General features: G+C 70.3%; 100 protein-coding genes, 1 tRNA gene, 2 rRNA genes, 1 pseudogene and 3 riboswitches (2 of these 107 cut by a window edge). Of the genes and pseudogenes, 60 read left to right on the forward strand and 44 right to left on the reverse strand.

Annotated elements, in window-relative coordinates; translation table 11 throughout:
• Both ACQPZW_RS02295 and rrf read left to right on the forward strand, forming a co-directional pair.
• A 23S ribosomal RNA gene (locus tag ACQPZW_RS02295) occupies positions 1-962 on the forward strand (it extends 2148 nt beyond the left edge of the window).
• 102 nt (positions 963-1064) lie between these two features.
• A 5S ribosomal RNA gene (gene rrf / locus ACQPZW_RS02300) occupies positions 1065-1181 on the forward strand.
• A 134-nt stretch (positions 1182-1315) separates the two neighbouring features.
• Here rrf and ACQPZW_RS02305 read toward each other — a convergent pair.
• Complete coding sequence (locus ACQPZW_RS02305) at positions 1316-1732, reverse strand: hypothetical protein (RefSeq protein WP_433793187.1); 417 nt, start codon at positions 1730-1732, stop codon at positions 1316-1318.
• A 202-nt stretch (positions 1733-1934) separates the two neighbouring features.
• Positions 1935-2024, forward strand: a riboswitch (ZMP/ZTP riboswitch).
• A 20-nt stretch (positions 2025-2044) separates the two neighbouring features.
• On the opposite strand from ACQPZW_RS02305, the gene ACQPZW_RS02310 reads away from it, so the two are divergent.
• On the forward strand, positions 2045-3469 hold the full coding sequence (locus ACQPZW_RS02310; protein ID WP_433793188.1) for a glycine hydroxymethyltransferase: 1425 nt from the start codon (positions 2045-2047) through the stop codon (positions 3467-3469).
• 38 nt (positions 3470-3507) lie between these two features.
• On the opposite strand, the gene ACQPZW_RS02315 is transcribed toward ACQPZW_RS02310, so the two are convergent.
• The gene (locus ACQPZW_RS02315; protein WP_433793189.1) at positions 3508-4038 is read right to left on the reverse strand and encodes a metallophosphoesterase family protein; all 531 of its coding nucleotides are present in this window, start codon (positions 4036-4038) and stop codon (positions 3508-3510) included.
• 170 nt (positions 4039-4208) lie between these two features.
• Between ACQPZW_RS02315 and ACQPZW_RS02320 the strand changes: the two genes are divergently transcribed.
• The 10 genes from ACQPZW_RS02320 to dctP all read left to right on the forward strand — a co-directional run bounded on the left by ACQPZW_RS02320 (position 4209) and on the right by dctP (position 16161).
• Positions 4209-5231: a substrate-binding domain-containing protein gene (locus tag ACQPZW_RS02320; protein ID WP_433793190.1), complete on the forward strand. Its 1023-nt coding sequence runs from the start codon at positions 4209-4211 to the stop codon at positions 5229-5231.
• A gap of 1 nt (position 5232) precedes the next feature.
• The gene (locus ACQPZW_RS02325) at positions 5233-6243 is read left to right on the forward strand and encodes an ABC transporter permease (protein WP_433793191.1); all 1011 of its coding nucleotides are present in this window, start codon (positions 5233-5235) and stop codon (positions 6241-6243) included.
• On the forward strand, positions 6240-7007 hold the full coding sequence (locus ACQPZW_RS02330) for an ATP-binding cassette domain-containing protein (RefSeq protein ID WP_433793192.1): 768 nt from the start codon (positions 6240-6242) through the stop codon (positions 7005-7007). Before ACQPZW_RS02325 ends, ACQPZW_RS02330 begins: the two co-directional genes overlap by 4 nt.
• Positions 7008-7130: 123 nt before the next feature.
• Entirely contained in the window at positions 7131-9056 is a 1926-nt protein-coding gene (locus ACQPZW_RS02335; RefSeq protein ID WP_433793193.1) for a putative bifunctional diguanylate cyclase/phosphodiesterase, read from the forward strand.
• Positions 9053-9955: an ABC transporter substrate-binding protein gene (locus tag ACQPZW_RS02340; protein ID WP_433793194.1), complete on the forward strand. Its 903-nt coding sequence runs from the start codon at positions 9053-9055 to the stop codon at positions 9953-9955. Before ACQPZW_RS02335 ends, ACQPZW_RS02340 begins: the two co-directional genes overlap by 4 nt.
• A gap of 42 nt (positions 9956-9997) precedes the next feature.
• Positions 9998-10648 (forward strand): TetR family transcriptional regulator, encoded by a 651-nt coding sequence (locus tag ACQPZW_RS02345; protein WP_433793195.1) that lies wholly within the window; start codon positions 9998-10000, stop codon positions 10646-10648.
• Entirely contained in the window at positions 10618-11520 is a 903-nt protein-coding gene (locus ACQPZW_RS02350) for an ABC transporter ATP-binding protein (RefSeq protein WP_433793196.1), read from the forward strand. The genes ACQPZW_RS02345 and ACQPZW_RS02350 overlap by 31 nt, the downstream gene beginning before the upstream one ends.
• The gene (locus tag ACQPZW_RS02355) at positions 11517-13088 is read left to right on the forward strand and encodes an ABC transporter permease (RefSeq protein WP_433793197.1); all 1572 of its coding nucleotides are present in this window, start codon (positions 11517-11519) and stop codon (positions 13086-13088) included. Before ACQPZW_RS02350 ends, ACQPZW_RS02355 begins: the two co-directional genes overlap by 4 nt.
• A gap of 61 nt (positions 13089-13149) precedes the next feature.
• A complete protein-coding gene (locus tag ACQPZW_RS02360; protein WP_433793198.1) occupies positions 13150-15147 on the forward strand; it encodes a putative bifunctional diguanylate cyclase/phosphodiesterase in 1998 nt (665 codons plus the stop codon).
• Between the two features lie 27 nt (positions 15148-15174).
• A complete protein-coding gene (gene dctP / locus ACQPZW_RS02365; protein ID WP_433793199.1) occupies positions 15175-16161 on the forward strand; it encodes a TRAP transporter substrate-binding protein DctP in 987 nt (328 codons plus the stop codon).
• Here dctP and ACQPZW_RS02370 read toward each other — a convergent pair.
• The 5 genes from ACQPZW_RS02370 to ACQPZW_RS02390 form a co-directional block, all read right to left on the reverse strand.
• A complete protein-coding gene (locus ACQPZW_RS02370) occupies positions 16158-17132 on the reverse strand; it encodes an ABC transporter substrate-binding protein (protein WP_433793200.1) in 975 nt (324 codons plus the stop codon). The genes dctP and ACQPZW_RS02370 overlap by 4 nt on opposite strands.
• A 23-nt stretch (positions 17133-17155) precedes the next feature.
• On the reverse strand, positions 17156-18811 hold the full coding sequence (locus ACQPZW_RS02375; protein WP_433793201.1) for a cation:proton antiporter: 1656 nt from the start codon (positions 18809-18811) through the stop codon (positions 17156-17158).
• 4 nt (positions 18812-18815) lie between these two features.
• Positions 18816-19373, reverse strand: coding sequence for a DUF4142 domain-containing protein (locus tag ACQPZW_RS02380; protein WP_433793202.1), 558 nt, complete (start codon positions 19371-19373; stop codon positions 18816-18818).
• A 104-nt stretch (positions 19374-19477) separates the two neighbouring features.
• Positions 19478-20938 (reverse strand): adenosylhomocysteinase, encoded by a 1461-nt coding sequence (gene ahcY, locus ACQPZW_RS02385; RefSeq protein WP_433793203.1) that lies wholly within the window; start codon positions 20936-20938, stop codon positions 19478-19480.
• A gap of 18 nt (positions 20939-20956) precedes the next feature.
• Positions 20957-21036, reverse strand: a riboswitch (S-adenosyl-L-homocysteine riboswitch).
• Positions 21037-21069: 33 nt separating this feature from the next.
• Entirely contained in the window at positions 21070-21960 is an 891-nt protein-coding gene (locus tag ACQPZW_RS02390; RefSeq protein WP_433793204.1) for a hypothetical protein, read from the reverse strand.
• A 205-nt stretch (positions 21961-22165) separates the two neighbouring features.
• Between ACQPZW_RS02390 and ACQPZW_RS02395 the strand changes: the two genes are divergently transcribed.
• The 3 genes from ACQPZW_RS02395 to ACQPZW_RS02405 all read left to right on the forward strand — a co-directional run bounded on the left by ACQPZW_RS02395 (position 22166) and on the right by ACQPZW_RS02405 (position 25861).
• Positions 22166-24157 carry a glycosyl hydrolase family 28-related protein gene (locus ACQPZW_RS02395; RefSeq protein WP_433793205.1) on the forward strand — a complete coding sequence of 664 codons (1992 nt, stop codon included), beginning with the start codon at positions 22166-22168 and terminating at the stop codon, positions 24155-24157.
• 134 nt (positions 24158-24291) lie between these two features.
• Complete coding sequence (locus ACQPZW_RS02400; protein WP_433793206.1) at positions 24292-25179, forward strand: NAD-dependent epimerase/dehydratase family protein; 888 nt, start codon at positions 24292-24294, stop codon at positions 25177-25179.
• An 82-nt stretch (positions 25180-25261) separates the two neighbouring features.
• On the forward strand, positions 25262-25861 hold the full coding sequence (locus ACQPZW_RS02405; protein ID WP_433793207.1) for a LuxR C-terminal-related transcriptional regulator: 600 nt from the start codon (positions 25262-25264) through the stop codon (positions 25859-25861).
• Positions 25862-25960: 99 nt separating this feature from the next.
• Here the strand turns inward: ACQPZW_RS02405 and ACQPZW_RS02410 are convergent, their stop codons facing one another.
• Positions 25961-27445 (reverse strand): MFS transporter, encoded by a 1485-nt coding sequence (locus ACQPZW_RS02410; RefSeq protein ID WP_433793208.1) that lies wholly within the window; start codon positions 27443-27445, stop codon positions 25961-25963.
• A gap of 257 nt (positions 27446-27702) precedes the next feature.
• Here ACQPZW_RS02410 and ACQPZW_RS02415 point away from each other — a divergent pair, with 257 nt between their 5' ends.
• Positions 27703-27918: a DUF397 domain-containing protein gene (locus ACQPZW_RS02415; RefSeq protein ID WP_433793209.1), complete on the forward strand. Its 216-nt coding sequence runs from the start codon at positions 27703-27705 to the stop codon at positions 27916-27918.
• 15 nt (positions 27919-27933) lie between these two features.
• Here the strand turns inward: ACQPZW_RS02415 and ACQPZW_RS02420 are convergent, their stop codons facing one another.
• Entirely contained in the window at positions 27934-29412 is a 1479-nt protein-coding gene (locus ACQPZW_RS02420; RefSeq protein ID WP_433793210.1) for a glycosyltransferase family 39 protein, read from the reverse strand.
• Between the two features lie 185 nt (positions 29413-29597).
• Between ACQPZW_RS02420 and ACQPZW_RS02425 the strand changes: the two genes are divergently transcribed.
• Positions 29598-31583 (forward strand): YncE family protein, encoded by a 1986-nt coding sequence (locus ACQPZW_RS02425; protein ID WP_433793211.1) that lies wholly within the window; start codon positions 29598-29600, stop codon positions 31581-31583.
• 125 nt (positions 31584-31708) lie between these two features.
• On the opposite strand, the gene ACQPZW_RS02430 is transcribed toward ACQPZW_RS02425, so the two are convergent.
• Positions 31709-33349, reverse strand: a complete 1641-nt coding sequence (locus ACQPZW_RS02430; RefSeq protein ID WP_433793212.1) for a rhamnogalacturonan lyase B N-terminal domain-containing protein — start codon at positions 33347-33349, stop codon at positions 31709-31711.
• A 257-nt stretch (positions 33350-33606) separates the two neighbouring features.
• Here ACQPZW_RS02430 and ACQPZW_RS02435 point away from each other — a divergent pair, with 257 nt between their 5' ends.
• Positions 33607-34878, forward strand: a complete 1272-nt coding sequence (locus ACQPZW_RS02435) for a DUF3500 domain-containing protein (RefSeq protein ID WP_433793213.1) — start codon at positions 33607-33609, stop codon at positions 34876-34878.
• Positions 34879-35394: 516 nt separating this feature from the next.
• On the opposite strand, the gene ACQPZW_RS02440 is transcribed toward ACQPZW_RS02435, so the two are convergent.
• The 4 genes from ACQPZW_RS02440 to ACQPZW_RS02455 all read right to left on the reverse strand — a co-directional run bounded on the left by ACQPZW_RS02440 (position 35395) and on the right by ACQPZW_RS02455 (position 39275).
• Entirely contained in the window at positions 35395-36180 is a 786-nt protein-coding gene (locus ACQPZW_RS02440) for a hypothetical protein (protein ID WP_433793214.1), read from the reverse strand.
• The gene (locus ACQPZW_RS02445) at positions 36177-37274 is read right to left on the reverse strand and encodes a DNA glycosylase AlkZ-like family protein (RefSeq protein WP_433793215.1); all 1098 of its coding nucleotides are present in this window, start codon (positions 37272-37274) and stop codon (positions 36177-36179) included. Before ACQPZW_RS02445 ends, ACQPZW_RS02440 begins: the two co-directional genes overlap by 4 nt.
• Before the next feature lie 13 nt (positions 37275-37287).
• A complete protein-coding gene (locus ACQPZW_RS02450; RefSeq protein WP_433793216.1) occupies positions 37288-37893 on the reverse strand; it encodes a GNAT family N-acetyltransferase in 606 nt (201 codons plus the stop codon).
• A 167-nt stretch (positions 37894-38060) separates the two neighbouring features.
• Positions 38061-39275 carry a saccharopine dehydrogenase family protein gene (locus tag ACQPZW_RS02455; protein ID WP_433793217.1) on the reverse strand — a complete coding sequence of 405 codons (1215 nt, stop codon included), beginning with the start codon at positions 39273-39275 and terminating at the stop codon, positions 38061-38063.
• 208 nt (positions 39276-39483) lie between these two features.
• Positions 39484-39630: riboswitch (cyclic di-AMP (ydaO/yuaA leader) on the forward strand.
• On the opposite strand from ACQPZW_RS02455, the gene ACQPZW_RS02460 reads away from it, so the two are divergent.
• Complete coding sequence (locus ACQPZW_RS02460; RefSeq protein ID WP_433793218.1) at positions 39615-40166, forward strand: transglycosylase family protein; 552 nt, start codon at positions 39615-39617, stop codon at positions 40164-40166. (Overlaps the previous riboswitch by 16 nt.)
• Before the next feature lie 3 nt (positions 40167-40169).
• Here ACQPZW_RS02460 and ACQPZW_RS02465 read toward each other — a convergent pair.
• Positions 40170-40242: transfer RNA gene (locus ACQPZW_RS02465), tRNA-Arg, on the reverse strand.
• A gap of 76 nt (positions 40243-40318) precedes the next feature.
• Positions 40319-42550 carry a catalase/peroxidase HPI gene (katG, locus tag ACQPZW_RS02470; RefSeq protein ID WP_433793219.1) on the reverse strand — a complete coding sequence of 744 codons (2232 nt, stop codon included), beginning with the start codon at positions 42548-42550 and terminating at the stop codon, positions 40319-40321.
• Between the two features lie 174 nt (positions 42551-42724).
• On the opposite strand from katG, the gene ACQPZW_RS02475 reads away from it, so the two are divergent.
• Positions 42725-43384 (forward strand): response regulator transcription factor, encoded by a 660-nt coding sequence (locus ACQPZW_RS02475; protein WP_433793220.1) that lies wholly within the window; start codon positions 42725-42727, stop codon positions 43382-43384.
• A complete protein-coding gene (locus ACQPZW_RS02480) occupies positions 43381-44451 on the forward strand; it encodes a sensor histidine kinase (RefSeq protein ID WP_433793221.1) in 1071 nt (356 codons plus the stop codon). The genes ACQPZW_RS02475 and ACQPZW_RS02480 overlap by 4 nt, the downstream gene beginning before the upstream one ends.
• Here the strand turns inward: ACQPZW_RS02480 and alr are convergent.
• Positions 44370-45545 carry an alanine racemase gene (alr, locus tag ACQPZW_RS02485; protein ID WP_433793222.1) on the reverse strand — a complete coding sequence of 392 codons (1176 nt, stop codon included), beginning with the start codon at positions 45543-45545 and terminating at the stop codon, positions 44370-44372. The genes ACQPZW_RS02480 and alr overlap by 82 nt on opposite strands.
• Before the next feature lie 11 nt (positions 45546-45556).
• Positions 45557-46627 (reverse strand): D-alanine--D-alanine ligase family protein, encoded by a 1071-nt coding sequence (locus tag ACQPZW_RS02490; protein ID WP_433793223.1) that lies wholly within the window; start codon positions 46625-46627, stop codon positions 45557-45559.
• Between the two features lie 577 nt (positions 46628-47204).
• Here ACQPZW_RS02490 and ACQPZW_RS02495 point away from each other — a divergent pair.
• Both ACQPZW_RS02495 and ACQPZW_RS02500 read left to right on the forward strand, forming a co-directional pair.
• Positions 47205-51971, forward strand: coding sequence for an ExeM/NucH family extracellular endonuclease (locus tag ACQPZW_RS02495; protein WP_433793224.1), 4767 nt, complete (start codon positions 47205-47207; stop codon positions 51969-51971).
• 155 nt (positions 51972-52126) lie between these two features.
• Positions 52127-52846: a hypothetical protein gene (locus tag ACQPZW_RS02500; protein WP_433793225.1), complete on the forward strand. Its 720-nt coding sequence runs from the start codon at positions 52127-52129 to the stop codon at positions 52844-52846.
• A 4-nt stretch (positions 52847-52850) separates the two neighbouring features.
• Here the strand turns inward: ACQPZW_RS02500 and ACQPZW_RS02505 are convergent, their stop codons facing one another.
• The 4 genes and pseudogenes from ACQPZW_RS02505 to ACQPZW_RS02520 all read right to left on the reverse strand — a co-directional run bounded on the left by ACQPZW_RS02505 (position 52851) and on the right by ACQPZW_RS02520 (position 57115).
• Complete coding sequence (locus ACQPZW_RS02505; RefSeq protein ID WP_433793226.1) at positions 52851-53147, reverse strand: DUF3040 domain-containing protein; 297 nt, start codon at positions 53145-53147, stop codon at positions 52851-52853.
• Positions 53148-53530: 383 nt separating this feature from the next.
• A complete protein-coding gene (locus ACQPZW_RS02510) occupies positions 53531-54595 on the reverse strand; it encodes a 3-deoxy-7-phosphoheptulonate synthase (RefSeq protein ID WP_433793227.1) in 1065 nt (354 codons plus the stop codon).
• Between the two features lie 203 nt (positions 54596-54798).
• Positions 54799-56316 (reverse strand): annotated as a pseudogene (locus ACQPZW_RS02515) (hypothetical protein); the annotation flags it as partial.
• 61 nt (positions 56317-56377) lie between these two features.
• Entirely contained in the window at positions 56378-57115 is a 738-nt protein-coding gene (locus ACQPZW_RS02520; RefSeq protein WP_433793228.1) for a response regulator transcription factor, read from the reverse strand.
• 308 nt (positions 57116-57423) lie between these two features.
• Here ACQPZW_RS02520 and ACQPZW_RS02525 point away from each other — a divergent pair, with 308 nt between their 5' ends.
• Positions 57424-57795 (forward strand): tetratricopeptide repeat protein, encoded by a 372-nt coding sequence (locus ACQPZW_RS02525; RefSeq protein WP_433793229.1) that lies wholly within the window; start codon positions 57424-57426, stop codon positions 57793-57795.
• Positions 57796-57806: 11 nt separating this feature from the next.
• The gene (locus ACQPZW_RS02530; protein WP_317788834.1) at positions 57807-58091 is read left to right on the forward strand and encodes a Smr/MutS family protein; all 285 of its coding nucleotides are present in this window, start codon (positions 57807-57809) and stop codon (positions 58089-58091) included.
• An 85-nt stretch (positions 58092-58176) separates the two neighbouring features.
• Here the strand turns inward: ACQPZW_RS02530 and ACQPZW_RS02535 are convergent, their stop codons facing one another.
• Complete coding sequence (locus ACQPZW_RS02535) at positions 58177-60489, reverse strand: M28 family peptidase (protein WP_433793230.1); 2313 nt, start codon at positions 60487-60489, stop codon at positions 58177-58179.
• A gap of 75 nt (positions 60490-60564) precedes the next feature.
• On the opposite strand from ACQPZW_RS02535, the gene ACQPZW_RS02540 reads away from it, so the two are divergent.
• The 10 genes from ACQPZW_RS02540 (at position 60565) to ACQPZW_RS02585 (ending at position 71450) form a co-directional block, all read left to right on the forward strand.
• Positions 60565-60906: a hypothetical protein gene (locus ACQPZW_RS02540; RefSeq protein ID WP_433793231.1), complete on the forward strand. Its 342-nt coding sequence runs from the start codon at positions 60565-60567 to the stop codon at positions 60904-60906.
• Between the two features lie 73 nt (positions 60907-60979).
• Entirely contained in the window at positions 60980-62179 is a 1200-nt protein-coding gene (locus tag ACQPZW_RS02545; protein ID WP_433793232.1) for a PP2C family protein-serine/threonine phosphatase, read from the forward strand.
• Positions 62176-63837, forward strand: coding sequence for a sensor histidine kinase (locus tag ACQPZW_RS02550; protein WP_433793233.1), 1662 nt, complete (start codon positions 62176-62178; stop codon positions 63835-63837). The genes ACQPZW_RS02545 and ACQPZW_RS02550 overlap by 4 nt, the downstream gene beginning before the upstream one ends.
• Positions 63834-64286: a response regulator gene (locus tag ACQPZW_RS02555; protein WP_433793234.1), complete on the forward strand. Its 453-nt coding sequence runs from the start codon at positions 63834-63836 to the stop codon at positions 64284-64286. The genes ACQPZW_RS02550 and ACQPZW_RS02555 overlap by 4 nt, the downstream gene beginning before the upstream one ends.
• Positions 64279-65094: an inositol monophosphatase family protein gene (locus ACQPZW_RS02560; RefSeq protein WP_433793235.1), complete on the forward strand. Its 816-nt coding sequence runs from the start codon at positions 64279-64281 to the stop codon at positions 65092-65094. The genes ACQPZW_RS02555 and ACQPZW_RS02560 overlap by 8 nt, the downstream gene beginning before the upstream one ends.
• A gap of 131 nt (positions 65095-65225) precedes the next feature.
• A complete protein-coding gene (locus tag ACQPZW_RS02565) occupies positions 65226-65999 on the forward strand; it encodes an SDR family NAD(P)-dependent oxidoreductase (RefSeq protein WP_433793236.1) in 774 nt (257 codons plus the stop codon).
• 63 nt (positions 66000-66062) lie between these two features.
• Positions 66063-67073 (forward strand): coiled-coil domain-containing protein, encoded by a 1011-nt coding sequence (locus tag ACQPZW_RS02570; RefSeq protein WP_433793237.1) that lies wholly within the window; start codon positions 66063-66065, stop codon positions 67071-67073.
• A gap of 210 nt (positions 67074-67283) precedes the next feature.
• Complete coding sequence (locus ACQPZW_RS02575) at positions 67284-68777, forward strand: fused MFS/spermidine synthase (protein ID WP_433793238.1); 1494 nt, start codon at positions 67284-67286, stop codon at positions 68775-68777.
• A gap of 75 nt (positions 68778-68852) precedes the next feature.
• Positions 68853-70667 carry a serine/threonine-protein kinase gene (locus ACQPZW_RS02580; RefSeq protein WP_433793239.1) on the forward strand — a complete coding sequence of 605 codons (1815 nt, stop codon included), beginning with the start codon at positions 68853-68855 and terminating at the stop codon, positions 70665-70667.
• 57 nt (positions 70668-70724) lie between these two features.
• Positions 70725-71450 (forward strand): SDR family NAD(P)-dependent oxidoreductase, encoded by a 726-nt coding sequence (locus ACQPZW_RS02585; protein ID WP_433793240.1) that lies wholly within the window; start codon positions 70725-70727, stop codon positions 71448-71450.
• A gap of 3 nt (positions 71451-71453) precedes the next feature.
• On the opposite strand, the gene ACQPZW_RS02590 is transcribed toward ACQPZW_RS02585, so the two are convergent.
• Complete coding sequence (locus ACQPZW_RS02590; RefSeq protein ID WP_433793241.1) at positions 71454-71852, reverse strand: hypothetical protein; 399 nt, start codon at positions 71850-71852, stop codon at positions 71454-71456.
• Positions 71853-72558: 706 nt separating this feature from the next.
• Between ACQPZW_RS02590 and ACQPZW_RS02595 the strand changes: the two genes are divergently transcribed.
• Entirely contained in the window at positions 72559-74730 is a 2172-nt protein-coding gene (locus ACQPZW_RS02595) for a DEAD/DEAH box helicase (RefSeq protein WP_433793242.1), read from the forward strand.
• 88 nt (positions 74731-74818) lie between these two features.
• On the opposite strand, the gene ACQPZW_RS02600 is transcribed toward ACQPZW_RS02595, so the two are convergent.
• Together ACQPZW_RS02600 and ACQPZW_RS02605 are read right to left on the reverse strand one after the other, a co-directional pair.
• A complete protein-coding gene (locus ACQPZW_RS02600) occupies positions 74819-75280 on the reverse strand; it encodes a GNAT family N-acetyltransferase (protein ID WP_433793243.1) in 462 nt (153 codons plus the stop codon).
• A 104-nt stretch (positions 75281-75384) separates the two neighbouring features.
• A complete protein-coding gene (locus ACQPZW_RS02605) occupies positions 75385-75963 on the reverse strand; it encodes a hypothetical protein (protein ID WP_433793244.1) in 579 nt (192 codons plus the stop codon).
• Positions 75964-76038: 75 nt separating this feature from the next.
• Between ACQPZW_RS02605 and ACQPZW_RS02610 the strand changes: the two genes are divergently transcribed.
• Positions 76039-76251, forward strand: coding sequence for a heavy-metal-associated domain-containing protein (locus ACQPZW_RS02610; RefSeq protein WP_433793245.1), 213 nt, complete (start codon positions 76039-76041; stop codon positions 76249-76251).
• The gene (locus ACQPZW_RS02615) at positions 76244-77296 is read left to right on the forward strand and encodes a hypothetical protein (RefSeq protein ID WP_433793246.1); all 1053 of its coding nucleotides are present in this window, start codon (positions 76244-76246) and stop codon (positions 77294-77296) included. The genes ACQPZW_RS02610 and ACQPZW_RS02615 overlap by 8 nt, the downstream gene beginning before the upstream one ends.
• On the opposite strand, the gene ACQPZW_RS02620 is transcribed toward ACQPZW_RS02615, so the two are convergent.
• Entirely contained in the window at positions 77289-78425 is a 1137-nt protein-coding gene (locus ACQPZW_RS02620) for a class I SAM-dependent methyltransferase (protein WP_433793247.1), read from the reverse strand. The two genes, ACQPZW_RS02615 and ACQPZW_RS02620, sit on opposite strands and share 8 nt — an antisense overlap.
• 78 nt (positions 78426-78503) lie before the next feature.
• Here ACQPZW_RS02620 and ACQPZW_RS02625 point away from each other — a divergent pair, with 78 nt between their 5' ends.
• The gene (locus ACQPZW_RS02625) at positions 78504-79133 is read left to right on the forward strand and encodes a heme oxygenase (biliverdin-producing) (RefSeq protein WP_433793248.1); all 630 of its coding nucleotides are present in this window, start codon (positions 78504-78506) and stop codon (positions 79131-79133) included.
• 48 nt (positions 79134-79181) lie between these two features.
• Here the strand turns inward: ACQPZW_RS02625 and ACQPZW_RS02630 are convergent, their stop codons facing one another.
• The 3 genes from ACQPZW_RS02630 to ACQPZW_RS02640 all read right to left on the reverse strand — a co-directional run bounded on the left by ACQPZW_RS02630 (position 79182) and on the right by ACQPZW_RS02640 (position 82364).
• The gene (locus ACQPZW_RS02630; protein WP_433793249.1) at positions 79182-81218 is read right to left on the reverse strand and encodes a DEAD/DEAH box helicase; all 2037 of its coding nucleotides are present in this window, start codon (positions 81216-81218) and stop codon (positions 79182-79184) included.
• A gap of 221 nt (positions 81219-81439) precedes the next feature.
• The gene (locus ACQPZW_RS02635) at positions 81440-81664 is read right to left on the reverse strand and encodes a DUF3107 domain-containing protein (RefSeq protein WP_433793250.1); all 225 of its coding nucleotides are present in this window, start codon (positions 81662-81664) and stop codon (positions 81440-81442) included.
• Between the two features lie 40 nt (positions 81665-81704).
• The gene (locus ACQPZW_RS02640) at positions 81705-82364 is read right to left on the reverse strand and encodes a TetR/AcrR family transcriptional regulator (RefSeq protein WP_043531207.1); all 660 of its coding nucleotides are present in this window, start codon (positions 82362-82364) and stop codon (positions 81705-81707) included.
• 299 nt (positions 82365-82663) lie between these two features.
• Between ACQPZW_RS02640 and ACQPZW_RS02645 the strand changes: the two genes are divergently transcribed.
• From ACQPZW_RS02645 to ACQPZW_RS02670, 6 genes are all read left to right on the forward strand, one after another.
• Positions 82664-84310, forward strand: a complete 1647-nt coding sequence (locus ACQPZW_RS02645; RefSeq protein ID WP_433793251.1) for a Daple — start codon at positions 82664-82666, stop codon at positions 84308-84310.
• Entirely contained in the window at positions 84310-85275 is a 966-nt protein-coding gene (locus ACQPZW_RS02650) for an alpha/beta hydrolase (protein ID WP_433793252.1), read from the forward strand. Before ACQPZW_RS02645 ends, ACQPZW_RS02650 begins: the two co-directional genes overlap by 1 nt.
• Positions 85276-85450: 175 nt before the next feature.
• Positions 85451-86257, forward strand: coding sequence for a DUF3152 domain-containing protein (locus ACQPZW_RS02655; protein ID WP_433793253.1), 807 nt, complete (start codon positions 85451-85453; stop codon positions 86255-86257).
• Between the two features lie 154 nt (positions 86258-86411).
• Complete coding sequence (locus ACQPZW_RS02660) at positions 86412-88490, forward strand: DUF3152 domain-containing protein (protein ID WP_433793254.1); 2079 nt, start codon at positions 86412-86414, stop codon at positions 88488-88490.
• Between the two features lie 109 nt (positions 88491-88599).
• Positions 88600-89781 (forward strand): adenylyltransferase/sulfurtransferase MoeZ, encoded by a 1182-nt coding sequence (gene moeZ, locus ACQPZW_RS02665; RefSeq protein WP_433793255.1) that lies wholly within the window; start codon positions 88600-88602, stop codon positions 89779-89781.
• Positions 89782-89869: 88 nt separating this feature from the next.
• A complete protein-coding gene (locus ACQPZW_RS02670) occupies positions 89870-90673 on the forward strand; it encodes a prenyltransferase/squalene oxidase repeat-containing protein (protein ID WP_433793256.1) in 804 nt (267 codons plus the stop codon).
• Here the strand turns inward: ACQPZW_RS02670 and ACQPZW_RS02675 are convergent.
• Positions 90670-91911: a glutamate-5-semialdehyde dehydrogenase gene (locus ACQPZW_RS02675; protein ID WP_433793257.1), complete on the reverse strand. Its 1242-nt coding sequence runs from the start codon at positions 91909-91911 to the stop codon at positions 90670-90672. The genes ACQPZW_RS02670 and ACQPZW_RS02675 overlap by 4 nt on opposite strands.
• A 36-nt stretch (positions 91912-91947) precedes the next feature.
• Positions 91948-93060, reverse strand: a complete 1113-nt coding sequence (proB, locus tag ACQPZW_RS02680) for a glutamate 5-kinase (protein WP_433793258.1) — start codon at positions 93058-93060, stop codon at positions 91948-91950.
• 62 nt (positions 93061-93122) lie between these two features.
• On the opposite strand from proB, the gene ACQPZW_RS02685 reads away from it, so the two are divergent.
• Positions 93123-93434: an MGMT family protein gene (locus ACQPZW_RS02685; protein ID WP_433793259.1), complete on the forward strand. Its 312-nt coding sequence runs from the start codon at positions 93123-93125 to the stop codon at positions 93432-93434.
• On the opposite strand, the gene ACQPZW_RS02690 is transcribed toward ACQPZW_RS02685, so the two are convergent.
• Complete coding sequence (locus ACQPZW_RS02690; RefSeq protein ID WP_433797400.1) at positions 93424-94107, reverse strand: TetR/AcrR family transcriptional regulator; 684 nt, start codon at positions 94105-94107, stop codon at positions 93424-93426. The two genes, ACQPZW_RS02685 and ACQPZW_RS02690, sit on opposite strands and share 11 nt — an antisense overlap.
• Before the next feature lie 122 nt (positions 94108-94229).
• Here ACQPZW_RS02690 and ACQPZW_RS02695 point away from each other — a divergent pair, with 122 nt between their 5' ends.
• Entirely contained in the window at positions 94230-95153 is a 924-nt protein-coding gene (locus tag ACQPZW_RS02695; protein WP_433793260.1) for an NAD-dependent epimerase/dehydratase family protein, read from the forward strand.
• Positions 95154-95162: 9 nt separating this feature from the next.
• Here the strand turns inward: ACQPZW_RS02695 and ACQPZW_RS02700 are convergent, their stop codons facing one another.
• Together ACQPZW_RS02700 and ACQPZW_RS02705 are read right to left on the reverse strand one after the other, a co-directional pair.
• Positions 95163-95666, reverse strand: a complete 504-nt coding sequence (locus tag ACQPZW_RS02700) for a gamma-glutamyltransferase (protein WP_433793261.1) — start codon at positions 95664-95666, stop codon at positions 95163-95165.
• On the reverse strand, positions 95636-96553 hold the full coding sequence (locus tag ACQPZW_RS02705; protein WP_433793262.1) for a gamma-glutamyltransferase: 918 nt from the start codon (positions 96551-96553) through the stop codon (positions 95636-95638). The genes ACQPZW_RS02700 and ACQPZW_RS02705 overlap by 31 nt, the downstream gene beginning before the upstream one ends.
• 30 nt (positions 96554-96583) lie before the next feature.
• Between ACQPZW_RS02705 and ACQPZW_RS02710 the strand changes: the two genes are divergently transcribed.
• From ACQPZW_RS02710 to ACQPZW_RS02720, 3 genes are all read left to right on the forward strand, one after another.
• Entirely contained in the window at positions 96584-97996 is a 1413-nt protein-coding gene (locus tag ACQPZW_RS02710; protein WP_433793263.1) for an MFS transporter, read from the forward strand.
• 10 nt (positions 97997-98006) lie between these two features.
• Positions 98007-99491 carry a pyridoxal phosphate-dependent decarboxylase family protein gene (locus ACQPZW_RS02715; protein ID WP_433793264.1) on the forward strand — a complete coding sequence of 495 codons (1485 nt, stop codon included), beginning with the start codon at positions 98007-98009 and terminating at the stop codon, positions 99489-99491.
• Between the two features lie 222 nt (positions 99492-99713).
• The gene (locus ACQPZW_RS02720) at positions 99714-100241 is read left to right on the forward strand and encodes an NADH-quinone oxidoreductase subunit B (protein ID WP_433793265.1); all 528 of its coding nucleotides are present in this window, start codon (positions 99714-99716) and stop codon (positions 100239-100241) included.
• Positions 100242-100291: 50 nt separating this feature from the next.
• On the opposite strand, the gene hemC is transcribed toward ACQPZW_RS02720, so the two are convergent.
• A complete protein-coding gene (hemC, locus tag ACQPZW_RS02725; RefSeq protein ID WP_433793266.1) occupies positions 100292-101209 on the reverse strand; it encodes a hydroxymethylbilane synthase in 918 nt (305 codons plus the stop codon).
• A gap of 49 nt (positions 101210-101258) precedes the next feature.
• On the opposite strand from hemC, the gene ACQPZW_RS02730 reads away from it, so the two are divergent.
• Complete coding sequence (locus ACQPZW_RS02730; protein ID WP_433793267.1) at positions 101259-102548, forward strand: DUF2252 domain-containing protein; 1290 nt, start codon at positions 101259-101261, stop codon at positions 102546-102548.
• Positions 102549-102552: 4 nt separating this feature from the next.
• On the opposite strand, the gene ACQPZW_RS02735 is transcribed toward ACQPZW_RS02730, so the two are convergent.
• A complete protein-coding gene (locus ACQPZW_RS02735; RefSeq protein WP_433793268.1) occupies positions 102553-103566 on the reverse strand; it encodes a hypothetical protein in 1014 nt (337 codons plus the stop codon).
• Positions 103563-104102, reverse strand: coding sequence for an RNA polymerase sigma factor (locus ACQPZW_RS02740; RefSeq protein WP_433793269.1), 540 nt, complete (start codon positions 104100-104102; stop codon positions 103563-103565). Before ACQPZW_RS02740 ends, ACQPZW_RS02735 begins: the two co-directional genes overlap by 4 nt.
• A 64-nt stretch (positions 104103-104166) precedes the next feature.
• Between ACQPZW_RS02740 and ACQPZW_RS02745 the strand changes: the two genes are divergently transcribed.
• Genes ACQPZW_RS02745 through ACQPZW_RS02780 form a run of 8 tightly spaced genes read left to right on the forward strand, consistent with a single transcriptional unit; the run spans position 104167 to position 112366 of the window.
• Complete coding sequence (locus tag ACQPZW_RS02745) at positions 104167-104814, forward strand: NADH-quinone oxidoreductase subunit C (protein ID WP_433793270.1); 648 nt, start codon at positions 104167-104169, stop codon at positions 104812-104814.
• Positions 104814-105770 carry an NADH-quinone oxidoreductase subunit NuoH gene (gene nuoH / locus ACQPZW_RS02750; protein ID WP_433793271.1) on the forward strand — a complete coding sequence of 319 codons (957 nt, stop codon included), beginning with the start codon at positions 104814-104816 and terminating at the stop codon, positions 105768-105770. The genes ACQPZW_RS02745 and nuoH overlap by 1 nt, the downstream gene beginning before the upstream one ends.
• Positions 105771-105822: 52 nt before the next feature.
• Complete coding sequence (locus ACQPZW_RS02755; protein ID WP_433793272.1) at positions 105823-106539, forward strand: NuoI/complex I 23 kDa subunit family protein; 717 nt, start codon at positions 105823-105825, stop codon at positions 106537-106539.
• A complete protein-coding gene (locus ACQPZW_RS02760; protein WP_433793273.1) occupies positions 106536-107072 on the forward strand; it encodes an NADH-quinone oxidoreductase subunit J family protein in 537 nt (178 codons plus the stop codon). The genes ACQPZW_RS02755 and ACQPZW_RS02760 overlap by 4 nt, the downstream gene beginning before the upstream one ends.
• Entirely contained in the window at positions 107072-107455 is a 384-nt protein-coding gene (locus ACQPZW_RS02765) for an NADH-quinone oxidoreductase subunit NuoK (protein WP_433793274.1), read from the forward strand. Before ACQPZW_RS02760 ends, ACQPZW_RS02765 begins: the two co-directional genes overlap by 1 nt.
• Positions 107452-109365 (forward strand): NADH-quinone oxidoreductase subunit 5 family protein, encoded by a 1914-nt coding sequence (locus ACQPZW_RS02770; protein WP_433793275.1) that lies wholly within the window; start codon positions 107452-107454, stop codon positions 109363-109365. The genes ACQPZW_RS02765 and ACQPZW_RS02770 overlap by 4 nt, the downstream gene beginning before the upstream one ends.
• Positions 109365-110882: a complex I subunit 4 family protein gene (locus ACQPZW_RS02775; protein ID WP_433793276.1), complete on the forward strand. Its 1518-nt coding sequence runs from the start codon at positions 109365-109367 to the stop codon at positions 110880-110882. Before ACQPZW_RS02770 ends, ACQPZW_RS02775 begins: the two co-directional genes overlap by 1 nt.
• Positions 110879-112366: an NADH-quinone oxidoreductase subunit N gene (locus ACQPZW_RS02780; RefSeq protein ID WP_433793277.1), complete on the forward strand. Its 1488-nt coding sequence runs from the start codon at positions 110879-110881 to the stop codon at positions 112364-112366. The genes ACQPZW_RS02775 and ACQPZW_RS02780 overlap by 4 nt, the downstream gene beginning before the upstream one ends.
• Positions 112367-112384: 18 nt before the next feature.
• Here the strand turns inward: ACQPZW_RS02780 and ACQPZW_RS02785 are convergent, their stop codons facing one another.
• The 6 genes in view from ACQPZW_RS02785 to ACQPZW_RS02810 are tightly spaced (at most 48 nt apart) and all read right to left on the reverse strand, a layout consistent with a single transcriptional unit that may run on beyond the window.
• Positions 112385-113050: an MOSC domain-containing protein gene (locus ACQPZW_RS02785; RefSeq protein WP_433797402.1), complete on the reverse strand. Its 666-nt coding sequence runs from the start codon at positions 113048-113050 to the stop codon at positions 112385-112387.
• 14 nt (positions 113051-113064) lie between these two features.
• Positions 113065-113274: a GNAT family N-acetyltransferase gene (locus ACQPZW_RS02790; RefSeq protein WP_433793278.1), complete on the reverse strand. Its 210-nt coding sequence runs from the start codon at positions 113272-113274 to the stop codon at positions 113065-113067.
• Positions 113271-114281 (reverse strand): LLM class flavin-dependent oxidoreductase, encoded by a 1011-nt coding sequence (locus ACQPZW_RS02795; RefSeq protein WP_433793279.1) that lies wholly within the window; start codon positions 114279-114281, stop codon positions 113271-113273. Before ACQPZW_RS02795 ends, ACQPZW_RS02790 begins: the two co-directional genes overlap by 4 nt.
• A 7-nt stretch (positions 114282-114288) precedes the next feature.
• Positions 114289-114702 (reverse strand): DUF1707 SHOCT-like domain-containing protein, encoded by a 414-nt coding sequence (locus ACQPZW_RS02800; protein WP_433793280.1) that lies wholly within the window; start codon positions 114700-114702, stop codon positions 114289-114291.
• Between the two features lie 48 nt (positions 114703-114750).
• Complete coding sequence (locus tag ACQPZW_RS02805; protein ID WP_433793281.1) at positions 114751-115212, reverse strand: hypothetical protein; 462 nt, start codon at positions 115210-115212, stop codon at positions 114751-114753.
• Positions 115152-115343, reverse strand: the 3' end of a protein-coding gene (locus tag ACQPZW_RS02810) for an MFS transporter (RefSeq protein ID WP_433793282.1). The gene runs 663 nt beyond the window's last position; the window shows 192 of its 855 coding nt (coding positions 664-855); its start codon lies beyond the right edge, outside the window; it ends in the stop codon at positions 115152-115154. The genes ACQPZW_RS02805 and ACQPZW_RS02810 overlap by 61 nt, the downstream gene beginning before the upstream one ends.

Consider the following 115343-nt stretch of genomic DNA (forward strand, 5'->3'; position numbering starts at 1 on the left):
TTCCTTGTCGGGTAAGTTCCGACCTGCACGAATGGCGTAACGACTTCCCCACTGTCTCAACCACAGGCCCGGCGAAATTGCAGTACGAGTAAAGATGCTCGTTACGCGCGGCAGGACGGAAAGACCCCGGGACCTTTACTATAGCTTGACATTGGTATCCGAATTTAATTGTGTAGGATAGGTGGGAGCCGGTGAAGCTCGGACGCCAGTTCGGGTGGAGGCATTGTTGAAATACCACTCTGTTGGGTTTGGGTATCTAACTTGCGGCCCTGATCGGGTCGAGGGACAGTGTCTGGTGGGTAGTTTAACTGGGGCGGTTGCCTCCTAAAGGGTAACGGAGGCGCCCAAAGGTTCCCTCAGCCTGGTTGGCAATCAGGTGTTGAGTGTAAGTGCACAAGGGAGCTTGACTGTGAGACTGACGGGTCGAGCAGGGACGAAAGTCGGGACTAGTGATCCGGCACTTGCGTGTGGAAGCGGTGTCGCTCAACGGATAAAAGGTACCCCGGGGATAACAGGCTGATCTTCCCCAAGAGTCCATATCGACGGGATGGTTTGGCACCTCGATGTCGGCTCGTCGCATCCTGGGGCTGTAGCAGGTCCCAAGGGTTGGGCTGTTCGCCCATTAAAGCGGTACGCGAGCTGGGTTTAGAACGTCGTGAGACAGTTCGGTCCCTATCCGCCGTGCGCGTTGGATACTTGAGAAGGGCTGTCCCTAGTACGAGAGGACCGGGACGGACGAACCTCTGGTGTGCCAGTTGTTCCGCCAGGAGCATGGCTGGTTGGCTACGTTCGGAAGGGATAACCGCTGAAAGCATCTAAGCGGGAAGCCTGCTTCGAGATGAGGTATCCCACCACCTTGAGTGGGTAAGGCTCCCAGCTAGACTACTGGGTTGATAGGCCGGAGATGTAAGCACGGTAACGTGTTGAGTTGACCGGTACTAATAGGCCGAGGGCTTAACCACCCTATACATTGCGCTTGCGTCCACTGTGTGATTCACAGCAAACGAACAACCACCCTGAGGGAGAGATCCCGACGGTTGCTGGTTGGTTCTGCTGATTGCTGTTTCGGTGGTCATAGCGGAGGGGAAACGCCCGGTTACATTCCGAACCCGGTAGCTAAGCCCTTCAGCGCCGATGGTACTGCACTCGGGAGGGTGTGGGAGAGTAGGACGCCGCCGGACTCAACGTATGGAAAGGCCCACCCGGGTAACGGGTGGGCCTTTCTGCTTTCCCGGGGTTCGTCGGCTCGTGAAGTCGACCCGTGAAACGGCCGGCCCGCACCGTGATCGGTGCGGGCCGGCCGGAGTCGTGAGGATCAGCCGCCCTCGCCGCTCGAGCACTTGACGGTGACGGGAATCGACGTCGTGTAGTAGCTCGTCGAGACGAGGATCGTCGCCACACCGATGCGTCCACCCGCGGGGACCCCGATGTTGTGCAGATCGATGGTGCCCGCGCCGGCGCTGGTGGTCGTCACCTTGGCCGCCGTCTGCATGAAGCCGGTGCCCCACAGCGTGTACTGCGTCGAGGCGGTCCCCTTGGCGATGGTGACCCGGACGTGGGCGCCGAAGTCGTCGCAGTAGTTGCCGTTGTACTGCACGGCCGTGATGGTGCCGATCGGCGTGACGGCACTCTCGGCCTCAGCGGTCTGCGTCCAGCCGACGGTCACGGCCGAGGCCGCACCCAGGACGGCCAGACCGGTGGCGACGCGCTTCTTGACCGACCGATTCGGCACAGTCGTGTCCTGCGTAATGCGCTTGAACACTGATTTTCCCCGTTCTTGCTCTTACCGACGTCGATCTACGACGGCAGCCGACGATATCAACAAATGTCGCTTTGGCGGTGCCCCGGTGACTGGTGTGACGAAGTCTCCCGTCGATGTCCGGCCGTCGGGTCGGCTCACCCGCATGAGCAGGCTGCTCGGGGGCGGTATGCTTCCGGAGGGCCGTGACTGGCGCGTTCGGATGGCTGACCATCGGGGAGCGGCTCCGTCGAGATGACGTATGCCGTGCGCCTGGGCCTCTTCGCTTCGTGATAGGGAGGTCCCATGCCTGAGTTGAACGCCGAGTCCGTCGCTTTCCGATCCGCCCTCGATGTGGTGCGTTCGGTGGAGCCCCGCATCGCCGACGCGATCGCGCAGGAGCTCACCGACCAGCGTGAGTCGCTGAAGCTGATCGCGAGCGAGAACTATGCTTCCCCGGCGGTCCTGCTCGCCATGGGTAACTGGCTCTCCGACAAGTATGCGGAGGGCACGATCGGCCGGCGGTTCTACGCCGGCTGCCAGAACGTCGACATCGTCGAGTCGGTGGCGGTCGAGCACGCCAAGGCTCTGTTCGGGGCGCCTTACGCGTATGTCCAGCCGCACTCCGGCATCGACGCCAACCTCGTCGCCTACTGGGCCATCCTCGCCGACCGGGTCGAGGTGCCCTACCTGAAGAAGTTCGAGAAGCGGCAGATCAACGACCTGACCGATGCCGAGTGGGCCGAGTTGCGGCAGGCGTTCGGCAACCAGCGGCTGCTCGGCATGTCGCTGGACGCGGGTGGTCACCTGACCCACGGCTTCCGCCCGAACATCTCCGGCAAGATGTTCGACCAGCGCAGCTACGGGGTGGACCCGGCGACCGGTCAGATCGACTACGCGGCCCTGCGGGAGAGCGCCAAGGAGTTCAAGCCCGCTGTGATCGTGGGCGGCTACTCGGCGTACCCCCGGAAGGTGAACTTCGCGAAGATGCGCGAGATCGCCGACGAGGTGGGCGCGACCTTCATGGTCGACATGGCGCACTTCGCCGGTCTGGTCGCGGGTGGGGTGTTCACCGGCGACTTCAACCCGATCCCGCACGCGCACATCGTCACCACCACCACTCACAAGAGCCTGCGTGGCCCGCGTGGTGGTGCCGTCCTCTGCCAGCCGGAGCTCGCGTCGCAGGTCGACCGGGGCTGCCCGATGGTGCTCGGTGGTCCGCTGCCGCACGTGATGGCGGCCAAGGCGATCGCGTTCGCCGAGGCCCGCCGGCCGGAGTTCTCGACCTACGCCCAGCAGATCGTCACCAACAGCCAGGCGCTGGCCGAGGGTCTGCTGAAGCGGGGCGTGCAGCTCGTCTCCGGGGGCACCGACAACCACCTGGTGCTGCTCGACGTCCACCCGTTCGGCATCACCGGGCGGCAGGCCGAGCAGGCCCTGCTCGACAGCGGCATCGTGACGAACCGTAACGCGATCCCGAACGACCCGAACGGCGCCTGGTACACCTCCGGCATCCGCGTCGGCACCCCGGCTCTGACCAGCCGCGGTCTGGGCGTCGCCGAGATGGACCAGATCGCCGACCTGATCCACACGGTGCTCGCCGCCACCAGCCCGGCCGAGGGCTCGAAGGCGAAGTTCGACCTGGACCCGGCTCTCGCCGACCGGGTCGGCAAGCAGGCCACCGAGCTGCTGGCGCCGTTCCCGCTCTATCCGTCCGTCGACCTGGGCTGATCGCACAGCCGCAGCAGACCCGGACCCGCCGTCGGCCGTCACTCGGTCGCGGCGGGTTCGTGCTTTCCGGGGCGGGGCGGCAGCCGGTGCAGGGTGACTTCCCGCAGCTCTCCGGCGTCGATGTGGGCGGTCATGTAGGTGTGGTGGGGCTGGCGTCGCCGGTCGGTGGGTGATCCGGGGTTGAGCAGGCGCAGCCCGGTGCCGGCGGTGGTGTCCCAGGGGATGTGGGAGTGACCGAAGACGAGCACGTCGGTGTCGGGGAACATGGCCGCGCACCGCTGCTCCCGGCCGGTCGCCTGACCGGTCTCGTGGATCACCGCGAGCCGTACCCCGTCGAGGTCGGCGTGGGCGATCTCGGGCAGACGGGCTCGCAGTCGTGGCCCGTCGTTGTTGCCGTAGCAGGCGATCAGGCGTGCCGCGCGGGCTTCGAGCCGGTCGAGCAGGCCGGGGTCGACCCAGTCGCCGGCGTGGACGGTCACGTCGGCCCGGTCGATCGCCGACCACAGTTCGGCCGGCAGGTCGCGGGCGCGTTTCGGCACGTGCGTGTCACTGATCAGAACAAGCCGCATGGATCCGCTCCTGAATGTCCGTCGGCAGTCTGCCGGGTGGCGCCCGTCGGCGAGGGACACCGCGACCGATCCGTCCTACGTCGTCGACTTCCCCCGCTCCCCGGTTGACAGTCCGATGACCTGAGCGTCTACTCCAAGGCAACGGTCTCTCTCGATGTCTTGGAGGGGGCATGCGCAAGTTCTTCGTGGCCGCGAGTGGTCTATTGCTGGTTCTCGTCGGCGCCGCGTGCAATCGCGGCACCGGCGAGCCCGTCGTCGGGCTGATCACCAAGACCGACACCAATCCCTTCTTCGTGACCATGAAAAAGGGCGCGCAGGGCTCGGCCGCCACCGCCGGTGTCGACCTGCAGACCTTCTCCGGGCGGGTGGACGGTGACAACGAGGCGCAGGTGCTGGCGATCGAGAACCTGATCTCCTTCGGCGCGAGGGGCTTCCTGATCACGCCGAACGACTCCAAGGCGATCGTGCCGGCGATCGACCGGGCGCACGAGGCCGGGATGCTGGTCATCGCCCTGGACACCCCGGTGGAACCGGCCGATGCCGCGGACGCCACCTTCGCCACCGACAACTACCAGGCCGGGCGCCTGATCGGGGAGTGGGCGAAGGCGAAGTTCGCCACCGAGGGTAAAGAGGCTCGGATCGCCATGCTCGACCTCAACGCCAATCAGGTCAGTGTGGACGTCCAGCGTGATCAGGGTTTCCTCGAGGGGTTCGGGGTCGACGTCGCCGACAAGGGGCGGATCGGGGACGAGAGCGACCCGCGGATCGTCGGGCACGACGTCACCGACGGCAACGAGGAGGGCGGCCGGACCGCCATGGAGAACCTCCTTCAGAAGGATCCGTCGATCAACCTGGTCTACACGATCAACGAGCCCGCGGCGGCCGGGGCGTACGAGGCGCTCAAGGCGGCCGGGCGGGAGCGCGAGGTCACCATCGTCTCGGTCGACGGCGGGTGCCCGGGTGTCGACAACGTCGCCGCCGGAGTGATCGGCGCGACGTCGATGCAGTTCCCGATCAAGATGGCCGAGCTGGGCGTCGCCGCGATCGCGGAGTACGCGAAGACCGGCGCCAGACCGCAGAACACCGCCGGGAAGGACTTCGTCGACACCGGCGTGCAACTGATCACCGACCAACCGCAGGCCGGCGTGGAGGCGAAGGACTCCGCGTGGGGCCGGCAGAACTGCTGGGGGTGAGATGACCGCCACCGCTGACTTCGAGGTACGGCGGTCCGACTCGTTCGGGCTGCGACTGCAACACCTGCTGCACGGCAATCCGGTTATCGGTCCGCTCGCCGTGCTGGTCGCGGCGATCGTGGCGTTCTCGATCGTGAACGGCCGGTTCTTCGCCGCGGCCAACCTGTCGCTGGTGTTGTTGCAGGTCACCGTCATCGCGACGCTGGCGCTCGGGCAGACGCTGATCATCCTGACCGCCGGCATCGACCTGTCGGCCGGGGCGATCGCGGTGTTCTCGTCGATCCTGATGGCGATCTTCGCCACCGATGCGGGGGTGCCGGCGCCGCTCGCACTGCTGCTCGGGTTCGCGTGCGGCACGGCGATGGGCGCTCTCAACGGGGCCCTGGTGACCCGCATCAAGCTGCCGCCGTTCATCGTCACGCTCGGCACGCTGACCATCTTCTTCTCGCTGAACGCCGTGGTCAGCGACAGCGAGACGATCCGTGGCGCGGACATGCCGGCCCTGATGACGTGGACCGGGAAGGCGATCCCGATCGGGGACTTCCGGCTCAGCTACGGGTCGATCATCATGCTGCTGCTGTTCGGGTTCTTCGCCTACGCGCTGAGCCGGACGGCGTGGGGCCGGCACGTCTACGCGACCGGGGACGACGTCGAGGCGGCCCGGCTGGCGGGGATCCGAACCGGTCGGGTGCTGTTCTCGGTGTACACCACGGCCGGCCTGCTCTACGCGATCGCCGGGTGGATCCTGATCGGCCGGCTCGCGTCGGCCAGCCCGAACGTGGGCACCGAGTACAACCTGGACTCGATCACCGCGGTCGTGCTCGGCGGGACCAGTCTGTTCGGCGGCCGCGGCGGGGTGATCGGCACCCTGATCGGGGCGCTCATCGTGGGGGTCTTCCGCAACGGCCTGCAACTGGCCGGCGTCGAGGTGGTCTGGCAGGGCTTCGCGATCGGCCTGCTGGTGCTGATCGCGGTCTCGCTCGACCAGTGGATCAGGAAGGTGCGAGGGTGACCACGACTCCGGTTCTTCAAGCCAAAGGCCTGACCAAGAGGTACGGGCGGGTCGTCGCGATCGACGGCAGCGACCTCGAGTTGCTCCCGGGCGAGATCCTCGCGGTGATCGGTGACAACGGGGCCGGCAAGTCGAGCCTGATCAAGGCCCTGTCCGGGGCGCTGCTCCCGGACAGCGGCGAGATCCTGCTGGACGGGCAGCCGGTGCACTTCCGCAACCCGATGGAGGCCCGCGCGGCCGGCATCGAGACCGTCTATCAGACTCTCGCGGTCGCGCCCGGCCTGGACATCGCCGACAACCTGTTCCTCGGCCGGGAGCAGCGCCGGCCCGGCCCGCTCGGGTCGATCTTCCGGATGCTGGATCGCCGGCACATGCGGGAGGAGGCGGCCCGGCACATGAGTGAGCTCGGCGTCGCCACCCTGCAGAACATCGGGCAGCCGGTGGAGTCGCTCTCCGGTGGGCAGCGGCAGGCGGTCGCGGTGGCCCGGGCGGCGGCTTTCGGCAGCAAGGTGGTGATCCTCGACGAGCCGACCGCGGCGCTCGGTGTGAAGGAGGGCAACCGGGTTCTGCAACTGATCCGCGACGTCCGGGACCGGGGTCTGCCGGTGATCCTGATCAGCCACAACATGCCGCACGTCTTCGAGGTCGCGGACCGCATCCACATCCAGCGACTGGGCCGCCGGATCGCGGTGATCACCCCGGGCTCCCACTCGATGTCCGACGCGGTCGCGATCATGACGGGGGCGGCCTCGCCGGACGCCTGACTTTTCCTCAACCGATCCGGGGCGGCGTCGATCTGGGTCGACATGAGGTTACGTCGAGCACGTCCGCGAGTACGGAGTACCTCGCGGCTGTTCGCGACCTTCGCGGCCGCCAGCCTCGTTCCGGTGATCGCCCTGGGCGCCCTCGTGGTGCAGGACTACCGGAGGGACGCGGCCGAGCAGGGCCGTGCGCAAGGGCTGGCGCAGGCCGACGTCATCGCGCAGATGGTGGTCGCACCCGCGTTGAACAGCGGTGAGGCGCACACCTTCGGCGGTGACCTGAGCCGGCGCGGTCTGACCGCCGAGCAGTACGAGCGGATGCGCGAGTCCACCGGCCTGGCCGTCTACCGGGGCTCGGTGCAGCACCTGCGGCTGCGCGGCTTCACCGGCCGGGTGATCTTCTCCGACGACGGCTCGTCCAGCAACGGGGCGCCGATCTCCGACCCGGATTTCCAGGCCGCCGCGGCGGGACACGCCCGATCCAAGGTCATCATCGGGCGGACGCAGACGATCCGGGTGATGCAGCCGCTGTTCGCGGGGGCGACCGGTCAGTCCGTCGGTGTGCTCGAGGTCTATCTGCCGTACCAGTCGATCGCCGACCGCCTGGACCACCAGGTGACCCAGACGCTCCGGCGCATCGGTGGGGGTCTCGCCGCCCTCTATCTGGTGCTGGCCCTGCTGGCCTGGTGGACCACCCGGTCGCTGCGTCGTTATGCCGCCGACCAGCGGCACAACGCCCTGCACGACGCGCTGACCGGGCTGCCGAACCGGGTCGCCTTCCGTAATGCGGCGGACGCCGTTCTGGAGCAGGCCCGTCGCGACGGGGAGCCGGGCGCCGTGGTGCTCGTCGACCTCAACCGGTTCAAGGAGGTCAACGACACCCTCGGCCACCACGCCGGCGACGAGTTGCTGCAGGTGGTGTCCGAGCGTTTCCGGGCCGGGCTGGGCCCGCGGGACATGCTGGCGCGGCTGGGCGGCGACGAGTTCGCCCTGCTCCTGCCGGGCCGCAGCGAGCCGGAGGCGATCGCGCTGCTGGAGGGTGTCCGCGGTCGGCTGGCCGAGGAGATGGTGCTCGACGGCGTGCGGCTGAGCATCGAGGCGAGTTTCGGCATCGCCCTCTACCCGGAGCACGGCGACACTCTGCAGGAGCTGACGCAGCACGCCGATGTGGCGATGTACCAGGGTAAACGTGGTACGGCCGACATCGTCGTCTACTCGGGCGCCGGTGTCGCCCACCCGCATCAGTGGCTCGTGGTGCAGGCCGAGCTGCGGCACGCCCTGGAGCGCGACGAGCTGGTCCTGCACTACCAGCCCAAGGTCGACCTGCCGGACGGGTCGGTGACGGCTCTGGAGGCGCTGGTCCGCTGGCAGCATCCGGAGCGCGGGCTGCTGCCGCCGGGCGCGTTTCTGCCCGCCGCCGAGCACTCCGGCCTGATCGTGCCGCTCACCGAGTGGGTGCTGCGCCGGGCGCTGACCGATCAGTTGGGCTGGACCGCGGCCGGCCGGCCGTGGGCGGTGTCGGTGAACGTGTCGGCCCGCAACCTCGAGGTGGCCGGGTTCCCGGACCTGGTGGCCGAGCTGCTCGCCGAGACCGGCACCTCGCCCGGGCGCCTGGTGCTGGAGGTGACCGAGACCGCTCTGGCCGGTGACGTGGACACGGTGGAACGGGTGCTCGCCCGGGTGTCCGCGCTCGGTGTCGGCCTCTCCGTCGACGACTTCGGCGCCGGGTTCACCAGCCTGTCGCACCTGCGGGGGCAACCGGTCGCGGAGATCAAGATCGACCGAAAGTTCGTCGCGGACGTGATCGACGACCCGCAGAGCCGGGCCATCGTCCGTTCGGTGATCGAGCTGGCGCACGGTCTGGGCAGCCGCGTCACCGCCGAGGGTGTCGAGACGGCCGAGGTCTATCGGTGGCTGATCGACGCGGGTTGCGACGAGGCACAGGGCTACCTGATCGGCCGTCCGGTCCCGTGGCCGCAGGTGGACCCCGGGATGTTCGGACTGCCCGTCGAGATGTCAGAAGCGACCATGATCGAAGGAATGCACCGATGAGTCTCCTACGCCGTGCCGCGGCCACCGCCGGGATCGCGCTCGTCCTCGCGACGGGCGGATGCACCCGGGCCGAGACCGCCGCCGTCCAGGCCGGAGCGGTGGACGAGGTCGGCGCCGTGGCCGTGGACCCCGCGCTGCACGCCAAGCTGCCCGAGGCGGTCCGGACCCGCGGGTTCCTGCGCCTGGTGACCGACGCCAGCTACGCGCCGATGGAGTATTTCGCCGCCGACGGGCGCACCATCATCGGTTTCGAGCCGGATCTCGCCGCCGCGCTGGGCGAGGTGCTCGGCGTCCGGGTCGAGATGGTGGTCGGCGTGTTCAACACGGCGCTGGACGAGGTGTCGGCCGGCACCTACGACGGGGTGCTGTCGTCGATGACGGACACCGCGGACCGGCGCGACCGGGCCGATTTCGTCAACTACTTCTCCACCGGCACGTCGATCCTGGTGCAGCGGGGCAACCCGAAGGGCGTCCGGAGCCTCGACGACCTCTGTGGACACCCGGTGGCGACCGAGAAGGGCACCTTCCAGGAGGAGATGCTCCAGCGGACCGCGAAGAAATGCGGCTCACGCCCGGTGCGCATCGTCAGCCTGCCGACGAACGCCGACGCTCTGGTGGAGCTGCGTCTCGGCCGGGTGGTGGCGGCTCTGCAGGACTACCCGCCGGCCTCCTACCTGACCACCGACGAGCGGACCAGCGCCTTCTTCGAGCTGGCCTCGGATCAGCAGTACGAGCCGGGGCTCTTCGGGATCGCGGTGGACAAGAGCAACGTCGCCCTGCGGGACTGTCTGCGTGACGCCCTGCAGCGGCTCATCGACTCGGGCACCTACGGCGACCTGCTGGCCCGCTGGGAGCTGATCGCGAGCGGAGTCAGCAAGGCGACAGTCAACGGCGCATAGACGGTCATGCCCAACTACACGTACGTGTAGTACGCTACACGCGTGAGTAGTGACAGCGACCTGACCGCACGAGCCCGGATCCGGGACGCCGCGATCGCCCTCTTCACCGAGCGGGGCATCGCGGGCGCCACGATCCGCGACATCGCGCAGGCCGCGGGCGTCTCCTCGGGCCTGCTCCGGCACCATTTCGGGTCCAAGGAGGGGCTGCGCGACGCCTGTGACGAGTGGGCGATGGCACGGATCGCGCAGCTCCAGATGGCGTTCACCGAGTCCGGCGCGATCGGCGGCGCCATCGCCCCCGATGCCATGGCGCTCCAGCAATATCTGGTGCGGTCCCTGATGGACGGATCACCCCGTGGCGCGGCCATGTTCGAGCAGACCCTGCAACACGGCGAGCAGTGGCTGGCCGGCACCGGTCTGGAGACGTCCGACGCGCGCGCCTACGTGGCGGTCCTCGGCGCCATGAAGATGGGCATGTTCCTGATGCGCGACCAGTTGACGGCCGCGCTCGGCGAGGACGTCGGGACGATGCCCGGCTACCTGCGCCTCATCCGGGCGTCCCTGGAGATCTTCTCGCAGCCACTCCTCACCCCTGAGCAGGCCGATGAGGCACTGAAAGCGCTGGATCGGCTCGGAGATTCGTCGTTGGGAGAGAAGGGGTCATGGCGGATGCCATCGATGTCGAAGGACTGATCAAACGGTTCGGGGCGGTCACCGCTCTCGACGGGCTCGACCTGAGGGTCGCGACCGGGGAGGTGCACGGCTTCCTCGGGCCGAACGGGGCCGGCAAGACCACCACGATCCGCGTCCTGCTCGGGTTGATGCGGGCCGACGGCGGCTCGGCGCGGCTGCTCGGCGGCGACCCCTGGGCCGACGCCACGGCACTGCACCGCCGTCTGGCGTATGTGCCGGGCGACGTCACGTTCTGGCCCAGCCTGACCGGTGGCGAGGTGATCGACCTGCTCGGGCGGCTGCGCGGCGGGATCGACCGGAAACGCCGCGACGACCTGGTGGAGCGGTTCGAGCTCGATCCGCGCAAGAAGGGCCGGGCCTACTCCAAGGGCAACCGGCAGAAGGTGGCGCTGGTCGCGGCGCTCGCCTCCGATGTGGAGCTGCTCATCCTCGACGAGCCGACCTCCGGGCTCGACCCGCTGATGGAGGAGGTCTTCCGGGAGGTGATCCTCGAGGAGAAGAGACGCGGCGACCGTACGGTTCTGCTGTCCAGCCACATCCTCTCCGAGGTCGAGGCGCTCTGTGACCGGCTGACCATCATCCGGGCCGGCCGGTCGGTGGAGACCGGCACCCTGGCCGACCTGCGGCACCTGACCCGCACCACGATCCGTGCCGAGCTGACCGGCCCGGTCAACGGGCTCGCCGCCATCGCCGGTGTGCACGACCTGACCACCGAGGACGGACGGGTCGCCTTCGACGTCGACGCCGGCGCTCTCGAGCCGGCGCTCAAGTCGCTCGTCGAGGCCGGCGTGCGCAGTCTGGTCAGCCAGCCGCCGTCACTGGAGGAGCTGTTCCTACGCCACTACACGCGTGACGCGGAGGACGCCCGATGACCGGGACGCTCGACCTGCTCCGGCTGGTGCTGCGCCGCGACCGGGTGGTCATGCCGCTCTGGGTGCTGCTGCTGGGCAGCCTGCCGTATGTCTACGTGACCGGGTTCGACACGCTGTTCGCCACCGCGGCGGAGCGGGTCGACTACGCCGCGATCAGTGCCTCCAACGCCGGGTTCATCGGTCTCTACGGTCCGCTGCACGGTGACAGCCTCGGCGAGCTGACGGTGTGGCGCGGTGGTTTCCTGCCGGTGATGATCGGCCTCGCCGCCCTGCTCACCGTCATCCGGCACACCCGGGCCGACGAGGAGGCCGGCCGGACCGAGCTGATCCGGGCCGGCGTGGTCGGGCGGTTCGCGCCGCTGGCCGCCGCCGTGCTCGCCGCGGTCCTGGCATGCCTGGTGATGGGTGTGATCGTGGCGGTCACCCTGATCGGTCACGGGCTGCCCACCGGTGGCTCGGTGGCGCTCGGCGCGTCCTACGCCGTGAGTGGCTGGCTCTTCGCCGGCGTCGGCGCGGTCGCGGCGCAGATCGCCGACAGCGGCCGCGGCGCCCGGGCGATCGCCGTGCTGGTCCTCGGGGTGTCCTATGTGCTGCGGATGGGCGGGGACATCTCGGCGCTCGGCGGCGGTCGGCTGGACTGGATGTCGTGGCTGTCACCGATCGGCTGGGTGCACCGGGTCTTCCCGTTCGGGGCGGACGACTGGTGGCCGATGGCGCCGGCGGTCGTCACCACGCTGGCCACGGTGGGCGCTTCGGCGTACCTTCTGACCCGCCGTGACCTCGGCGGCGGCCTGCTCGCCGGACGGCTCGGACCGGCCACCGCGGCCGCGTCCCTGCGTTCGCCGATCGCCCTCGCCTGGCGGCTGCATCGCGGCCTGCTCATCGGCTGGACCGCCGGGTTCGCCGCACTGGGCCTGGTCTTCGGCGGGGTGAGCACGAGCGTCGCCCAGCTCGCGGCCGACTCCGACTCGATGAGCAGGATCTTCAGCCGGCTCGGCGGCACCGACTCGATCATGGACGCCTACTTCGCGTCCATCGCGCAGACCTGCGCGTTGATCATCTCCTGCTACGCGGTGCAGGCCGCGCTGCGCATCCGTGACGAGGAGCAGACCGGCCACGCCGAGGCGATGCTGAGCACCGACGTGAGCCGGTGGGCGTGGGGTGCGAGCCACCTGGTCTTCGCCCTGCTCGGACCGGCCGTGGCGCTGCTCGCCGAGGGTGTGGTCGCGGGCCTGGTGCACGGTGACCCGGGCCCGGTGATCGCGTCGGCGCTGGCCCAGCTGCCGGCCGTCTGGGTGCTGGCCGGTGCGGCGACGCTGCTCATCGGCGTGGTGCCGAAACTGGCGGCGGCCGCCTGGGCGGTGGTCGCCGGGGCGCTGGTGATCCTGCTGGTCGGGCCGCTGCTGCAGGTCGACCAGTGGGTGCTCGACCTGTCCCCGTTCACCCATGTCCCGCATCTGCCGGGGGCGAGCTTCACGGCCGTACCCCTGCTGGTGTTGACCTCGATCGCGGCCGTTCTCGCCGGCGCCGGACTGTTCGCCCTGCGCCGCCGCGACCTCCCCGTGTAGCAATCCGGTGCGGCCTGGCCGAAAGGTCAGGTCGTTGCCGGAACACCCGACTGATGTGGCCGTGAACCCGAGCGCAACGATCGGCCGGACCAGACCACGGACGCGGTGGGGCCGCCTGCTGGCCCGCCGGGCCACGGCCCGGTCGGCCGTCGCCGGCACCGCCGTGGGCATCGTGACCCTGGCGCTCTCGGCCGTGCTCGCCGCCAGCGGCACCGCCGAGGCCACCCGCGAGGTCCGCCGGGTCCAGGAGGTGACCCAGGTGCTCAACGACATCGCGGTACGGGTCAACGCCCAGGACGCCGCGCTACGGGAGTACCTGGCGACCGGTGGCACGGAGTACCGCAGCGAGCAGCTGGCCGGGACCCTCGACTCGGCACGTGGCGGCCTCGACTGGCTGCAGGCGCACGACGGGGTCGACCGGCTGGAGCTGGACGCGATCCGTGGCGCCTACGCCAACTACAGCCGGATCGTCGTGGAGATCATGACGCAGACCGAGAAGGGCGCGAAGGTGCAGGGCTACGCCGAACTGGCCGCCCTGGCGTTCGCGCCGTTGCGTGACGAGGTGCTCGCCAACGTTCGCCGCAACCAGGAGGCGCTGGCCGGCTACATGGCCGCCGTCGACCGGCAGGCCGCCGTGCTGCAGCGGGTCGCCGAGGTGACCATCCTGATCGTCTCGGTGCTGTTCGCCGTGTGTGGGCTCGTGCTCGTCGGCTACCAGCGCCGGGCCGAGCGGCAGTCGGCGCGCCGGCTGCACGAGGCCACCCACGACTCGCTGACCGGGCTCGGCAACCGGGCAATGCTGCACGACGAGCTGGGCGCGGCGATCCGTCACGGTGACGAGATGGGTGAGCCGTTCAGCCTGCTGCTGCTCGACCTGGACCGGTTCAAGGAGGTCAACGACACTCTCGGCCACCACGCCGGTGACGAGCTGCTGGTCGAGGTGGCCCGGCGGCTCGACCAGGGCTGCCGTGCCGGCGACATCGTGGTACGCCTGGGTGGCGACGAGTTCGCGCTGATCCTGCCGACGATCCCGGATCAGCCGGGGGCGGTCGAGGCGGGCCGCCGCATCCTGGAGTCCCTGCGCCTGCCGATCGAGCTGAGCGGCCTGACCGTCGACATCGACGCCAGCATCGGCGTGGCGATGTACCCTGCCGACGGCGTGGACGCCGCCGAGCTGCTGCAGCACGCGGACGTCGCGATGTACGCGGCCAAGCGCCGCCACGGCGGCGTCACCGGCTACGACACGTCGCTGGACGAGGGCGCCGCCGGCCGGCTGGTCCTGCAGAGCGAGCTCCGCCACGGTATCGAACGCGGCGAGCTGGTCGTCTTCTACCAGCCCAAAGTGGACGTGGCCACCCGGATGCCGTGTGGGGCCGAGGCCCTCGTGCGCTGGCAGCACCCCACCCGCGGCCTGCTCGCGCCGGACGCCTTCATCCCGCTCGCCGAGGAGACCGGGTTGATCGACCTGGTCACCGCGGAGGTGCTGGACCAGGCGCTGGCCCAGATCGGCGACTGGGCGAGGCTCGACCACGAGCTGCCGGTGTCGGTGAACATCCCGGCCCGGTCGCTGTCCGACGACGGCTTCCCGGCGACCGTCGCGGCCGCCCTCGAACGCCACCGGGTACGCCCCGAGCTGCTCACCCTGGAGATCACCGAGAGTGCGGTGATCGCCGACATGATGCGGGCCGGCGAGGTGCTGGGCGAGCTGCGCGAGCAGGGCGTCAACATCTCGATCGACGACTTCGGAACCGGCTACTCCTCGATCGCCCACCTCCGGGACATGCCGCCGCACGAGCTCAAGATCGACCGGAGCTTCGTGATGAAGATGTGCGAGAACAGCCGGGACGAGACCATCGTGCGCGCGGTCGTCGACCTGGCCCGGAACCTGCGTCTGCGGGTCGTGGCCGAGGGCGTCGAGACCGAGTCGGCGTTGCGGGCGCTGGACGAGCTCGGCTGCCACGAGGCGCAGGGCTACCACATCAGCCGCCCCCTGCCGGCCGCCGATCTGACCGCCTGGCTGGCCGGTGCCGGAGCCGGAATGGCGATAAGCGCGGTCTGAGGTTTTCGTCTCGATTACCGTGTGGCTGTGGATCGTCGATCCCTGCTGCTGCTGACGGCCGCCGGCCTGACTGCCGGGTGCGCCCGCCCGACCGGGTCCACCGGCCAGACGGGGCCGGTGGACGTGCAGCTCGCCGAGCCGGTCCAGCGGACCAGCCCGATGGTCGCCGCCGAGCACTACTTCGCCGACCAGGTCACCGCGCTCACCGGCGGCCGGTATCGGGTGACCGTGATGCCGGGCGGTGTGCTCGGCGACGACAACCGGGTGACCGAGATGGTCCGCACCGGCCAGCTCGCCTTCTGCAAGACCCTGGTGACCAACCTCACGGCGTACGACAAGAGGCTCGGCGTGACCGGCCTGCCGTACGCCTTCGACAGCCGCGAGCAGTGCATCCAGAGTCTCGACGGGGAGTTGGGCAAACGCTGCGCCGCCATCCTGGACGAGCACGGCCTCGTGGTGCTCGCCTACTTCTACGGCGGTGACCGCAACATCTACAACCGGGTCCGCCCGATCCACACTCCGGCCGACCTGAAGGGCCTGCGTATCCGGGTGCCGCAGAACATCGTGTCGATCGGCATGATCAATTCGCTGGGAGCGGACGCGGTGCCGATGGCGACCAACGACATCCTGTCGGCGCTTCAGCAGAAGCTCGTCGACGGCGCCGAGAACAGCCTCGTCTTCTATGTGACCGAGCAGCATCTGACGTACGCGTCCCACTTCTCCTGGACCCGTCACCAGCACGCCGTCGACGCCCTGATGGTGAGCAGGAAGTGGCTGGCCGATCAGCCGGCCGCGGTGCGCGACGCGGTCGTCGAGGCCGGCCGGCTCGCCGGGGAGGAGGAGTTGCGGCTGTGGGCCGAGGCCACCGACGAGAAGACCGATCTCGCGACCCGGCAGGGCGGGCGGCTCGACGACGTCGACATCCCGGCGTTCCGGCGGGCGCTGGCCTCGGTGATCCGCGACCAGCGGGGCACCTTCGGCGACCTGGCCACGCTGCTGCCGGACGGTGGTTAGTACTGCCGGTTGGGCAGGACCGCCTTGGCGGCCTCGCGGTCGAACGCGGTCTCGTCCACGACCACCCGGCGGGGGACGGCCTGTCCGGTCTTCACCTTGCCGACCAGCTCCATCAGCTGTGGCCCGAGCAGGGGGTTGCACTCGACGACGTAGTTGAGCCGGCCCTCGGCCAACGCGCTCAGCCCGTCCCGGCTGGCGTCCACGGTGATGATCTTCACGTCCTGGCCGGGACGTTTCCCGGCGGCCTCGATCGCCTTGACCGCCCCGAGGCCCTCGTCGTCGTTGTGGGCGAAGACCACGTCGATGTCGGTGTGCTCCCGGAGGAATCCGGCCATCACCTGCTCGCCGCCGGCCCGCGTGAAGTCGCCGTCCCGTGAGTCGATCACTTGCAGGTCGGTGTCGGCCTTGATCACCTCGGCGAAGCCGGCCCGGCGCTGGTTGGCCGGCGCCGAACCGGTGGTGCCCTCGATCTCGACGATATGGACCGGACCGTTGAAGTCCCGATAGTGCTCGACCAGCCACTCACCTGCCTTGCGGCCCTCGGCGGTGAAGTCGGAGCCCAGCATCGTGACGAACAGCGAGGTGTCGGTGGTGTCCACCATCCGGTCGGTCACGATCACCGGGATGCCGGCGTCCTTGGCCTCCTGCAGCACCTTGTCCCAACCCGACTCCACGACCGGGGAGAAGGCGATGACGTCGACCTTCGCGTCGATGAACGCACGGATGGCGTTGGTCTGGCTGTCCTGCTTCCCGTCGGCGACCCGCAGATCGAGCTGCACGCCCGCGTTCGTGGCCGCGTGCTCGATCGACGTCGTGTTCGCGAGCCGCCAAGCGCTCTCCGCGCCGACCTGCGAGAACCCGAGGCGGATCCCGCCCTGTGCCGGCGCCCGGGGGCCGCTCTCCTCGCCGCCCCCGCACGCCGTCAGCAGACCGGTGATGACCAAGACCAGCAACGTCGACGGTCTGCGCATTTTTTCACCGTATTACGGATGTATCAGTCCTTTGGCCGCTTCGGCAGGACCAACTCCTCGTGATCGAGCTCCCGGTTGAGCACCCGCAGGCTCTCGTCGGCGAGACGGCCGGCGTCGCGCCAGCGCAGCAGTTCCTCGCGCTCGGCGTCGATGACGGCCTGCCGGACCATGAGCGCCGCCTCGTACTGCGGTGACTTCGGCAGGTCGTGCGACTCCACCTGCTCCACCTGCTCCAGCAGGTCCAGCCGGCGCCGGTAGCGGTCCAGCCTGAACTGCAACTGGCGGCGCATCGTCTCGATCGCCTCGTCCTCGACGTGGTCGTGCTGCTCCTCCTGGATGTCGTCGAGCCGGTTCAGCGCGGCCTGGACAGCGGCCGAACGGGCCTCGTTGCGCAGGCGGGCCTTGTCCTTCTGGTTGGCGCGCAGGCCCAGCAGGCGGACCAGCGGCGCGAAGGTGAGGCCCTGGCCGACCAGGGTGACCAGCACGACCACCAGGGCGCAGAAGACCATCAGGTCGTGGTTCGGGACCTTCTCCGGAATGGTGAAGACCGCCGCCAAGGTGATCACGCCGCGGGTGCCGGCCCAGGTCAGGGCGGTCACCTCCCGGCCGGACAGCGGCTCCTCCTTGCTCCGGCCGTCAGGGACGTCCATGTCGTCGTCCTGCTGACCGCCCAGGCGCAGGTGCAGCTGGCGCGGCAGGATCTGGGTGAGAGCCAGCCACAGGGGGCGAACCAGTAGAACCACGCCGAGGGTGATGGCCAGTGCGATGGTGATCTGGCTCCACGAGTAGTTGCGCAGCCCCTCCAGGACCCTCTCGACCTGCATGCCGATCAGCAGGAAGACGGCGCCCTCGAGAATGAAGTCGATCAGGCGCCAGACGGCGGCGGTCTGCAGGCGGCTGGCACCCGTGGTGTAGCGGGGCGTGTCATGGCCGACGATCAGCCCGGCCACCACGACGGCGAGCACGCCGGAGAGGTGGTAATGCTCGGCCAGCGTGAAGGCGCCGAGCGGGGTGATGATCGACAGGGCGTTGGCGCTGAGCGGGTCCTGCCGGAACGGCTTGAGGAACCGCACGATGTAGGCGATGCCGATGCCGATGATCACGCCGCCGACGGCCGACGTGAGGAAGTCCACGACCGTGCCGCCGAACGGGATGTCGCCGCCCTCGTTGTAAGCGGCGATCGCAACGGTGAGCAGGGTCAGCGCGGTCGCGTCGTTGAGCAGTCCCTCGCCCTGGATCAGGGTGATCAGCTTGCCCGGCAGCCCGGCCTTACGGCCGACGGCGAGCGCCGCCACGGGATCCGGCGGGGCGACCGCCGCCCCCAGGGCGATGCCGGTGGCCAGAGTGGCCCCGGTGACCCAGAGCGAGAAGCCGAGCCCGACCAGCAGGGCGGTGATCAGCACCAGCGCCACCGAGAGGCTGATCACCGTCCGGATGTTGCGCCGGATGTCGAGGAGCGAGGAATCCAGTGCCGCGTTGTAGAGCAGGGGCGGCAGGATGAACATCAGAATGACTTCTTCGTTCACCTTCAGGTTGGCGCCCGGCAGATACGAGTAGATGACACCGGCAAGCGTCAGGAGGACAGCAGCGGGAAGGCCGGATTTCTCCGTGATCCAATGGACCACGATGATCACAGCGATCGCTCCCAACGCGTACAGCAGCATCAGCTCGTAGTTCATCTGATCATTGTCGCGGCTGCTTCCTGACCAGCGCGGCGCGGGCTGCGGCCAGAGCGGCCCGGTTCTTCTCGATCACCGGGGTCGCGGACGCGACGATCTTCGCGATCAACGGGTCCTCGCTCACGGCCAGCACCAGCCGGGCGAGCTTGGCGGCCCGCTCATAGCTCGATAGCTGAGTGTCGATGAAGAGTGGGTCGAAACCGGCGGCGTTCGCGGCCCGGTACTGCCCGGCGAGAGCGAGCTGCTCCGAGTTCGGCTCCGCCGGAAGGCGTACGCCGAGAGCATCGGCGGCCTGCTTGACCTGGGCATCGAGCTTCTTGTGGTACGCCGCGATCCGCTTGCCGAGCTTTCGGACGGTCCGGTTCTCGCTCTTGCCCGCGGCCAGCTTGCCGGCCGTGATCTGGGCCAGGTTGCCCTGGTGCACGGCGATGAGGAACTCGGCCTCGGGGCTGACCGGGCGCGCCACCGCGGCGGCGGGGCCGGCGGGGCCGACGGGCGCGGGCCGGGCCGGGGCGGCCATGGCGGGCGCGGCGGTGAAGCCGATCATGGTTGCGATACTCACTGTAAAAATCTTGTGACGGAAAGACATAATCGCAGCATAAACGGGTGAAAAGGGACGCGCCCGGCCATCAGGTGAAGGCCGGGCGCGTCGTGCTGCGGGGTGAATCAGTACCGGTAGTGCTCCGGCTTGTACGGGCCCTCGACGTCCACGCCCAGGTACTCCGCCTGCTTCTTGGTGAGGGTGGTCAGCCGGACGCCGAGCGCGTCCAGGTGCAGCCGGGCCACCTTCTCGTCCAGGTGCTTGGGCAGCACGTAGACCTGCTTCTCGTACGCCTCCGGCTTGGTCCAGAGCTCGATCTGGGCCATCACCTGGTTGGTGAACGAGTTGGACATCACGAAGCTCGGGTGACCGGTCGCGTTGCCCAGGTTCATCAGGCGGCCCTCGGAGAGGACGATCACCGAGTGGCCGTCCGGGAAGCGCCACTCGTGCACCTGCGGCTTGATCTCGACCTTCTCGATGCCCGGGACCTTGGCGAGCCCGGCCATGTCGATCTCGTCGTCGAAGTGGCCGACGTTGCCGACGATCGCGTTGTGCTTCATCGCGGCGAGGTGGTCGGCGGTGATGATGTCGGTGCCGCCGGTGGTGGTGATGAAGATGTCGGCCTCACCGACCACGTCCTCGATCCGGACGACCTGCATGCCGTCCATGGCCGCCTGCAGCGCGCAGATCGGGTCGACCTCGGTGACCACGACGCGGGCGCCCTGGCCACGCAGCGTCTCCGCCGAGCCCTTGCCGACGTCGCCGTAACCGCAGACCACGGCCAGCTTGCCGCCGAGCATCACGTCGGTCGCCCGGTTCAGGCCGTCGACCAGCGAGTGGCGGATGCCGTACTTGTTGTCGAACTTGCTCTTGGTGACCGCGTCGTTGACGTTGATCGCCGGGAAGAGGAGCGTGCCCTCCTTGGCCAGCTTGTAGAGCCGGGCCACACCGGTGGTGGTCTCCTCGGTGACACCCTTGATCTCGGCAGCGATCTTCGTGAAGCGCCGGTTGTCCGAGGCGAGGCTGCCGCGCAGCGTCTCCAGGATGATCGAGTACTCGTGGTTGTCCTCCGCGGTGGTCGCCGGGACGGCGCCCGCGCCCTCGAACTCGACACCCTTGTGCACCAGCAGGGTGGCGTCACCGCCGTCGTCGAGGATCATGTTCGGGCCCTGGCCGTCGCTGAACTCGAACAGGCGCATGGTGGCCCACCAGTACTCCTCCAGCGTCTCGCCCTTCCAGGCGAAGACCGGCACGCCGGCGGGGGCGTCGACCGTCCCGTTCGGGCCGACGACGGTGGCGGCGGCCGCCTCGTCCTGGGTGGAGAAGATGTTGCAGGACACCCAGCGGACCTCGGCGCCGAGCGCGACCAGGGTCTCGATCAGGACGGCGGTCTGCACGGTCATGTGCAGCGAGCCGGCGATCCGGGCGCCACGCAGCGGCTTGCTGTCACCGAACTCGGTGCGCAGCGACATCAGGCCGGGCATCTCGTGCTCGGCGAGACGCAGCTGGTGACGGCCGGCCTCGGCCAGCGACAGGTCGGCGACCGCGAAGTCGAGACCATTGATGGATCGAAGTTTGTCGCTCATGAAAAGAGGGCTCCTCCCTCTCAGGAGGCGCCCTTGCGTCAAGAAGCCCGGCCGAGCGTGGCGGATCCGGTGGATCCGTTGCAGCGCCTCTCGGTGAGGCCGGGATCCACCTTAGCCCGTCAATCGCAAGATCACATCCGATGGAGTGTTCCGTCGGTGTCGCTAATCACATACGTTCCGTCACCGAGCGGTGTCAGATCGTACTGATCGATGGTGGAAATGCCCAGCTCTCCGGTCACTTCGCCGGTTTGGCTGTCGAGCGTGAAGTGCTTCCACCACTCCTCCTCGGTCTTCTCGTCCTCGCCCGCGACCACCACGATCACCGTCGACGCGTCGAGGAAACCGCCGTTGAACTCGATGAACGCGTCACCGGACCCGAGATCGCCGAAAGCCGACAACGGGATCCGGACCAGGGGCGGACCGCCGGGCCGATCGTGCACGGCCGCGTCTTCGCCCTCGTGATCCACCGTCAGGATCCGGCTGCCGTCGGGGGAGAGGTCGAGCGGCACCCGGGCGTCCCACTCGTCGAGGTGGACCACCGGTATGTCCGGGGAGGCGAGGAAGCACTGGGTGCCGTCCTGGCCCTCGCCCACGTCCAGCAGCATCCGCCCGTCCTCGAACGCCAGATGGCTGTCGCCCTGGCCGGCGGTCGGCAGCTCGTGCCGGGCGAGCTCGGCCCCGGTCACCGCGTCCAGCACGATCCACTGGTCCCGGCCGCCGCGGCCGGTCATCACCTGCGGCACGTAGACCCAGAGACGGCGGTCGTCGGCGGAGAAGTCGCAACCGGTCCGGCCGATCGAGGTCGGGTCCCCCGGCGGCAGCGCGACTCGCCACAGCTCGCGCCCCTCGACATCGAGGCAGGTCAGCCACTCGAAGGTGACGTGGATCAGGCGGTCGCGCGAGTGACTCACGCAGTAGCCGTGGTCGTCGTCGGAAAGCTCCAGCGGAACCGTGTGGACGAGGGTGAGCTCGGAGTCGTAGATGTCGACGCCGTGCTCCTGGGGGCGGGAGATCACGCGCACGCGGGCAGCGTAGCGCGGACTCGGACCAGGAGTCCGGCACCGCTCACCCCGATGATCCGCGCCCGATCGTGGACCGAATCGAGCTGCGAAATTGCGAGGACATGCAAGAACTAGGCAGAAAACTGAAATACTTCGACAGGCCATTGTGAGGTAGATCTCCCTGCATCTATCGTCGGCTCACCGTCCTCAACGAGAAGAGCCTTCGATGTCCTCTGCCGTTCGGACCGGCGCTCCACCGCGCTGGCCCGTCCTCCTCCTCGGCGTGCTCCTCGGCGCCACCGCCGTCCCGCACGCCGCCGGCGCCACCGCCCCCGCGGCCGACGGGGTCACCCGCGCCGCCCTCGATCCCGCTCTGGTCGCGGGCCGCGGCGCCCCGGTCGCGTTCCTCGAGCAGGAGGCCGAGCACGCCGACACCACCGGAACCGTGATCGGGCCGGACCGCACCGCCTACACGCTGCCGGCTGAGGCGTCCGGCCGCTCCGCGGTCACCCTCGACCCCGGCGAATGGGTGGAGTTCACCCTGCCCAGGACGGCCAACGCGATCACCGTGCGCTACAGCATCCCGGATGCACCCGGCGGCGGTGGAATCACCGCCCCGCTGTCGGTCACCACCCGGCACGAGTCCCGCACCATGACACTGACCTCGCAGTACTCCTGGCTCTACAACCAGTACCCGTTCACGAACGACCCGGGGGCGGACCTCCTGCACCCGGAGTGGTGGATCACCGAGTGCCAGTGCGTGCCGGCGGCCACCACCCCGGCCCCGGTGATCACCAAGCCGTTCCGGCCGGCCCACTTCTACGACGAGCAGCGGCTGCTCCTCGGGCGCGCGTACCGGGCCGGCGACCGGATCCGGCTCACCGCCCGGACCGTGCCGACCACGATCGACCTGCTCGACTCCGAACTCGTCGGGCTGCCGCGGATCGACCTGACCGGGGTCAACGTGCTGCTCTTCGGCGCCGACCCGACCGGGCGGAGGGACTCCGCGCCGGCCATCGAGCGCGCTGTCGCGTACGCGAAGAGGATCCACCGGAAGGTCTATCTGCCGCCGGGCGTCTTCCAGGTGAACCGGCACATCGTCGTCGACGACGTGACGATCACCGGGGCCGGCAACTGGTACACGATCCTCAAGGGCCGGGAGGTCGCGCTGGCCGAGCCCGCCCCGGACGGCTCGGTGCACACCGGCGTCGGCTTCTACGGGCGGAGCGCGGCCGAGGGCGGCAGCCGCAACGTGCACCTGTCCGATTTCGCGATCCAGGGCGACGTGCGCGAGCGGATCGACACCGACCAGGTCAACGGGGTCGGCGGGGCGATGAGCGACTCGACCATCGACCGCCTGTACATCCAGCACACCAAGGTGGGCCTGTGGTTCGACGGCCCGATGTCGAACACGAGGGTGACGAACAACGTCATCGTCGACCAGATCGCCGACGGTCTGAACTTCCACACCGGTGTCGTGAACTCGGTGGCGCGCGGCAACTTCGTGCGCAACACCGGTGACGACGCGCTGGCCATGTGGGCGGAGAAGACCACGAACAGCGGCAACACCTTCGACCGCAACACGATCCAGTCGCCGACCCTGGCCAACGGCATCGCGATCTACGGCGGCCGGGACACCACGGTCTCGAACAACCTGATCGCCGACCCGGTCCGCGAGGGCAGCGCGCTGCACGCCGGCACCCGGTTCGGCGCCGAGCCGTTCACCGGGTTCCTGCGGTTCACGAACAACACCACGGCCCGGGCCGGCACCTTCGAGCTGAACTGGCGGATCGGGCTCGGCGCGATCTGGCTCTACAGCCTGGAGGGCGGCTTCGACGCGGACGTGCGGGTGACCGGCGACCACTACCTGGACAGCACCTACAACGCGATCATGCTGGTCGCCGAGTGGGGGGTGAAGGATCTCCACTCCATCGACGACATCACATTCAAGGACATCCGAGTCGACGGTACGGGCACCAGCGTCCTGAGTGCACGAGCAGGCGGCTCCGCGTCCTTCGAGAACGTCGACGCCCGCAACGTCGGGGCGGTCGGCGTCAACAACTGCGGCCGGTTCGGCTTCCCGGCGACCGGCTCCGAGTTCGGGCTCACCGACCTCGGCGGCAACGACGGCGGCTGGCTCGCGCCGTACCTGCCTAACGCCATCACGTGTGACGACCGTCCCCCGGTAGTGGCACCCCCGGCTCCCTCGGAATGGTGAACTGAGCCCGGTCATGGCGACCACAGAGTGTCGCCATGACCGCTCCGGGTAATACCGGGTCGAGCGGTTGGTTTCCGGGCACCTACCACAGGTAGCCTGGTCGGCGCTGCGCGGACCGGAAGATGGGAAGTACGTTGAGCCGAACCCTGTTGGTCACCGGTGGTGCCGGATTCGTCGGTGGCGCCTTGATCAGGTCGCTGCTGAACGACTTCCCGGACGCGACGATCGTCTCACTGGACAACTACTTCACCGGTACGCCGGAGAACCACGTGCACGACCCGCGCGTCAGCTACATCGACGGGTCGACCACCGACATCGCGAAGACCTGGGCCGACCGGGGCCTGCCCGGGCCGGAGCTCGTCTTCCACCTCGGTGAGTACTCTCGGATTCCGCAGTCGTTCGAGGACCACGACCTGACCTGGGATTTCAACCTCCTCGGCACCAAAGAGGTGGTCAAGTTCACGGCCGGGCACGGCGCGAAGCTGATCTACGCCGGGTCCAGCTCGAAATTCGGCAACGACGGCGAGGACGAGAACCTCAATCCGTACGCGTGGACCAAGGCCAAGAACATCGAGTACATCAAGAACTACTCGAACTGGTACGGGCTGGACTACGCGATCGCGTACTTCTACAACGTCTACGGTCCCGGCCAGATCACCCAGGGCAAGTACGCCACGGTGATCGGCATCTTCGAGCGGCAGTTCCTGGCCGGTGAGCCGCTGACCGTGGTGTCCCCGGGCACCCAGACCCGCGACTTCACCCACATCGACGACATCGTGCGCGGCCTGGTGCTGGTCGCCCGCGGCGGCACCGGTGACGGCTACCTGCTCGGCACCGGCTGCGAGTGGCCGCTGGCCAAGGTCGCCGAGCTGTTCGGCGGGGAGTTCACGCTCATCCCGGAGCGTCGTGGCGAGCGGGTTCGCGGCCAGGCCGACACCACCAAGGCCAGCGGCCTGGGCTGGCGGCCGGAGAAGCGTCTCGATGAGTACATCGCCGATTTCGTGGCCGCCCACCCGCGTTGACGTGGAGTTCCGGACTCCGAGGAATGATTCGCCAGGGTCTGGGCATCCGGGGGCCATGCGTAACGGGATCAGGATCGTAGTCGTGTCCGGTCACGCCCCTCTGGTGCGTGGCCTCGAGCAGTCGATACCGGAGGCGACCGGGGGTCGTGCCGCCGTCGCCGGGTCGGGTGACGGCGCGGACGTGGCCGGGTTGGTACGAGAGCCCACACCGGATCTGATCCTCGTCGATCTGATGCCACCCGCCGGTGTCGCGGCGGTCGCGGCCGCCCGGGCGGCCTCGCCGAAGACCCGGATCCTGGCCATGGTCGGCGACGGTGACCCGGCGGCCGAGCTCGAGGCCCTGCGTGCCGGGGCGAGCGGCATCCTGCCGCGCGGCGAGGAGGCGGTCTCGCCGCTGCTGGCCGCCCTGGAGGGCTGGGCGGTGATGCCGGCCCCGCTGCTCGCGTCACTCGTCGAGCGGCCCAGCCGCCCGACCGCGCAGGCCGCGACGGCTCAACTCGACGAGAGCGACCAGCGGCTGTTGCGCCTGATCGCGACCGGCTCGTCGACCAGCGAGATTGCCGGCGTGCTGCACGTCTCCGACCGTACGGTCAAACGCCTGACCGCGGCCCTGCTGCGGAAATTGCACGTCTCCAGCCGCACCGAGGCCGCCGCTGTCGCGGGTAGCGCCGGCCTCGTGTGAGCTGTGCCCGACTGCTTCGCCTCCGGCTCGCCTGACCGCGCCGCGGGAGGCTGAGGTCGAGGGCTCCGAAAGCGGAGCCCTCGACCGCAGCGGGCGCGATCAGCCGGTGGCCCGGGGCCGTGACGTGACCGCCGACAGCGGCGTGGCCACCTCCTCCAGGGACTTGCCCTCGGCGTCGATGCCGAGGATCGCCTCGACGACGCCACCGACCGCCATCACCGCGGCGCCGATGAGGAAGCCGATGAACAGCTTGTTCGGGTCTTCGCCCTCGCCGATCAGCCAGCCGTAGAACACCGGCCCGATGGCGCCGAAGCACTGCGCGATGGCGAAGAACACCGCGATCGCCTGCGCGCGGATCTCCAGCGGGAAGATCTCGCTGACCGTGAGGTACGCCGAACTGGCCCCCGCGGAGGCGAAGAAGAAGATCACACTCCACGCGATCGTCTGGGTGATCGCGTTCAGGGCCCCCTGCTGGAACAGCACCGCGGTGATCGCCAGCAGCACGCCGGACAGCAGGTACGTACCGGAGATCATCTTCCGTCGCCCGACCGTGTCGAAGAGGCGGCCGATGGTGAGCGGCCCGATCAGGTTGCCGATCGCGAACGCCACCAGGTAGAGCGGCGCGGCCGTCCCACTCACGCCGAAGAACTTGGTGAGCACCAGCGTGTAGGTGAAGAAGATCGCGTTGTACAGGAACGACTGCGTGATCATCAGCGTCGCGCCCAGCGTCGACCGGGCCGGGTAGACCTTGAACAGCACCTTCAGCAACGACAGGTACCCGTGCGGTCTGCTGGGCTGGATCTCGATCGCCCGTGAGTCGTCCAGCGGCTCCAGCGTCTGGCCGGCGGCCTCGGCGGCCCGCTCGATCTTGGCGATGTTCTCCTCGGCCTCCGCCTCGCGCCCGTGCATGATCAGCCAGCGCGGGCTCTCCGGCAGGTGCCTGCGCAGACCCCAGATGGCCAGACCGATGACCGGGCCGATCAGGAAGCCGATCCGCCATGCCCAGTCGAGGTCCAGGTTGTTCAACAGAATGTAGGTGCCGAGCGTGCCGATGATCGCGCCACCCCAGTAGGTGCCGTTCACACCGATGTCGACCCGGCCGCGGTACTTGGCCGGCATCATCTCGTCGATGGCCGAGTTGATCGCGGCGTACTCGCCGCCGATACCCGCGCCGGCTATGAATCGGGTGAGATAGAGGAAGACCAGTGCGGCCGTGCTGTTTCCCCAGGTCAGAGCGGTGAGGGCGTTACCGGCGAGGTAGACGCCGAGGGTGACGATGAACAGGTTCTTCCGGCCGAGCGCGTCGGAGAGCCGGCCGAAGAACAGCGCGCCGAACACCTCACCGAGAAGATAGACCGTGGCGATCAGGCCGACCTGCGCCGAGCTCAGCGCCAGGGTCTCCTGTTCGGCGAGGACGGGACCGACCGCGCTGGCGACGGTGATCTCGAGACCGTCCAGCACCCAGGCGGTGCCCAGCGCCAGGATGATGCGGGTGTGGAGCGGCGACCAGCTGAGCCGGTCGATACGTGCCGGGATCAGACTCCGAATGGTCCCCGATCCGGAGGTCGGGACGGTTTGCGCCATTGACGCACCTCCACTTGGTGATGTGTCACACGCATACCCAGCAACCTCACAGCTACAACCCGGCACTCGAGATCCTCACGCCGGTGCGCCCCCGGGATCAGACCTCCTCCGGGGGAACCGAGTATCCGGAACATGTCAAGGCGCTCGCTCGCTGCAAAGCGCCTCGATAGCGTTGACGGCACACCATCGGACCGCGGCCCCCCTCGGCGAGGGAGGCCGCGGTTCTGCTGAGGGTGACCATCGCTGGAGGAGGCGCAGTGAGCGAGAAGACCTATGCCGCGTCGTTCGATGCCGGGGCCGCCGAGTGGCTTCGGTCGGGGGAGCCCGGCGGGGAGTATGTGGAGATCGCACGCCTACCCGACGGGGGCGCGGCGATGCGCAACTCCACCGACCCCACCACGATCCTGTTCTTCACCAAGGCGGAGTGGGACGCGTTCACCGGCGGTGTGAACGACGGGGAGTTCGACCTCTGACCCGGGTCGGCGCGGCTAGCGGCGTACGAAGAGCTGGATGTCGAAACCGGAGACCCGCCACGTGCGGGAGACCGTGAAGTCACGCTGCAGCGCGGTCAGCACCGGCGGTGACAGGGCCGAACTGGCCCCGGTCGTCACGTTGTCGGGGATCAGCGCCCACACCCGGGTGTCGCCGGCCAGGGCGGTGGCCACGTCGGCGCGCTCCGGCGTCCAGTAGCCCCCCGCCTCGTCCCGGCTCTGCGCGGCCAGCGCGTCCCGCGGGGTGTCCGCGCCCAGGTAGTACTCGACGGCGATGTCGGCGAACTGCCAGCCGTCCCGCTTGTAGACGATCGCGTCACCGGGCTGCCGCTCGCGGGCGACGACCCGGGCCGCGGCGCGGTAGTCGACGAGCTCGGCGGTGCGCTTCTCGTGCGATCCGCGGAAGAAGCGCTGGTCGGGCAGGCCGAGCATGCCGACGACCAGGACCAGGGCGAGACCGGCCGGCCACGGCGTCCGCGCGAGCGCGACGCCGGCGAGCAGGCAGATCAGCGGGAGTACGAAGAACAGGTACCGCGGGTGCCAGATGGGGCTCATGGTCGACACCGTGACCATGGCGGCGATCGGGAGCACGATCGTCAGAGCACCCACCCGGGCCCGCCGGTCGGCCAGGCCCAGTAGACACAGGCCGAGCAGGAGGCCGCCGACCGAGGTGGAGAGGCTGATCTGCTCCAGGATGTGCAGGACACCCTCCGGGGTCGGCGGGTGGGGCTTCGCGCCGAGTTGGGTGGTCAGCTGGGCGCGGCCGTTCAGCGCCAGAGGGATCAGTGCCGCGCAGGCGACGGTCACGGCGAGCGCCGCGGGCGGGAACGGGCGCCACGAGCGGGTGTGGACGGCGTGGCGGACGACCACGGCCGCGTGACCGGTCAGCAGCGTCAGGGCGACCAGGTGCAGGCCGCCGAGGGAGAGGACGGCCAGGGCGTACGACATCCAGCGCCACCGGCCGCCGTGCCGGAGCGCCTCGACCAGCATCAGCGTCGCGGCGGTCGAGGCCAGCCCGGCCAGGGCGTACGGACGGGCCTCCTGGCCGTACCGGGTGACCGACGGGATCACCGCGAAGAGCAGCCCGGCCAGCACTCCCGCCCGGACCGTGAAGAGCCTCGCTCCGAGCACCGCGAGCAGCGCCGCCGTCGCCGCCACGGCCAGCACGGACGGCAGCCGCAGAGCACGCGCGGAGTCGCCCGCGACGGCCGTCCAGAAGTGCAGCACCCAGTAGTAGGGGACCAGTACCGCGTCGATGTTCTCGGACAGCCGGGACAGAGCGCCGGGGGAGCGGCCCGCCGCGCTGAGGGTGGCCAGCTCGTCGCGCCACAGTTGCGGTCTCTGCAGCTGGTAGCCGGTGACCACGGCGGCCGTCAGGGCCGGCCACAGCCAGTAGAGCCGTCCCGCTTGGAGACGACGCGGCGGGCGCGCCGGCGGGGACGCCACGGGGGACGGCAGATCGACTGCGGTTGTCACCGACCGTTTATAGGTGACCACTTTGAATCATTGATGAACCGGATACGACGGGCGGCGGTCCGGCAGCGCTACGTTGTCGTTGCGACGTAACGCACCCGGTTCGGCCATTCGGATGATCAAAAACGGTCTGATCAACGTCTATTCTCCCCGCATACGTCACTCGCCATGATCGATACGGGGATCCCATGCGCTTCTCTCGGCCCGCGCTGGCCGCCACGGTGCTGATCGGCGCCACCGCGGTGGCGTTCGGCGCGTCCCTAGGCTCCGCCTCGGCCGCCAGCCGCTCACTCGCCGTGTCCTCGGTCGGGGACGTGGAGGTGGACGGCGTCCACGACCGGCTCTTCCTCAGCGACCCGGCCTCGGGCGCGATCCTCGCCACCGACTACGAGGGCAACGAGGTCGGCCGCCTCACCGGCCTTCCCAAGGTACGAGGCCTCGCGCTCTCCGCCGACTCGGGCACCCTCTACGCGGCGGTGTACGGGGCGAAGGCGATCGTCGCCTACTCCACCTCGACGCTGGCCGAGACGGCGCGTCTCCCGCTCGGTGACGCGGTTCACCCCAACTACGTCACCGTGGCCGGCGGCCGGCTCTGGTTCGGCTACGACGCGGACACCGACTTCGTCGACGGCGGCTTCGGCTCGGTGGAGGCCTCGTCCGGCACGGTGCATCTGCACCAGCTGGAGAACAATGAGCTCTACCACTACGCGCCGACCGTCCACTCCACCCCGGCGGCGCCCGGCGTGCTGGTGGTGGCCGACGAGGGCATCAGCTCCGGTCAGGCCAGGGCCTACGACGTGTCCGGTGGTGACGAGGCCAGGACCGCGACCGGCGCCGTGCACGGAACCGACAACCGGGACTTCGCCTTCAGCCCCGACGGCACCCGGCTGATCCGCCTCGGTGGTGGCGTGTGGACCGCCCCGCTCAGCGACCTCGGCTTCACTCAGATCCTGCCGAACTACCTCGGTGTCACGCTCGACGTCGCCGCCGACGGCCGGATCGCGCTGGCCGACGACACCGTCCAGGTCTACGAGCCCGGCGCCACGACCGCGGCGTGGACGGTCGACATCCCCGGTGACCGTCCGGTCATCGGTGGCCTGCTCTGGGAGCCCGGCGCGGACCGGCTCTTCGCCGTGACCGAGTACTACGACGGCCGGACCACCGAGTTCACCCTGCACTCGATCACCGAGCCGCCGCCGGCCCCGGAGCCGTCGGAGTCGACCAGCACCCCGGTCAAGGGCTACCCGGCTGTGACGGTCACCGCGCCGGAGTTCGCGGAGACCTACAAGCCGCTCACCGTCAAGGGCTCGATCACGCTCGTCCCGGTGGGCACCGAGCTGACCGTGACGCGGACCCTGCGCGGGGCATCCGAGGGCACGGTGATCGGCACCGTCCGGACCGGAGCGAACGGCGTGTTCAGCCTGACCGACACGCCGACGGCGGCCGTCGAGACCACCTACACGGTGAGCCTCGCCGCCGGTGAGTACGCCGCCGCGTCCGCCTCGGCGTACGTCATGCTCAACAAGCCGACTCCGTCGCTGACCGTCACCGCCCCCAAGTACGGCGCGGTCAACAACTACGGGGCGACCGTCACCATCACGGCGAAGCTGGGAGCCACCCACAGCAACCGCGTCGTCGAGATCTGGGCCGACCCGTGGGACTCCCAGCCGAACCGTCTGCTCAAGAAGGGGACCGTCGACAGCAAGGGCACTCTGACGACGACTCTGAAGCTGACCCGGAACACCGACATCCAGGCCCGGTTCGCCGGTGACGACCGGTACAACGCGGTGGTCGACGGGATCGCCGTCTACACGCGGGTCACCATCGCCACGACGGTCCGAGGCCACGTCAAGACCAAGAAGGTCGGCTCGGCGAAGTACTACGTCTTCAAGAACTCGCTCAAGCGGAAGCCGCGCTTCGACGTCGCGCTGACCAGGCACACGAACCGGATGTTCAGGATCACGCTGCAGCGGTGGTCCGGCGGGAAGTGGAAGACCGTGCAGTCGCAGCTCCTCCCGGCCGAGAACGACGGCACCACACTGCTCGAACTGTCCGGAAAGTACCCGGCCGGCACCAAGCTGCGGATGCGGCCGGACTACGTCCGCCGCGTCTACGGCGAGAACAACAACCACCCGACGAACGGGACCTGGGTGTACCTCACGTTCGTCAAGTGAGCGCGAACGTGCGTACAAGATGAGGAAGTGACGACGGCGGGCCGGTCATGGTGACCGGCCCGCCGTCCTCATGGGACCGGATCGGCCGTGCCGCCTGGCGGGACGCCGCGGCCGATCCGGTGGCTTCACGCCGGGTCGAGGGCCAGCGCGTCGAAGATGACGTTCGGGCTGAGGAACGTCTCGCCGCTGCTGCCGCTCACCACCGAGATCGACAGGGTGTTGGCGCCGGCCTTCAGGGCGCTCGCCGGGATCGTGAAGGTGTAGGTGGTGTTGACGCCGCGCCACGTGCCCCGGGTGACGTTGCGCGAGTTGAGGTTGGCCGGGGCCGGGGAGGCCGACGCCGGCGAGGTGTAACCGCCGATCGCGACCGCCGGACGCCCGCCCGCGAAGCTCGACGTGGTGGCGACGCGCAGCTTGACGCCGTTCGCCGGCACCGACGACAGGGTGAAGCCGAGCGCCGCCGGCGAGTTGACCGACTTGAACTCGGCCATCGGGAACTTCGCCGCGCCGCCGCCGACCGTGTAGCCGCTCGACTTCCAGGCCGACATCCGGGAGTCCGACGGGTGCATCGTCTCGATCTTGTCGGCGTTCAGGAAGCCGGCCGGGGTGCCGTCGAACGTACCGAGCTGGAAGAGCGTGCCCGCCGCCGGAACACTGCCGGTCATCGTCAGGGCGGTCGTCGCGCCGGCCGTCACGGTGATCGACCTGGTGGCGCCGACGGCCAGCTCACCGGCGTACAGCGTCGCCGTGTAGGTGCCCGGCTTGACGTGGCCGATCACGAACTTGCCGGACTTGACCTGACCCCAGTACTGCCCGTTCGTCCCGGCCAGCGCGACCGTGGCGGACAGGCCGTTCCAGCTCCCCGAGGCGGTGCCGCTGACCCCGCCCCGCTGCGCGTTGGAGAGCATCCCGGGGATGAAGGACGCCAGGAAATCCATGCTGCGAGCGGTCGGCGCCTCGCCGTTGGTGAGCGAGAGGGCGTACGGGCCGTGCAGGCCCAGCCGTAGCGCCTCGGTCTGCTGATGCCCGCTGAACATGTAGTGCGTGATGTTGACCGCGCTGCCGGTGTCGTTGACCTCGATGTCGCGGAAGAACGGGCCACCCGAGGTCATGTCGGTGTACGCGGGAAGGATGAACGCCCCGTGCCCGGTGCCACTGGCGCCGAACGGCTTCTGCGCGATCAGCCGCTGCGAACTGTAGAACTTCGAGGCGGTCCGTCCGGAGCCGCCGGCGAAGACGTCCGAGCCCTCGACCGTGGTGCCGAATCCGCCGGTCTTGGCAGCGGCCGGTGAGGTGGTCAGCAGGGACGGCTTGAGCCGGGCGATGAAGCGGGCCTCACCCGGGTTCAGCGCCTTGCTGATGTTCGTCGCCATGTAGACCGTGTTGTCGTTCTTGCGAGCGAAGTAGTACTGCGTCACGCCGATCGACGTGTTGGCCACGCTCACCAGGATCGAACTGCCGTTGTTGAAGCTCCTGCCGGTCACGGTCGCGGACGACCAGCCGGACTCGAACTGGCCCGCGGCGTAGCCGGACGCGGTCAGCTCGGTGCCGTTGTGCTTCAGCGAGATCATGTTGCCGTTGGTGCCGTTGATCGTGAACGCCAGCCCGGTGCCGGTGTCGAAGCTGATGTTCGCCGCCGCGTTCGCCCAAGGCTGGCCGACGCCCAGCAGACCGGCTCCGACCAGGACCGCCACGGAGGCCAAGCCGGCCGCGAGAGCCCTGCGGCGCTTCCGGGAAGCGGGGCGACGACGTGAGGGGATGGACATGCGACCACCTATGCGAGTCGGGGGGACACCGCATAGGTGATCTCCGGGCGGCAGAAGGTTGCTCGCGGCCCGATGGAAATCTTCAGGACCGGTAGTCCCCAGGTCACGGCACTGTTGGTGGCGTTGGCCGAAGCGCTCCGGGTGGGAGCCGACCTGTCGATCTCCTTTGACATCGGCCGTAGCCCTTGTGCCACGTTCGGCAAGTTGTCAACAATCCTGTTGCGAATCGGCGGGGCCTCATCGCAAGGGAGAAATGCGTGAAACTCAAGACCCGGTGGCGCGGGGCCGCCACCGTCGCCGCGGCCGTCGCGCTGGTCGGCGCCGGCATCGCCACGGCGAACGCGGGCACCACCGACAAGGGCGCCGTACCGGCCCGGACGAACACGATCAAGGACCCGACCGGCGGCCGGACCGGACTACCCGGTCTCGTCAACGCGGCCAACGCCTTCCTCGCCACGCTCAGCGACGTTCAGAAGGCGGAGGTGCTGCTCGAATTCACCGAGGAGAACGCCACCGCCTGGTCCAACCTGCCCTGCGCCGGAACCTGCCGGCCCGGCATCGAGCTCGGCAGCCTCACCGACGAGCAACTCGCCGCGGCCGACTCCGTGCTGAAGGCGGCGGCCGGCACCGGGAACGGCACCGGGTTCGACCAGCTGAAGGACATCGTCGCGGCAGACGAGATCCTGGCCACCGACTCCACCGGCGGTGGTACGCCACCCTCCTCTTCCTCCCCTTCCTCCTCTTCTTCTTCCTCCTCCTCCGACGCATCTGCGGCGCCGTCCACCTCTACCTCCTCTTCCTCGGAGGCATCTGTGGCGCCCGCGCCGTCCGGGGCGACCGGTGGCCCGCCGGGCGGTGGGGGCGGCATGACGTTGACCTACGGCAGTGGCTACTACTACCTGGCGTTCCTCGGCAAGCCGTCGGTCGACGGGACCTGGCAGCTCGACTTCGGCGGGCACCACCTGGCCACCCATCTCACGTACACGAAGGGCCGGGCGGTCAGCGCCAGCCCCTTCTTCATCGGGGTCGAGCCGATCACCTACACCGACGACTCCGGCGCCACGGTCGAGGCGATGAAGGCGCAGAAGACCGCAATGGCCGCCCTGACCACCAGCCTCACCGCGAAGCAGCTGGCCACGGCCACGCTGGACCAGTCGTTCGGTGACGTTCTCGTCGGGCCGGGCGAGGACGGGCAGTTCCCGGAGACGAAGGTCGGCATCGCGGTCAAGAGCCTCACGCCGAAGCAGAAGAAGCTGGTGCTGGCCGCGATCAGGCCGTGGGTCGCGAACGCTGACGACGCCACCACCCAGCAGCTGCTGAAGATCTACGAGAAGGAGCTGGACCAGACCTTCGTGGCGCTGTCGGGTGGGACCGCGCTCGACACACACGGTGACTACGTCCGTATCGACGGGCCGAGCGTCTGGGTGGAGTTCATCTGTCAGACCGGGGTGGTCTACTCCGATCAGATCCACTACCACACCGTCTACCGTGACCACACCCGCGACTACGGCGGTGAGTTCGACTTCTGATCGGCCCCTGGCCGCGCGGCGTCGCGTCGGGCTCCTGATCGACCCTGGTCTCGAAGCGGCCGCTGCACTGAGGGGTCGCGTCGGGCTGCTGCTGAGGCCGTGGTGACACCCGATGACTGGCCGGTGATGCTCATGCCGGAGCGTCACCGGCCCCTCGTGCGGGAGCGTGAGCGGCCGGGCATGCGGGAGCGTGAGCGGCCGGGCATGCGGGAGCGTGAGCGGCCGGGCATGCGGGAGCGTCACCGGCCCCTCGTGCGGGAGCGTGAGCGGCCGGGCATGCGGGAGCGTGAGCGGCCGGTCATGTTGGAGCGTTACCGGCGGCTCTTGCCGGAGCGTTACCGGCGGCTCTTGCCGGAGCGTTACCGGCGGCTCTTGCCGGAGCGTTACCGGCGGCTCTTGCCGGAGCGTCATCGGAGCTTCAGGCGGGCTGACGGAAGGTCTGAACATCAACGGTTCGACCGGCACATGGATCGAGGGCGGCGAGTCGGTGGTCGGCTGCCTTCGAGGGGTGGTGGTTCAGCGGCCCGTGGTCTTGAGGGTGGTGGCTCGGCGGATGGCCGCCTCCACGGCGGAGCGGGGGCTGGTGAGCACCGGCAGGCCCGGTAGCAGAGCCGCCGCACCCGCCATGCTGGCCTGGGCCAGCACGATCACGTCGGCGGTTCCGGCGATCGTGCGGACGTGGGCGGCGATCTCCTCGTCGTAGGCCGTCGGGTCACCGGCCTCGAAATGCCGCCAGGCCGTCAGGCATGGGGACGGGATCAGTGTCACCGGCCGGTCGGCGACCGACCGGATCAGCGCGATCGTCGGCTCCAAGGTGGACTCGACCGTGGCGACGACCGCGATCCGGTCTCCGGCGGCCACCGCCGCCTCGGCCATCGGGCGGTCCAGCCGCACCACCGGCACCCTTGCGGTGGTCTCCGTGCCGGGCGCCTTGGCGGTGGTGGTTTCCGGGGCGGGCGCCTCGGTGGTGGTGGTTTCCGTGTCGGGCGTCTTGGTGGTGGTGGTTTCCGTGTCGGGCGTCTTGGTGGTGGTGGTTTCCGGGGCGGGCACCTTCGCGGTGGTGGTCTCCGCGGCGCCGCCGATCGTCGAGCAGGTGCAGACGATCAGGTCGGCACCGGCGGCGGCCAGCTCCTCCAGCCGCCCGGCCAGCCCCGGCGCCGCACCGGTCCGGCGGGCGTCGGCGAGCAGCGCCTCGTCGACCAGGTGCAGATCGTCGAGGCCCGGTGGCGCCAGCTCGGCGAACAGCCCCCGGAACGTGGCGACGTGCACCTCGGCCGTGTGCAGGAATCCGATCGTGGTCACTCGTGGACCACCCTTGCCTCCGTCACCCCACGTGCCCGTGCCACCTGCGCCGCCTCCTCCTCGACCCGTGCGACCTGATCACGGGTCAGCTCGCCGAACGTGGTCACCGTGAGATCCACCCGTTTCCGCCCGGCCATCCGCGCCCGCCACACCCCGGCGATCTCGCCGTCGATCAGCAGTGCCCCGGGATTGCCGAGGATCCGCCACACCTCCTTCTGCCGCTCCCGGCCGGGCACCAGCAGGTCACGGTCACGAGCCTGGAGCAGCGGATCCATCGGGGGCAGCCACCGCACCCCATGTGGCCCGGGCGCGGACTCCAGCAGCTCGGCCGCCGATGCGGGCAGCCAGGCACGGCGCCCGTCCACCCGGACCTCGGTCAGGCTCGCCGACGGCCACACCGCCTTGATCGCCGCGGTGCTGGTGCCCAGATATCTCGCCACCTCACCCGGCCCCGCCGGGCCGAGGAACCGCAGGTAGGTCTCGATCAGCCGGTCGACACCCCGGTTGGCGCGGGGGAGCGCCGGGGCATCGGCGAGGGGGCCGATCATCGCGTCCTTGCCACGGGAGAGCACCTCGACACCACCGGCCAGCCCGGCATGCTGCCACACGTTGCCGGCGACGTGACGGGCCCCGCAGGACCGGCAGTCGTAGGTCAGCTCGGCGGGCACCCGGCGGCTGATCTCGGTGCTGGCCTCCCCGCGTGGCATCGGGCCGGTGAGCACCTCCCGGAAGGCCGAGGCCGTCGCGGTGAACGCGCGCACCCCCAACCCGCCGGCGGCGGGGATCTGGCCGCTCTTGATCCGGGCTGCCGCGTCGTCGTCGCCGACCGGCCACAGCTGCTCGACCAGCGCGGGCAGGTCGGCTCGGCGGTGCAGATGTGGGGCGCCGCGCGCGGCCCACACGGTGACGAGCCGGTCGTCGTCGGCGTCGGCACCGCTGCGGGCCGCGAGGGCGACCCGGGTCGAGTCAGGTGTGTACTCCTGGACGCCGAGGTCGAGCACGGGCAGGTCGGCGGGCCGGTCGCCGGAGCGGTCGGCCAGGCCTTGAGCCACGATCCGGTACGCCATGACGCGCTCACGATCCACGTCGATCATCAGCACCTCCTCCTCAGCGCCGACCGTACCGCCGGGCTGCGACATTTTTCCGGCGATCGTCCTGTGGACCGGAGCGGTTCTCCACGTACTCCCAGGTGTCCAGGGTGGCCGGCCCGTACGGCCCGCTCTGCTGAATGGGTGGCTCGGCCGCCGGGCGGTATCCGCAGCGGCGCGCCACCGACGTGCTCGCGGTGTTGCCGCGGTCGATCCGCAGCAGCAGCCGCCGGAGCCCGAGGGTGTCGAAGGCATACGTGGTGAGCAGGGACAACGCTGCCGAGGCGAGACCGCGTCGCCGGTACGGCAGCCCGATCAGGTAGCCCAGCTCGGCCTCGTGAGCCTCCGCCGCGACATTGAAGAGCAGCACCTCGCCGAGTGGCCGGCCGCCGTCGGTGGTGATCGCGAGCTGGATCCGGCTGCCCCCGATGCGGCCCTGCTGGGCGCGGCGCAGATAGGCGAGCCCGGCCTCGACGTCGAACGGTGACGGCATCAGCGTCCAGCGGGCGATGCCCGGCTCGTCGAGGAGGGCGACCAGGTCGTCGAGGTCCTCCCAACGCCACTCCCGCAGGATGACGCCGGTCCCCGTCAACCTCAGCGGGTAGGGCAGCGGGCTGACGGTCACCCGTCCAATCGTGCCGGTAAGACCAGCTTTGGTGCTAGTGGCGATCGATATGAATGCCGTGAACGATTCCTTACCGTCCACCGGTCGGATCACGGACACCTTTTCGGGGTGCCAAATCGCATCATGTCCACACCGATGCGCACCGGGCGATCGCCTGTGGACACCGCTCAGGCGCGCTCCGCCGTGATCTCGAATCCGGCGTTGCGCAGCCGCGTGACCAGCGCGTTTCCGATCGCGGTCGCCGGGGTGAGCACCCCGCCCTCGACCTTCGGCAGTTCGTCGGTGTCGAAGGCGAGCGCGAGAGCGGACTCGCCCAGCATGACGGCCGTCGCGGCGTACCCCGGATCGCCCTTGGCCTTGACCCGTGCGCGATAGCGCGCGCCGGACGTGGTGGTGGTGAAGAGGTCCATGGTGAAGTGGCCGTTGCGCTGGGTGTCCTCGCTCGGGCCGGCGCCGGGCGCGGGCAGGAAACGGTCGAGAACGAACCGCAGCGGTGGCACGGCGAAACCGATGACGAGGGCGTTCATCCCGGTCTTGACGATCGTGGCGGCGAGGCTGCTCTTCACCCGCATGACCTCGCGGTAGCGGAACCCGCGACCGTACGCCCAGCCGCGCAGCGCGTTGCTGCGCCGCACGACCCGGGTGTTGTAGGACGCCATCACGAACGGCGCGAGGTGCCCGCGGACGCTGGGGTCCACCTCGGATCCGGGAAGGGTGAGCATGTCGGGTTGACGGCCGAGGTCCGGCTCGGCGCTGCGGTCCGGGCTCAGAGAGTACGGGCTGGCCCCGATCTTGCGCAGCCGGGTGTCCTTCTTCATCACGTCGACCTGGTGACGCATCGAGTCGATGGTGCCGCCGCTGACTCCGCCGCGCATGCTGGTCACCACGAGTGTGGTGTCGGTGAGCTCGCCGGCGCCGTCGCGGCTGACCTGCTCGTGCAGGACGTGCACGCCGATATCGGACGGAATCGAATCGAAGCCGCAGGAGTGCACGATCCGTGCTCCGGTGCGCCGTGCGGTCTCGTGGTTCTCGTCGATGCTGTCCCGGGCGAAGAGCACCTCACCGGTGAGGTCCACGTAGTCGGTGCCGTTTTCGGCACATGCGCGGGCAAGTGCCCTGCCGTACTTCGCATAAGGCCCCACGGTGGTCACCACGACTCGCGCGCGGCCGGCCATCGTGGTCAGGGCTTCCGTGTCGTCCGCGTCGGCGACGACGACGGGCAGGCCGAGGCCGAGACCCTCCAGTTTCGCCGCGGAGCGACCGCCCAGCGCGAGTCGTGCGCCCTCCGGCGCGTGCTCGGCGAGATAGCGCGCCACCAGCGCGCCGACGAAACCCGAGGCGCCGTAGACGATCACGTCGAATTCGCGCTGTTGATCGCTCATGGCTGCCGATTGTGCACCCTTGGTGGAGTGTGCGCACCTGTTGCGCCACGCCGAGATCGGCACGTTAGCCACACAAAGGAAGATCAAAGCAGCTAATTTGTGACCTACAACTCCATTGCCGCGTATCGCATAACCCACCAGCAGCGCGGCGAAATCGATAGTCCGCAAGAGGGCGGGCACCGTGGCCGGAACGCCGAGTCCAGCCGCCGACCACGGTTCGACGACACCACAGGCATGGAGCGGGGGACCCAAGAGTTCCTCGGCGCTACGGCGCCTCGGGGTGAAGCCGCCACCGCGGCCGGGCACCTCTGCCCGAACCCGACAGCTGACCTCGTAGGCGTGGAGGACAAGCTCATGGCTCACATCGGAAAACAACTCCATCGCGCGATCGGCCTGATGGCCGCCGGTCTCGCCGGCAGCGTGGCCCTGGCGGGGCCCGCGAATGCCGACATCAACTGGGACGCCATCGCGCACTGCGAATCCGGGGGCAACTGGGGTATCAACACCGGAAACGGCTACTACGGGGGCCTTCAGTTCAGCCGGAGCACCTGGCGCGCCTACGGCGGGACGAAGTACGCGTCCACCGCCAACCGGGCCAGTCGGTCGGAACAGATCCGCGTCGCCGAACGCGTGGTACGCGGGCAGGGCATCGGTGCGTGGCCGACGTGCGGACGTCGGCACGCCTTCACCGCGGCGTCGCGTGGGGGTGTCCGCAAGGCGCACCGGGTGAACCGGTCGTCGGGAAGTTACGTGGTGCGGCGCGGGGACACCCTGGCGCGGATCGCGGCACGCAACGACGTGCGGGGCGGCTGGCGAGCGCTTTACCGCATGAACTCGGACGTGCTGCGCAGCCCGCACCACCTGCGGGTGGGGCAGCGCTTGAAGTTGTGAGAGTGGGCCCGGCGCGATTTGAACGCGCGACCTACCGCTTAGGAGGCGGTTGCTCTATCCACTGAGCTACGAGCCCGACGATGCTGAGGGTACCAGCCGGGGTTGCCCGGGTCGGTGCGGCCGACCCGGGCAACGGCCGAAAACGTGGCCGATCAGGCCAGGTCGAAGCGGTCCAGGTTCGCGACCTTGACCCACGCCGCGACGAAGTCGGTGACCAGCTTCTCCCTGGCGTCGTCGCTGCCGTAGACCTCGGCCTGCGCGCGCAGGATCGAGTTCGACCCGAAGATCAGGTCGGCCCGGGTGGCGGTCCACTTGACCTCGCCGGTCCGACGGTCGCGGCCCTCGAAGGTCTCGCCGTCGGAGTCGGTGGCCGACCAGGTGGTGCCGAAGTCGAGCAGGTTGACGAAGAAGTCGTTCGTCAGCACGCCCGGCGTCTCGGTGAACACGCCGTGCTTCGAGCCGGCGGTGTTCGCGCCCAGCACGCGCAGGCCGCCGACCAGCACGGTCAGCTCCGGCGCGGTCAGCGTGAGCAGCTGCGCCCGATCGACCAGCAGCGCCTCGGCCGGGCGGTGGTGGCCCTTGGCGAGGTGGTTGCGGAAGCCGTCGTGAGTGGGCTCCAGCACCGCGAACGACTCGGCGTCGGTCTGCTCCTCGGTCGCATCGGTACGACCCGGTGTGAATGGCACCTCGACGTCGAAACCGGCGTCCTTCGCGGCCTTCTCCACGGCGGCGGAGCCGGCCAGCACGATCAGGTCGGCGAGGGAGATCTTCGCGCGGCCGGAAGCGCCGCCGGCCGCGTCGAACTCGGCCTTGACGCCCTCCAGCACACCCAGCACCCGGGCGAGCTGCGCCGGGTCGTTGGCCTCCCACTGGTTCTGCGGAGCCAGCCGGATGCGGGCGCCGTTGGCGCCACCGCGCTTGTCGGTGCCACGGAACGTCGAAGCCGACGCCCACGCGGTCGCGACCAGCTCGGAGACCGACAGACCGGTGGCCAGCACGGCGGCCTTCAGCGCGGCGACATCGGCCGGGCCGACCAACTCGTGGTCGACGGCCGGAAGCGGGTCCTGCCAGATCAGGGGCTCGGACGGGACCTCCGGGCCGAGGTAGCGGGAGATCGGGCCCATGTCCCGGTGGGTCAGCTTGAACCAGGCCTTGGCGAAGGCCTTGCCGAACTCCTGCGGGTCGTCGTGGAACCGCTTCGAGATCGGCCCGTAGATCGGGTCGAACCGCAGCGCCAGGTCCGAGGTCAGCATCCTCGGCTCCTGCCGCTTCGTGGCGTCGAACGCGTGCGGCACCAGGTCGGAGCCGGCACCGTTCTTCGGACGCCACTGGTGCGCGCCGGCCGGCGACCGGGTGAGCTCCCACTCGTACGCGAAGAGGATGTGGAAGAACTCGTTGTCCCAGCGGGTCGGGTGGTAGGTCCAGGTGACCTCCAGGCCGCTGGTGATCGCGTCCGCGCCCACACCGGTGCCGAAGCTGCTCTTCCAGCCCAGGCCCTGCTGCTCGATCGGGGCTGCCTCGGGCTCGGCGCCGACGTGCTCGGCCGGGCCGGCGCCGTGGGTCTTGCCGAAGGTGTGACCGCCGGCGATCAGCGCCACGGTCTCCTCGTCGTTCATGCCCATCCGTCCGAACGTGTCACGGATGTCCCGGGCGGAGGCCAGCGGGTCCGGGTTGCCGTTCGGGCCCTCGGGGTTGACGTAGATGAGGCCCATCTGCACGGCACCGAGCGGCTTGGCCAGCTCACGGTCGCCGCTGTACCGGTTGTCGCCCAGCCAGGTGTCCTCGGAGCCCCAGTTGACGTCCTCCGGCTCCCAGACGTCCGCGCGGCCGCCGCCGAACCCGTACGTCGGGAAGCCCATGGTCTCCAGGGCCACGTTGCCGGCCAGGATCATCAGGTCGGCCCACGAGATGCTCTTGCCGTACTTCTTCTTCACCGGCCAGAGGAGCAGACGGGCCTTGTCCAGGTTGCCGTTGTCGGGCCAGCTGTTCAGCGGCGCGAAGCGCTGCTCGCCGCCGCCCGCGCCACCGCGGCCGTCGAAGGTCCGGTAGGTGCCGGCGCTGTGCCACGCCATCCGGATCATGAGTGGGCCGTAGTGGCCGAAGTCGGCCGGCCACCAGTCCTGCGACTCGGTCATCAGCGCGGCGATGTCCGCCTTCACCGCGGCGAGGTCGAGGCTCTGGAAGGCCGCGGCGTAGTCGAAGTCTCCACCCAGAGGGTTGTGCGCCGGCGGGTTGTGGTGCAGCACACTGAGATCGAGCTGGTTGGGCCACCAGTCCCGGTTGGCCCGGCCTCCGTGTGAGCCGGAGCCGCCGTGCGCGACGGGGCACTTTCCTTGAGCGGCCTGGTGCTCCAGTCGTTCCTGAGCGGCGAGTTCGTCTGCCACGAAGTCCTCCGGGTAGCGAGCGATCAGTCGAGTCGGCTCGCAGTCTGCACTGCTTTTCTGGAATGAGTCAAGAAAAGGTGGAGGAGTGGCTCAGGTTGGAGATTCCGCCGATTTTCCCCGTGAAGTTATCGTGGCTGCCGGATCGGCGACGATAGGCGAAGGAGGTAACAGAGCGTGCGCGTACTGGTGGCTGACGACGAACGGATACTTGCGGACACGGTGGCGGACGGCTTGCGCCAGTTCGCCATGGCCGTCGACGTGGTCTACGACGGTGACAGCGCGTTGGAGAGGATCAGCGTGCACCGGTACGACGTGGCGATCCTCGATCGCGACATGCCGGGCATCACCGGCGACGAGGTGTGCACCCGGGTCGTGGACTCGGGGCTGGACACCCGGCTGCTGCTGCTCACCGCGGCGGCCGGCATCCGGGACCGGGTCGAAGGGCTCGGGCTGGGCGCCGACGACTACATGACCAAGCCGTTCGCCTTCGCTGAGCTGGTGGCCCGGGTGCAGGCGCTGGCCCGGCGCTCCACGACCCGGCTGAAACCGGTGCTGGAGCAGGACGGCGTGGTTCTCGACACGATCCGCCACTTCGCGTCCCGGGACGGGCTGACCCTCACCCTGACGCCGAAGGAGTTCGCCGTCCTGCGGGTGCTGCTGCGCGCCGGGGGTCAGGTGGTCAGTGCCGAGGAGCTGCTCGAACAGGCCTGGGACGAGAACGCCGACCCGTTCACCAACTCGGTCCGCGTGACGATCATGACGTTGCGCAAGAAACTCGGCGAGCCGCCCGTCATCCACACCGTGCCGCGGGTGGGCTATCGGCTGGGGCGGTGACGGTGCTCGCGCCGAGCCGGCGGGTGCTGCTGATCATCGCGCTCGCCTTCCTCGCCGGCGTCGCCGCGCCCACGCTGCTCCAACTGCCGTACTCCTGGCTGCGCCTGGCCGGTGTGACCATCTGCGGGCCGGCCGTGGAGCGGGGCGCGCTCTGCGAGGCGATCGCCGGCCACGAGAGCTGGCAGGCGTTCCTGGTGCTGGCGGTCACCCTGGCGGCGTTGCTGCTGGTCGCGCGGTTCGGCGCCCGCTGGGCCCTCGACCCGTTCCGTCGCCTGGTCCCGGCCATCGCCAGCGTCGGCCCGCAGAATCTCGGTTACCGCATCAATGCCGGTGAGAGCCGTGAGGAGACCGCCGAGCTGTCCCGGGCGATCGACGCGATGATGGACCGCATCGTCACGGGGTACGAGGCGCAGCGGCACTTCGCCGCCAACGCGGCGCACGAGCTGCGCACCCCGCTCGCGGTGCAGCGCACGCTGATCGAGGTCGGGCTGGGCCGGGCCACCACACCGGACAAACTGGAGCTGCTGACGGCGCAGCTGCTGGCCACCAACGAGCGCAACGAACGCCTCATCGAGGGACTCCTCGTCCTCAGTGAGTGCGACCGTGGCCTTGCCGCGCGCGTGCCGGTCCGCCTCGACACGCTGGTCGGCACAGTGCTCGACGACTACGAGGCGCGGGCCGCCGAGGCCGAGGTGACGATCACCCGCCGGCTCTCCGAGCGGACCGTCCGTGGCGAGCGGGTGCTACTCGAACGCCTGGTCAACAACCTGGTGCAGAACGCCATCAAGTACAACCGGCCGGGCGGCACGATCACCGTCGAGGTCGGCCCGCGACCGGCCCTGGCCATCGCCAACACCGGCGACGACGTGCCACCGGACGCCGTGGTCGGGCTCTTCGAGCCGTTCCGCCGGCTCTCCGGCACCCGGATCGACCACAGCGGCGGCGCGGGACTCGGCCTGGCCATCGTGCGGGCGATCACCCGGGCTCACGACGGGGTCATCTCGGCACACTCCACCGGGCGGGACGGGCTGCGGCTCGAGGTCTCGTTCGGCGACTCGCCCGAGTAGTGGACACGCGGCACCCGCGTGCCGATGCCGGTCAGGATCTCGTGGGCGTTGGTGCCCGCCCAGCCAGCCCAGTCACTGACCGTCGGCTCACCGTTCGCGCCGCTTCCGAAGATCACCACCCGATCGCCGGCGACGACCGGGAGGTCACCGGCGTCGACCACCACCTGGTCCATCGCCACCCGGCCGACGATCGGGCAGCGCACCCCGGCGATCGTCACCGAGGCCCGGTCGCCGATGCTGCGCGGCACCCCGTCCGCGTAACCGGCCGGCACCAGGGCCAGCGTCGTCTCCCGCTCGGTCACGAACTCCGGGCCGTAAGACACACCGGTGCCCGGGCCGACCCGCTTGGTGAGGATGACCGTGGACTCCAGCGTCATGGCGGGACGCAGGCCGAACACGCGACCGGGAACCGGCTCGGCGCCGTAGAGGGCGATACCCGGACGTACCAGATCGAAATGGGTCTCTGGAAGTTGCAGGACGGCGGCCGAGTTGGCCAGGTGCGTCAGCGGCGCGTCGATGCCCGCGCCGTGGGCCTCGTCCCGCGCCCGGCCGAAGGCCTCCAACTGCCGCAGCAGCCCCGGGTCGCCCGGGTCCTCGGCGTGCTGCAGATGCGACCAGACGGCGCGGATCGCGAGCAGCCCGGCGTCACGGAACTTCGCGGCCGTGGCCAGCAGATCCGGCCACTCCGCCGAGGTGGCGCCGCCGCGGGACAGCCCGGTGTCCGCCTTGAGGTGCGCCGTCGCGGTCCGCCCGGTGCGCTCCGCCGCCCGGGCCAGGGTCTCCAGCGCGGCGGTCGACGAGACCGACACGTCGATGTCGGCGAGCACGGCCTCGTCCAGGATCTCGAACGGGGCGTACAGCCACATCAGGATCGGCGCGGTGATGCCGGCCGACCGCAACTCCAGGGCCTCCCGCAAGGAGGTCACGCCGAGCCAGGAGGCACCGTGGGCGAGCGCCGTCCGGGCCACCGGCACGGCGCCATGGCCGAACCCGTCGGCCTTGACCACGGCCATCACCTCCGATCCGGTCGCGGCACGGGCCAGAAGCCGGGTGTTGTGCGCGATCGCGTCGAGGTCGATCAACGCCCGGGTCATGGCCGCCGCGGTCACGATCGGCGTGCGCCCGCAGCGAGCGCGGTGGTGAACAGGCGGTCGAGCAATTCCGGGTACTCGACGCCGGCCGCCCGCCACATCTGCGGGAACTGCGACAGCTCGGTGAACCCGGGCAGGGTGTTGACCTCGTTGAGCACCGGCACGGTCTTGCCGTCGATCTCGGCCAGGAAGAAGTCGGCGCGCAGCAGTCCGGCGCAGCCGAGCGCTCTGAAGGCGCGGCGCGCGGCGTCGGACAGAAGCTCCAGGTGAGCCGGGTCGAGCTCGGCCGGGATGCGGAACTCGACCATGCCGGAAGTGTACTTCGCGTCGAAGTCGAAGAAGCCCTCCTGGGACTTCAAGTTGATCTCCAGTGCCGGCCCGACCTCGATCGAGCCGTCCGGGTTCTGCAGCACCGAGAGGTCCACCTCGCGGCCCACGACCGCCACCTCGATCAGCACCTTCGTGTCGTGCTCGCGGGCGTGCCGGACGGCGCGCGGCAGATCCGCCCAGTCGTCGACCCGGGAGACGCCGACGCTGGAGCCGCTGCACGACGGCTTCACGAAGACCGGCAGGCCCAGCCGGGTCTTGTCCTCGGCGCTGATGTCCTCGTCGTCACCCTCGCGGAGCACCACGCCGTCGGCCACCGCGATGCCCTCGGCCGCGACGATCTTCTTGGTGAACTCCTTGTCCATCGAGGCGGCGCTGGCCAGTACGCCGCTGCCGACGTACGGGACACCGGCCAGGTCGAGCAGCGCCTGGATCGTGCCGTCCTCGCCGTACGGCCCGTGCATGACCGGGAACGCGGCGTCGACCGACTTCAGGGCTTCGAGCGCGTCGGTCAGGCTGCCGATCGGCGACCGCCCGTCGTTCGGGTGGGACTCCCCGGAGACGATGGTGTCCGCGGTGTCCGGGCCGGTGTCCACGCCGACCTGCCAGCGGCCGTCCCGGGTGATGCGGATCGGCGTGACTTCGTACCGTGAGCGGTCCAGGAAACGGAACACCGATGCGGCCGAGCGGCAGGACACCTCGTGCTCCGCGCTCTGGCCTCCGAAGATCACCGCGACCCGTACCTTGGAACTCTGCATCCGGGCATTGTCCTCCACAGGGCGTCCGGTGATCGTCAGCGATGTCCTTATGTTTTCTTTATAAGGTGCATAACGGGCACCTAACGGTCACTAAGGGTGATGCCTTGATATCGGTGACCGAGCCACTGGCGAACTCGCCGATCGATACCTGTGAAATCTTCCCGTAACACGGCCGAGGTGGTGGATTCCACGCCGCAATCCCGGCGATCCTTCGTTTCTGTGGTTTGGCCGACAGAACGGACCTATCCCGTCCCGTCGTGGCTGGATGCCCTGGTAGGCGCGTTCCTGATCGGAGGCACGGGCAGGTTTTACGGGACATGACGATGGGTCTACTATTCGGCGACTGTACAAATGCGAACAATGAACGGCCGGAAAACCCTTGGGCGCAGGGGCCGTCTATGGCCTTTCCGTTACCTTCCCGAGCTTTTTTCGTCACCATCGATACCTACGCTCCGGCGGATCTACTTCGTTCGGAGGGTCAACCTCGATGCGTTCCTATATACGCAGCGTGGGTGCCGCCGGACGGTCTCTCCCGGTACCGAGCCCCGCAGGGCTCCGTGCGTTGGGTGCTGCCGTCATGGCGACCGCGCTTGGTCTCAGCCTCACCGGCCCGGTGTCCGCGGCCACCGATGTGCCGTTCATCAGCGAGATCCACTACGACAACACCGGCACCGACGCTGGCGAGGCCGTTGAGATCGAAGCCCCGGTCGGTTACGACCTGAGTGGCTGGCAGCTGTACCTGTACAACGGCAGCAACAGCAAGGTCTACACCCCGACCTACACGCTCAACGGGGTCGTCCCGGCCTCGGGCGTGGTCGTTCAGACCTACCCCGCGAACGGCATCCAGAACGGCCCTCCGGACGCCATCGCGCTGGTGAGGCCGGACGGCACGGTCGCCGAGTTCCTCAGCTACGAGGGCGTCATCACCGCCGCCGACGGCCCGGCTCTCGGGCAGGTCAGCGTCGACATCGGAGTGTCCGAGCCGGACAACACCCCGGCCGGGCAGTCGCTGCAGAAGATCGACGGCGTGTGGAAGGCCGCGGGCGCCGGTAGCTTCGGCGTGAAGAACACCGCGTCGACGCCGGAGGACCCGGACCCCCAGGAGCCGGGCGCCGGCTGCGCCGCCACCGTCACCCACACCATCGCCCAGGTTCAGGGCACCGGAACCGCCACCCCGCTGGCCGGCTCCGTGGTGACCGTCGAGGGCGTCGTGACCGCCGACCACCGCACCGGTGGTTACAACGGCATCTATGTCCAGACCGCCGGCAGCGGCGGCGACCGGCCGGTCGCCGCGGGCACCGCCTCGGACGGCGTCTTCGTCTACCTGACCGCCACCGCCGCGAACCACCCGACCGTCGCGATCGGTGACGTGGTCCGGGTGACCGGCACGGTCAGCGAGTTCAACGCGTTCACCCAGATCACCATCGGCGCGAAGACCGACGTGCAGGTCTGCTCCAGCGGAGCGACCCTGCCCGCCCCGGTCCCGTTGGCGCTCCCGCTCTCCGACGACGCCCGTGAGTCCGCCGAGGGCATGCTGGTCGCCCCGGTCGGCGCCTACACCGTGTCGGACGTCTACAACACCAACCGGTACGGCGAGGTCATCCTGGCCGCGGGCAGCACCCCGGCCCGGATCCCGACCGACATCGCCCGTCCCGGCAGCGACGCCGCGAACGCGCAGAAGGCCGCCAACAAGGCCGGCCGCATCCTGGTCGACGACGCCAGGACGACCAACCTGGCGTCGGCGGGCCTGCCGCCGACCTACATCACCAAGGACCAGCCGCTGCGGGTCGGCGACACCGTCGAGAAGTTCAGCTCCAGCGTCCTGAGCTACGGCTTCAGCGAGTGGCGTCTCCAGCCGGCCACCCCGGTCGACTCGGCCACCCCGGCGCTCTCCCGTACCACCTTCAAGGCCTCCAACCCGCGCACCGGTGCGCCGGCCGAGGTCGGCGGTGACATCAAGGTCGCCAGCTTCAACGTGCTGAACTACTTCGTCCACTTCGGTGGCGAGGCGCGCGGCGCGACGGACGAGGCGGCCAAGGAGAAGCAGGAAGCGAAGATCGTCTCGGCGATCAGCGCCCTGGACGCCGACGTGGTCGCGCTCATGGAGATCGAGAACTCGGTCCGCTTCGAGACCGTCGAGACCCAGCTGGCACTCAAGACGCTGGTCGGCGAGCTCAACGCGGTCGACGGCGCGGGCACCTGGGACTACGTCCGGTCGCCGGCCGAGCTGCCGGCACCGGCCCAGCAGGACGTGATCACCAGCGCGATCATCTACAAGCCGGCCAAGGCCACGCCGAAGGGCGCGTCGAAGTCGATCAACGACGAGACGGTCTGGGGCAACGCCCGCGAGCCGATCGCGCAGACCTTCCACTCCGGCGCCATCGACTTCACCGTGGTGGCGAACCACTTCAAGTCGAAGAGCGCATCGGTCACGCCGACCGGTGACAACGCCGACACCGGTGACGGGCAGGGCGCGTACAACGGCGACCGGAAGCGCCAGGCAGCCTCGCTGGCCACCTTCGTCGAGGGCCTCGGCACCGACAAGGTGATCCTGCTCGGCGACTTCAACGCGTACGGCCAGGAGGACCCCCTCCAGGTCCTGTACGACAAGGGATACTCCGACGCGCACGCCACGCACGCGCCGGACAAGTCCTCGTACGTCTTCGGCGGCGAGTCCGGCTCGCTGGACCACGCGCTGGTCACCGGCGAGTTCGCGAAGCGGATCACCGGCGTCGACATCTGGAACATCAACTCGGTCGAGTCGTTCGCCTTCGAGTACGACGGCTACGCGCCGTTCTACGAGAACGGCCCGTTCCGCTCCAGCGACCACGACCCGGTGGTCGTCGGTCTGGAGACCGGCCTGACCGCGCCGGTGAACCTGCAGCTGCTCAACATCAACGACTTCCACGGCCGGCTCGAGTCGCCGTCCACCGTCAACGGCCAGGCCGTCGGTGGCGCCGCTCAGCTCGTCGGACTGATCGACCAGCTGCGGGCCGCGAACCCGAACACCGCGTGGATCTCGGCCGGTGACAACATCGGCGCCTCCACGTTCATCTCGGCGATCGACAAGGACAACCCGACGATCGACGCACTGAACGCGGGCGGCCTGGCCGTCTCCGCGGTCGGCAACCACGAGTTCGACCAGGGCATCGCCGACCTGACCGGCCGAGTCACCGACCGGGCGAACTTCCCGCTGCTGGGTGCGAACGTCTACACCGAGGACGGCAAGCGCGTCCTGCAGGCCTACGACGTCCAGAACCTGGGCGGCGTGCGGGTCGGCTACATCGGTGTCGTCACCGAGCAGACCGGCTCGCTGGTCAACCCGGACGGCATCAAGGGCATCAAGTTCCGGGACCCGGTCGCCGAGGCGAACACGCTGGCCGCGCAGCTCTCCGACGGCGACGAGGCCAACGGTGAAGCCGACGTGCTGGTGCTGCTGGCCCACGAGGGCGCCCCGAGCAACAACATCACCTCGGCCGAGGCCCTCCAGGCGGACCCGGTGTTCGGGCCGTTCACCAGGGTGAGCGCCGAGATCGACGCCATCGTCAGCGGTCACACCCACCAGCCGTACGCCTTCCAGGTCCCGGTTCCCGGTGTACCCGGCAAGACCCGCCCGATCGTCCAGGCAGAGGACTACGGCGAAAAGCTCGGCAAGATCGGCCTGACCTACGACCCGGCCACCGGTGAGGTCACCGCCTCCAGCTCCGAGCTGATCACGGTCACCGGCTACCCGTCGAACACCGCGGTCGCGAACATCGTCGCGGCGGCCAAGACGAACGCCACCGAGCTGGGCAAGGCCGAGCTGGGCAAGATCTCCGGGGACATCCTCCGGGCGTACACCAGCACCGGCGCCGAGAACCGTGGCGCCGAGTCGGTGCTCGGCAACTTCATCGCCGACGCGCAGCTGGACCAGACCAAGGACGCCGGCCGTGGTGGCGCGCAGATCGCCTTCATGAACCCGGGTGGTCTGCGGGCCGACCTGAAGTACGGCACCGACGGCACGGTCACCTACTCGCAGGCCTTCGCGGTGCAGCCGTTCTCCAACGACGTGGTGACCCGGACCCTCAAGGGCTCGGCGATCAAGGCGGCGCTGGAGGAGCAGTGGCAGCCGGCCGGTGCGGCCCGTCCGTACCTGCACCTCGGTGTCTCGAAGGGCTTCACCTACTCCTTCGACGCGAGCCAGCCGCAGGGCAAGCGGATCATCGCCTCGTCGATCAAGCTGAACGGGGTCACCATCGACCCGGACGGCGAGTACCGCGTGACCACGAACTCGTTCCTCGCGGGCGGCGGCGACAACTTCCCGTCGCTGGTCAGCAAGGAAGGTGTGGTCACCACCGGTGACAACGACCTGACCATGCTGGTCAACTACTTCGCGCAGAACACCCCGATCACCGCGGACACCAAGTTCCGCGCCACCCCGGGTGTCCTGGACGCCACCGCCCCGACCGGCGCCTACGCCCTCGGCACGACGGCGATCTGGGCCGGCCAGACGGTGACGCTGACCGAGACCGCGCTCGACGACGACGTCAGCGACAACGCGAAGATCACGCGGTCGGTCGACTGGGGCGACGGCACCGCCGCCGTGACCCTGCCGGCCGGCGCCACCACCGCGACGCACGCCTACGCCGCGGCGGGCAGCTACCAGGTCAAGGTGACGCTGACCGACGAAGCCGGCAACAGCGGGCCGGCGACCCTGGCGGCGTCCACCGTCACGGTCACGGCACAGACCGGCTCGTTCAGCCTGGACAAGAAGTCGATCTGGGCCTCGCAGGCGGTCACCCTGACCGTGAACGGCGTCTCCGGCGCGACCGAGCTCGCGATCGCCTGGGGCGACGGGACCACGACCAGAACCTCCCCGAACAACGGCAAGGTGTCGCACGCGTACACCAAGGCGGGCCGGTTCACCGTGACGGTCACCCCGGCGAACGCCGCGGGTACGGGCAAGGTGTTCCCGGTCGGCGTCGTCGACGTCGCGAAGGACGTCTACAAGCCCACCGTGCGGGTCAACACGCCGTGGTTCAAGGAGTTCCGCTCCACCTGGAAGAGCGTCAGCGGCACGGTCTCCGACAAGGGCGTCGGCGCCGCGTCGGTGAAGGTGAAGCTGATCCAGGAGCGTTCCGGCAAGTGGTACTACTACTCCGCCGGGAAGTGGACGAAGGCCACGTCGAAGCAGGCCGCGTCGGCCAAGGCGGCGGTGCTGGTCGTCACCCCGGATGCCAACGGCAACTGGCGGACGCCGATCAGTGGCGTCGACCGCGGCACGCTGCAGATCAGCTACTGGGCCGTTGACAAGGCGGGCAACAGCTCGGCGGCCGCCTTCTACACGGTTCGGATCACCAGGTAACAGCACGTAGTCGAGGCCCCCGTCGAAAGGCGGGGGCCTCTTCGTCTTCCAGCGGCTGGATAACGCTTTCGCCACGCTCACGGCCGGAACCCGCGCGCCGGCCGTATCACCTGCCGTAACCGGTATCTCGATCACCGGCTGGAGGTGGGTGCGGGATGAGTGCTCAGGCGGTTCGATCCTCATGGATCGTTCTTCTCGCCGGACTGGCAGCTCTCGTCGTCGGCATCGGACTCTCGCTCGGTGGCAGCGAGAGCTGTGGCGCCACCGCGATGCGCGCGGGCAGCAAATGCATCACCTACGGTGACGGGATCGCCCGTACGGTCGAAGCGGCCGACGTCGAGGGGTCTCCGGCCGCGCCGCTCACTCTGGGTCTCGGTGGTCTGCTGGCCGCCGCCGGGGTCTGGCTCGTCTTCTTCACCGACCGCTCGGCGCGCCCGGCCACCGGCGTGGGTGACCGGATCGAGCTGGCGCGGCGGCACGGCTGGCGGTTCCTCGACGTCGACCGGGAGTTGCTCGCCGACTGGGCGGACAATCCCGACTTCGGCGCCGACCAGCCGGCGTACGCGGTGCTGCGCGGCTCCTATGGGGAGCTCGAGTTCGTGGTCTTCGACTTCCGGCGGCCGGGGTCCGGGCAGGCCGGCACGGCATGGATCGTCTACCTGCCGTACCCGTCACGGACCTTCGTCGAGTGGGCGACGACCCAGCAGCCGCTCTACCGCCGCCCGCTGCACAAGGTCGGCGTCCGTGCCGACGCGATCGTCGATATCGGCCGCGAGCAGCACCGGTCCACCGAGCCGGACGCCGTTCTGCGACAGGTGCGGGCCCTGGCGGAGATCGTCCAGCGCTTCGAGGCGCAGGCCGCGGCCAGCTCCTGAGCGGTCAGGGCTGGCGGTGAGCGGTGTCGGCGCGCTGACGGCGCAGCCGGTAGACCGCTGCCGAGAGGGTGATGACCGCCCAGGTCGCGACGATCGAGGTGGCGATCCACCAGCCGACCACGCCGAGCACGACGGCGGCCACGGTGATCACGGCGGCGAGGATGAACAGTGGTAGCGGAGGGCGAGTGCTCGGTGACACGCTGAAGTTGCCGCCGCCCATGCGGGCGCAGAAATCAGGGTCGTCGCGTCGAAGTTGACGTTCGAGCTGAGCCAGTCGCCGGGTGTCCTCTTTGCTGAGCATGTCCGCTACCTTCCGGTCTGCCGCGCCGGTGAAGCATGGATCGAGATGGGGCGATCCCGATCAGAGGCCCATTGTTACCTGTGAGTTGCCACTGTGATACGTCTTCGTGTGCCGAATTTTCGGTCCGTTCCGTTCCGGACACCAAGACCTGTGGAAATCCCCTGACTTCGGGTACAACGGACGGGTTGATCAGCGGTAGCGGCCGAACAGCCCGGGCACCGTTCCGAGGGGTGGAGTCCCGGTCGCCGGAGACCGGATCCGTCAGCGCTCACGTCGGCAGTAACGATGTCGCGCACCCATGGCTCCCGCGGGTTCCCCGGACATCGACCGGTCCTCAGTGCCGCCTCGCTGTAGTTGAGGCAGCACTGAGAGTCAGCCGAATCTCAGAGGGCGCGGCGTTTCGCGGCGGCCGCGGCCAGCCGCTCCAGGACGCTGACCGTCGTGTCCCAGCCCATGCAGGCGTCCGTGACCGACTGGCCGTACGTCAGCTCGCCACCCAGGTCCTGCCGGCCCGGCTCGAGGAAACTCTCCAGCATGACGCCGCTGATCGCGCGGTTGCCGGCCTCCATCTGCTGCGCGATGTCCTCGGCCACTACCGGCTGCCGCCTGTGGTCCTTGTTGCTGTTGCCGTGCGAGCAGTCGATCACCAGTCGCTCCGGCAGGCCGGCCTTGCGCAGCAGCGCGATCGAGGCCTCCACATCCGAGGCGCTGTAGTTCGGCTTGCCCCCGCCGCCGCGCAGCACCAGGTGACAGTCCGGGTTACCGGTGGTGTGCAGGATCGCCGGGGTGCCCGAGTAGTCGATGCCGGGGAAGACGTGCGTCGCCTCGGCCGCCTGGATCGCGTCGACCGCCGTCGACACGCTGCCGTCGGGGCGGTTCTTCATGCCGATCGGCATCGACAGGCCGGACGACAGCTGACGATGCACCTGCGACTCGACGGTCCGGGCGCCGATCGCACCCCAGGCCACCGTGTCGGCGATGTACTGCGGGGTGATCGGGTCGAGGAACTCCACCGCCACCGGCAGGCCCCGCGCGACGACCTCGAGCAGCAGCTTGCGGGCGATCCGCAGACCCGCACCGACGTCACCCGAGCCGTCCAGCGCCGGGTCCATGATCAGGCCCTTCCAGCCGACCGTGGAACGCGGCTTCTCGAAGTACACCCGCATCACGATCAGCAGGTCCTCACTGAGCCGCTCGGCCTCCAGCTTGAGCCGGTCCGCGTACTCGCCGGCGGCCTTCGGATCGTGCACCGAACACGGGCCGACGACCACGATCAGGCGCTGATCTCGGCCATTGAGCACATCTTCGACCTGCTTACGGCCGGCCAGCACGGTGTCGTGCAACTCGGCGGTCAGCGGCAGCTCGTGATGCAGCAGTGCCGGGCTCATCAGCGGGACGACCTTCTCGATCCGCTGGTCACGGACGCGCTGCACCTCTGGGGCGGTCATGGTGATCTCTCTCCTTCGACCGGCCCTGGGTCAGAGCCGGTTTGCTCGGGGCAAACAAAAAGGCAGCGACATCGTCGCTGCCTCAGCCGGCTCTGGCGGGTGTCTCAGGTCATGCGGTCATGGCCGAGGCACCGGCTTGAGCCGGCCTCGTAAACCAATAGAACGACCACGTGCGAGACATGCCCGCCAGCATAGCCACCTCAGCCCACCGAATGCAGCATCTGGGGCCGCTGTTCAGCTGTTGGGACGACAGGTGGTGGCCCGAGCGGGAGCATCACGGTGAACACGGTCTGGCCGGGACGACTCTGCACACCGACCTTGCCCCGGTGCGAGGTGACCACGGCGTGCACGATCGACAGGCCCAGACCGGTGCTGCCCGCGGCCCGCGAACGGGAGCTGTCACCACGGGCGAACCGCTCGAAGATCCGCGGCACCACGTCCGGCTGGATGCCCGGACCGTTGTCGATGACCTGGATCACGGCGGCGTTCGGCACGGCGCCGACCTTGACCGTCACGGTCGAGCCCTCGGGCGTGTGGGTACGCGCGTTGGCCAGCAGGTTCGCCACCACCTGATGCAGGCGGGCACCGTCGCCGATCACGGTCACCGGCTCGTCCGGCAGGTCCAGCTGCCAGTAGTGGGACGGCCCGGCCGCGTGCGCGTCGCTCGTCGCGTCGACGGCCAGCATGGTCAGGTCGACCGGGTCCTGGGCGAGAGGGCGGCCGGCGTCCAGACGGGCCAGCAGCAGCAGATCCTCGACCAGGGCGGTCATCCTCTTCGCCTCCGACTCGACCCGGTTCAGAACGTGCGCGATCTCGTCCGGGACGACCTGGCGGCTGCGGCGGCTCAACTCGGCGTAACCGCGGATCGCCGCCAGCGGGGTGCGAAGCTCGTGGCTGGCGTCCGCGACGAACTGGCGGACCTGCATCTCCGACGCGTGCCGCGCCTCCAGGGCGTTGCCGACGTGGTCGAGCATCCGGTTCAGGGCGGCGCCGACCTGGCCCACCTCGGTGCGCGGGTCGGTGTCGGCCTCCGGCACCCGCTGCGCGAGCTGTACCTCACCCCGGTCCAGCTTCAGCTCCGACACACGAGTCGCGGTGGCCGCGACACGGTCCAACGGCTTGAGCGTACGCCGCACGATGAGCGCCCCACCCCAGCCCGCGATCAGCAGCGACCCGGCGATGACGCACCCGGTGAACGCCGCGACGGTGAGCAGCGTGGTGTTGACCTGATCCAGCGAGATCCCGATGTAGTAGACGCTGCCGTCACCCTTGACGACCCTGGTCATCCGGTACTGCGGCAGGCTGCCGCCGAGGTTCACATCGACCTTGGCGCCGCTGTCGGGCACGTCCTCCAGGACGGCGTCCCTGGCCTCGTCATCGAGCTGAACGATCTGGTCCGGTGTCGCCGAGTTCGAGATGTCGACCCTGCCGCCCTCGAGCGTGTTCCCGGAGAGCATTTCCAGAACGATGGAGTCGTCCGGGATACCGCCGAAATTGTCGTTGCCGTTGGGCGACGGGGTGTCGCCCTTCGTCGAGTTCGACGGCTTGAACTTGCCCGGGGCGGCCGGAATCCGATCCGCTTGGCGAGGTCGTCGAGCTCGGTGTCGATCTGCTTGTGCAACGAGGTGTAGAGGTAGAGCTCGGCAGTGCCGCCGACGACCAGGCCCAGCACCGTGAGAAGACTGATCATGATGGCGACGATCCGGGTGCGCAGCGGCCAGCTCGCGGGATCACGCCAGCGAGCGGGACGGGGGGCTCGGGTCGAGGCGGCGGGGGCCATGGTCAGTCGGCCGGCTTCAGGACGTAGCCGGCGCCGCGCATGGTGTGGATCATCGGCGCGCGCCCGGCGTCGATCTTCTTGCGCAGGTAGGAGATGTACAGCTCGACCACGTTCGCCTGCCCTCCGAAGTCGTAGTTCCAGACCCGGTCGAGGATCTGCGGCTTGCTCAGCACCCGACGAGGGTTACGCATGAGGTAGCGCAGAAGCTCGAACTCGGTGGCGGTCAGCGTGATCAGGTCACCGCCGCGGCGCACCTCGTGCGAGTCCTCGTCCAGTGTGAGGTCGCCGACGACGAGTTGCGACTCCGTGCGCATCGGGGCGTGCCCCATCCGCCGCATCAGACCGCGCAGCCGGGCCACCACCTCTTCGAGGCTGAACGGCTTGGTCACGTAGTCGTCGCCGCCCGCGGTGAGGCCGGTGATCCGGTCCTCGACGGAGTCCTTGGCGGTGAGGAAGAGCACCGGCACCTCCGGGGACTCGCCACGAAGCCGGCGCAGCACCTCGAGACCGTCGATGTCGGGGAGCATCATGTCGAGGACGACGGCGTCCGGGCGGAAGTCGCGGGCGGTACGGACGGCGGTCATGCCGTCGCCGGCGCTCCTCACATCCCAGCCCTCGTAGCGGAGCGCCATCGAGAGCAGCTCGGCCAGGGTCGGTTCGTCATCGACCACGAGCACCCGGACCGGGGTCCCGTCGGGCCGGCGGAGCTCGGTGCTGGATTCTGCGTTCGCCATCGTCATGCCCCTACTGTGGTGCCTGACGCTCAGCGCCGGCTTTCCGTTTCCTGTGTGCCGGCTGTGTCTCTGACAGCCGTCTCATGCGAGCGGCACAGTGCGAGCACATCCGGGTCCGTCATGGTTTTCGGCACGGTGAATCCGGTGCATGAGGATCAGGAACGGCGAAGTGTCGTGATCGTGCTGGTCCTGCTCCTGCTGCGCCGAGGAAACACCGGGTTGTCGACGATCTCGTCCCGAGGGAACACTCGATGTCCGGGCGATGTTGTGCGAGCGTTGGTCAAAGCGCGGGCGCGAGCGTGAGGAGTTGCACGATGGATCTTCTCGAGGACTACCGCAGGGCCACCTTCTTCTTCGAGACCGGCGACCCGCTCGGCGCCGCCAAGTTGCTGGAGCCGATAGTCGAGGCGGAGCCGCACAACACGGCGGTCCGGCAGCTGCTGGCGAGGGCGTATTTCAACTCGGCTCAGCTCAACGGGGCGGAAGCCCAGCTCAGGGTGCTGGTCGAGCATGATCCTTCGGATCACTACGCGCACCACGTGCTCGGCCGGACCCTGGAGCGGGCCGGCCGCTTTCGTGAGGCCCTACCGCACCTGCGCCTGGCCGCGGCGATGAAGTCGCAGACCGACTATCAGGAGGCGGTGCGCCGGGTCGAGACATGGCTCGGCAAGTCGTCGGCGGCGTAGGGTCTCTTTTCGTGAAGCTGAAGCTGGACCTGCACGACATCTTCAACAAGGGTCACGAGATCGACCGCGCCCTCCGCGGGATCATCGACGAGGCGATTCAGAAGAAGGCCGCCATGGTCGAGATCATCCCGGGCAAGGGCAGCGGCGCCCTGAAGAAGAAGGTCATCCGCTTCCTCGACCAGAAAGAGATCAAGCAGCTCTACCACCGGGTCGAGAAGGACGGCGACAACTGGGGCCGTCTCTTCGTGCACTTCCGCCACGACGCTCCCACCGGCCGTCGCGGTCGCGGCCGCTAGAAGCCGTCGGTGGTTCGGCTGTTCAGAGCAGTGGGAACGGGCTACGCGCCTCTTTCGTGAAGAGGGGGCGCGTAGCCCGTACCCCTTAAAGGTTGTAGGTCTTGGCCACCGCGACCAGCTCGCTGCTGTGCGAACCGAGAACGCCGACCCCCGCCGGCCTGGGCTGGAAGCCCGGAAGGGCCGACAGGCCGTCGCTGCCGTCCATCGCGCGGAAGGTGACCGGGCCGGAGGAGCGGACGGTGAGGGTGATCTCGACGCCGGTCTCGGCCGGCGCGTGGAAGACGAAACCCCAACCCGAAGGACCACCCGCGAGGGTACGGCCACCGATCGTCGCCGAGACGACCTCGGCCGACACGTGCAACGTGGCGAAGCGGACTGGGCGCTGCGGATCGAGCAGCAGTCTCATGGTCCGTTGATCGCCGGACCGCTGTTCGGAGAGCAGGGTGAGCGCCGGGGCCGGCAGGGTCGCCGCCTGCGCCGGGCCGATGCGCAGCTCCTCCGCGCCGAAGGCCGGAAGGTCGCCGGTGACCGTCGCCGGATCGCCGGTGACGTACCGCGACGTCCACTCCTGCGGGGTGGCCTCCTCGCTGAGCCAGCGCGCCATGGCGTTGTCGGCGTCCAGCGCGTACATGAGGTGGGTGAGCGACGGGTGCTCCTCGTCGAACCGGTCGACGGCCAGCCCGGTCGCCGCGCACACGATCGCCGCCACCGCCGCGACCAGCGTCGGCACGGCACCGAGCCTGCGTGCCTTCATCGCCTCCGTGCCGCGGGCACCGCTCGGCGCCGGATGGATCAGATCCAGCACCGGCAGGAGCGCCAGGCCCAGCAGCACGGTCAGGAACGCGCCGACGCCGGCCATCGGCATGCCGAGCGCCGGGAAGAGCATCACCACGGTCGGCAGCAGGATGACGACCGGGATCAGGGCGCCGGCGATCACGACCGCGACGGCGGTCCTCTCCCCGACCCGCGTCGCGAGCAGGGCGGACACCGCGACCGACAGGGCCGGCAGCGCGCCCAGGTAAGAGCCGCCCGGCGCCAGCGCGGCCAGTGCCACGCCGAGCACGGCCAGCCAGGTCAGGCCGCCGACGGCCAGGGCCGCCGGACCGATCCGGCGACGTAGCAGGGCATACCAGACCAGGACGATCGCCGCGGAAAGGGCGATCACCGCCAGGCGATACCACATCGGACGGTACGGGTCGATCGGCATCCCGCCGTACTCCGGCCGGACGAGCACCAGCAACGACCACAGGCCCTGAGCCAGGACCGGCGCCACGATGATCGGCAGCAGGGACAGGGCGATCGCCGCGAACAGCCGGCGTCGTACCACCCAGCCCAGCGCGACCACCGCCACCAGGGCCAGCACCGCCAGCGGCCACACCAGCCCACCCGGGTAGCGCACCAGCAGGCCCGGCACGGGGAAGTAGGTGGCGTCCCCGCCGCCCTTCAACTCGCGCAGGTCGAGGGCGCCGAACTCGCGGGCCAGCGCCAGCGCGTTGTCGCCGTGGTGCTGGAGACTGTCCCGGTCCATCGCCTCCGGCCGGTCGGTCGGTGCGTGGTAGACCGCGGCCCCGTCGATGTAGGCCGTGTTCAGGCCCTGGAACAGCGGCGACTCGCGGAACGGGGTGAAGTCGGTGTCGTTCGGGAGGAGCCGGTAGATCTCCACCGCGAACGACGTCCCGACCGGGTACGGCGTCTTCGCGTACGTCTCCACCAGCCGACGGTTGCCCGCGGACGTCTCGAACATGATCGCCGGGCCACTGCTGCCGCGCGCCTCCAGGTTCAGGGCCACGCCGCCGTCCCGGGCCAGCGGGTGCTGCTCCACGAACGCCTTCGCCCCGCAGAGACACGCCTCCTCGGCGTCGGTGAGCACCAGCACCACGTCGTTGCGCGGCCGCTCACCCGACGTCAGCGCCCGTGCCGTCTCCAGGATCGTCGACGTGCCCGCCCCGTCGTCGTTGGCGCCCGGCGCGACCTGAGCCGAGTCGTAGTGCGCGATCAGGAACACCCGTCCGGTGGACGCTGTGCCGGGAATCACCGCCACCACGTTGCGGACCCGGGCCAGGCCGGTCCCGCCCGCCGACGAGGACAGCCCGGCGCCCTGCTCCGACACCGTGTCCTGCACCTCGGGCGACAGGCCCAGGCCGGACAGCGTCGCCACCAGGTGCTCGCGGACCCGCTCGTTGGCGGGACTCCCGGCCGGGTGCGGGGTGGCGGCGATCGTGCGTACCGTCTGAAAGGCCCGCTCCGCGCTGAACTCGCTCGCCGGGGCCGTCTCCGCCCGCGCCGCGGGGGGTTGAATCGATCGGATTGCGGCGAGCCCGGCCAGGGCGAGAACGGCCAGGACCGCGGCCGCGGCGAGACCGCGGCGAGCCGGGCGGATGAGGGCGGAGTCTTGCATGGGGACATCTAACAGTCCGGGTACGCCCGGCGGGTACCCCGAAGATCCATCAGGGCGTGCAATAGCGTTGTCCGGGTGACTACGCCGCTTGACCCAGCCGCCGTCATCGCGGAGTTCATCGACCGGGTGTCGCCTTACAACCCGAGCCCCGACGGAGCTCCCGTGGCCGTCATCGGCGTGCGCACCGCGCTCGGCGAGGACGTCTTCACCTTCAGTGACCATGTGATCCGGGCGATGTGCCGGGCCCTGCAGTCCTATCGAGACCCGGAGGACCGTGGAAACTGCAGTAACTGTGGCGGCCGGCACCTCGACGAGAACCTGCACTGCCGGGACTGCGGGCAGTTGCACGGCATCCTCGGTCAGGTGATGGCCGAGCACGCGCGACGCGTCGCCACCACCGGCGAAGAATCCCCGTGATGACCGAAGTTGTGCAGCGCGGCCCGGTGGTACACGATTTGCGGGTCACCTATGCGTCGAGTGGGGAAACGGAATGACTGAGCGGTCGCTCGCGCCCCGCACATACGCGACAGAGCAGCTGAAACGGTTGCGGATCCTGCTCGTCGAGGACGACGACGGTGACGCCTTCCTCGTCCGGGAACTGCTCACCGAATCGGGCGTCCCGTTCGAGTTGACCGTCGCCACCAGTCTGCGCGAAGCCCGCGGACTGCTCGTCGGCGTCGAGTGCGTGCTCCTCGACCTGGGCCTGCCGGACGCCGAGGGCATCGACGGCCTGCGACGGTTGCTCGCCCTCGCCGGCAGTGCCGCCGTCTGTGTGCTCACCGGCCGCTCGGACGAGCACCTCGGCGTGCAGGCGGTCGCCGAGGGCGCCCAGGACTACCTGGTCAAGGGTCAGGTCGACGGGGTTCTGCTGATCCGCTCGCTGCGCTACGCGGTCGAGCGCAAACGCGCCGACGAGAACGCCCGACGGCTGCGCGAGGCCGAGTTGCGGGAGGCCGAGTCGGCCCGGCTCGAACGCGGTCTGCTGCCGAAACCGCTCAAACGCGACGACTTCGGGATCGCCGTCGAACCGTTCTACCGCTCCGGGCGGGCCATGGGGCTGCTCGGCGGCGACTTCTACGACGTGGTGCAGGTCGGCGACGACCGGCTGCACGTGATCGTCGGTGACGTGTGCGGGCACGGCGTCGACGAGGCCGCCCTCGGCGTCGAGCTGCGGGTCGCCTGGCGGGCGCTGGTGCTCGCCGGAGTGCCCGAGGAGCAGGTGCTGCCCTCGCTGGAGCAGGTGCTGATGTCCGAGCGACGGGCCCGCGAGGTCTTCGCCACCGTCGCGTCGGCGGTCATCGACGTCCCGCGGAACCGGGCGACCGTCCGCGTCGCCGGTCACCCACCGCCCGTCGTCCTCGCCGGCGGCCGCGTCGCGCCGGTCGCCGTGCGTACCGGGATCGTGCTCGGGGTACGTCCCACACCCACCCCGGCCACCGACTTGGAGTTCGACGGACATGACTGGTCGATGCTGATGTACACGGACGGACTGATCGAGGGCCGGACCGGCGTGGGCGACGAACGGCTCGACGTCGGTGGCCTGTGCAAGCTCCTCGACGAGCCGGACGCGCGTGACATGCCGCTGCCCGCACTGCCCAAGTGGCTCGTGGCCCGCGCCGACCAGGACAACGGCGGCCCGCTCGCCGACGACGTGGCGATGCTGCTGATCTCCCGCGGCGGTGGCCGGTGAGCCTGCTCAGCATCCGCGGCTGGACACTGCGCGGGCGGATCTTCGCGCTCTGCCTGGCGGCCGGTCTCCTGCTCGGCGGGCTCGGGGTGGCCGCCGCCATCACCGCGGCCAACGCCAACAACGCCGTCGACGTCGTCCTCGACCGGGCCGGGCCGCTGCGGGTCGCCGGGCAGAACCTGGGCACAGCGCTCGTCGACCAGGAGACCGGTGTCCGTGGCTACGCCATCACCGGGCTTCCGAAGAACCTGGAGCCGTACGACAACGGAGTCGCCGTCGAGCGCCAGCAGGTCGAAGAGATCAGGAGACTGCTGGAGCCGAGCGACCGGGCGATCCTGGCCTCCCTCGAACAGGTGGAGCGGCTCGCCGCCACATGGCGCGCCGAGGTGGCCGTACCGCTCATCGAGACGGTCCGCACCCAGGGCGCCGAAGTGGCTCAGCAGCGCATCGAGGCGACCGACACCCGAGACTTCGACCGGATCCGGGCCGCGATCGACACCTTGCAGGCGGACATCCTGACGATGCGGGAGCGGACCGCGACCGAGGCCCGCGAATCCAGCGGCAACCTGGTCGCCGTCGAGATCGCCGCCGCGATCGTCATCCTGGTCACCGGCGTGCTGCTGCTGCTCCTGCTGGACCGACTGGTCAGCCGGCCGATCGTGCACCTGGCCGGGCAGATCCGCAAGGTCGCGGACGGCGACTACGAACGGCAGATCGAGAGCGACTACGGCTCGACCGACCTGGTCGCGCTCGCCGAGGACGTCGACCGGATGCGGCGGCAGATCTCCAGCGAGCTGAGCGAGGTACGCCTCGCGCGTCAGCAGGTCGAGTGGATCAACCAGCAGCTCCAGTCGCAGGCCGAGGAGCTCACCCGATCCAACCGCGACCTGGAGCAGTTCGCCTACGTCGCGTCGCACGACCTACAGGAGCCGCTGCGCAAGGTCGCCAGCTTCTGCCAGCTCCTGCAGCGCCGCTACGCCGGTCAGCTCGACGACCGTGCCGACCAGTACATCGGCTTCGCCGTCGACGGCGCCCAGCGCATGCAGCGGCTCATCAACGACCTGCTCGCCTTCTCCCGGATCGGCCGGCTCACCAGCGGATTCACCGACGTCGACCTGAACCGGGTTCTCGGCGACGTGAGATCCCAGCTCGAAACCCGGGCCGGTGAGGACGCCGAGATCACCTGGAGCGGACTGCCCACGGTGGAGGGTGAGGAGCCGCTGCTCACCACGCTCTTCGTGAACCTGGTCGGCAACTCGCTCAAGTTCCGCCGCCCCGACGTGCCACCCGTCGTGACGATCACCGCCACCTTCGACGAGAAGGAGTGGCAGATCAACGTCCGGGACAACGGCATCGGCATCGAGGCCGAGTTCGCCGACAAGGTCTTCGTCATCTTCCAGCGGCTGCACGCGCGGGATGCCTACGAGGGCACCGGCATCGGATTGGCGATCGTCAAGAAGATCGTCGAATACCATGGCGGACGGATCTGGCTGGACGTCGACGTCTCTCCGGGGGCATCGATCTGGTTCACGCTTCCGGTGATGCCGGGATTCGCGCCGGTCCCAGCACCGGAGGCAGCGTCGGCTACCGGGCCGGGGCCGGATTCAGTATCGGGTTCGGTGGCGCCGCAAGGGGCCGACTCTCAGGAGGGCACGGCATGAGCGTGGAGCGCGAGAACGGCACACCGATCGAGGTGTTGCTCGTCGAGGACGACCCCGGCGACGTGCTGATGACCCAGGAGGCGTTCGAGGAGCACAAGGTCCGCAACCGGCTCAACGTCGTCTCCGACGGGGCCGAGGCGCTCGCCTACCTGCGGCGCGAGGGCCAGTATGCGAACTCGGTCCGCCCCGATCTCATCCTGCTCGACCTCAACCTGCCGCGGCGCGACGGCCGCGAGGTGCTCGCCGAGATCAAGAAGGACGACGACCTGGGCCGCATCCCGGTCGTCGTGCTCACCACCTCCTCCGCGGACGAGGACATCCTGCGCAGCTACCAGCTGCACGCGAACGCCTACGTCACCAAGCCGGTCGACTTCGAGCGGTTCATCGCGGTGATCCGCCAGATCGACGAGTTCTTCGTCAGCGTCGTGAAGTTGCCCCCACGTGCTTGATCAGGTCGCTGAGCTCATCCGTGAGGTGGCGCACACCGTCGTCCTGCCGCGTTTCCAGCACCTGGCAGCCGACGAGGTGCACCAGAAATCGCCCGGTGATCTGGTCACCATCGCCGACCAGGAGTCCGAGCGGGCGCTGACCCGCGGGCTCACGGCGCTGCTGCCCGGCTCGGTCGTCGTCGGCGAGGAGGCCGTCGCCGCCGACCCGGCCGTCCGGGACCGGCTCGCCGGCAGCGGCTCCGTCTGGGTCGTCGACCCGGTCGACGGCACCAACAACTTCGCCTCCGGGCGGACCCCGTTCTGCGTGATGGTGGCCCTGGTCCGCGACGGTGAGACGGCGGCCGCCTGGATCCTCGACGTCGTCGCCGACCATCTGACCGTCGCCGAGTCGGGCGCTGGCGTCTACCGCGACGGCGAGCGCGTCAAAGCCCGCACCGACGACCCGGGCGCGGCGGCGCTGAACGGCGTGATCGCCGGCAAGTACATCCCCGGCGACCTGCGCACCGAGGTTCTCGGCAACGCCGGCCGGCTGGGCGGATACACCGCGGGCCGACACTGCGCCGGATACGAGTACCCGGCCGTCGCCATCGACGAGCAGCAGTTCGCGATGTTCTGGCGGATCCTGCCGTGGGACCACGTGCCGGGCACGCTCATCGTCCGCGAGGCCGGCGGGGTGGTCCGCCACCTCGACGGTGCCGAGTACCGGCCGACCGACCATCAGAAGGGCCTGCTCGTCGCCGCGAACGAGGACATCTGGCACACGGTGCACCGCACCCTCCTCCCGTCTGGCCCGCCGGGCCTCCCGTAGCGCCCCCGCCGGTCTTGCGGTGGGGTTCGCCGGTCGGTGGACGCCTCCGCTGCACCCGGTCGGGTGAGAGTGCGGTCGGTCACATTCCGATGGGACTCCGCTGGGCAGTCCGGTGGATCTAGGGTGCGGGCATGGTGTCCTACCTCGATGAGCTTTTCGGGTTGAGTGGCCGTCTCGCGGTGGTGACCGGGGGCAGCTCCGGTATCGGCCGCGCGATGGCGCTGGCGCTCGGCCGCGCCGGAGCGCGGATCGTGGTGGTGGCGCGGCGCGAGGCCCCGATGGCCGAGGTCATCGCCGAGCTGCGCGCCCACGGTGCGGAGGCGGATGCGATCTCCGCGGACCTCGCCGACCGCGACGCCGTCAGGGCCGCCATCACAAAGATCATCGAGGAGTACGGCGAACCCGACATCCTGGTCAACTCGGCGGCCGTCAACCTGCGCCCGCCGCTGGCCGAGCTCACCGACGATGTGTGGGACCTGACCGTTTCCGCCAATCTGACCGCCCCGTTCCTGCTCGGTCAGGCGTTCGCCCCGGCGATGGCCCGCCGCGGCTGGGGCCGGATCATCAACGTCGTCTCCCAGCAGGCGTTCCGTGCCTACGGCAACAGTGGCGCCTACGGAGCCGCGAAAGCCGGCCTGGTCGGCCTCACCCGCTCGCAGGCCGAGGCGTGGTCCCGCGACGGCGTCTGCTGCAACGCGATCGCGCCCGGTGTCGTGCACACCCCACTCACCGAGGCGGTTTTCGCCGATCCCACGAAAGTGGCAGCGCACGCGAGCCGTACGATGATCGGTCGCAACGGTATCCCGGACGATTTCGCCGGGTGTGTCGTTTTCCTGGCGAGCAATGCGGGTCAGGCAGTCACAGGGCAGACACTCTTCGTCGACGGTGGATACTCGGCGACCTGATCGATCTCCCTTTCGCCTGCTCCGACACGGTAAAGTACCGGCGCTCACGACTTGGAGGTATCTGTGGCGGCCAGTCTCCCGCGCCGGTGCACCGCCCTGCTCGCGCTCTTCGCCGCAGCCGTCGCGCTGGTGCTCGCCGCGCCCGCGTCGCCGGCCTCCGCGGCCGACCCGGAGGGCGGTTCCAAGAAGCTGCGCGCCGCGCTCGAGAACGCCGCGAAGGGATACGACGCGGCGAAGACCAAGCTGACCAACTCGAAGAAGCGGCAGAAGCAGCTCACCGAGGCGCTCAAGCGCTCCGAGACGAACGCCGCCGCCCTCACTTCGCAGGTGAGCGCGGTCGCGACACGCGTCTACCAGATGGGCCGGATCAACACGGCCAACCTCCTGCTCGGCAGCGGGTCGCCGAACAACTTCATGGAGCGGCTGCAGAGCCTCGACATGCTGGCCAAGATGGACAGCGGCACGCTCACCGGCTATCGCAACGAGATCGACACCGCCAAGAAGGCCAAGACCGCGCTGGATGCCGAGATCGTCGAGCAGCAGAGCCAGGTCAACGTGATGGCCAAGAAGAAGCGGGAGGCCGAAGTGGCCCTCGCCGAGGTCGGCGGCGGCGCCGCCGGTGGTTTCGTCGACCCGAACTCGGCCGCGGCCAAACCGGCGCCGCGCAACTCCGACGGCTCGTGGCCGAAGGAGTCCTGCACGGTCAAGGACCCGACCTCCAACGGCTGCATCACCCCGCGCACCCTGCACGCCTACCAGGAGGCGCAGGCCGCCGGGTTCAAGCGGTACACGGTGTGCTTCAGCGAACGCTCGTCCGGTGAGCATCCGAAAGGCCGGGCCTGTGATCATTCGGCGGCGGCGGGCGGTTTCGAGAACGCGGCGGCAAGCGGAGGCGACAAGACGTACGGTGACCGCCTCGCCGCCTTCTATGTGAAGAACGCGGACGAGCTCGGCGTGATGTATGTGATCTGGTACCGCCAGATCTGGATGCCCAGCACCGGATGGCGGGCATACAGTGCCTCCGGCGACCCGGCTGCCGTGCATACGAATCACGTCCACCTCTCCATGCTGTGATCGGCGCGGTAGCGCTACGACCTGGTGGGCCTTCGGTCTCGTGGGGCTTCGGTCCGGTGGGGCTTCGGTCCGGTGGGCCTTCGGTCCGGTGGGGCTTCGGTCCGGCATGGCTTCGATCCCGCGTGGCTTCGGTCTCGTGGGGCTGAGCGTTGACTGAGAGCGGCCTGTCGATGTGCGGGCAGGCCGCCACCCGCCGGTAGCATGCCGCCGATGGAGACGAAGCCCCGCGCCCTGCCCTCGGCTCTGGCCACCGCCCTGGCCTTCGGCGCCAGTGGGGCCGTCCTGGTCCTGGAGATCGTCGCGCTGCGCCTGGTCGGGCCGTATGTCGGCGTGACCCTCCAGGTCAGCAGCTCGGTCATCGGCATCTCGCTGGCCGCCATCGCCTACGGCGCCTGGATCGGTGGGCGTCTCGCCGACCGCTTCGACCCGCGAGCCCTGCTCGCCCCGGCGCTGATCCTCGGCGCGGTCGGCACCGCGATCACCCTGCCGCTGGTCCGGTGGGGTGGCGAGTTCCTGCGCGGCGGGGCCGCCCCGGCCGTGCTCCTGCTCGCCGCCCTCGCCGTCTTCCTGCCCGCCCTGGTGCTGTCCACGATCGCGCCGATGGTCGTGAAACTGCAGCTCGCCGACCTCAGCCGGGCCGGCTCGGTGGTCGGCAGGCTGTCCAGCATCGGCACCCTCGGCGCGATCACCGCCACCCTGGTGACCGGGTTCGTTTTCGTCGCGGCGATGCCGAGCAGCGTGATCATCCTGGGCCTGGCCGTGCTGCTGGCCGTCGCCGGTCTCACCCTGGGCTGGTGGCTGCGCCGTGACCTGCCCGGCACGCCCCGGATCCGGGCCTCGCTGGCCGTGGTCGGGCTGGTCGGCGCCGGGCTGGGCGTGGTCGCGCCGACCCCCTGTGACGTCGAGACCGCCTACCACTGCGCCAGCGTGGTCACCGACCCCGCACGGGAGGGTGGCCGCACCCTGATACTCAACTCGGCGCGGCACTCGTACGTCGACCTGAACGACCCCACCCACCTGGAGTTCGAGTACGTCAAGTGGATCGGCGCGGTCACCGAGGCGCTCGCCCCCGCCGGGACCCCGATCGACGCCCTGCACCTCGGCGGCGGCGGTTTCACCGTCCCCGAATACCTGCGCACCACCCGTCCCGGCAGCAGCCAGCTCGTGCTCGAGCTCGACGGTGGCCTGGTCGACCTCGATGAGCGGGACCTCGGCCTGAAAACCGGCCCTGACCTGCGGATCCAGGTCGGTGACGCCCGGGTCGGACTGGCCGGTCAGCCGGCGGGCGCCTATGACCTGGTCGTCGGTGACGCCTTCGGCCACCTGGTGGTCCCCTGGCACCTGGCCACGAGGGAGATGGCCGCCGAGGTGGCCCGGGTCCTGCGGCCGGGCGGCGTCTACGCCCAGAACGTGATCGACTACCCGCCGAACCGCTTCATCCGAGCCGAGTTGGCCACCGTCGCCGCCGCCTTCCCGAACGTCGCACTGATCGCCCCGCCCGCGGCGATCGCGGGTGACCGCGGGTCCAACTTCGTCATCGTGGCCTCGCGCGGGCCGCTGCCGATCGACGCGATGTGGCCCCGGCTCGCCGCGCTGGAGGAAGCGGCGACCATGCTCTCCGGCCCGGAGTTGGACGCCTTCGTCGCCGACGCCCGTGTCCTCACCGACGACTACGCACCGGTGGATCAGCTCCTGGCCGGATGACCCGGCGACCCCGGTTTCCGGATGGGTTTCCGAGTGCGGCACCGGACGGCGAGCCGCTCGGGCGAGAATCGGCGCATGGGGCGTACGGAGCGAAACGGTCAGACTGGCTCCCTCCGTCTCGCCGGCCGGTACCGCCTCCTCGAGAAGCTCGGCACCGGCGGCATGTCGGTGGTGTGGCGTGGCCACGACGAGATCCTCGGCCGTGACGTCGCCGTCAAAGTGCTCTCCCCGCGGCTCGCCGAGGACCGCGCCTTCCGGGACCGGCTGCGACAGGAAGCGCTGGCCGCAGCCCGCCTCCGCCACCCACACATCACCGGCATCCACGACTTCGGCGAGGCGCCGATCTCCGAGCATCTGACCGTCCCCTACGTGGTGATGGAGCTCAACGACGGTGAATCGTTCGGCGCGCGGCTCGGCCGGCAGGGATCCCTCGACTGGCGTGAAGCCGTCGTGATCACCGTCGAGGTCGGGTCCGCGCTGGCCACCGCGCACGCCCGGGGCCTCGTGCATCGTGACGTCACACCGGCCAACGTGATGCTCACCGGCGCCGGCGCCAAGATCGTCGACTTCGGGATCTCCGCCGTGATCGGCCAGCGCGACGCCGCCGCGGACGGCAGTCTGCTCGGCACTCCCGCCTACCTCGCCCCGGAACGTCTCGGCGGCGCCGCGGTCTCGCCGGCCACCGACGTCTACGCGCTCGGGCTCCTGCTCTACCGGGCCCTCACCGGCAGGATGCCGTGGCGTGCCGGGAACACCGCCGAAGCCCTCCGCGCCCACCTTTACGCCGACCCCGACCCCATCCCGGAACTCGACGGAATGCCCTCCGCTGTGGCCGACCTGTGTCTGCGCTGCCTCGCGAAGAATCCGGCCGACCGGCCCGCCGCCGCGGAGATGACCCGGGCCCTCGCCGCGACGGTCGGGGTGCGGCCCGTCATCCCGCCGCTGCGAGCGGGCGAACGACATGCGGCGCCGGCGGCCAGGGCGGTCGTGCCGGTCCAGGCGGTCCGAGACGGATCGGGGGTACGCCGTACGCTGCGCGCCTGCCTCGGCCGGCCGGCGAGCGCTGTCACGACCGTACGTCTGCGTGCCGGCCTGCGCCTCGGATCGGCCCTGCGTCTCGGCCCGGTGCGCGCCCTCGGTGGCGGACTGTTCGTGGGCAGGCGCCGACGGCGCGACCTGCTCCCGGCGAACCGTCTGCAAGGCCGTCGCCACCGGATGCCCGCGATCGTCGTCCTGGCCACGGCGACCCTGATCGCCGCCACCGCGGTGAACTGGTCCGCCCGCCGGGACTCCGCCGACCCCGGGCGAACCCACACCACCGCGACCGGCGCCGGTGCACCGGCCGCCGCCGGACCGGACCGGATCCGTTGCAAGGTCCGTTACCAGGTGCGCCGTGACTCCGGGTCGTACTTCGAGGCCCGCCTCAGCGTGATCACCTCGGAGACGTCGGACTGGCGGGTCGAGTTCGCCTACCCCGGCACGCAGCGTCTCGCAGGGTCGCCCAAGGCCGTGTCCCAGCACGGTCGTCGCGTGATGATCGACGGCCAGGGCCGCTCGCGCGCCGTCACCCTGCAGGGCGGTTATCGCACTCACAACCCACTACCTCTCTCGTTCGTGCTGAACGGCCGGCCGTGCCGTGCCGAGGTCTTCGGCGGCACCACGGGCAGCCCGGCCGGTGGGGCGCTCGATGCCGCCGGACGTCGATCCGGCACCGGCGGCGACCGGGCCGGCGAGAAGTCGGTGAACGCCACGGTCGAGGACCCGCCCGCCGGCGATCGGAGACGCTCACCCGGTGGCCGCGGCGGAACCCCACGCCGGAACCCGCCGCCGGTGGAGCGGCCTTCCGGGCCGGTCGTCAAGCGCCCGGGTGGCCTGTCACTGGCCCTGTAGCCGGCCGGACCCGCGCTTGCCGAGTCGGATGATCGATCCGTCGATAGGGTCTGAGGCATGACAAGACTCGCAGTGGTGACCGGCGGTGGAACCGGGATCGGCAAGGCGACGGCCGGCATGCTCGCGGGCGAGGGCTTCGACGTGATCATCGTCGGCCGCCGGGCCGAGGTGCTCGCCGATGCGGTGAAGTGGATCGGGCCGCAGGCCACCGCCGTCACCGCGGACGCCGCCGACCCGGCCCAGATTCCCGCCGTCGTCGAGGCGGTGGCCGGGCGCGCACTCGACGTGCTGGTCAACAACGCCGGGGCGTACATCGGCGGTGACGGCGCCACCCTGGAGGAGGTGGCCACCCGCTGGCGGGCGAACCTCGACTCGAACGTGCTCTCCGCCGTTCTCATGACCACCGCGCTCCTCCCGCAGCTCCGCCGGCCGGGCGGCAAGATCATCCTGACCAGCTCGATCGCCGCCCAGCGAGGCGGCGGCGGCCCCTACTCCGCGGCCAAGGCGGCCCTTCACGGGTACGGCCTCGACCTGGCCACCTCCCTCGGCGCTGAAGGGATCACGGCCAACGTCATCGCCCCCGGCTACGTCACCGACAGCGAGTTCTTCGACGGCCGGATGACCCCGGAAGGACACCAGAAGCGGGTCGACGCCAGCGTGCTCAAGAAAGCGGGCACCCCCGCCGACATCGCCGAGGCGGTCCGCTGGCTGGTCGGCCCGGGCGGTGGCTTCGTCACCGGCCAGATCATCAACGTCAACGGGGGCTCCGTGCTGGGGCGCTGACGCCTACTCGGCGCCACCGGTGAACCGGCCCTCGCCGGGCCGGTTGGTGCGAAAGCGCAGCCCCGACCATCGATCGTCGATGGCGACCTGCCCGCATGGCCGCATGTCGAAGTCCGCGACGATCGGCCACAGCGAGTCACGGTTGATGTCGGCCTTGTTGCCCTTGGGGTAGGCGATCCACAGGGTGGCGGGCTTGTCCAGGTCGGCGCGATGCTGTTCGAGTTGGTCCCGTGCGCCGGCGGCGTCCTCGACGAACAGGACCGCGGTGCTCGCGGTGGCCAGGGCGCCGCTTTCGCGGACCCCCTCGGGCATCGGGGTCAGCAGCGGGAGCCGGGCCGGCTCGTTCAGCCACACGGTGGAGTTCGGCTTGATCAGCAGCTTCTCGGCGATCGTCTTGGTCATGTCCCTGAGGTTTCCATTCACGCGCGGACAGTTCGCCGGGTTCGGAGAAGGCGTCCCACCTCGGCGCCGGCCCGGCGTGCCGGACACCGGGCTGTCATGCCGGGCGAGCGCAGCCCCGAGTGCCACCCCGGGGCTCGGGTTGCCGCCCGACCGGGGTGGCACCCGCCCGGCTGCCACCCGTCCGGATGGCGACAGCCACCGGACCGGGGTGCCACCGATCCGGGGTGCGGCCGGCACCCGTCATCGCGGGGCCCGCCGGATCGGCAGGCGCCCGTCATCGCGGATGCCGGCCGTGGTGACCGGTGCCCGTAATCGCGGATGCCGGCCGTGGTGACCGGTGCCCGTCATCGCGAACGCCGGCCGTGGTGACCGGTGCCCGTCATCGCGAACGCCGGCCGTGGTGACCGGATCCCGCTCACCTGGGCGCCGGTCGTCGGGGCAGCGGGCCGGTCAGGGACCGGCCCGCCCTGGTGGTGGCCGTGGCCCGGCCTCCGCCGGCCTGACACCGTCACGTGCCGGAACGATGCGGCCGGCCGGCCTTCCGCCGAGCCGCGCCCTCCGTCGGTATGAAGCCCGCATGTCGACCCTCCCGTGTTGGACGGGAGCGAGCATCGCCGATTCACGAAGGGGGCGTCGGCCGGGCTGTGGACAACTCTTGACTGTGGATAACTCCGGGGCGACCTTCGCGGGCTGATAGACATGCCGGGTGACTGATACGACGCGGACGACAGCCGAGCGGGCGGTGGTGCGGGAGCGGGCCGAGGCGGTGCTCCGGCGCCTGGCCGGCGAGCACGCCGTCCTTCGGGAGGACCAGTGGAGGGCGATCGAGGCCCTCACCGTGGACCGGCGACGGGTGCTCTGTGTGCAGCGCACCGGGTGGGGCAAGTCGGCGGTCTACTTCGTGGCCACGGCACTGCTCCGGTCCGGGGTCGCCGCCGAGGCGGGCGACCACCCGGCAGGCCCGACGGTCATCGTGTCGCCGCTGCTCGCCCTGATGCGCAACCAGGTCGAGTCGGCCGCTCGCGCCGGGATCACGGCACGCACCATCAACTCGGCGAATCTCGACGAGTGGTCGCTGATCGAGCAGGAGATCCGGGCCGGCGAGGTCGACGTGCTGCTGATCAGCCCGGAGCGGCTCAACAACCCCGACTTCCGTGACAACGTGCTGCCGGGGCTCGCCGGGAGCACCGGTCTGCTCGTGGTCGACGAGGCACACTGTGTCTCCGATTGGGGCCACGACTTCCGGCCCGACTACCGACGGTTGCGGACGTTCCTGGCGGGGCTTCCGGGGCGTACCCCGGTGCTCGCCACCACCGCCACCGCCAACGCCCGGGTGACCGCCGACGTCGCCGATCAGCTCGGTGACGCACTGGTGCTGCGCGGCCCGCTCGACCGGGATTCGCTGCGCCTGGCCGCTCTGCGCCTCGACAATCCGGCACACCGGCTGGCGTGGCTGGCCGATCACCTGGAGCGGCTGCCGGGCTCCGGCATCGTCTACACGCTGACCGTCACCGCCGCCACCGAGACCGCTGACTTCCTGCGCACCCGTGGCTTCGAGGTGGCGTCCTACACCGGCCAGGTCGAGGATGCCGAGCGTCGGGCCGCCGAGCAGGACCTGCTGAACAACAAGATCAAGGCGCTGGTGGCGACGTCTGCGCTCGGGATGGGCTTCGACAAGCCCGATCTGGGATTCGTCGTGCACCTCGGCGCGCCGCCGTCCCCCATCGCCTACTACCAGCAGGTCGGCCGGGCAGGCCGAGCCGTCGAGCACGCCGAGGTGATGCTGTTGCCCGGCCCCGAGGACGCCGCGATCTGGCGATATTTCGCCTCGCTGGCCTTTCCTCCGGAGGATCAGGTCCGCGCGGTTCTCTCCCGGCTCTCCCCGGACCAGCCGATGTCCACGCAGGCGCTGGAGCCGCTCGTCGATCTCCGGCGGACCAGGCTCGAGTTGATGCTCAAGGTCCTGGACGTGGACGGCGCGGTCCGACGCACCCGGGGCGGTTGGCTCGCCACCGGCGAGCCGTGGACCTACGACGAGGCCCGGCTCCGGCGGGTCGCCGAGGCCCGCGAGACCGAGCAGCGAACCATGATGGAGTATGCGGGGACGACCACGTGTCGTATGGAGTTCCTCCGTCGGTGTCTCGACGATCCGGAGGCGGTCCCCTGCGGGCGCTGTGACAACTGCGCCGGCCCACTGTTCGACGCCGAGGTGTCGTCGGCTTCGCTGGCCGCCGCCGATGCCTTCCTGGGCCGGCCGGGCACCGAGATCGCCCCGAAGAAGATGTGGCCCACCGGTCTGGCCGCGGTCGGCATCCCGCTCAAGGGCCGGATCACACCTGCTGAGCAGAGCGAACCGGGTCGTGCCGTCGGCCGCCTCTCCGATCTCGGGTGGGGCAACCGTCTCCGGGCCGCGGTCTCCCCGGAGTCTCCCGATGCTCCGATCCCCACCGATCTGGCCGGTGCGGTGATCGAGGTTCTCAAAGCCTGGGCCAGGGGAGACGACGCCTGGAAGCAGCGCCCAGCGGCCGTCGTGGCGCTTTATTCACAGCGCCATCCACAACTTATCCACAGCCTCGCCGAGCACATCGCGACGGTCGGCAGGCTACCGATGCTCGGCTCCCTCGAGCCGGCTCATCCCGGTGGCCGAGCCACTGAGGTGGGCGCCTACCGGGGTAACAGCGCGCAGCGGGTCAGAGCCCTGCACGATGCCTTCGAGGTTCCCGCCGATCTGGCCGCTGAGCTGCCACAACTTTCCGGTCCGGTGCTGCTGGTCGACGATCTGGCCGACTCCGGATGGACCCTGGCGCTGGCTGGCCGCGCCCTTCGTCGGGCGGGTGCGCCGGGTGTCCTGCCACTCACTCTCGCCGTCGCGGGCTGAGCCCACGGCCTCGCGTCCGCCGTCCCCGGCCGCGAGCACACCGCCTGTGGATAACTCTGACGACGGAGTTATCCACAGGCCGGAAAGATCACGACTTGCCGAGGATCGCGTGCCTCGTGGGGCGCCGGTCGATCTCCATGAAGCGGTGGGCGCCTGCCAGGTCCTCGAAGCCGGACCGACGGTAGACGTCGTGCGCGTCCCTGGTGGCGAGAAGGAAGCGCAGGATGCCGCGGTCGGAGAGGTCGGCGACGATGGTGTCGATCATCCACTTCCCCAGACCGCGGCCCCGGTGCTCCTCTGCCACGAAGACGTCGCAGATCCAGGCGAAGGTGGCACCGTCGGTCACCGCGCGGGCGAAGGCGACCTGCTCGGCGCCGTCGGCGGCGAAGATCGAGTAGGGGAGAGAGCCGTCGATGGACCGGGCCACCAGGTCGTAGGAGCGTCCGGCCGCCCAGTAGGACTCCTCGGCGAGCCACCGGTGCACCCGGGCGAAGTCGACGCGTTTCGGGTCGGCGGTCAAGACGTACCCATCGCGTGCCAGATCTTCCATCAGCTCCTCCTTCGTCACAGTTCCGCAAGGGGCCGGTCGCATGGTGTCACAGCGCCGGGGACGATCCCCCAAGAGGTGCGCCGACCGTGACGAGACCGGGGTGGTCATGCGAACCAGCCGGAGTCCAGCCCTGGGTTGTCGTCGATCAGGACCCACTCCTCCTCGACCTCGGCTATCTCCCAGTCGGCCTCGGTCAGTGCCGTGACCAGGGCGGACAGCCGCGCCTGCGCGATGGGTAGCTCCACCCCGCGGCAGCGCTGGGTGACGAACCGCTCCTGCACGCCGTCGGGCCTGGACCGCCGGGCGTTGCGGGACAGGCGGGCGTCGTGTCGTAAGGCGACGTCGCGGACCCCGTCGAGATCCGCCCCGGCGGGAAGCAGGAGCTTGACGTGGTGCTCGAAGTAGAGCCCGGGCCGGGTGGCGGCCTCCACCGCGGCGGCCTCCACCTTGAGCCGGGTGACCGGGAAGCCCTCGGACCGCAGCGTGGCGGCGGTCTGCCGGGCGTCGGCCTCGGCGGTCGCCGGTGTGCCGTCGGAGAGCCAGCTCAGCATCGGCTGGCTGGAGTGGTCACCGCGGTCGAGCATGATCCGGGTGTATTTGACGTCGTGTGAGCCGGCCCATGATCGAAGTCGATCGTCGGAGGCGTCGGCGGACACCGTCAGATGGATCTCATATCGGCCCACGCCCGCACCGTAACCGCGGGGAAGACATCCCGGTAGGCTCATGAATGAGTCGGACCGGGTCGAAAGGAATGCCATATGGCTGTGACCAGCACTTTCACCGTGAAGGGCATGACCTGCTCGCACTGCGTCCAGTCGGTCACGCAGGAGCTCTCGGCGCTGCCCGGTGTCACCGACGTGCAGGTCGATCTCGCCTCCGGCGGCGTGACGGTGGCCAGCGACGAGGCCCTCTCCGACGAGGCGGTGCGTGCGGCGGTCGACGAGGCCGGCTACGAGCTAGCGGATGCCTGACGACAGCCCCCGCGGCGAGCATCGGCCGGACGGATCGAAGCTCAGCGAGCAGCGACCCGACGTGTCCGAGGCCGACGGGCAGGAGGGCGAGCCGGTCTTCGGGCTCTCCAGGACGGAGACGGCGGGCGAGGGCGCGGGTTTCCGGTTCGCCGCCATCGGGGCGCTGCTGATAGTGGTGCTGTTCGCCGGTTACGGCCTCGGTCGGCTCAACGGTGGCACCGGCGCGACCGGCACCCCGGCGGCCGCGACGACCGTGACCAGCCCCTCGGCGAGCCCGTTCGACGAGAGCCGGCCGCATGTGCACGGCGGCACCGGCCCGATCGTCGCGGCCGGCGGCGGCGCCCCGGTCAGTGGCCTGTCACTCAGCGGGAGCGGCCTCACCCTGACCCCGTTCCGCACCGACTTCAAGCCGGGTGAGCAGCAGAGACTCGAGTTCACGATCAACGGGCCGGGTGGCGCGCCGGTGACCACGTTCGCGGTCGTGCACGACAAGCCGTTGCACCTGATCGTCGCTCGACGTGATCTGACCGGCTATCAGCACCTGCACCCCGCGATGGCGCCCGACGGCACGTGGAGTGTCGACCTGACTCTCGCCGAGCCGGGGGTCTACCGCATGTTCGCCGACTTCACGGCACAGGTGGCCGGCACTCAGGTGGCCACGACGCTGGGCAGCGACCTGACGGTCGCGGGCGACTATTCGCCGGTCACCGGGCCCGATCCGGTCCGGGTCGCGATCACCGACGGACTTCAGGTGGAGTACGACGGAACGCCCGCGACCGGGTCCACCCAGCCGCTGCTGATGACCGTCACCGACGCGTCCGGCAACCCGGTGGCCGTCGAGCCGTATCTGGGCGCCTACGGCCACCTGGTCGCACTCCGGCAGGGTGATCTCGGCTACGTCCATGTGCACCCGGAGACGCAGCTGGTCGACGGGCGGATCAAGTTCTGGCTGGCCGCTCCGAGCCCGGGCACCTACCGGATGTTTCTCGACTTCCAGGTCGCCGGGAGGGTGTCCACGGCGACCTGGACTGTCGTCGTCAGCTGAGCATCCCGGCGAGCGCGGGCGTGACCCCCCACTGGCCGGTCAGCGCGTCGTACTCGGCCCGCTGGTCCGCCGTCGGCGCGGCCCCGGTCCGCCGGGCCCGCAGCATCAGGTTGCGGGGGGTGTGCGCCGAGTCGATGAACTCGACCACCTCCACCCGGTAGCCGTGCAGCCGCAGCAGGGCGGCGCGCAACGAGTCGGTCAGCACGTCGGCGAACCGCTCCCGCAGGATGGCGTGCCGGGTCACCTCACCGTACGGCGAAGGGGTGTCGCCGCGTTTGAGCTGCGCCGCGATGTCGTGGTGGCAGCACGGGGCGGCGAGCACCCAGCGCGCCTCCCAGTCGACCGCCCGGGCCAGCGCCTGATCGGTCGCCGTGTCGCAGGCGTGCAGCGCGAGCACCAGATCCGGCGGGGCGGCCAGCTCGGCGTCCTCGATCGTGCCGGCCACGAACGTGACGTCGTCGGAGCAGCCGAGCTCGGCGGCGACGGCGTTGTTGCGTACCCGCTGATCCTCGCGGACGTCGACCCCGACGACCTGGACCTTTACGCCCCGCCCGGTCAGGTGTCGATAGGCGGCGAAGGTGAGGTAGGCGTTGCCGCAGCCCAGGTCGACGACGCGCAGCGGCGTGGGAAGGTCCTCGGGGAGGGTCGCGGCGAGCGCCCGCAGGAAGGCGTCGATCTGGCGGCGTTTCGCCGCCGTGCCGCCGACCACCGAGAACAGCGGGTCGCCCGGGTCGAGCAGCCACTGCTTGGGCCGGTCGTGTGCCGCGGGCGCGCTCGGCGCGGTGACGGCGGCCGACCTGTGCACCTGCGCGTCGCCTTTCTTCGTCACCCGGACCTGCACGGTCGCCGCGTCGGTCTCCACGTGCCAGTTTCCGAACGGCTCGGCCAGGAGGGCGTCGACCGCCGCGGCCGCCTCGGGGCCGTCGACGTTACGGGTGTACGGCCGCGCGCCGTCGTCGGTGACGATCTGCAGTCTCCGTCCCTGCTTCAACGTCACGGGGCGTAGCTGTGCCCGTGTCACCGTGGGCGTGTGCCCGCGACGCCGGCCGGCCGCCACGGCGCGGGTGAGACCCGGAGCGAGCAGAAGCTCCCGCACCTCGGCGAGGACTGATTCGAGCGGTTCTGGCATGACTTCCATTCTGCTCTGCGCTCCGGGTGGCCCTTCGGGGCTATGTCACCTGGTCCAGCGCGGTTAAGTTGATCAGCGATGTCCACGCTTCTCTCCGAACGTCTGCGGGAGATCAACCGCGAGAGCGCCGGGTCAGGCCGGAGCCCGTTCGTCACCCACCTGGCGTCCGGCCGGCTGCCCCTGTCCGCATACGCCGAGTTGCTCAGCCAGTACTGGTTCATCTACGAGTCGCTGGAGCTGGCCGCCACCGCGATGACCGACGACCCGGTGGCCTGTCAGTTCGTCCTGCCGGAGTTGTTCAGGCTGCCGGCGCTCGAGACCGACCTGCGGTTCCTCTTCGGTGCGCGCTGGCAGAGCCGGATCACCGCGCTGCCCGCGACCACCACCTACTGCACACGGATCCGCAGTGCCGCTTTCGGCCGGGCCACCGAGTACGTCGCCCACCACTGCACCCGCTATCTCGGCGATCTGGCCGGTGGGCAGTGGCTGGGGCGGGCGGTCGTCGAGGCGTACGGATTCCGCCGTGAGGGTTTCCGGTTCTTCGTCTTCGAGGGGATCGATCCGCCGCTGTTCCGGGCCCGGTACCGCGAGCGGCTCAACACCCTGCCGTGGGCCCGCCGCCAGCAGGACGCGTTCCTCCATGAGGTGTCGGCCGCGTATCAGCTCAACATGGACCTGCTGGCCGCGCTGTGGCAGAACTGGGCCTGAAAGACCCGTGGGACCGGTGAGCCGGTCCCACGGGTGAATGCTGCTCGATCAGGCGTCGGCGGTGGTGCCCACACCGGCCTCGGAGCCGCCCGAGAGGTCGGCATCGGCCGTGCGGGGGGTGCGGCGCCGGCGGCGGCGCGGAGCCGTCGCCTCGTCAGCCGCCTCCACGGGTGCCGCGGGCGTCTCCTGGGTTTCCGCACTTCCAGCGGAGACGCCCCCGTTGGAGGCGTTTCCGCTGGAGACGTTTCCGTTGGAGACGCCCTCGTTGGAGGCGTTTCCGTTGGAGGCGTTTCCGCTGGTGGCGCCTTCGTTCGCGGCGCCTCCGTCGGAGAAGGCCACCGAGGTGGCGGGAGCCCGCCGGCGACGGGCCCGGGTGCGGGGCGCCGCGTCCTCGGCCGTCTCGGGCGACGGGACGTCGGAGGACGGTGCCGCAAAGGACGGTGCCTCAAAGGACGGCGCGTCGGTGGACAGCGCGTCGGTGGACGGCGCGTCCAGGCCCGGCGACGTCACCGGGGCGGAGGCGGCGGCCTCGGTCGTACCGACGCCGTCCTCGACCACCCGGCGACGGCGACGCTGTCGTGCGGGCCGGTCGGTGGTCTCGCCGCGTGAGGTGGAGTCGGACGAGACGGACTCGGACGAGACGGGATCGGACGAGGCGGAACCGGACGAGGCGGAACCGGACGAGGGACCGGAGCTCCCGCTGCGCGACCGGCCACGGCCACCGCGGTCGCCACGGTCACGGTCACGTTCGCCGCGGCCGCGGCCACGGCGACCGGTGCTACCGAGATCCTCCTCGATCTCGGCGGAGAGCCCGGCCCGGCTGCGTGAGGCGGTCGGCAGGGTGCCCGAGATGTCGGTCGGGATGTCCAGGTCCGCGTAGAGCGCGGGGGAGGTGTGGTACGTCTCCGGCGGCTCCGGCATGGTGAGACCGAGCGACTTGTCGATCAGCACCCAGCGCGGCATGTCCTCCCAGTCCACGAAGGTGACCGCGACGCCGGTGGCGCCCGCGCGGCCGGTCCGGCCGATGCGGTGCGTGTACGTCTCCGGGTCCTCCGGGCAGTCGTAGTTGATCACGTGGGTGACGCCCGAGACGTCGAGGCCGCGGGCCGCCACATCGGTCGCCACCAGCACGTCGATCTTGCCGCTGCGGAACGCCCGGAGCGCGCGCTCACGAGCGCCCTGGCCCAGGTCGCCGTGCACGGCGGCGACCGCGAAACCACGGAAGTCGAGGTCCTCGGCGACGCGGTCGGCGGCCCGCTTCGTACGCGTGAAGATCATCGTGAGACTGCGGTCCTTGGCCTGCAGGATCCGCGCGACCATCTCGACCTTGTTCATCGGGTGGGTGCGGTAGACGACCTGCTTGGTCAGCGGGGACGGGCCGCTCTCGGTGGTGTGCCCGGCGTGGATGGTGACCGGGTTGCGCAGGAACCGGCGTGACAGGGCCACGATCGGGTCCGGCATGGTCGCCGAGAACAGCATCGTCTGGCGCTCGCCCGGGATCATCGCCAGGATCTTCTCGACGTCCTCCAGGAAGCCCAGGTCGAGCATCCGGTCGGCCTCGTCGAGCACGAGGGCCTTGACCGAGCTCAGCTTGAGCATCTTCTGCTTGCACAGGTCGAGCAGGCGGCCGGGGGTGCCGACCAGGATCTCGACGCCCTTCTTGAGGACCTCGACCTGCGGTTCGTACGCCACGCCGCCGTAGATCGGCAGGACCCGGACACCCCGGGTGCTACCCGCCGCGGCGAGGTCGCGAGCCACCTGCAGGCCCAGCTCACGGGTGGGGACGACGATCAGTGCCTGGGGCTGGCCGTCGGCGCCCTCGGACGGGGCGAGGACGCGCTCGAGCATCGGAAGACCGAAGCCGAGGGTCTTGCCGGTGCCGGTGGGGGCCTGGCCGATCAGGTCGGTGCCGCGCAGCGCGATGGGCAGCGCGTACTCCTGGATCGCGAACGCGTGCGTGATGCCGGCCTTGGCCAGCGCCTCGACGGTCTCGGCGCGCACACCCAGCTCAGCGAAGGTGGGGCTGTCCGGCCGGACTGGCGCACGGGTGGTGACGGGGACTAGAGCTTGCTCGTTGTCGGTCATGAAGTTTTACGGGTGCCCTCTCGTGGTGCGCCCGTCGGATGTCTTTGGGCGCGGTCTCGTATAGGCGCGGGCCGCACGCTCGAAAGCGGGCCACACGCGGGCCGTCGACTCGACAGATCGACGGCTACGCAGGCCACTCTACCCGACCTGGTAGCAGACGCACCGAGAGAGAGTTACGGGAGGGAGCCCTGAGACCAGGGCGCCCTCCCGTTACGAGAAATTCAGCGGGTCGTGAAGCCGAAGGGGCGGTGCGACGCCTCGGCGATCTCCACGTAGGCCACCTTGGCGACCGGGATGATCACCTTGCGGCCCTTCTCGTCAGTAAGCGTCAGGACGCCGTCCTTGGCCAGAGCATCCGACACGGCCTGCTCGACCTCCGCCGGGGTCTGGGCGCTCTCCAGCACAAGCTCGCGCGGCGAATGTTGCACGCCGATCTTGACCTCCACGGAGTCCCTCCTAAAAAGATCCGTCTACCCGCTCGAAAGGCTATCCGATTTCGGGGGCCATACCTGCCGTTGAACCGCCCTGCAGCGGGAAGCTGGCGATCCCACGCCAGATCAGCGCAGCTACGAGCGCTTCGGCTTCAGCTTTGGGCGTACGCCGTCCGTTGGCGAGCCAGAACTGTGCGGCCTGTCCGGCCGCCCCGGCGAGACCCGAGGCGAGCAACTCGGCCTGATCCGGCCGCAGGCCGGTGTCCGAGATGATGGTGTCCGTCACAGCGGCGATGCAGCCCTGCTCGACCCGCTCCACCCGCTGGCGGACCTGGGGGTCGTTGCGCAGGTCCGACTCGAAGACGAGCCGGAACGCCTCACTCTCGTGATCCATGAAGTCGAAATACGCCCGGACGGCGCCTTTGACACGCTCCTTGTTGTCCGGGGACGCCTGCATGGCCCCGCGCACCTTGGCGATTATCGCGTCGCAGTGCGTGTCCAGCAGGGCGAGGTACAGCTCCAGCTTGCCGGGGAAGTGCTGGTAGAGAACGGGCTTCGAGACGCCCGCCCGCTCCGCGATGTCGTCCATCGCGGCGGCGTGATAGCCGTGCGCGACGAAGATCTGCTGCGCGGCGGCCAGCAACTGCTTGCGTCGCGCCGAACGGGGCAGGCGGGTGGGTCGTGCGGTCTGTGGCCCGCCGGACGCAGCGGTCATTTCTGTGAACCTCCAGGGGGTCGGGTCCCCGCGGTCTGTCGTCTCGGATTGCCCGGATCGGCGCATGTCGCGGTCGTGCGGGCAATTGTCGCGACGCTGCAACTTATCGCCACTGCAACGACACGGTAGCCTCAGCGGGGGCGAGCGAGGAGCGCGCGGTGGATGAATCAGGGCATTCCGGAGACACGGGAGCCTCAGCGGGTGGCAACGGGGCCGACTCGCGTGACCGCACACGGATGAACGGCTGGGCCGACGACGAGAGTTCGTGGCCCCACACGGGAGCGGCATTGGAGCAGGGAGTGGACACGCCACCATGGCGTCGCCCGTCTGACGGGCGCACCTTCGGACGGCAGCAGATCCCGGCGGAACGTCCCTTCGGGGCCGCGCCCGCATCAGGGGTTCCGGCGCCGGCGGCGAGTTCCGAGATTCCCCCGTCCGGGTCCACCGAGGCCTGGACCCCGGAGCGCAGCCGGCTCGCCGACATCCTGGGCCACCACCACCGCCGACCACCGACGGCTCCCGCGCCGAGCAGTGCGCCCCCTTTTCCGTACGAGGGTGACCTCGACGACTCCTACCAGCACCGGGCCGCTGTCCCGCAGCCCCGGCCGGACTGGGTGCCCGAGCCGGTCCAGGGGCCGCCGCCGGTCGCCCCGGTCTCCGGCGAGCCCGGCCGCTCCCGGCACGCGCTCGTCACCGACACCCTGGCCCAGGGGCTGCCGCACCTCGACGGCCCGGCCGACTCCTTCGACCCCCCGGGGTTCGCCCGCCGGGCGTACGATTCGGCCCCCGAAACATCGCCATACGCCCCGCCCGGTGACGCCGAGAACGACGGCGACCAGCGCGGGAGCCTCCCGCAGCGCGTCCCGGCCCAGCCGGACGTCCCGAGAGTTCCGGAGCCGCCCTCCGTGGAACCGTCGGCCGAAGCGCCAGCATTGGCCCGCATCGCGACGCACCTGCGCCGCGGCGACGTCGTACCCGCTCAGGAGCGCCAGGAGGGCTTCGACGTCCAGGACATCCTGGCCGCGGTCCGCGAGGTGCCGGGCGTCCGTGACGCCTCCCTGCGGGCCACTCCGGCCGGCGCGCACAGCCTCCGCCTCGACCTGTCCGACGGCGCCGACGCCGCCGAGGTGAGCCGCCAGGTCGCCCGCCTCCTCCAGGAGCGGATGGGCCTGGACGCGGCGATGCCCGGTGACTCGCCGTTCCGGCCGTCGAGCGCCCCCGTGTCGTCGCCCCGCAGCACTCCGCTGCTGCCCAGCCAGCCCACCCGGCCGGCCCGGGCCGCGGTGCCGGTCGCTCCGGTCTCGAGCCCGGTGGCCCCGGTGTCCAGCCCGGTCAGGCCGGTGTCCCCGGCCCCGATCCCGGCCCCGGTCCCGGCGCCGGCCCCCGTCTCCGCGGCGCCGGTCTCCGCGCTGCCGCACCCGCAGACGGACAGGCCGTATCCTCCGCTGGAGAAGCGCCAGCCCGGGGTCAACGCCGGCGCCGCGCTGGTTCCGGCGGACGCCTCCAAGCCGCGACCGCTGGACCCGGGCGACAACCCCGGTCCGCGCGTGATCATCGAGAATGTGCACGTCAACACGTTCGGCGCGGACGCCACCGTCGAGGTGCGGCTGCGTGCCGGCGGGCGCAGCGCCGCGGGCGTGGCCACCGGCCCGGCCGTCGACGGTTACCTCCTGCGCCTGTGCGCGACCGCCACCGCCGGTGCCGTCGACGAGTTGCTCTCCACCTCGCAGCACGAGGACGGTCCGGCCCGGTGCTTCGTGGAGCATGCGGCCTCGGTCTCGTTCGGGCAGATGCAGGTCGCCGTGGTCGTGCTGCTGCTGTCCTGCGGCGGCGGCTGGGTCGAGCAGCTCGCCGGTTCGGCGGTGGTCACGGGTGACGATCGGCACGCCATGGTGCGCGCCACACTCTCCGCGGTGAACCGGCGGCTCGAGGCACTCTTGGCTTGATGAGAGGCGCGATTCTGGCCGACGACAGCTCGCTGTTGCCGGAAGGGGAGATTCCGCCGCCATGGCCCGCGCGCCGGGTCACGGTCGGTGGGGCGATGATGCATGTCCGGGACACCCCGGCCATGGGCTCCGCAGCCGAGCCTGCCGTCTACGTGCACGGCCTCGGCGGCTCCTCGCAGAATTTCACCGATGTGGCCGGCCTGCTCGCCGACCGGCTCGACGGTCAGGCCGTCGACCTGCCCGGCTTCGGCTACAGCGATCCGAGCCCGCGATATTCGATCGCGGCGTTCGCGGCCACACTCGTCGACTATCTGGAGCACTCGGGTCGCGGCCCGGTCCATCTGATCGGCAACTCGCTGGGCGGCTCCATCTCCGTGCGGGTGGCAGCGCTACGTCCCGATCTGGTGCGCACGCTCACGCTCATCTCACCGGCCATGCCCTTCCTCGATCCGCGCCGCACCGCGCAGGGCCCCGTTCTGCCGCTGCTCGCGCTGCCCGGCGCGGAGCGCCTGATGGCCTGGGCGCTGACCCGGGTCACCGCGGAGCAGATGGCCGAGCAGGTGCTGGCCGCGTGCTTCGGCGACACCACCAAGGTGCATCCGCAGCGCCGCGCCGAGGCGATGGAGGAGATCCAGCTCCGCTACACGGTCGCCCACTACCCGAGGGCCTACCTCGGCACCCTGCGCGGCCTGGTCGGCAGCTTCCTGCGCGCCTACCTCCCGGGGGTCAACTCGCAGTGGCGCCTGGCCGCCCGGATCCAGGCGCCGACCCTGGTGATCGGCGGCCTCAACGACCGGCTGATCGACCCGCGGGTCCCGGCGCAGGTGGCCCGTGTCATCCCGGACGGCCGGCTGCTCATCCTTCCCGGTGTCGGTCACGTCGCCCAGATGGAGGTCCCCCGTCTGGTGGCCCGGGCCGTCGTCGGTCTCCTCGACGACGTCCGGGCGTCCTCGCCGGAGCGCTAGGGCCCACCGAGCCGGTGGATCCGTTGCGCGATGTCATGAAGCGCACAAGATCCATCCGGGGTGGGAGCGGTGACCCGTTTCGTGCGAGCCTGGACCCCGATGACCAATCCCCCGAGACGCGCACCCTGGCCCGGGCGACCGGTGGCGCCAGGGTTGGCTGGTCCTGCTGGCCGCCGTGTTGGTGCTGCTCACCGTCGTCGCGGTGAGCCGCCCGTTCGACACCCCGGCCGGGCCTCCGGGTCGTCCGGCGGCCGCGGCCTCGCCGGTCCTCCCGCCGAGCACCGCCCCGGCGCCCTCCGCGGTCCCGACCGACCAGGTGAAGGCGCCGATCAGCCCGTCGCCGGCGGTGACCTCGGTGTTTCCACCCGCAGGCGTGCTGAAGCTGGACGGGGACGTGCCGGTCAAGGGGTCCGGCCGGTTCGAGTATGCGAATACGCGCGGTCCGGTGGCCGGGTCCGGTGGCCGGGTGCGGCGGTTCAAGGTCGCCGTGGAGACGGGCAGCGGGGAGGACGCGGCCGCGTTCGCCGCCCAGGTGCGGACGATCCTGGAGGACGGGCGGAGCTGGGTCGGGTCGGGGACGGTCCGGATGCAGATGGTGGCCGGGGCGGACCAGGCCGACTTCACCGTCTACCTGGCGACCCGTGACACCGCGGGGCGGATGTGCGAGGTGGGTGGGACCGATATCCGGATCGGCGGCGTCCCGTACACATCGTGCCGTGCCGTCGGTAAGGCGATCATCAACCTGGACCGCTGGCGACTGTCGGCCCCGCCCTACCTGCGGGCGCGGACCGACCTGGCGTCCTACCGGCAGTACGTGATCAATCACGAGGTCGGGCACGAGCTCGGCCACCGGCACGAGGGCTGTCCGAGGGCCGGCGGTCCGGCCCCGGTGATGGTCCAGCAGACGCTCACGCTGCGTGGCTGCATCCCCTGGTCCTGGCCGCGCAACCAGGATCGGGAGCTGGCCGGCCCGCGACTGTAGGCGAGCGCCGAACGGCGTGGTCGTCAGCGGTGTCGCGGCGCCGCCGGGGCAGAGGTGGCGATCACACCGGTGCCGGGAGCTTCGAGCGCCCATACGGTACGGAAATCCGAAAGTCCTGTGACAGACGGTGAGTCGTGGCAGGCTGGCGCTTGCTATGGCAAACGCGACAAATGGCCCCGTTGACCCGGACGCCGGCACCGACCGGCGTGGCCGAGCCGCACGCTCCCGAACCGAGGCGGTCCCACCGCCCGCGGAGGAGAAGCCGACCCGGCGGCGCACCGTGGCCGCGGCCACCACCACGAGCCGGTCGCCGGTGACCGCGCCCGCCGAGCCCGCGCGCAAGAGCGTGCGCCGAGGCGCCACCGGCGAGACCGCCCGGAAGACCGGGGAGTCGCCGGTCAAGTCCACCTCGGCCAGGACCGCCACCACCGGCCGGGCCCCGGCCCGCAAGACCGCGACGGCCCCGGCAGAGCCGCCGGAGAGGCGAGCCGAGCCCGCTGAGAACCGAGCCGAGCCCGCGGAGAGGAAGGCCGGGCCGTCGGCCCGGAGAGCCGCGCCGGCGAACAGGAGAGTCGAGCCCGCCGGGACGAGAGAGCCGGTGGAGGAGACGACGCCGGCTCCGGAGGAGAAGGCGTCCCGTCGCCGGAGCACCGCCAAGGCGCGTCCGGCGCCACCGCCGGAGCCCTCCACCCTCGCCCTGAGCGCGCCGGAGAGCAACGAACCGCCCCCTCCGCTGACCCGTGGCATCCTCGAGCTCGCCGCGGAGCGAGTGGCCGCCTCACGCCCCCGCCCGGTCGACCCCGAGCCGTCGGCCACGCAGCTCGACGACCCGATGGCCGCGCCCGGTGCGTACGTGAACCCGCGAGCCACCCGCCGGTCCCCACGATCGCGCGCGACCACTCGTCCACCGCAGCCGCTCGAGTGGGACGGCCTGTCGGCGGAGAACGGCTGGCTGGGGACCCGGCAAGAGTCGGAGCCGGAACGGGAGGCCCGGCCGGAGTCCGTTCCCGACCTCTCCCTCGTCGACTACTCTGCGTCACGAGTGGAGGAAGAGTACCCACGGACCGTGAACCGCGGCCTTCCACCTAGCGTGCGCCTGCCGGCCGAGCTGCCGGACAACCTGTGGCCGCCGAAGTCCCTGCTGGAGCGCAACCTCGCCGAGAACATCCACGTCCCGGCGCCCCAGCGGGAGGAGGACCCGTGGGAGGCCGAGGAGCCGGAGCCTCCGGAGCCGATGGCCGACGAGCACCTCTACGTGGCCGCGATGGACCGGGGACCGTCCACCGTCGAGATCCACCGGCACGAGGAGCCCGAGCCCGAGTTCCTGCCGTCGGTGCTGACTCATCCGGAGACCGAGAGCGGGTATGTGCCCGCGCACTCGCGGAGTGCCGGCCAGGCACGGCACGCGGTGACCGCGACGGTCACCGACCGTCGCGTCCGGCGTCGCCGCAGGACGATGCTGGTGGCGTACCTTCTGCTCGTGGTCTTGGTGTTGATCGTCGGTCACGAGCTGCGCGACGACGAGCGACCCCTCGCTCCGGGGCGGGAGGCCGCGCAACGCGCGGAGGAGCCGGCGGGTGTCGGCCCGGCGGCGGGTCCGGTGCCGCAGGCGACAGGGGACGTGCCGGCCAAGACCGACGCGGACGGCGGCGGGAAGCCGGCGGGCAAGGGCAAGAGCGGAGAGTTCGGGTACGCCCCGGAGCGCGGCCCGATGCTCGGCGACGGCGGCCGGTTGTACCGATTCCGGGTGGCGGTCGAGAAGGTCGTCGACGACACGTCGCCCACCGGGTTCGCCGACGCGATCGACGAGACCCTGGGTGACGAGCGGAGCTGGATCAACGACGGGCGGTTGCGGATGCGCCGGGTGCAGAAGTCCGGTGACGCGGACTTCACCATCTACCTGGCCTCGGCGAAGACGTCGGAGAAGATGTGCGCGGCCGGCGGCCTGGAGACCGAGGGCTACACCTCGTGCCGCGTCCCCGGCCAAGTGATCATCAACGCCGACCGGTGGGCCGACGCGGTGCCCGATTACGACGGCAAGCTGGAGACCTACCGCCGTTACACGATCAACCACGAGGTCGGGCACGAACTCGGGCACGGGCACGAGGCCTGCCCCGGTGAGGGCGAGAAGGCCCCGGTCATGCAGCAGCAGACCTTCGGGCTGAAGGGTTGTACGCCCAACCCGTGGCCCTATCTGGACGGTGAACGTTACGCGGGCAAGCCGATCGCCTGAAATATTCCGCGATCCCGCATGTCGGGCCCGTGGCCAACGTCATGGATCCGCGCCTGCGAATCGAGCAACAATGGGCGGCGATCCTTACCACCTAACCCGGGGAGTGAATGTGGCTCTGCCCCCGCTCGTCGAGCCGGCCGCTGAGCTGAGCGTCGACGAGATCCGCCGCTATTCGCGTCACCTGATCATCCCCGACGTCGGGATGGACGGGCAGAAGCGGCTGAAGAACGCCAAGGTCCTCGCGGTCGGCGCGGGCGGTCTCGGCTCGCCGACGTTGCTCTATCTGGCCGCGGCCGGTGTGGGCACGCTCGGCATCATCGACTTCGACACGGTCGACGAGTCCAATCTCCAGCGCCAGATCATCCACGGCGTCTCCGACATCGGCACGCCCAAGGCGGAGTCCGCGGCCCGGAGCATCGCCGAGGTGAACCCGCTGGTCAACGTGGTGATTCATAACACCGCGCTGGACCGGGACAACGTCAAGGAGATCTTCAGCCAGTACGACCTGATCGTCGACGGCACCGACAACTTCGCCACCCGCTACATGGTGAACGACGCCGCGGTGCTGCTCGGCAAGCCCTATGTCTGGGGCTCGATCTACCGCTTCGACGGCCAGGCGTCGGTCTTCTGGGAGGAGCACGGTCCCTGCTACCGCTGCCTCTACCCGGAGCCCCCGCCGCCCGGCATGGTCCCGAGCTGCGCCGAGGGCGGCGTGCTCGGCGTGCTCTGCGCGTCGATCGGCTCGATCCAGGTCAACGAGGCGATCAAGCTGATCACCGGCATCGGTGAGCCGCTCGTCGGCCGCCTGATGGTCTACGACGCCCTGGAGATGGAGTACCGCAAGATCAAGGTCCGCAAGGACCCCAACTGCGCGCTCTGCGGCGAGAACCCGACGGTCACCGACCTGCTCGAGGACTACGAGGACTTCTGCGGCGCGGTCTCCGAGGAGGCGCAGGAGGCGATCAGCGGCTCCACGATCTCGGTCCGCGAGCTGAAGGACTGGCAGGACAGCGGCAAGGACATCTTCCTGGTCGACGTCCGCGAGCCGGCCGAGTGGGAGATCAACCGGATCCCCGGCGCGACCCTGATCCCCAAGGGCGAGATCCTCTCCGGCGAGGCGCTGGCGAGGTTCCCGCAGGACAGGCAGATCGTCCTGCACTGCAAGTCGGGCGTGCGCTCGGCCGAGGCCCTGGCCGCGCTCAAGACGGCCGGGTTCAAGGACGCCGTGCACGTCCAGGGCGGCATCGTGGCGTGGGTCAACCTGATCGACCCGTCGCTGCCGTCGTACTGACGGATCCCCGTCCGAGGAGTCACCAACGGGTGACTCTTCGGACGGAACGGACCTGCGATTCACAGTTGCGGACGGTACCGTCTTCACCGTGATCGATATAGAAGCTGCGATCGGCTACGTGGTCGCCCACGGTGACCCGGTGGAGCGGGCACGGTTGTCCCATCTGCGGACCGGCCATCCCGCCCCGCCGGAGGCCGTGGAGCTGATCGCCGCCGGCCAGATGTCGGAGGGCGGCTGGCCCGCCTCGGCCGAGGGCGGCATACCGTCGATCGACGCCACCTGTTACCGACTCGCCGAGCTCGACGGGATCGGCGCGCTCAACAGTCCAGTCGGCGTGCAGGCCCTGCAATGGCTGGCCGCCGCCCAGCGCGGTGACGGCACCTGGCAGGAGCACGACTCCCTCGCCGACGAGGCCCCGGCGTGGGCGCTGCCCGGCGACCCCGAGGCCACCCTCTACCAGACGGCGGTGGCCGGCTTCTGGCTCACCGCGGCGGCCGTCGAGATCGACCCGCATCAGACCCGGACCCCGTGGAGCGAGGTGCTGCGTTCCGCGGCGAGCTGGGTGGTCACCCGGCTCCGGCCGGACGGGACATGGCCGTCGTTCCTGGCGGCCGGGTGGCATGCCGCCGTCCTCCTGCACCAGCAGCAGTTCTTCTACGAGTCGGCGCGGGTGCAGCAGGTCCTCGGCGATCGCCTGCCGGACATGTCGCCGGCCGATGTCGCGTCGATGGCGGCCGCCCTGCGACGGGTCAACCTCGGTGACGACTGGCTGCTGCAGAGCGCCCGCAAACGGCTGGCGCAGACTCAGCGCCCCGACGGCGGGTGGGACAGCAACGAGGGCCCGCTCTTCGACGTCAACACCACGCTGACAGTGCTGCGGGCCTGCCGTTAGCGCGTGTGCCCGTTGCCCGTGACGACGTATTTCGTGGAGGTCAGCTCGGGCAGGCCCATCGGCCCGCGGGCGTGCAGCTTCTGTGTGCTGATGCCGATCTCCGCGCCGAAGCCGAACTCGCCGCCGTCGGTGAACCGGGTCGACGCGTTCACCATGACCGCGGCCGCGTCCACTCCGGCCACGAACCGGCGGGTGGCCGCGATCGACTCGCTCACGATCGCCTCGGTGTGGCCCGTCCCATACCGCCGGATGTGGTCGAGCGCGTCGTCGAGACCGTCGACGACCGCGACCGTGATGTCCAGCGACAGGAACTCGGTGCCCCAGTCCTCCTCGGTGGCCAGGACCACGTCGTCGCTGTAGCCGGCCACCCGGGCGTCGCCGTGCACGGTCACCCCGGCATCGGCCAGCGCCGACAGCACCAGCGGCAGGAACGTGTCGGCGATCTCGGCGTGTACCAGCAGCGACTCGGCCGCGTTGCACACCGACGGCCGGTGCGCCTTGGAATTGATCGTGATGGCCAGCGCCTTCTCCAGGTCGGCGGCCGCGTCGACGTAGACGTGGCAGTTGCCGACACCGGTCTCGATCACCGGCACCGTCGACTGCTCGACCACCGTCTTGATCAGCGAGGCGCCGCCGCGCGGGATCAGCACGTCGACCAGACCGCGGGCCCGCATCAGCTCCTTGACCGAGTCACGGGTGGTCGCGTCCAGCAGTTGGATCGTGTTGGCCGGCAGGCCCGCATCGATGACCGCCTTGCGCAGCACCGAGACGATCGCCGCGTTCGACGAGAAGGCGGAGCCGGAGCCGCGCAGCAGTGCCGCGTTGCCCGACTTGAGGCAGATGCCGGCGGCGTCGGCCGTCACGTTGGGCCGACCCTCGTAGATCATGCCGACCACCCCGAAGGGCACCCGGACCTGCCGCAACTCCAGGCCGTTGGCCAGTGTGGAGCCGCGCACCACGTCACCGATCGGGTCGGGCAGCGCGGCGAGCTGACGCAGGCCGTCGGCCATCGCGGCGACCCGCTCCGGCGTCAGCAGCAGCCGGTCGATCATCGCGTCGGACGTGCCGCCCTCCCGGGCGTTCGCCACATCCACACCGTTGGCGTGCACGATGTCGTCGGTCCGCTCGACCAGGCGGTCGGCCATCAGCAGCAGGGCCGCGTCCTTCTCGGCACGGGTGGCCGAAGCCAGGTCGAACGACGCGATCCGGGCGGCCGCGGCCTGCTCCAGCACACTCATGCCAAAAACCTTCCGAAGACCTTTGTGGGGGTACGACTACAGCAGCACCAGATCGTCACGGTGGACGACCTCTCGTTCATATCCCGGCCCGAGTGCCGCGGCCAACTCTCCGGTGGACCGCCCGAGAAGCGCCGGCAGCTCGACCGCGTCATAGTTGACCAAGCCGCGCGCTACGGGCGTACCAGATCCGGCATCGACCAGATCCACCGGATCGCCGGCGGCGAACGAACCGTCGACCGCGGTGATGCCGGCAGGCAGCAGCGATTTGCGCCGCGCCACGACCGCCGCGACCGCGCCCTCGTCGAGATGCAGCCGCCCGCGTGGCGCGGTCGCGTGGGCCAGCCAGAAGAGCCGCGCGGCCGGCCGATGGTCGGCCGCCTCGAAAAGGGTGCCGACCTCCTCACCGGCGAGCGCCTGACCGGCCAGCGGCGCCGCGGTGAGCACCACCGGGATGCCGAACCCGGTCGCTATCCGGGCCGCCTCGACCTTGGTGACCATGCCGCCGGTGCCGACGCCGGACTTGCCGGCCGAGCCGACGGCGATCCCCTCGAGATCGCTGTCGTCACGGACCAGGGGGATCCGACGGGACGCCGGGTCGGCCGGGTCGCCGGTGTAGAGCGCGTCCACATCGGAGAGCAGGACCAGCAGCTCGGCGTCGGCCAGGGCGGCGACCAGCGCGGCGAGCCGGTCGTTGTCGCCGAACCGGATCTCCTCGGTGGCGACCGTGTCGTTCTCGTTGACGATCGGCAGCGCGCCCAGGTCGAGCAGTTTGCGCAGCGTCCGGTACGCGTTGCGATAGTGCGCCCGCCGGGTGACGTCGTCGACGGTGAGCAGCACCTGACCGACCGTGAGCCCGTGACGGGCGAAACCGGCCGTATACCGCGCGATCAGCAGGCCCTGGCCGACCGACGCGGCGGCCTGCTGGGTGGCCAGGTCACGTGGTCGCCGGCGCAACTGGAGCGGGGCCAGCCCGGCGGCGATCGCACCGCTGGACACCAGCACCACCTCACGGCCGCCGGTCGCCAGCGAGCCCAGCACGTCGACGAGGGTGTCGATCCGTTGCTCGTCGATGCCGCCCGTCGCGGTGGTCAGCGAGGACGACCCCACCTTGACCACGATCCGGCGCGCACCGGTCACCACTTCCCGCACCAGGCCCATTGTGCTCGGCCGGGCCGCGTCGACCGCTGTCAGATCCCATATCGTGGCGGGTTGTGACACCGCAGGAGTACGTCGAAGAGGTTCTGGCGCTGGTGGAGAGCATCCCGGCGGGGCGGGTGATGTCGTACGGCGCGATCGCCGACGCGCTGGCCGACCGGTCCGGCCGAAACTCGCCCCGGCAGGTGGGCCGGATCATGGCGTTGCACGGCGGTGGCGTCCCCTGGCACCGGGTGTGCGGCAGCGGCGGCCGGCTGCCACCCGGTCACGAGGCACGGGCGAAGGCGTTGCTCCTGGCCGAGGGCGTGCCGATGCGCGGTGACCGGGTGCTGATGGCGGGCGCGGGCTGGATGCCCTCTAACCGGTGAGTCCGGCCAGGTTCGCCGCGGCCCTGAGCTGGTAGTCGAAGAAGCCCTTCCGGTCCTCCTCGATCGTGTTGTTGAGCTGTCCGAAGAGCTCGAAACTGATGGCGCCGCAGATCTGGAAGAACGCCGCGATGGTGTCGGCGATGACCCGCGCGCCGAGATCCGGCAGGTAGGCGGCGGCGACGGCGGCGAGCTCCTCAGCGAAACGGCCGGTGAGCGGCGGCCGGACGGTGACCTCGTGGGAGCGGTGCGCGTCGGCCAGCGTCACGCCGAGCAGCAGCATGACCCGGGTCGCCGGTTCGACCGTGTCCCGCGGCGCCGCATAGCCGGGCACCGGGCTGCCGTAGATCAGCGCCCACTCGTGCGGGTTCGCCAGCGCCCAGTCGCGTGCCGCGTGCCCGATCGCCAGCCACTTGTCCAGTGGCTTGTCCCGCTCCGCGGCGGCCTGCTCGGCGGCGTCGGCGACCGCGCCGTACGCGTCGATGATCAAGGCCGTGAGCAGCTCGTCCCGGCTGGTGAAGTACCGGTAGACCGCGGACGAGGCCATGCCGAGGTCCCGGGCGACGGCCCGTAACGACAGATTCGCCCCGTCGGTGGCCAGGTGCCGCCGTGCCACCGTCTTGATCTCGTCGGTCATCTCGGCCCGGACCCTGGCCCGCAGGTTGGTCGCCGTCACCTTCTCGCTCATCAGGTCAGTGTGCCACAAAGAGAGCACTGCTCTTGCATCTTCGCTCCATCATGTGCGATCGTTGCTCTTGTTAGAGAGCGGTGCTCACAAAAGCGAGCAAGGAGTTCACCATGCACCTCGTCATCGGCTCCGGCCCCATCGGCTCCACCATCGCCACCCTGCTCGCCGAGCGGGGCGAGCGCGTCCGCATCGTCACGCGCAGCGGCAGCGGCCCCGAGCATCAGCTCATCGAGCGGACCGCCGCCGACGCGTCCGACGCACGCCGGCTCACCGAGCTCGCCCAGGACGCCGAGGTCGTCTACAACTGCGCGAACCCGAAATACACCGAGTGGGCCGAGAAGTGGCTCCCGATGAACAACGCGATGATCGCCGCGGCCAAGTCAGCCGGCGCCGTCTACGCGATCACCGGCAACCTGTACGGCTACGGCCCCCAGCCCGGCGGCCTGATGACCGAGAGCACCCCGCTGGGCGCGACCGGCCGCAAGGGCCGCATCCGCAACCGGATGTGGCAGGACGCTCTGGACAGCGGCGTCCGCACGATCGAGGCCCGTGCCTCCGACTACCTGGGCGCCGGCTCGGTCGGGATCTTCTCCAGCGTCCTGCTGCCGGCCATCGCCAAGGGCCGCACCGCCTTCGGGCCGGCCGACATGGACGCCCCGCACACCTTCACCTACACCGGCGACATGGCCCGCACCCTGGTCGAGCTGGCCCGCGACGACCGGGCCTGGGGCCGCGCCTGGCACGTGCCGTCCGCACCCGCGATCTCCATCCGCGAGCTGGCCGCCCGATACTGCGCCCTGACCGGCCAGCCGCAGCTCAAGGTCCGCAGCATGCCCCGCTTCGTGATGCGCACGGCCGGCCTGGTCGTCCCGATGGCCCGCGAGATGGCCGAGATGGACTACCAGTTCTACGCGCCGTTCGTCCTCGACTCGTCCGTGACCGAGCGCACCTTCGGACTGACCGCCACCCCGCTCGAGGTCGCGTTGCGCGAGACAGCGGCATCCGCCGAGGCAACCGCCGCCCGAACCATGTGACGTCATCCGTTACAGCAGCAGTCCCACGCCGCCGCGTCGTGGGTCGCCGGCCGCGCCGGTCCGGCCCACGGCGGTGACACCGCCGAAGTAGTGGTTGTTCTCCGGCCACTCGACGATCTGCCAGCCCTCGCCCGCCAGTTCGGCCAGCTCGGCGGCGGGATACCCGGCCTCCACATGCACGGTGCCCTCCACCGCGTGAAACCGTGGCCGGGCGATCGCCTCCGGCACGCTGAGCCCGTCGACCAGCACCCCGAGCAGCGTGTCGACCAGAGCGGTCCGGATCCGGGAGGCCCCGGCCGAACCCGCCGCCACGGCGAGGTCCCCGTCCGGCCCCGTCACCACGAGCGGGCACATGTAGGACGACATCCGCTCCCCGGGCACCAGGTTCTCGGTGAGCAGCTCGCCCTCACCGAGCATCGAGTTCAGGTTGATGCCGAGCCCCGGCAGCCAAACCCCGGCGCCCAGCCCGAGCGTCGTGGTGATCACGCACGCGTTGCCCGCCTCGTCCACCACGGAGACGTTCGTGGTGTCCCCGAGCCGCTGCTGACCCCGGTTGACCAGGGCCGACGCCACCCCCGGCGCACGGGCGGGCCGCGACAGATCAGTGGGCAGCGCTCCGATCGTGTCCACGGTCCGGTTGAGATCGTGCCGAGCGTGCACCCGATACCCGGCGAGTGGCGCCTGCTCCACCGGAACCGACTCGACCCGGTACGCGGCCAGGTCGACCGGCCCGATCGTCCCGCCTGCCGCCCGTACCGTGTCGACGAGCAGCTTCCCGTACCCCCGGTGTAGAAGATCTCCGGCCCGTCGCTGGCGAGCACGTCCATCGTCGTGGCCAGCCCCGGGTGATACAGCAGCTCGTCGCCCTGCAGCAGCCGCCCACCCGGCTGATACCACGCGGCGCCCTCGCCGTAGGCGAGCGCAGGCGCACACGATTCCAGCGTCCGCGCATGCGCGTCCGGCAGAAGGACCCCGGTCCGGGCGAGCCCGGCTGCCGGCGCCACCACCTCGGGCCATGGCAGCCGTCCCCAGCGCCGGTGCACCTCACCGAGCCCGGCCGGCACCCCGGGCACGGCCACACTGGCCCCGCCGATCGAGTAGATCTGTGCCAGCCCGCCGAAGAACACGTCCACCGACACCATCGCCGACGCGTCCCGATCACCGTCCAGACCCGGCACCGCGACGAAGAAGTCGAGGCAGGTGACCTCACGGGTCCGCGCGTCGTAGAAGGTGGCGAACCCGCCGCCGCCGAGCCCCGTGTAGACCGTCTCGGCGACACAACAGGCGAGCACAGCAGCCACCGCCGCGTCGGCCGCGGTGCCCCCGGACTCGAGGATTCGCAGCCCGGCGCGGGCGGTCGCCGGATGACTGGCGGCGACGCCGGCCGCAACGCTTTTCATGCGGCCGAGCGTAGGCGGAGCAGGCCGATCATGGTTACGATGCGCTTCGATGACGACCGCCGGTCCCCTCCCGTGGTACCTCCGACGAGTGTCCTGCCCCGCGGTGTTTTGGCTGGATATGCGCTTGGCTCGCTGGTCACGGGCGCCTTCGGCACAGTGCCCGGTTTGCTTCTTCTGCCTTATCTGACCGACACCCTTGGTGTCGCCGCCGGCGTGTCCGGATTGCTTGTTCTCCTACCGAAGGCATGGGATGTCGTCGTCAATCCGGTCGCCGGCCGGATCTCCGACCGCCGGGGCTCGCGCCGCCCGTTCCTGCTGATCGCCGGACTGCTGCTCGGCCTCCTGTTCGCCGCGATCTTCATGGCCCCCTTCCCGGGCGGCGCCGCCTCCGGCGCGTACGTCGCCGTGGCCTTCCTCGCCGCCGCCACCGCGTTCGCCTTCTTCCAGGTGCCCTACGTCGCGATGCCCGCCGAGCTCACCGACGGCTACGCCGAGCGCACCCGCCTGATGACGTGGCGGGTCGCGGTCCTGGCGCTCGCGATCCTCGTCTCCGGCGCCCTGGCGCCACTCGTCGTCGAACTCACCGGCGGCGGCCGCGAAGGACACCGGTGGTCCGGCGCTTTCGTCGGCGCGCTCATCGTCGTGGGCACGCTCGCCACCTTCCTCGGTACGCGTGAAGCCCCCACCCGCCAAGCCGGAGAATCCGAGCCGAGCCTCCGAGCCCAACTGCGCGTGGCCAACGGCAACGCCCCCTTCCGTGCCCTGTTGATCTGCTGGATCGTCCAGGCCGCCGGCATCGGCACCATGCTGGCCGGCGTCAAATACTTCGCCGATCACGTCCTCGCCCAGGAGTCCGGCGCGACCTTCCTGTTCGCCGCTTTCGTGGGCCCCGCCCTGCTGGTGATGCCGCTGTGGACCACGGTCGGCCGCCGGCACGGCAAACTCCGCTCACTGATCGCCGCCTCCCTGCTCTTCGCCCTGGCCGCGCTGGCGCTCGTCGCCGCACCCGCCCTGCCCGCGGTCGCCGTCTATCTGCTCGTCGCCGTGGTCGGCGCCGGATATGCCGGTCAGCAGGTCTTCGCCCTGGCGATGCTCCCGGACTGCATCGCCCACGACACCGCACGCACCGGCCGCCGCCAGGCCGGCGTCTTCACCGGCCTGTGGACAGCGGGGGAGACCCTCGGTCTGGCGCTCGGGCCCGGCATCTACGCATCAGTCCTCCAGATCTTCGGCTACGTCTCCTCGGCAACCGGTGAATCGGCTGCTCAGAGTGGGTCGGCTCGCCTCGGCGTGCTGCTCGGTTTCACGGTCCTGCCGGCTCTGCTGGTGGGTGCCGCCGTGGTGCTGCTGCGACGTTACGACGATCGGGCGGAGGGCGTCGGTGGCCCTGTGGACAAGTCGCCGCTGTGGACAACCGAGGGTGTGACGCCGGAGAGGGGATAGCGTCACCGCCATGACTGATGCGCTGCCGGAGAAGGGTGTCCCGGGCGAGCAGATCCTGGCCGAGCTGCGAGAGCTGCGGGCCGGTGACCTACCCACCCACGGCGGGCGTCTGTTCGCCTACGTCTACGACCCTGCCCTCGACGGCCTGGACGAGCTGGCCCACGCCGCCCACGCCACATCCGCGCACGTCAACGGGCTCGACCCGACCGCCTTCCCATCCCTGCTGGCGATGGAGAACGCGCTGGTCGCCGCAGCCGCGCGACTTCTCGGCGGCGGTCCCGCGACGGTCGGCAGCGTCACCAGCGGCGGCACCGAGTCCCTGATCCTGGCGGTGAAAGCGGCCCGCGACGCCCGCCCCGACATCCGGTCGCCCCGGCTGGTCGTCCCGGCCAGCGCGCACGCCGCGTTCGCCAAGGCGGCCCACTACCTGCGGGTCGAGCTCGACGTCGTGCCACTGTCGGGGTTGAGGGCCGATCCACGGGCGACGGCCGCGGCGATCACCGCGGACACGGTGCTGATCGCGGCGTCCGCACCGAGCTACGCCCACGGCGTCGTCGACCCCATCCCGGAGATCGCCGCGATCGCCGCCGAGCACGGGGTGCGGTTCCACGTCGACGCCTGCTTCGGCGGCTGGATCCTGCCCTACCTGCGTCGCCTCGGGCCCGACCTGCCCGTCGGCGACCTGCCCGGTGCCGCTGTGCCCGGTGTCGCCGTGCCCGGTCGCGATCTGCCCGATTTCGATCTCTCCGTGCCGGGTGTAACCAGCATCTCCGTCGACCTGCACAAGTACGCCTACGCCCCGAAGGGCGTCTCGATCCTCCTGCACGCCTCCGAGGAGCTGCGCCGCCCGCAGTATTTCGCGCACGCCGACTGGCCCGGCTACACCATGATCAACCCGGTGATCTCGTCCACCCGCTCGGGCGGCCCGATCGCCGCCGCCTACGCCACGCTGCGCTCGATCGGCGACACCGGCTATCTGGCGCTCGCCGCGAAGACCCGCGAGTCGGTCACCGTCCTGGCCGCCGCGGTCGAGGCCACCGAGGGCGTGCGGCTCTACGCCCCCACCGAGACCACAGTCGTCTGTCTGGCCTCCGACGGCGTCGACCTCTTCGTCCTGGCCGACGAGCTGGCCGCCCGCGGCTGGCACACACAGCCCCAGATGGCCCACGCCGACCACCCGCCGACCATCCACCTGACGGTGACCGCAGCCGTCCACGCCACCGCCGCGTCGTTCGCCCCCGACCTGGCCGAGGCGGTCGCCGCAGCCCGTGCCCGCGGCCCGATCCAGCTGCCACCGCTGCCACCCCTGACCCCCGAGTCGGTCACGCCGGAGCTGATCGCCTCCCTGGCCGAGGGCCTGGGCCTGGGTGCCGGCGACTTCACGCAGATGGCAACGGTCAACACGATCCTGAACGCCGCCCCGCCGGCCCTCCGGGAGGCGCTGCTGACCGGCTTCCTGAGTCTCCTCCAGCGCCCCACCCCGGTGACAAGGTGACCGGCCAGTGGCGCTCTACGTCACCGGCGGGACGGATCCGCAGGTCGCCGTCCTTACGGCTCCAAATCTGTCGGGGTCCCGCGCTGATGGCCGGGCTCGCTACTACGTCGAGGGGCCGAACTTCCCGGCCGGGGTGCTATAGGTGCTCGCACGCCTATGACGGGGCGGCTCGCACGCCTATGACACTGAGCCGGCCGTAGCCGGATGCGTTAGGTTGACCGGATGGCCGGTCTGCCAGGAGTGCTCGGGGAACCCATCCGCTTCGTGCTGAACTGGGGGCGCCGCTACTCCCTCTGGGTGTTCAATTTCGGGCTGGCGTGCTGTGCCATCGAGTTCATCGCGTCCAGCATGGCTCGGCATGACTTCATGCGGCTCGGGGTGATCCCGTTCGCGCACGGGCCACGTCAGGCCGATCTCATGGTCGTGTCGGGCACGGTCACCGACAAGATGGCGCCGGCGATCAAGCGGCTCTACGACCAGATGCCGGAGCCGAAGTATGTGATCTCGTTCGGCTCCTGCTCCAACTGCGGCGGGCCCTACTGGGATTCGTATTCGGTCACCAAGGGCGTCGACCAGATCATTCCGGTGGACGTCTACGTGCCCGGCTGCCCGCCCCGGCCGGAGGCGCTGCTCCACGGCATCCTGCGCCTCCAGGAGAAGATCGCCGCCGAGCAGTCCGGCCTGGGCGGCGTGTACCGCCCCGACCCGCTGGCCTTGACCGCGCCCCTGGTGAAACCGCCGACGAAGTAACCCCACGAGGAACGGCGAGCGGGCCGACAACGCGCGGGCTCGAAGGCCACCTAGCCGAGGATCTCCCGGGCGCCCTGGCGCAGGAGCGAAGCGGCGACCGACGTGCCCAGCACGACCGGATCGGCCGCCCACTCGTGCGCGTCCAGCACCGTCTTGCCGTCCAGGCTGATCACCCGGGCCCGCAGACTGATCCGCCCGTCCGGCTCGGTGCGCGCGTAGCCGCCGATCGGGGAGCTGCAACTGCCCTGCAGGATGTGCAGCATGGTGCGCTCCGCCTCGGTCTCCCGGCCGGTCCGGGGGTCGGCGAGCACCTCCGCGATCTCCAGCGCCGCCTCGTCGTCGTGACGGCACTGCAGCACCAGCGTTCCGCTTCCGACGGCGGGCACGAACGTGTCGACGTCGATCGTGTGCCCGACACGTGACGGCATGCCGATGCGGTGCAGTCCGGCGACGGCGAGGAGCAGTACGTCGTACTCCCCGGTGTCGAGTCGTGCCAGCCGGGAGTTGGCGTTGCCGCGGATCGGCACCGCGGTGAGGTGTGGCCAGTGCAGGGCGAGCTGGGCGATCCGGCGGACCGCCGACGTGCCGACCCGGGTTCCGGCGGGCAGGTCGTCGATGCTGCGCCCGGCCGGGTCGACGAGGCAGTCCCGCACGTCGTCGCGGGTCAGGTAGGCGGCGAACACGGTCCCGGCGGGGGCGGGCCGGTCGCCGGGCACGTCCTTGACGCAGTGCACGGCGATGTCGGCCCGTCCGTCGAGGAGCGCCTGGTCGACCTCCTTGGTGAACGCGCCCTTGCCGCCCAGCTCGGACAGCGCGCCCTGCCATCGATCGCCGCTGGTGCTGAGGGGGACGACCTCGACGGTCACCTCGGGCCGCCGGTCGGCGAGCATCCTCCGGACACGCTCGACCTGGGCGAGGGCCATGGGGGAGGAGCGGGTTCCGATACGCAGCAGGCGTGAAGCGGACATAGCGGAAAGAGTAGTACCCGGCCGCTTCGGGCTGAGTACCGTGACCGTCATGAGGGCCGACTTCATCATCGACGTACTGACCCGCGAGTTCGGCGAGCTGATGGCGCTCGACCCGGCCGCGTTCCGTCGCAAGTTCCGGAAGATGGCGGCGTCGCCGTTCGCCTTCTACCGGGGCAGCGCCTCGCTCTTCTACGCCGACCTGAGCGGCGACTTCCGCGACGACAGCTTCCTCGACGAGCGCACCAGCCGGGTGTGGATCCACGGTGACCTGCATGCGGAGAACTTCGGGACGTACATGAACTCGTCCGGTCGCCTGGTCTTCAACGTCAACGACTTCGACGAGGCGTATGTCGGGCCGTACAGCTGGGATCTGAAGAGGTTCTCGGCGAGCGTCGCCCTTATCGGGTACTCGAAGGCGCTCTCCGACGACAGCATCTCGGCGCTGGTGACCGCGTTCGCCAAGTCCTATCTGACCGAGTTGCGAGCGATCGCGCATGGTGGTGACGACGCGATCGGCTCGATCACCCTGGAGAACGCGACGGGTGTGCTGCGCCGGGTGCTGCAGGAGGCGCGGCTGAACACCCGGGTCGATCTGCTGAGCGAGCAGACCACGATCGACGACTACGATCGCCGGTTCTCGGTCGGCGACGGCGTCTACGACGTCGACGCGGAGACCCATGCGGCGGTACGGGAGGCGTTCGACCGCTACCTGGACACGCTGCCACAGACGTCGCGGCCGATCTCCCTGCACATCAAGGACATCAAGCTGCGCAAGGGCGTCGGCATCGGGTCGGCCGGGCTGCCGTCGTACAACCTGCTGCTGGAGGGGCACACCGAGGCCCTGGAGAACGACGTCGTGATCTACATGAAGCAGGCGCAGGTCCCGGCCGTGGCCCGCTGGATCGACGACGAGCGGGTCAAGGGCTACTTCGAGCATCAGGGCCACCGTACGGCCGAATCGCAGCGTGCCCTGCAGGCGCACGCCGACCCGTGGCTCGGGTTCACCGAGCTGAACGGGGTGGGGCAGTTGGTGGCGGAGGTCTCCCCGTACGCCGCGGATCTCGAATGGTCGGATGTGAACGAGCCGGAGGAGTTGTCCGGGGTGATCGCCGACCTGGGCCGTGCGGTGGCCCGCATGCACTCGGTCGCCGACGACGAGTCCAGCCACGACCTGGTCGACTTCTCCACCGAGGAGGCGATCGTCGCGGTCGTCGACAAGGACGAGCCCGGCTTCGTGCAGCACCTGGTCGAGTTCGCGCACAAGTACGGTGACCAGGCCCGCGAGGACCACCAGGACTTCGTCGACGTGTTCCGCAACGGCCGCCTCCCCGGCCTGTGACACCTCAGCGGAAGGACACCGAGTAGGCCCATTCGGCCTCCTGGCCGGCCGGTGCGTCGTAGCGGTACCAGGTGGCGATGTTCGTGGTCAGGGACTCTCTGATGAGGAACTCCTCGGCCGCCGGTTTCGCCGCACACGGAACGGTGTGCTCGGCCAGGAGCTTCCCGGTGGGACCGGCGCTCTCGTCCGGGTCCGGGGTGGTCGCCGTCCGCCGGAACTGCAGGGTGAGCTCGCCGGCGGCGGCCCGGCAGATCAGAGTGAGGGTGGCCGGCTTCGCCGGGTGCCTCGCCTTGGCGTAGGAGCCGTTCGGGCGGAACCTCTCGCCGGGCTCCGTCAGCGGCATCGTGCCGCCCTCGCGGACTCCGGCTCCGCCGACGAGCCCCACGAGCACCGCGAGGTCGTCGTCCGCGACCGTGCCCGGGGCGTGTGGCGAGCCGGGCGCCGCGGTGATCCGGAATGCGAATCCGGATTGCGCGGCCGACCGGATGTCGGCCAGCCGGAACACCAGGTCGGGCCCGTTCAGGTCGACGTCTCTACGGACCGGAACCGGCTCCGCGCCGCACGGCACCAGCATGCGGCTCAGTTCGGCGTCCTTCCCGGTCACGGCCAGGGTGATCGTCCCGGTTCCGATGCACGCGGCGGTGACCTGCACCGGCGTCGCGTAGACCCGCTCGGTGTGCTGGAAACCGTCCACGACCGGGGATCTCACGTCGATTCCGGGCAGCCCGGCGTCGTCGGCGACGAGCTTTCCGAGCGCGGCCGTCGCCCGGGCCTCGGGGCTCGACGGCGCCGAGGCGGCGGGCGGCGGCGGTTCCGGCCGGGACCGGTCACTCAGCAGGACGGCGCTGCCTCCGGCGATCGCCAGGATCGCCGCGGCGGTGGAGACGGCGGTGGTGACGCGCCGGCGGCGAACGGTTCGCCGGGCCGCGGCGGTCCCCGGTGGGAGGACCTGCCTGACCTCCTCCGTGCGGAAGCGCGTGAAGAGCGTGACGAGGTCGTCCGGCTTCCCGGCGGTCATGATGCGCTCCCGTGCGGCTCGGAGAGCTTGAGCTGGGCGGCGAGCGCGGCCCGCCCGCGGTGGAGGTGCGAGCGGATCGTCACCTCGGTGACGCGTTCCCGCAGGGCGATCTCGGCGACCGGCAGATCGGCCAGGTAGTGCAGCACGACGGCCCGGCGCTGGGCGGGCGGCAGGGTGCCGAGCGCGGCGATCAGGGCGACCCGTTCCGGTCCCGGCCCTTCGGTCCGCGGTTCGTCCGGCCGCTGCCTGCGCAGGAAGTTCATCGCGGTACGGGCCCGGCGCCACCGGCTGACGGCCAGGTTCCAGGCGACCCTGCGGATCCAGGCGACCGGGTCGTCGTACCGCGCGATGGTGTTCCACCGGGCCAGGGCGCGGCAGAACGCCTCCTGGGCCACGTCCTGCGCCTCCTGACGATCACCGAAGTACGCGTACAGCTGCACGGCGAGGTCGGTGTACGCGGCGGCGTACACGTCGTCGAAGCTGGGTGGATCGGCATCGGCCCGGATGGGTGTCTCCAGCGCGGATCTGGGGGTCACGAGGACTACACGCGGTCGCCCGGCGGAACGTTGCATCCCGGCCCCGGATCATAGGATGGCCTGCATGACGCCCGAAGAGGTCGGTGAACGCCTGGTCCACCTGCTGGCGACCGACGATCCCGAGAAGGGCACGGTCACGTCGGAGGTCTCCGGCGGCGGTCCCGGCCACGCCCGCGCGGTGGTCGACGTGCCGGCCGCCCGCTGGTGGTTCGCGGCCGAGGCGGCCCGTGACGCGGGTGCTCTGGGCTGTGACTTCTTCGACTGGCTCTCCGCGGTGGACGAGCTGGACGGCGGCTTCTCGGTGGTGGCGCACCTCTGGTCGACCCGCCGTAAGCACGGACTGCTGCTGCGCACCCGGGTGTCGCGCGAGGACCCGGAGGTGGAGTCGCTGGTGGACCTCTACCCGGGCGCCGCCTGGCACGAGCGGGAGACGTTCGAGATGTTCGGCATCACGTTCGCCCGCCATCCCGACCTGCGCCCGCTGTTGCTGCCACCGGAGTTCGAGGGGCATCCGCTGCGCAAGGAGTTCGTGCTGGCGGCCCGGGTGGCCAAACCGTGGCCGGGCGCGAAGGAGCCGGGGGAGTCGGAGGGCGGCGCGACCAAACGCGCCCCGATGCGCCCGCCCGGCGTCCCGGACCCGAACGACTGGGGTCCGCTCAAGGGCCAGGCGCCGGCGGTCCCGGAGCGGCGTGCCCCGCGGAGGGCGGAGTGATGCCGCTCTGGCTCGACCTCCTGATCCGGGTCGTCGCCGTGATGGCCGGGTTCCTGGTTCTGCCGCTGATCGTGGGGCAGGCCGAGCACAAGGTGATGGCGCACATGCAGGGGCGGGTCGGCCCGATGTATGCGGGCGCCTTCCACGGCTGGGCGCAGCTGATCGCCGACGGGGTGAAGTTCGTCCAGAAGGAGGACATCACCCCACGTGACGCCGACCGGACGGTGTTCCGGCTGGCCCCGATCGTGGCCCTCTTCCCCTATCTGGTGGTCGTCATGACCATCCCGATCGGCCCCGGCCTGGTGGCGCAGAGCCTGGACATCGGCCTGTTCCTGGTCCTGGCGGTGCTCGGCATCGGCGTGGTCGCGGTGCTGATGTCGGCGTGGTCGTCGGCCAACAAGTACAGCCTGCTCGGTGGTGTCCGCGGCGCCGCCCAGCTGCTGGGTTACGAGCTTCCGCTGGTCCTTTCCGCGGCGAGCGTCGCGATGGCGGCCGGCACGCTGAGCCTGCCCGGCATCGTCGAGGCGTGGCAGCCGTGGTGGCTGATCTGGCAGGCTCCGGCCGCCCTGGTCTTCTTCATCGCGGGACTGGCCGAGATCCGCCGCCCGCCGTTCGACATGCCGATCGCCGACTCCGAGCTGGTCTTCGGCTACATGACGGAGTACACGGGCTTGCGGTTCGCGTTCTTCCTGCTCGCCGAGTATGTCGGCATCGTGGTGATCGCCGCCCTGACCACGGTCCTGTTCCTCGGCGGCTGGCACGGCCCGATGGAGGATCAGCTCGGCTGGCTCTGGACGTTCCTGAAGATCGGCGCCCTGTCCTTCGTGATCATCTGGCTGCGGGTCACGTACCCCCGCATGCGCGAGGACCAGCTTCAACGCCTCTGCTGGCTGGTCCTGGTCCCGGTCGCCCTGGGCCAGCTGGTCCTCACCGTGGCCGTCAAGTCGCTGCTCTGAAACGCGGGGGCAAGGTCGCGTCGGGAGAGCCGAGCGGGCAGGATGGTCCCTTGTGAGTGAGAACGGTGAGCGCAACGTGCCCGGCAAGGGCCTGCTCGACGGGCTCGCCGTAACGCTGAAGACAATGACGCGGCGAGCCGGCACCCAGCAGTACCCGGATGTGCAGCCCGACCTGCCACCACGCTCCCGCGGCGTGATCGCGCTGTCCGAGGAGAACTGCACGGTCTGCATGCTCTGCGCCCGTGAGTGCCCCGACTGGTGCATCTACATCGACTCGCACAAGGAGGAGGTCGTCGTCCCGGGCGCCGCGCGGCCCCGCCAGCGCAACGTGCTGGACCGGTTCGACATCGACTTCTCCCTCTGCATGTACTGCGGCATCTGCATCGAGGTCTGCCCGTTCGACGCGCTGCACTGGACGCCCGAGTTCGAGTATGCCGAGACCGACGTCCTGTCCCTGCTGCACGACAAGACCCGGCTGGGCGAGTGGATGCGCACGGTGCCTCCGCCGCCCGCGCACGACGTCCTCGGCGAGCCTTCCAAGGAGGAGGCCACCGCGGCACGCAAGGCAGCCGGTCCGGGCGCGGCCACCGCCGCGAAGACGGCAAGACCCGCAGCGGTACGCGCTACACCCCGGACAACCGCACCTCCGGCCGCCCCGCCCGCGCAGACCCGCCCGGCCGAACCACGACCCTCGGTAGAGGCACCCGAGCCGGAGGCGAAGCCGGAAGCACCGAAGCCGCAAGGGCCCGAGCCGGAGGCGGATCAGTGACCGTCGCCGACGTGCTCCTATTGGCGCTCGGTGCGGTGGCCGTGGGCGCGGGCTTCCTCGTGGTGACCAGCGCCCACCTGGTCCGCTCCGGCCTCTACCTGGTGATCAGCCTCGGCGCGATCGCCGGCCTCTACCTGGTCCTCGGCGCCGAGCTGGTCGCCTGGGTGCAGATCCTGGTCTACGTGGGCGCGGTGGTGGTGCTGCTGCTGTTCGCGGTGATGCTGACCCGGGCCCCGATCGGCCCCTCCACCGACCTGGACCGTCCGGCTCTCCCGGCCGTCCTGATCGGCGGTGGCGCCGGACTGGGCCTGGCCGCTCTGTTCGCCGACGCCTTCCGCTGGACGCTCTACGCCGCCCCGCAGCCGGGGACCGCCGAACGGGTCGGCGAGCAGATCTTCGGCGGCTGGGTGCTGCCCTTCGAGGTGCTCTCGATCCTGCTGCTGTCCGCCCTGGTCGGCGCGATCGTGCTGTCCCGTCCGGACATCGGCGCCCGGTCCGCGGTGACCGTCACCGAGCACGAGCGGGAGGCCTGATGCACGTCGTCATCCCCTACGTGGTCGGCGCGCTGCTGTTCGGCCTGGGCGTCTACGGCGTCCTGCGACGGCGCAACGCGATCCTCGTCCTGATGGCCGTCGAGCTGATGCTGAACGCGGTCAACCTGATCCTGATCACCGCCGACGTGTCGCTGCGCCCGGGGCTGACCGGCGTGGTGATCGAGTCGTGGGCCCGGCCCGGCTCGGGTGTGCCCGCCGCCGACACCGGCACGGGTGGCGTGCTGGCGCTGTTCGTGATCGTGCTCGCCGCCGCCGAGGTGGGCGTCGGCCTGGCGATCATCCTGCAGTACTACCGGATGCGTAAGGCGGTCGTGGTCGACGACGTGCGGCTGGACGCGGACGAGGAACGGGTGGCCGGGTGAGCGTCGACGTTGCCGGGCCGCTGCTTCCGCTCGTACCCCTGCTGGTGGGTCTGATCGGTCTGGCCCTGCCCCCGGGCGACGGTGGCCGGAACCGTCGCCGTCTCGCCGCCGGAATCGGTGTCACCGGCGCCGCGGTCGCCCTGCTGCTCGCGTTGCGCCTGGTCCTGGAGCCGGCGCAGCCGTCCGACGGGTGGGACACCGGTCTCACGCTGGCCGTGATCGGTGACCTGGAGGTGCGGTTCAGCACCCTCGTCGACGCGGCGGCCGCCTACGTGGCGCTGGCCGTCACCGTGGTCGCCCTGTCCGTGCAGATCTACTCGATCACCTACCTGCACGACGACAGACGCTACGCGCCGTACGCCGCTCAGGTCAGCCTCTTCACCGGCGCGATGCTCCTGGTCGTCGCCGGCAGCGACCTGGTCCTGATGCTGATCGGCTGGGAGGTGATGGGCGCCTGCTCCTACCTGCTGATCGGTCATGATCGGCGGCTGCCGGAGGCGCCCGCCGCCGCGGTGAAGGCGTTCCTGGTCACCCGGATCGGCGACATCGGCTTCCTGCTCGGCATCGCCGTCCTGGTCACCGACGCGAAGAGCACCTACCTGCCCGACGTGCTCGCCCACGACTACTCGCCCGGCACGCTGACCGCCGCGCTGCTGCTGATCCTGGCCGGGGTGGCCGGCAAGAGCGCCCAGTTCCCGCTGCACACCTGGCTGCCGGACGCGATGGCCGGCCCCACCCCGATCTCCGCGCTGATCCACGCGGCCACCATGGTCGCGGCCGGTGTCTACGTGGTGTTCCGGCTCTACCCGCTCTACGCGCGGTCGCCGGCCGCGCTCGCGACGCTCGCCGTGATGGCCGCGATCACCATCGTGATCGGGGCGCTGTCGGCGACCGCCCAGGACGACCTGAAACGGGTCCTGGCCTGGTCGACGGTCTCGCAGATCGGCTACATGACCGGCGCCCTGGCCGTCGGCTCGCCCGCCGCCGCCCTGTTCCACCTGCTCACCCACGCCGCGTTCAAGGCGCTGCTGTTCCTCGCGGCGGGCGCGGTGATCCACGCGGTCGGCACGAACCTGCTGTCCCGGATGGGCGGCCTGCGCCCGTACATGCCGGTGACGTTCTGGTCGTTCGCGATCGGTCTGGGCGCGCTCGCCGGTCTGCCGCCGCTGTCCGGTTTCTGGTCCAAGGAGAACGTGCTGACCGCGGCCGCCCACGCCACCGAGGGCGGTGAGACCGCACCGGCCTGGGCCGCCTGGCTGGTCTGGCTGGCTGCGCTGCTGTCGGTCGGCGTGACCGCCTGGTATGCGACCCGGCTGTTCCTGCGCGCCTTCTTCGGCCCGTCCCGTGCCCACGGCCGGCACGGCCCGGCCTGGGAGGTCGGCTTCGACGACGCTCGCTACCAGGTCCCGGACAGCCCACACGACCCGCCGGCGCCGATGCGCTGGCCCCTGATCCTGCTCGCGATCCCGGCCGCCGTGCTCGGGCTGGCCGCCTTCGCCCCCGGCTTCCGGACCGCCCTCGAGCTCGACGACCCGCACCTGGGCGTGGCCGTCGCCCTGCCGATGCTGCTGCTCGCCACCGGCGCCGGCACCGCGTGGTGGCTGTGGTGGGCGGTTCCCGGCGTCGACCCGGCCGACGCTCTCGGCCGGGCGAGACCGTTCCTGGCCGCCGGGTTCCGCCTCGACGACGTCCAGCACCGGCTCGTGGTCCGCCCGGCCCAGGTGCTCGCCCGCTGGGCCACCACCGGCGACACCCGGATCGTCGACGCCGCCGTCATGGGCGCCGGAACCGGCACTTCCCGCGCCGGTGACGCGCTCAAGGAGGCACACCGCCTGCCACTGCCTGCCGCCGCGGTCGCGGTCTGCGCCGCGGCCCTGTTGCTCGGCGCGATCGCGTGGTGGGGAGCCTGATGTACCGCGACTACATCGAACCGGCCTGGACCGCCCAGCAGGTGCTGCTCATCGCGCTTCTGGTGGTGCCCGCCCTCGGGGCTATCGTGGTCGCGCTGCTCCCGGCCGCACGATCCCGGATCGCCGCGGTCGCCTTCGCCGCTGTCACGTTCGTGCTCTCGGTGCTGCCGGCCCTGGTCCGGCCGAACGACTTCGGCTGGTTCGCGTACGGGCCGGGGGACAACCTGCCGCTGGTGCCCTGGATCGACCTGGATCTGCCGTGGGTGCCGACGCTCGGGCTGGAGTTCCACCTCGGTGTCGACGGGGTGTCCTACCCGCTGATCGTGCTCACCGGGTTGCTCACGCTGCTTTGCTGTGCGTACACGCCGAAGAAGGGTCTTGCCGCTCTTCTCCTGGTCCTCGAAGTGGGTGTGCTCGGCACGTTCCTGGCCCTGGACCTGATCCTGTTCTTCCTGTTCTTCGAGGTCGTGCTCCTGCCGATGTACGCGGTGATCGCCGGCTGGGGCGGCCCGAACCGCCGTGCCGCGGCCCGCAAGTTCGTCCTCTACACCCTCGCCGGATCGGTCCTGCTGCTGCTCGGTGTCCTTCTCGTCGTCACGAAGGCGGGCACCGGTGACCTGATCCTGCTGACCGGCTCCCCGCACCTCGACCGCACCACCCAGTACGCGGCGTTCGCCCTGCTGGCCGTCGCGTTCGCGGTGAAGGCCCCGCTCTGGCCACTGCACACCTGGCTGCCCGACGCGCACACCGAGGCCCCGACGGTCGGCTCGGTGATCCTGGCCGGGGTGCTGCTGAAGATGGGCACGTACGGCCTGATCCGTGTCGGCGTGGGAGTCGCCCCCGACGGCGCCGCCTGGGCCTCGCCGGTGCTGGGTGTCCTGGCCGTCGTCGCGATCATCGTGGGCGCCCTGATCTGTCTGCGCCAGACCGAGCTGAAACGCCTGATCGCGTACTCCAGCGTCGGTCACATGGGTTTCGTGCTGCTGGGGATCGCCACCCTGTCGGTGGCCGGCATCCAGGCCGCCCTCCTCGGCAACGTCGCGCACGGCCTGATCACCGGCCTGCTGTTCTTCCTCGTCGGCACGATCAAGGACCGGTCCGGCACCGGCTCCCTCAACCAGCTGAGCGGCCTCCGCGAGACCGCCCCGCGCCTGGCCGCGCTCCTCGGCTTCGCCGCCATCGCGTCCCTGGGCCTGCCCGGCCTGGCCGGCTTCTGGGGTGAGGCGTTCGCCGTGATCGCCGCCGTCGACCGGGGCGGCCCGCTCTGGCTGACCCTCGCCGTGATCGCCGCGGCCGGCGGCGCCCTGACGGCCGCCTACTTCCTGCGCCTGCTGCGCCAGGTCACCCACGGCCCGGCCACCCCGGAGGTACGCGCCCTGAGCCCCGCCATCAGCGGACGCGAATGGCTGGCCTGGTCCCCGCTGATCCTGCTGACCCTGGCCGTCGGCATCGCCCCTGCCCTGGTCCTGTCCGACACCGCCATGCCGCTGACCACCCTGCTGGGAGTCCGCCCATGAGAAGCCAGACCGTCGACCACGTCGCGCTGCTGCCGCTCTACGTCGCCGCCGCCACCGCGGTCCTGGCCCTGCTCGCCGACCTGTTCACCGGACGGCGGCCGGTGATCCTCGGCGTGACGGTCCTCGGCGCGATCGCCACCGCCGTCTGCGCGCTCGCCGTCGGCCCGTGGGACCCGACGTTCTGCGTCCCGGGCGGCTGCTCCTGGGTCCCGACCCGGCCGGCCGCCGTGACCGCCGCGCTCTTCGCCGCCCTGACCGCCGGAGTCCTGGCCTTCGCGGCGCCCACCCTGCGCATCGGCGCCGCGCCCGTCGGCGAGTATTGCTTCCTGCTGGCCTGCTCGATGACCGGCGGTGTCACCGTCGCCTACGCCGGTGACCTGCTCACCCTGATCGTCGGCCTGGAGACCCTGACCCTCCCGCTGTACGTTCTCGTGGGCCTGCGCCGCTACGCCCCCGCCGAGCGCCCGAGCGCCCGCCCGGCCGCCGCCTCGGTCACGTTCTTCCTGATCAGCGTCATCTCGACGGCGATCGCCCTGCTCGGCATCGCCCTCAACTACGCCGCCACCGGCACGGTCCACCTGGCTCTGCTGGGCCCGGCCGCCACCCCGTTCGCCGCGCTGGCCGGAGTCGGCGCCGCCCTGCTCGTGATCGGCCTGGCCTTCAAGGTCGCCGCCGTGCCCCTGCACGCCTGGGCCCCCGCCACCTACGACGGTGCCCCCGTCCCGATCGCCGCGTACCTCTCCACCGCCTCCAAGCTGGGCGGTGTCGTGGCCCTGGCCGCCGTGGCCGCCCGCCTGGACGCGGGTGCCGTGACGTCCGCCCTGGCGGTGCTCACCATGACCGTCGGCAACCTGGTGGCCCTCCGCCAGACCCGGATGGTCCGCCTGCTCGCCTGGTCCTCGGTGGCCCAGGCCGGTTACATCCTGGCCGCCCTGGCCATGGGCGCTCCGGGAGTTCCGGCCGCCCTCGCCTACGCCGCCTTCTTCGTGGTCCTCGAGCTGATCGCCTTCGGTGTGGTCGTGGCCCTGCGCCCGCCGGTGACCCTGATCCCGACCGCGGAGCAGTCCGAAGCCGACGGTGGCACCCTGGAGGACTTCCGGGGCGCCGCCCGCCGCCACCCGTGGCTGGGCGCCGCGTTCGTCCTGGCGATGGCCGGTCTGGCCGGTCTGCCACCGGGCCTGGCCGGCCTGTTCGCGAAGATGTCGGTGGTCGAGTCCCTGGTGGCCGAGGGCTGGATCTGGCTGGCCGCCGTGGTGGTGGTCAACGCGGTGATCGCCCTGGCCTACTACGTCCGGGTGTCGGCTCTGCTCTACACGGTCCACGACCACCCCGGCATCCACGTCGCCGACCCCGGGCTGTTGTACGACGCCACCCACCCCCGCCACCGGGTGGCCACCCCGATCGCGGCTGCCCTGACCGCCGCGACCGTGGTCGCCGTGGTCCTCGGCTTTGCCCCTCAGCTACTCCTGAACGCCCTCACCTAGCCCCCACGCGGGCCGGTATCAGCCACGGTGGTGGGCGAGCCGGTTCTCGATGTCGGCGCGCATCTGTTGCGGGAGAGCTTCGGCGACCAGCAGGCGGGACAGGTGCTGCGGGTTGTGCATGTAGATGTCGAACGCCTCGGCGATCGTCAACCCGTGCCCGGGACGCTCGACCACCTCGATACGGGCGCCCGGCACGATCTCGCCCTCCTGAAGGATGCGGAGATAGGCGCCGGTGCGATTGGAGGCGGCGAAACGTCTGATCCACCGGGGCTCGGCCATCCGGTGCTGGAACGTGGCGCACGGGATGCGGCCGAAGGTGGTCTCCAGGACAACCCGGTCACCGACCTGCCAGCGGTCGCCGATGACGGCGTTGTAGAGGTCCAGGCCCTCGGTCGTCAGGTTCTCCCCGAACAGGCCGGGCGCCAGGTCACGGCCCAGCTCGGCCGACCACCAGGCGTAGTCCTCGACGGAGTACGCGTACACCGCCTGGTCGTCGCCGCCGTGGTGTTTGACGTCGCCGATGAAGTCGCCGACCACGCCACTGTGCAGACCGGTCGTCTTCGGGCCGGGGCGGCGGACGGTCACCGGCTGGTCCACGGCGCGCTTGCCGATGCCGGTGACGCCGGTGCCCTTCGCCGGGTTCGGCTCGGAGCGGCCCACGTTGAGGGAGACGAGACGGCCCACGCCGGAGGAAAGGGTCATCGGGAGAAATCCACCACCGCTCGGTCTTCGATCGGCCGGTAGCCCAGCCGGGGGTACAGGGCGTTGCTGGTCGGATTCGCCAGGTCGGTGAAGAGGACCACGTCGGACGCGCCGGCGTCCAGCGCATTACGGGTCGCGGCAGTCGCCGGACGGGACCCGGCGTTCTCGGCGAAAGCCGAGACGTCGGACGTGAGGTGCCACGTCATCGGGACCACGCCTTCGCGATGCGGGCCAGACCGTCGATCCTGGTCGCCGGATCGTGAACGGCGCCTGCCAGCATGAGCTCGTCGGCACCGGTGCGATCGGCCAGGTCCTCCAGGGCGGCCACGACCTCCTCGGCCGTGCCGGTGAACTGGGTACCGGGCAGCGACTCCAGCGCCACACGATCGGAATCGGACAGCTGCCGCTGGGCCGCGGTCTCCGGCGACACCATCGGACCGAGCCGGCCGGTCCGCAGGCTGAGCGCCATCACCCGGCTCGGACCGGCCAGGAAATGCGCCTCCTCGGTCGTCTCGGCGGCCAGGACCGAGGCGCTGACCATCACCCACGGCAACGGGTACCGGGGTGACGGCTGGTAGCCGTCCCGATAGAGACGCAACGCGCCGTCCACATCGGAGTTTCGCGCGAAGTGGTAGGCGAAACAGAACGGCAGGCCCAGCACGGCCGCGAGCTGAGCGCCGTAGGTCGACGAGCCGAGGATCCACACCTCGGGGAACGACTCGGCGGCCGGGGTCGCGGACAGCCGGCCGGCCGGCACCCGCTCGTCGCCGAGCAGGCCGAGCAGCGTCTTCATGTGCTCGGGGAACTGCTCGACCGTCAGGTAGGGCGAGACGCCCCGCAACGCGGCCGCGGTCACCTGATCGGTGCCCGGAGCACGGCCGACGCCCAGGTCGACGCGACCCGGATAGAGCGCCTCCAGCAGGGCGAACTGCTCGGCCACCACGAACGGCATGTGGTTCGGCAGCATCACCCCGCCGGAGCCGACCCGGATGTCACGGGTGTGCGCCGCGACCGCGCCGATCAGCACCGGCGGCGACGTCGACGCGACGGCCGGCATGTTGTGGTGCTCGGCCACCCAGAACCGGGAGAAGCCCAGCTGATCGGCGGCCACGGCGATCTCGATGGTGCCGCGCAGAGCATCGGCGCTGGTCCGGCCCTCGCTGACGGTGGCCAGGTCGAGCACGGAGAGCGGAACGCGTTTCGGTGCGGTCATGCGGAACTCAATCTCTCCGGTTCTGTTTACGGATCGTCTGCACGCCCACGGTCACCGCGCCGAGCGCGACACCGGGCACCAGCAGCCAGACCGGCCACGGGTAGACGCCACCCTCGACCGACACGGCGACCAGGGCATAGGCGACGACATTCACCGCGGCGAGGGCGCCGAAGATCGTCCAGAGCACGATGAGAGCGGTCGGCAGACGACGGGTCCCGTCGGCGGCGCCGCGCCCGGGGCGGGGCAGATCCTTCACGAGGACGAGCAACTCGGCGTGGGTACGGGCGGCGTACGCCACACCGATGCGCTCGTCATACTCATGCAACGACAGACGGCCCTCATCGAGCGCGAACTTCAGCCGGTCGGCGATCCGCTGACGGTCCGCATCCGCCGCCCGCATGCCTTCGACCTCTTTGGACATACCGCCCCCTCGTCGCCCGCTCCCGGGTCAGGCTATCGCGGCGACCGCTCAGACGAGGTCCGTGGCGAGGCGCTCGCCGGCGTGCCGGTCCGCGCGGGCCATCGAGCCCTCCGGGACGGCGGCGACCGCCGCGGCCAGCAGCAACACCACCGCCGCGAAGGCGAACGCCCAGGGCAGCCCGCCCGGCTGGTCGACGATCACCCCGGCCAGGGCACCACCGGCCGCGCTGCCGCTCACCGACACGGTCACCATCCAGGTGTACGCCTCGTTCAGCATGCCTGCCGGGGCGAGCCGCCCGACCAGACTGTTCTCCACGGTCAGCGCGGGCGCGATCGTCGCGCCACCGAGCACAAGGGCCGCTCCCAGCCAGAGCGGGCTCGGCATGAACGCCAGCACCAGGAAGCTCGCCGACACCGCGGCCAGCAGCCAGGCGAACTGCCGGGACAGCGTCATCGCCGGGCGACGGGTGCCGAACCAGATGCCGCCGATCGCGCTGCCGATCCCCCACACGCCGAGCAGCATGCCGCCCAGAGCCTCGCCGCCCCGTGCTGAGACGCGTAGGCCGGAACGATCACGCCGGCCGCACCGAACGCCGTGCCGAGCGCGGTGACACACAGCAGCAGCGGCGGGAAGCCACCCGC

Source organism: Actinoplanes sp. CA-252034 (assembly GCF_050956125.1).
Classification (GTDB): domain Bacteria; phylum Actinomycetota; class Actinomycetes; order Mycobacteriales; family Micromonosporaceae; genus Actinoplanes.

Bases quoted from the DNA above. Each gene is read 5' to 3' on its own strand.
- ACQPZW_RS02310 (WP_433793188.1), top strand. From the start codon at position 2,045: ATGCCTGAGTTGAACGCCGAGTCCGTCGCTTTCCGATCCGCCCTCGAT.
- ACQPZW_RS02315 (WP_433793189.1), bottom strand. From the start codon at position 4,038: ATGCGGCTTGTTCTGATCAGTGACACGCACGTGCCGAAACGCGCCCGC.
- ACQPZW_RS02320 (WP_433793190.1), top strand. From the start codon at position 4,209: ATGCGCAAGTTCTTCGTGGCCGCGAGTGGTCTATTGCTGGTTCTCGTC.
- ACQPZW_RS02325 (WP_433793191.1), top strand. From the start codon at position 5,233: ATGACCGCCACCGCTGACTTCGAGGTACGGCGGTCCGACTCGTTCGGG.
- ACQPZW_RS02340 (WP_433793194.1), top strand. From the start codon at position 9,053: ATGAGTCTCCTACGCCGTGCCGCGGCCACCGCCGGGATCGCGCTCGTC.
- ACQPZW_RS02350 (WP_433793196.1), top strand. From the start codon at position 10,618: ATGGCGGATGCCATCGATGTCGAAGGACTGATCAAACGGTTCGGGGCG.
- ACQPZW_RS02355 (WP_433793197.1), top strand. From the start codon at position 11,517: ATGACCGGGACGCTCGACCTGCTCCGGCTGGTGCTGCGCCGCGACCGG.
- ACQPZW_RS02370 (WP_433793200.1), bottom strand. From the start codon at position 17,132: ATGCGCAGACCGTCGACGTTGCTGGTCTTGGTCATCACCGGTCTGCTG.
- ACQPZW_RS02375 (WP_433793201.1), bottom strand. From the start codon at position 18,811: ATGAACTACGAGCTGATGCTGCTGTACGCGTTGGGAGCGATCGCTGTG.
- ahcY (WP_433793203.1), bottom strand. From the start codon at position 20,938: ATGAGCGACAAACTTCGATCCATCAATGGTCTCGACTTCGCGGTCGCC.
- ACQPZW_RS02395 (WP_433793205.1), top strand. From the start codon at position 22,166: ATGTCCTCTGCCGTTCGGACCGGCGCTCCACCGCGCTGGCCCGTCCTC.
- ACQPZW_RS02410 (WP_433793208.1), bottom strand. From the start codon at position 27,445: ATGGCGCAAACCGTCCCGACCTCCGGATCGGGGACCATTCGGAGTCTG.
- ACQPZW_RS02425 (WP_433793211.1), top strand. From the start codon at position 29,598: ATGCGCTTCTCTCGGCCCGCGCTGGCCGCCACGGTGCTGATCGGCGCC.
- ACQPZW_RS02430 (WP_433793212.1), bottom strand. From the start codon at position 33,349: ATGTCCATCCCCTCACGTCGTCGCCCCGCTTCCCGGAAGCGCCGCAGG.
- ACQPZW_RS02445 (WP_433793215.1), bottom strand. From the start codon at position 37,274: ATGATCGACGTGGATCGTGAGCGCGTCATGGCGTACCGGATCGTGGCT.
- ACQPZW_RS02455 (WP_433793217.1), bottom strand. From the start codon at position 39,275: ATGAGCGATCAACAGCGCGAATTCGACGTGATCGTCTACGGCGCCTCG.
- alr (WP_433793222.1), bottom strand. From the start codon at position 45,545: ATGACCCGGGCGTTGATCGACCTCGACGCGATCGCGCACAACACCCGG.
- ACQPZW_RS02490 (WP_433793223.1), bottom strand. From the start codon at position 46,627: ATGCAGAGTTCCAAGGTACGGGTCGCGGTGATCTTCGGAGGCCAGAGC.
- ACQPZW_RS02495 (WP_433793224.1), top strand. From the start codon at position 47,205: ATGGCGACCGCGCTTGGTCTCAGCCTCACCGGCCCGGTGTCCGCGGCC.
- ACQPZW_RS02500 (WP_433793225.1), top strand. From the start codon at position 52,127: ATGAGTGCTCAGGCGGTTCGATCCTCATGGATCGTTCTTCTCGCCGGA.
- ACQPZW_RS02505 (WP_433793226.1), bottom strand. From the start codon at position 53,147: ATGCTCAGCAAAGAGGACACCCGGCGACTGGCTCAGCTCGAACGTCAA.
- ACQPZW_RS02510 (WP_433793227.1), bottom strand. From the start codon at position 54,595: ATGACCGCCCCAGAGGTGCAGCGCGTCCGTGACCAGCGGATCGAGAAG.
- ACQPZW_RS02520 (WP_433793228.1), bottom strand. From the start codon at position 57,115: ATGACGATGGCGAACGCAGAATCCAGCACCGAGCTCCGCCGGCCCGAC.
- ACQPZW_RS02525 (WP_433793229.1), top strand. From the start codon at position 57,424: ATGGATCTTCTCGAGGACTACCGCAGGGCCACCTTCTTCTTCGAGACC.
- ACQPZW_RS02535 (WP_433793230.1), bottom strand. From the start codon at position 60,489: ATGCAAGACTCCGCCCTCATCCGCCCGGCTCGCCGCGGTCTCGCCGCG.
- ACQPZW_RS02545 (WP_433793232.1), top strand. From the start codon at position 60,980: ATGACTGAGCGGTCGCTCGCGCCCCGCACATACGCGACAGAGCAGCTG.
- ACQPZW_RS02555 (WP_433793234.1), top strand. From the start codon at position 63,834: ATGAGCGTGGAGCGCGAGAACGGCACACCGATCGAGGTGTTGCTCGTC.
- ACQPZW_RS02565 (WP_433793236.1), top strand. From the start codon at position 65,226: ATGGTGTCCTACCTCGATGAGCTTTTCGGGTTGAGTGGCCGTCTCGCG.
- ACQPZW_RS02575 (WP_433793238.1), top strand. From the start codon at position 67,284: ATGGAGACGAAGCCCCGCGCCCTGCCCTCGGCTCTGGCCACCGCCCTG.
- ACQPZW_RS02580 (WP_433793239.1), top strand. From the start codon at position 68,853: ATGGGGCGTACGGAGCGAAACGGTCAGACTGGCTCCCTCCGTCTCGCC.
- ACQPZW_RS02585 (WP_433793240.1), top strand. From the start codon at position 70,725: ATGACAAGACTCGCAGTGGTGACCGGCGGTGGAACCGGGATCGGCAAG.
- ACQPZW_RS02590 (WP_433793241.1), bottom strand. From the start codon at position 71,852: ATGACCAAGACGATCGCCGAGAAGCTGCTGATCAAGCCGAACTCCACC.
- ACQPZW_RS02600 (WP_433793243.1), bottom strand. From the start codon at position 75,280: ATGGAAGATCTGGCACGCGATGGGTACGTCTTGACCGCCGACCCGAAA.
- ACQPZW_RS02610 (WP_433793245.1), top strand. From the start codon at position 76,039: ATGGCTGTGACCAGCACTTTCACCGTGAAGGGCATGACCTGCTCGCAC.
- ACQPZW_RS02615 (WP_433793246.1), top strand. From the start codon at position 76,244: ATGCCTGACGACAGCCCCCGCGGCGAGCATCGGCCGGACGGATCGAAG.
- ACQPZW_RS02620 (WP_433793247.1), bottom strand. From the start codon at position 78,425: ATGCCAGAACCGCTCGAATCAGTCCTCGCCGAGGTGCGGGAGCTTCTG.
- ACQPZW_RS02625 (WP_433793248.1), top strand. From the start codon at position 78,504: ATGTCCACGCTTCTCTCCGAACGTCTGCGGGAGATCAACCGCGAGAGC.
- ACQPZW_RS02630 (WP_433793249.1), bottom strand. From the start codon at position 81,218: ATGACCGACAACGAGCAAGCTCTAGTCCCCGTCACCACCCGTGCGCCA.
- ACQPZW_RS02640 (WP_043531207.1), bottom strand. From the start codon at position 82,364: ATGACCGCTGCGTCCGGCGGGCCACAGACCGCACGACCCACCCGCCTG.
- ACQPZW_RS02650 (WP_433793252.1), top strand. From the start codon at position 84,310: ATGAGAGGCGCGATTCTGGCCGACGACAGCTCGCTGTTGCCGGAAGGG.
- ACQPZW_RS02660 (WP_433793254.1), top strand. From the start codon at position 86,412: ATGGCAAACGCGACAAATGGCCCCGTTGACCCGGACGCCGGCACCGAC.
- ACQPZW_RS02675 (WP_433793257.1), bottom strand. From the start codon at position 91,911: ATGAGTGTGCTGGAGCAGGCCGCGGCCGCCCGGATCGCGTCGTTCGAC.
- ACQPZW_RS02695 (WP_433793260.1), top strand. From the start codon at position 94,230: ATGCACCTCGTCATCGGCTCCGGCCCCATCGGCTCCACCATCGCCACC.
- ACQPZW_RS02705 (WP_433793262.1), bottom strand. From the start codon at position 96,553: ATGAAAAGCGTTGCGGCCGGCGTCGCCGCCAGTCATCCGGCGACCGCC.
- ACQPZW_RS02710 (WP_433793263.1), top strand. From the start codon at position 96,584: ATGGTTACGATGCGCTTCGATGACGACCGCCGGTCCCCTCCCGTGGTA.
- ACQPZW_RS02715 (WP_433793264.1), top strand. From the start codon at position 98,007: ATGACTGATGCGCTGCCGGAGAAGGGTGTCCCGGGCGAGCAGATCCTG.
- ACQPZW_RS02720 (WP_433793265.1), top strand. From the start codon at position 99,714: ATGGCCGGTCTGCCAGGAGTGCTCGGGGAACCCATCCGCTTCGTGCTG.
- hemC (WP_433793266.1), bottom strand. From the start codon at position 101,209: ATGTCCGCTTCACGCCTGCTGCGTATCGGAACCCGCTCCTCCCCCATG.
- ACQPZW_RS02730 (WP_433793267.1), top strand. From the start codon at position 101,259: ATGAGGGCCGACTTCATCATCGACGTACTGACCCGCGAGTTCGGCGAG.
- ACQPZW_RS02735 (WP_433793268.1), bottom strand. From the start codon at position 103,566: ATGACCGCCGGGAAGCCGGACGACCTCGTCACGCTCTTCACGCGCTTC.
- ACQPZW_RS02745 (WP_433793270.1), top strand. From the start codon at position 104,167: ATGACGCCCGAAGAGGTCGGTGAACGCCTGGTCCACCTGCTGGCGACC.
- nuoH (WP_433793271.1), top strand. From the start codon at position 104,814: ATGCCGCTCTGGCTCGACCTCCTGATCCGGGTCGTCGCCGTGATGGCC.
- ACQPZW_RS02765 (WP_433793274.1), top strand. From the start codon at position 107,072: ATGCACGTCGTCATCCCCTACGTGGTCGGCGCGCTGCTGTTCGGCCTG.
- ACQPZW_RS02775 (WP_433793276.1), top strand. From the start codon at position 109,365: ATGTACCGCGACTACATCGAACCGGCCTGGACCGCCCAGCAGGTGCTG.
- ACQPZW_RS02780 (WP_433793277.1), top strand. From the start codon at position 110,879: ATGAGAAGCCAGACCGTCGACCACGTCGCGCTGCTGCCGCTCTACGTC.
- ACQPZW_RS02790 (WP_433793278.1), bottom strand. From the start codon at position 113,274: ATGACGTGGCACCTCACGTCCGACGTCTCGGCTTTCGCCGAGAACGCC.
- ACQPZW_RS02795 (WP_433793279.1), bottom strand. From the start codon at position 114,281: ATGACCGCACCGAAACGCGTTCCGCTCTCCGTGCTCGACCTGGCCACC.
- ACQPZW_RS02800 (WP_433793280.1), bottom strand. From the start codon at position 114,702: ATGTCCAAAGAGGTCGAAGGCATGCGGGCGGCGGATGCGGACCGTCAG.